The sequence below is a fragment of the Micromonospora sp. MW-13 genome (genome assembly GCF_003434305.1).
Lineage (GTDB): Bacteria > Actinomycetota > Actinomycetes > Mycobacteriales > Micromonosporaceae > Micromonospora.
The window spans coordinates 1-113,170 of record NZ_QKKX01000003.1; the positions used below are offsets into that span (position 1 = coordinate 1).

Consider the following 113,170-nt stretch of genomic DNA (forward strand, 5'->3'; position numbering starts at 1 on the left):
TAGCCGGGGTGTACGCCATGGCTGGGCTGGCTGATGACTGGCTTGAGAGCCGGCAAACCTGCATCGACGTCCTCTGCGCCTACCTCCGTATGCCTTACACACCTCCACCTGCACAGGGGAGCGACAGTCAGTCTGCCGTGGCGGGGCGCGAAGGGCGGAAGCAGGCCGAAGAAGCGACGCGGTACGCGCGTGAGGAGCGAGAGGTACGGCACACGGTGATCCGCCTCATCGGCAGGCACCTACGAAGCACAGAAGAGGCAACCAACTCATGGTGTGGCTGCGACTTCGACTTCACTGGGGCCACCTTCGACGGTGGCGACTTCTCAGGCGCGGTGTTTTCCGGTGGGCGGGTGTCCTTCGAACGGGCGGAGTTCTCGGGTGGACGGGTCTCCTTTGAACGGGCGACCTTCTCGGAGGGAGAGGTTTTTTTCGGCGGGGCGAGGTTCTCGGGCGGGTCGGTATCCTTCGAACGAACGGCCTTCTCGGGCGGGCGGGTGTCCTTCGGCGCGGCAAGGTTCTCCGGCGGTCGGGTGTTCTTTAACGGGGCGAGGTTCTCCGGCGGGTGGGTGTTTTTTAACCTTGCGAAGTTCTCGGGCGCGCGGATGTCCTTTGACGGGGCGAGATTCTCCGGCGGGTGGGTGTCCTTCGAACGAACGGCCTTCTCGGGCGGACGGATGTCCTTTGCCAGAGCGGCGCTCTCCGGGGGATGGGTGTCCTTCGAACAAACGGCCTTCTCGGGCGGGGAGGTGTCCTTCGGTGGAGCGGCGTTCTCGGGCGGACGGGTGTCCTTCGACGGGGCGAAGTTAGACGTACCGCCAATCTTCGACCGAGGGTCGGACGGCGAGTTTCCACCCGGGGTCGATCTACCGGAGACGTGAGTGCGTGTCGCCCTTGTGTCGCCAGCAGGCAGGGACAAAGGATTAAACCAGGTCAGCGCTCTCAAGTTGGCGCTCTGTAAATCCGTCGCGAAAGCTTCAGAGGTTCGAATCCTCCCCGCCACCAGGTGCACCAGCGGCCCCGACCAGCAGGAATGCTGGTCGGGGCCGCTGTCGTCGTGTCGCTCCCAGTTCTCCGGCCCGTTCGGTCGCTCCCCGATCGGATCGAATCGGGGCCGCCGCCGACCGGCAGATTTTGCGCCGACATCCTGTGCGCGGTCCCGCCCGAGAACTGATCGTGCAGCGGTACGCGCCCCCGGCGTACCGGTCAGGCGTTCTTGACCTGGGCGAGCTGCACGAGGAGTTGGACCACGTCGTACGCCTCGGCGACGTCTCGGCCGGTGAAGGTGACCGTCCGCGCGCCGGCGGCGCGCTCGACGCCCGGGATCAGCGTCGCCATGTCGACGGCGGCGGGATTGTGCAGATCCACCTCCAGCGCCACCGGACCGCTGATCGACAGAGGCGGCACCTGCGCCCGTCGTCCCATCGCGGTGGCCGCACCCTGCCGGAGCCGGTCGCGCGCGACCGCCGGGTGCAGCACCTCGGCGGCGAGCTGACCCAGCGCCCGCTTGACCGGGACGGTCGAGGCTTCGGGCACCAGTTCCAGCAGTTCGGCGCAGGCTGCGTCGTCGCCGCTGAGCAGCACGACCGGGGCGCCGTGCTGACCGGCCAGGGCGGCGTTGATGCCGATCTCGCCGACCTCACGCCCGTTGAGCCGTACGCCGAGGACGGCGTCGCTCATGGTGTGGGCGAGCGTGGCGGGGCCGGTGCCGGCGCGGGCGTGGTAGCCGACGAACAACACGGCGTCCACGTCGTCGTCGAGCCCCGCCAGCATGCCCCGTGGGCGGGGTCGGCCGCGGATCAGCCGCACCCGCCGGTCGAGATCCTCCACCAGCAGGTTGCGGAAGGGACCGTGCCCGTCGACCACGACGATCTCGGCCGACGGCTCCGCGTCCAGCACCCCGGCGACGACGGCGTTGACGTCGGCGGTCATCAGCGCCCGGCCACGCTCATAGTCGTACCGGTCGGGGTTGGTCTCGGTGGAGTGGACGATGCCGGAGACGCCCTCCATGTCGGCTGAGATCAATACCTTTGCCATTCCCCACCCTAACGCGATCAGCCGTCCCCCCTCGGGGCCCGCCCGGCCCGGGTGGGCGGGGGAGGCTGGGGCCGGTGGTGGAAGCGGCGACCGCGCCGAGGGCGAGCACGAACCGGCTCCTGACGCGGAATTCCGGGCCGCGCGCCAGGGGGGACGAACGACCGGTCGGTGCGCCCGTTCGAGGCCCTGGGTGACCCGGATCGGCACGTTCGGCACGTTCGGTGGTTCGATGCGCGGTACGCCTGGTCAGGTACTCGGTCGAGGGCGAGCGGGCGGTGGGCCGGTCGGGTGGCCGAGGCGTCGGTGGCCCGTCGGCGTAGAAGGCGGACCCCCTCCCGGGCTGCCGCCACGAGGTGGAGCGCGGCCGGGTGGGGTCCGGAGAACGACGGTCCCTTTCGATATCTGCTCTACTGTGGTGTGCTGTTCCGGAGCGAAGCGCCATGCGGCTTTAGAGGCACTCAAGGCTTTAGAGGCACTCAATGAGTTTCCGGGGACTGCCCCGTGATTGGCGAATTAGGTCCGAGTGTTCGCCAAATGAAGCGAGGCGTGGAAGGCGAGGTCGCGGGGGTATCGCCCCGCCAGGCAGGGCGTCCTACCGATCGGTCGGACTTGCTGCCGACCAGGCGGAGCCAGGCCACCGAGGGCTTTGTTGCTCTCAGTGTGTGTGGCACCATCATGGAATCTTCACGCCCCCCGTGCTGCCCGTTTCGTGACAGGAGCCCCACAGATGCCTACTCAAAAGCTGGGTCGGCTGCTCGGCATGACCCTGATGCTCTTCGCGCTCGCCTCCGGCGTCGCTTCGGTAGCCTCCGTCGCCGGTGCTCCGCCCGCTGGCGGGCTGGCGACCCTCGAGTTCGAGTGGAACTAGGTTCTTCCCGGTTCGTGTGACACCTGCCGCCGCCCGGGTGACCGGGCGGCGGCGGTAGCGACCAGGCATCGGCGCGGAGTTCACTCTCGGTGACGACAAGGGAGCAGGATGACGAGCCGTGCGACAGCCGTGCGACGACGCGGGACTGACCTCGCCTGGTTGATAACCGGGCCGCTGGCGTTCCTCGCCGTCATCTGCTGCCTGCTGATCGCGCTGGTGGAGCGGGAGCCGTTCGGCGAGTGGGGCCTGGGTCTGCTGCTGCTCACCGCCCTGGTCGCCGCCCACCTGCCGGTCCTGAGCTTCGTCGTCCGGCGGCAGACGTTCTCGGCCACGATCACCGAGATCCCGCTGGTCCTCGCCCTGTACTACCTGCCGCCGCTGACCCTGGTGCTGGTCGCCACCCTCGCCGCGCTGATCGCCCAACTCCGGCGGCGACTCGGTCCGGCCAAGTTCGCCTTCAACGTCGCCCGCTCCGCCGCGGCGACCTCCCTCGCCGCCCTGGTCCTGCTGGCGCTCCCCCCGATCCGGGGCGTGGGGCCCGGCACCTGGGGCATCCTCTTCGCGGCGGTCAGCACCATCACCCTGGTCACCCTCGCCGCCGTGGTCGGCGTGATCACCCTGCTCCAGGGCTGGCAGGCCGGGCTCGAAGTGGTCCGCACGTCCACCGTGCCGCTGCTGGTCGCCGGCGTGAACGCCACCGTCGGCCTGATCATCCTGCTCGCGGTGACCGCCACCTACTGGTCGCTGCTGGTGCTCGGGGCGCTCGCGGTGACGGTGGCCGTGGTCTACCGGGCGTACGCCCAGTTCCTCCGCCAGCACCGCAGCCTCGCCGACATCTACGAGCTGACCCGGGCCATGGCCCGCAGCGGCCAGGACGGCACCCTGCCGGACGCGCTGCTCGGCCGGGTCCGCGCCCTCATGCAGGCCGAGTACGCCACCCTGTGGCTGCCCGCCCAGGGCCGGCATCCGGAGGTGCTGCTGACCGCCCGGGTGGACGGCCACGGCCTGCTCGACTTCTCCAAGATCCCCGCGGCGGTCCGGGAGCGGGTGGTGCAGCAGCGGCAGACCGTCGCGCTCGGTGCCCGGCTCGGCGGCGACCGGGAGCAGCTGGCGATGCTGCGGACCGCCCCCGCGAAGGACGCGATCATCGTGCCGCTGCGCTCGGGGGAGGCGGTGATCGGAACGCTCGAGGTGGTCAACCGGCTCAGCAGCCTCGGCCACTTCACCCCGGCCGACGTGCCGGTGATCGAGACGGTGGCCGCGCACGCGGCGGTGGCCCTGGAGAACTCCCGGCTGGTCGACCGGCTGCGGCACGACGCGTACCACGACACGCTGACCAAGCTGCCCAACCGGCGGCGGATCTCCGGCGCGCTCGACGAGGCGGTGAAGATCCGTGCCCCGGGCGAGGTGGTGGCCGTGCTGCTGTTCGACGTCGACGGGCTGCGCCAGGTCAACGAGTCGCTCGGCCACGCCGCCGGGGACCAGGTCCTCGCCGAGGTCGCCGCCCGGCTGCGCGCCTCCGCGCCGTCCTCGTCGCTGGTCGGCCGGGCCGGCGGCGACGAGTTCCTGGTGACGCTGCGGCTGGAGAACGCCGAGGCGGCGCTGGAACTGGCCACGCGGCTGCGCGAGGAGATCCGCGCCGAGATGGTCTTCGACGCGTTCACCCTCGACGTGGACACCGCGGTCGGCGTGGCCGTGCACCCCGACCACGGCAGCGACGCGGCGACCCTGCTGCAACGGGTCGACCTGGCGGCGTCGGCGGCGAAGTCGATGCCCGGCAGCATCCAGCTGTTCAACCCGGCTCTGGAGTCCCGGTCGCTGCGCCGGCTCGGCCTCGCCGGTGACCTGCGCCGGGCCCTCGACGACGGCGCGTTGGAGGTCTACTTCCAGCCCAAGGTGACCCTGCGGGACCGCCGCCTGGTCGGGGTGGAGTGCCTGGCCCGCTGGGAGCACCCGGCACACGGCGAGGTGGCCCCGGAGGACTTCGTGGCGGTGGCCGAGCACACCGGCCAGCTCGGCCGGCTGACCGAGGCGGTGCTGCGGGAGGGGCTACGGCGCAGCCGGGACTGGACGCACGCCGAGCAGCCGCTCGCCGTCGCGGTCAACCTCTCCGCCCGTACGCTCATCGACCGGCACTTCCCCGACCAGGTGCGTGATCTGCTGGCCGAGTACGACGTCCCACCGCAGCGGCTCACCTTCGAGATCCGGGAGGCCGGGGTGCTGGACGGCACCGACCGCCCGATCCCGACCCTGCGCCGGCTGCGCGACCTCGGCGTCCGGCTGTCGGTGGACGACTTCGGTACCGGCTCGTCCTCGCTGGCCTACCTGCGTCGGCTGCCGGTGCACGAGGTGAAGGTCGACCGGTCGTTCGTGCAGGGCATGGCGACCGACCCGAGTGACCTGGCCATCGTCAACGCGGTGGTGACCCTCTCCCAGCAGTTCGGCCTGGCGGTGGTGGCCGAGGGCGTGGAGAGCGAGCTGACCCTGGAGTTGCTCCAGGACATCGGCTGCGAGATCGGCCAGGGCTTCCTGTTCAGCCGTCCGCTGCCGTACGAGCGGCTGGAGGCGTGGTTCGGGGCCCAGTTGGAGTCCGAGGCGCTCGTCGGCCCGGATGTCCGCCGGCTGCGCGTCGTCCCCTGACGCGCCGGCTCCAAAGGGGCGCTGACCTGGGCGGACGTTTACCCACCCGACGGCGGGGGGATCCGATTTCACCTCCGGGGCGGGGCCGTGTACTCTTACCTCTGCGCGGCCACCGAGTGATCGTGCAAGCCCCCTTAGCTCAGTCGGCAGAGCGTCTCCATGGTAAGGAGAAGGTCTACGGTTCGATTCCGTAAGGGGGCTCAAAGGGTCCGGTGGGGCCCGCCGCGGCGGTGTAGCTCAGATGGCAGAGCAAGCGGCTCATAATCGCTGTGTCGCCGGTTCAATTCCGGCCACCGCTACTCTCGTCCTCCGGGTTCGTTCCCGGTGGTCGGTGGGATGGGCGCCACAGGCGCCCACTTTGCATGTCCGCGTTCTCAGCACGTAAGCTGAGGCGCTTTAGTTGTTGACCGTTAGCGAGGAAGGCACTCCGCCGTGGCGAAGGCTACCGATGTCCGGCCGAAGATCACTTTGGCGTGTGTGGAGTGCAAGGAGCGCAACTACATCACGCGCAAGAACCGCCGCAACGACCCGGACCGCATCGAGCTGAAGAAGTTCTGCCCCCGGGACGGCCGGCACACGGTCCACCGCGAGACCCGCTGACCCACCGCCGGCGCAGGCCGGCCACTCGACACCCGATCGCCGATCCGGAACGGATGCGCGGCTTCTGCCGCACGTCCGCCCCCGGGTCGGCTTTCGTGCTTTCCGTGTAGGTTCTCGGGCATGCCCTTGGACCAGTCCTTCGTCGGCCGGACCTATCCGCCGACCGCCCCCTACCAGGTGGGCCGAGAGAAGATCCGCGAGTTCGCCACCGCGATCGGCGCCGCCGACCTCGCGTACCACGACCCGGAGGCCGCCCGGGCGCTCGGTCACCCGGACGTGGTCGCACCGCCGACCTTCCCCATCGTGCTGACGATGGCCGCCAGCCGGCAGATCATCGACGACCCGGCGATCGGCGTCGACTACAGCCGGGTGGTCCACGGCGACCAGCGGTTCGCGTACACCCGCCCGGTGGTGGCCGGTGACGAGTTGGTCTGCGCGAACACGATCGAGGCCATCAGCAGCCGGGGCGGGCACGACTTCCTGACCACCCGCACCGATGTCACCACCGTCGCCGGCGAGCCGGTGGTCGCCGTCTGGTCCAAGCTTGTCGTACGCGGGGAGGCCTGACATGGAGCTGCCCACCAAGACCTTCCGGGTCACCCGGGCCGACCTGGTCCAGTACGCGGGCGCCTCGGGCGACTTCAACCCGATCCACTGGAGCGACCGGTTCGCCACCGGCGTCGGCCTGCCCGGGGTGATCGCGCACGGCATGTTCACCATGGCCCTGGTCGGCCGGGCGGTCAGCGAGTGGGCCGGCGCGCCCGACGCGGTGGTCGACTACGGGGTCCGGTTCACCCGTCCGGTGGTCGTTCCGGACGACGACGACGGCACCGAGGTCGAGGTGACCGCCAAGGTCAAGGACACCACCGAAGAGGGCCTGACCAGGCTGGACATCATCGCGACGTGCCGGGGGGAGAAGGTGCTCTCGCAGGCCCGGGCGGTGATCCGGACGCCCCGCTGAGGGGATTCCGCCACGCGAGGGGGTGGACCGGTTGGGAAAGTGGCGTCGCTACCCGTACACTGGTCCGCCGTGGGGCAAGTGACCCCGCCCGGTGCTTCATGGCCGGGTCGGGCGAGCGTTGCCGCACAGGGGTGTAGCTCAATTGGCAGAGCAGCGGTCTCCAAAACCGCAGGCTGCAGGTTCAAGTCCTGTCACCCCTGCGCCTCAGGCCTGACCGTTCCCGTGGGTCGCGCCGCCAACCGGCGGCGTCCGGCCCGTGGTGGTGGTATCGGCGTGGTGGTTCCGAGGCATCGGGCCCGTCCGTCGATCCGCCGGCCGCGGCCCGTCGCGGGACGGTTGGTCCGGCCGGCGTGACCAGCGCCGCGCATGCCGCACCGGCGTGCGACCCGATTCCGCGACGGAGGGCGAAGTGGCCGAGAACAAGCGGCGCAGCGAGGACGCCGGCGACGACGACCGTCTGAACGACGAGGTCGTCGACGACGTGGCCGCCGACGACGCCACCGACGCGGACGAGCCGGTCTCCCGTGGTGGCACGGCCACCCGGGCGCGGGCCAAGGCCGAGTCGGCCGATGAGAGGAAGACCCGCAAGGACACCGAGCGGGTGGGGCTGTTCGCCCGCATCGCGCGGTTCTTCCGCGAGGTCGTGGCCGAGCTGCGTAAGGTCATCTGGCCTACCCGCAAGGAGCTGCTGACCTACACCGCCGTGGTCGTCACCTTTGTCGCCGTGATGCTGACGATCGTGGCCGGCCTGGACTACGCCTTCGCGAAGGGCGTGCTGTGGGTCTTCGGCAACCCCAGCTGACCGGCTGACTCAAGCCGATAGTGACGGAAGTGAGCGAGCGTGCCTGAGTACGACGAGACCGCCGAGACCACGGACGAGCAGTCCGCGGTGGCGACGGCGGCCAACGATGAGTCGGTCGAGGCCGCCAGCGAGCCGGACTTTCCGACCACCGAGCCCGCCCCGGAAGTGGACTACGACCCGGTCGCGGAGCTGCGCCAGAAGCTGCGCTACGCGCCGGGTGACTGGTACGTGGTGCACTCGTACGCCGGCTACGAGAACAAGGTCAAGACCAACCTCGAGACCCGGATCACCTCCCTCGACATGGAGGAGTACATCTACCAGGTCGAGGTGCCGACCCGGGAAGAGGTCGAGGTCAAGAACGGCAAGCGGTCCCAGATCCAGGCCAAGGTGTTCCCCGGCTACATCCTGGTCCGGATGGAGCTGACCGCGGAGTCCTACTCCTGCGTGCGCAACACCCCCGGGGTCACCGGCTTCGTGGGGGCGACCGACCGGGCCGACCGACCGGCGCCGCTGAGCCTCGACGAGGTGATCAAGTGGCTCGCCCCGTCGATCGAGACCGAGCAGAAGAAGGCCAAGCCCGAGATCAAGGTTCTGGACTTCGAGGTGGGCGACTCGGTCACCGTCACCGACGGCGCGTTCGCCTCGCTGCCGGCGACGATCAGCGAGATCAACGCCGACCAGCAGAAGCTCAAGGTGCTGGTGTCGATCTTCGGCCGGGAGACCCCGGTCGAGCTGAACTTCAACCAGGTCACCAAGATCTGACGTTCCGGTCGCCGGCGGTGGGCAGCAGCCCGCCGCCGGCGTACCCGTTCCGCCCCCTCGCCGGACCTCGGCGCAGGGGGCGGCGGAGCGTTGCGCTACCCTAGAACGTCGGCCGTCGCCTCGCGCTGACCGTGCGCGCCCCCGGCCGGCACCTTTCCCAGTTCCAAGCCCCAGGAAGAGACATGCCTCCGAAGAAGAAGCTCGTCAAGACGTTCACGCTTCAGCTGCCGGCTGGCCAGGCCACTCCGGCGCCGCCGGTCGGCCCCGCGCTCGGCCAGCACGGCGTGAACATCATGGAGTTCTGCAAGTCCTACAACGCGCAGACCGAGTCCCAGCGGGGCGACGTCGTCCCCGCCGAGATCAGCGTGTACGAGGACCGCTCCTTCACCTTCATCCTGAAGACCCCGCCCGCCACCCGGCTGCTGATCAAGGCCGCCGGCGTGCAGAAGGGCTCCGGCGTCCCGCACAAGGAGAAGGTCGGCTCGGTCACCCGCGCCCAGTTGCGGGAGATCGCCGAGAAGAAGATGTCCGACCTCAACGCCAACGACGTCGAGCAGGCTGAGAAGATCATCGCCGGCACCGCCCGGTCGATGGGCATCGTCGTCGCCGACTGACCTCGGTCACTGCTTCCCGATCAGTTCGTGGGAGGGCACGCGGACGCCGCGGCCCGCCATAGACCACAGGAGTAACCAGAAATGCAGCGCAGCAAGACCTACCGCAAGGCCGCCGAGGTCATCGACCGGTCGAAGCTCTACACGCCGGCCGAGGCGGTCAAGATCGCCAAGGACACCACCAGCGCCAAGTTCGACGCCACGGTCGAGGTCGCCATGCGCCTCGGCGTCGACCCCCGCAAGGCGGACCAGATGGTCCGCGGCGTGGTCAACCTGCCGCACGGCACCGGCAAGACCGCCCGCGTGATCGTCTTCGCCGCCGGCGCGAAGGCCGAGGAGGCCGCCGCCGCCGGTGCGGACGAGGTGGGCACCGACGAGCTCGTCGCCCGGATCCAGGGCGGCTGGCTCGACTTCGACGCGGCGATCGCCACGCCGGACCAGATGGCCAAGATCGGCCGGATCGCGCGGATCCTGGGCCCGCGCGGCCTGATGCCGAACCCGAAGACCGGCACGGTGACCATGGACGTCACCAAGGCCGTCTCGGACATCAAGGGCGGCAAGATCACCTTCCGGGTGGACAAGCACTCCAACCTCCACCTGATCATCGGCAAGGCCTCGTTCTCCGAGACCCAGCTGGTCGACAACTACGCCGCGGTCCTCGACGAGGTGCTGCGGGCCAAGCCGTCGGCGGCGAAGGGCAAGTACCTGAAGAAGATCACCCTCACCACCACGATGGGCCCGGGCGTGCCGGTCGACCCGAACCTGGTGAAGAACCTCCAGGAGGGCGCGACCGAGGCCTGAGCACCGCTGCCTCGATGGGGCCCCGCCACGAGCTGTGGCGGGGCCCCATCCGTCTGTCCGGTGTGGCAGGCTCGCGGCATGCGGTGGGAGGACGTCTGGCTGCGATACGGCCGGCGCGGTCCGTGGGTGCTGCGGGAGGCGAACCTGCGGCTCGGCCCGGGCGAGGCCGCGGTGGTGGTCGGCCGCAACGGCGCCGGCAAGTCGACGCTGCTCCAGTTGGCGGCCGGGGTGCTCAGGCCGACCCGGGGCCGGGTCGTCGACCGCCCGCGGCACGTCGGCTGGGTACCGGAACGGTTCCCCGCCGACCAGCCGTTCACCGTGCAGCGTTACCTGGCCGGGATGGCCCGGGTGGCCGGGCTGGGCGGGAGCGAGGCCGACCTGGCGGTCGACCGGTGGACCGGGCGGCTCGGCCTGACCCGGTTCCGGGGCGTGCGCCTTCCCGAGCTGTCCAAGGGCACGGCCCAGAAGGTCGGCCTGGCCCAGGCGATGCTGCGCCGGCCCGGCCTGCTCATTCTCGACGAGCCCTGGGAGGGCCTCGACACCGCGGCCCGGGAACTGGTCCCCGGGCTGATCGACGAGGTGCTGGCGGCCGGCGGGTCGGTGCTGGTCAGCGACCACCGGGGCGAGACGGCGCGGCTACCGGGCGCCACTCACTGGACCGTCGCCGACGGCACCGTCACCGCGCGGGCGTCGGCCGACGCGCCGGTCGAGGCGCTCGTCGTGGTCGAGGTCGCGGTCCCGGCCGCGCGGGCGGCCGGCACCGTCGCCAGGTTGCGCGCCGACGGCCACCACGTTCTCGGGGTACGCGCCGCGGCCCCGCCCGACGCCCCCGCCCCCGGAGCGCCGGCCACACCGGTCGCCGGTGAACCGGGCGGTCCGCCGGCCCCTGCCGACGGGGCGGGCGGGGGCGTGCCGGCAACCGGGCCGGCCGGGCGGGTGGGCCGGTGAGCGGGCTGGTCCGGCTGCGGCTGGCCGGCTTCCTGCGTACCGGACGGGCGGTCGCGCCCCTGCTGGCCGGGCTGCTCGCCCTCGGCGTCCTGTACGGCGGCGGTCGGGCGCAGCCGGCCGAGGCGTACGGCGTCTCGGCGGTGGTGCTGTTCCCGGTGCTGGCGTGGCAGACCAAGATCCTGCTCGACGTCGAGCCGGACGTGCAGCGCCGGCTGGCCCTGGTGCTCGCCGGGGCGGCCCGGGAGCGGGCCGCCGGGCTGCTCGCGGCGGTCGTGGCCGGGCTCGGCACGGTCGCCGTCGGGTTGGTCCTGCCGTGGCTGGTGGGCGGGGTGACCAGCCAGGTGACGCCGGGCGGCCGGTCCCTGGCCGCCGGCGTCGCCCTCGGCGTCTGGGCGCACCTGCTCGCCCTGCCGGCCGCCGTGGCGCTCGGCGCGCTGGCCAGCCGGGCGGTCACGGGCAGCGCCGGGTATGGCGTCGCGGTGCTGGCGCTCGGCGTGGTCGGCACGCTGGTCCTGGGTCTGTCCGACTCGGTGGTGCCGTGGTTGGCGCCCCCGGTGATGCCCGCCGCCCGGGCCATTGCCGCCGGCCCGTCCGGCGCCACCGTGGCGCTGCTCAGCGGGTGGGCGGTCGCCTGGAGCGCCACGGCCCTGGCCGGGTACGCCTGGCGCCGGCGGGCCCGCGCCTGATCGCGACCGCCCGGGTGCCGCACCTCGCGTTCGCTGGGCCGCTGCGGGCCCGGTGCGCGGCGAGCGGGGTCGATCACCGGCGGGGGAGTGACGGGGCGCACCCGGGGGCGATTTGGCGGTCGCGGGGCGTGTCGCGTAACCTTGGCGCGAAGTACCACCCAGAGACCGCTGGTCACCGTGCTCCGGCACGGTCGAAGGTCCCGCTTCGACGGGCGACCCGCGCAGGGCGGCAAGCGAAACTCGGCTCTGTTCCCGTGGTCCACCGACTGCGGTGCGATCGGCCGGCCCTCGCCCCGTGCGCCCTGCGCCGGGGCTTTTCTCGTTGTCGTGGCCCCTCCGGTACCGCGGAAGCCTGCCGGCTTCCCGGTGGACCAGCCTGGAGCAACGAGAGAGGAGGGACATGGCGGACAAGCCGATCCGGGCCGACAAGGCCACGGCCGTCGTCGAGCTGACCGAGAACTTCCGCAACGCGGGCGCTACGGTGCTGACCGAGTACCGTGGTCTGACGGTTTCCCAGCTCACCCAGCTGCGGCGCTCGCTCGGCAAGGAGACCACCTACACGGTCGCGAAGAACACGCTGGCGAAGCGTGCCGCGACCGACGCGGGTATCTCCGGGCTCGACGAGCTGTTCACCGGTCCTACCGCGCTGACTTTCGTTTCGGGCGACGTCGTCGAGGCGGCGAAGGGGCTTCGCGACTTCGCGAAGGCCAACCCGAAGCTCGTCATCAAGGGCGGCGTCTTCGAGGGCAAGGCCATTTCCGCGGCCGAGGTCACGAAGCTCGCCGACCTGGAGTCCCGCGAGGTGCTGCTGGCCAAGCTGGCCGGCGCGATGAAGGGCAACCTGAGCAAGGCCGCGGCCCTGTTCCAGGCCCCGCTGTCGAAGACCGCCCGGCTGGCGGCAGCGCTGCAGGACAAGCGCGAGAAGGAGGGCGCCGAGGCGGCCTGAGGGCCCCCCGGCGCACCCACGTTCTTAGTCAAACATTAGGAAAGGACGCCAGACATGGCGAAGCTCAGCACCGACGAGCTGCTCGACGCGTTCAAGGAGATGACGCTGATCGAGCTCTCCGAGTTCGTGAAGCAGTTCGAGGAGACCTTCGAGGTCACCGCCGCGGCTCCGGTCGCCGTCGCCGGCCCGGCGGGCCCGGCCGGCCCGGCCGCCCCGGTCGAGGAGGAGAAGGACGAGTTCGACGTCGTCCTCGAGGCCGACGGTGGCAAGAAGATCCAGGTCATCAAGGTCGTGCGTGAGCTGACCGGCCTGGGCCTGAAGGAGGCCAAGGACGCGGTCGAGGCCGCGCCGAAGGCCATCCTGGAGAAGGTCAACAAGGAGACCGCCGAGAAGGCCAAGGCCAAGCTCGAGGGCGAGGGCGCCAAGGTCACCCTCAAGTAATTGGGGCTGTACCGGGCGCGCCCGGCTCACGTGAGCCAGGGCACAATCCGACGCGGCGGGCGGCGATCCGAATTCGGGATCGTCGCCCGCCGTGTTCGTGCTGGGACCGCCAGCAACGGTCTGAGCAGGGCGTGGGCGCCCGGTACCCGGCGGTGCGGCGGGGCCGGCCGGTCGTCCGTCGGTGGGAAACACGTGTCGCTGACGAGACCGGCCCTTGACGCGGCCCCGGGCCGCCAGGCACGCTGACACCAGCAAGACCTTCCGCGCTTGCAACGGCCACCTCTTGGGTATTGGCAACGGCGGCACCACCGGCCGCCGCACCCGAGCGGTTCCGTAGGTCCGCCGCGTTCCGAGCGGCCCGGTCAGTCCCCCTTTCGGGGGAAGCCGAGGCGCGTTCCGCGACGACTTGCGGGCTGGGCTGGACAGCGGTTAGCCTCTCGGCTACACTGCTAGTTTGCGCTGCCTTCTGACTTTATCCCTGCGCAGAAATGTCCGATTGCGGGTATTTCTGGTGGGGTCATTGGAGTGCACGCGTACCAGCCGTTCTGCAGCACCGGTCCTCGGAAGGACGCATCTTGGCAGCTTCCCGCCCTGCGAAGACCAGTCGTACGTCGAGCGCTTTCGCTCCCCGCCGAGTCTCTTTCGGCAGGATCACCGAACACCTCGAGGTCCCCAACCTCCTCGCCATCCAGAACGAGTCCTTCGACTGGCTCGTCGGCAACGAGGCTTGGCAGGGCCGGTCGGCGGACGACCCGCACGCACGCTCGGGTCTCGCGGAAATCCTCGACGAGATCAGTCCCATTGAGGACTTCTCCGGCACCATGTCGCTCTCCTTCTCGGCACCGCGCTTCGACGAGGTCAAGGCCTCGATCGAGGAGTGCAAGGAGAAGGACCTGACCTACTGCGCCCCGCTGTTCGTGACGGCGGAGTTCACCAACAACACCACCGGCGAGATCAAGAGCCAGACGGTGTTCATGGGTGACTTCCCGATGATGACGCCCAAGGGCACCTTCATCATCAACGGCACCGAGCGCGTCGTGGTCAGCCAGCTCGTCCGGTCCCCGGGCGTGTACTTCGACAAGCAGCCGGACAAGACCTCCGACCGCGACCTCTCCAGCGTCAAGGTCATCCCGAGTCGGGGTGCCTGGCTGGAGTTCGACATCGACAAGCGCGACACGGTCGGCGTCCGCATCGACCGCAAGCGCCGGCAGGCCGTCACGGTCCTGCTCAAGGCCATCGGTTGGTCCGCCGAGCGGATCCGCGAGAAGTTCGGCTGGTCCGAGCTGCTGATGACCACGCTCGAGAAGGACCACATCGCCGGCCAGGACGAGGCGCTGCTAGACATCTACCGCAAGCTCCGCCCTGGCGAGCCGCCGACCCGCGAGAACGCCCAGACCCTGCTCGACAACCTCTTCTTCAACCCGAAGCGGTACGACGTCGCCAAGGTCGGTCGGTACAAGTTCAACAAGAAGCTCGAAGTGGGCGTGCCGATCACCACCGGCACTCTGACCGAGGACGACATCGTCGCCACCGTGGAGTACCTGTGCCGGCTGCACGCCGGTGAGGACGGCTACGAGGCCGACGACATCGACCACTTCGGCAACCGGCGCCTGCGTACCGTGGGTGAGCTGATCCAGAACCAGGTCCGGGTCGGCCTGTCCCGGATGGAGCGGGTCGTCCGCGAGCGGATGACCACCCAGGACGTCGAGGCGATCACGCCGCAGACCTTGATCAACATCCGCCCCGTGGTGGCGGCGATCAAGGAGTTCTTCGGCACGTCGCAGCTGTCCCAGTTCATGGACCAGACCAACCCGCTGGCGGGCCTGACCCACCGGCGTCGGCTGAGCGCGCTCGGTCCGGGTGGTCTGTCCCGGGAGCGGGCCGGCTTCGAGGTCCGCGACGTGCACCCGTCCCACTACGGCCGGATGTGCCCGATCGAGACGCCGGAAGGCCCGAACATCGGCCTGATCGGCGCGCTCTCCACCTTCGCCCGGGTCAACCCGTTCGGCTTCATCGAGACGCCGTACCGGAAGGTCGTCGACGGTCGGGTCACCGACCAGATCGACTACCTGACCGCGGACGAGGAGGACCGGTTCGTCAAGGCCCAGGCCAACGCGCCGCTGAAGGCCGACGGCACGTTCGCCGAGGACCGGGTCCTGTGCCGCCGTAAGGGCGGCGAGACCGAGGACGTGGTTCCCGGCGCCGTCGACTACATGGACGTCTCGCCGCGGCAGATGACCTCGGTCGCGACCGCGATGATCCCGTTCCTCGAGCACGACGACGCCAACCGGGCCCTGATGGGCGCGAACATGCAGCGCCAGGCCGTGCCGCTGGTCAAGGCCGAGTCGCCGCTCGTCGGCACCGGCATGGAGTACCGCGCCGCCGTCGACGCCGGTGACGTGGTCGTGGCCGAGGTCGGCGGTGTCATCGAGGACCTCTGCGCCGACTACATCACCATCCACCAGGACGACGGCCACCGCCGGACGTACCTGCTGCACAAGTTCCGCCGCTCCAACGCCGGCTCCTGCGTGAACCAGAAGCCGGTGGTCTTCGAGGGCGACCGCGTCGAGGCCGGCCAGGTCATCGCCGACGGTCCGTGCACCGACGAGGGCGAGATGGCGCTCGGGCGCAACCTGCTGGTGGCGTTCATGTGCTGGGAGGGCCACAACTACGAGGACGCGATCATCCTGTCGCAGCGCCTCGTGCAGCAGGACGTGCTCACCTCGATCCACATCGAGGAGCACGAGGTCGACGCCCGGGACACCAAGCTCGGCCCGGAGGAGATCACCCGCGACATCCCGAACGTCAGCGAGGAGATGCTCGCCGACCTCGACGAGCGCGGCATCATCCGGATCGGCGCCGAGGTCGTCCCCGGTGACATCCTGGTCGGCAAGGTCACGCCCAAGGGCGAGACCGAGCTGACCCCGGAGGAGCGGCTGCTCCGCGCGATCTTCGGCGAGAAGGCGCGCGAGGTCCGGGACACCTCGCTGAAGGTGCCGCACGGTGAGACCGGCACGGTCATCGGCGTGCGTACCTTCTCCCGGGAGGACGGCGACGAGCTGCCCCCGGGCGTCAACGAGCTGGTCCGGGTCTACGTCGCCCAGAAGCGGAAGATCCAGGACGGCGACAAGCTCGCCGGCCGGCACGGCAACAAGGGTGTCATCTCGAAGATCCTGCCGATCGAGGACATGCCGTTCCTGGAGGACGGCACCCCCGTCGACATCGTGCTCAACCCGCTGGGTGTGCCGTCCCGGATGAACATCGGCCAGGTGCTGGAGACGCACCTCGGCTGGGTGGCCAAGACGGGGTGGAACGTCGAGGGCGACGACTCCGAGTGGAAGCGCCAGCTGCGCTCCATCGAGGCGCACGAGTCCGAGCCGGACACCAACGTGGCCACGCCGGTCTTCGACGGCGCCCGCGAGGAGGAGATCTCCGGTCTGCTCGCGTCGACCCTGCCCAACCGGGACGGCAAGCAGCTGATCGGCTCCTCCGGCAAGGCGCAGCTGTTCGACGGCCGCTCGGGCGAGCCGCTGCCGGACCCGATCGCGGTCGGCTACATCTACATCCTGAAGCTCAACCACCTGGTCGATGACAAGATCCACGCCCGGTCGACCGGCCCGTACTCGATGATCACGCAGCAGCCGCTGGGTGGTAAGGCGCAGTTCGGTGGCCAGCGCTTCGGTGAGATGGAGTGCTGGGCGATGCAGGCGTACGGCGCCGCGTACGCCCTGCAGGAGCTGCTGACGATCAAGTCCGACGACGTCCTGGGCCGGGTCAAGGTCTACGAGGCGATCGTCAAGGGCGAGAACATCCCGGAGCCGGGCATTCCGGAGTCGTTCAAGGTGTTGCTCAAGGAGCTGCAGTCGCTGTGCCTCAACGTGGAGGTGCTTTCCAGCGACGGTGTGGCCCTGGAGATGCGCGAGACCGATGACGAGGTGTTCCGGGCCGCGGAGGAGCTGGGCATCGACCTGTCCCGGCGCGAGCCGAGCTCGGTCGAAGAGGTGTAGGTGGTGAGGGTTGGGGGGGCCGATCGACCCGCTCTGGGCGGTCAGGCCTGATCCCGACGCGGGTCGGCCGGCCCCCCAACCCCGCCCATGATCTAGCTGTAAAGACGACGACATAGGGGACATAGTGCTCGACGTCAACTTCTTCGACGAGCTGCGCATCGGCCTCGCCACCGCCGACGACATCCGTCAGTGGTCCCACGGCGAGGTCAAGAAGCCTGAGACGATCAACTACCGCACCCTCAAGCCGGAAAAGGACGGGCTCTTCTGCGAGAAGATCTTCGGCCCGCAGCGGGACTGGGAGTGCTACTGCGGTAAGTACAAGCGGGTCCGGTTCAAGGGCATCATCTGCGAGCGCTGTGGCGTCGAGGTGACCCGCTCCAAGGTCCGCCGGGAGCGGATGGGTCACATCGAGCTGGCCGCTCCGGTGACCCACATCTGGTACTTCAAGGGCGTGCCGAGCCGGCTGGGCTACCTGCTGGACCTCGCCCCGAAGGACCTCGAAAAGATCATCTACTTCGCCTCGTACGTCGTGACGAGCGTGGACGCCGAGTCGCGTCACCGTGACCTCTCGACCATCGAGAACGAGATCCTGGCCGAGAAGCGGCAGGCCGAGAACAGCCGCGACTCGGAGATCGAGAAGCGGGCCGCCAAGCTCGAGGCCGACCTGGCCGAGCTGGAGGCCGAGGGCGCGAAGGCGGACGTCCGGCGCAAGGTCAAGGAGGGCGGAGAGCGCGAGATGCGCCAGATCCGCGACCGGGCCCAGCGCGAGATCGACCGCCTGGACGAGGTGCTCGACACCTTCCGCAAGCTGGACTCGAAGCAGCTCGTCACCGACGAACTGCTCTACCGGGAGCTGCGCGACCGGTTCGGCGAGTACTTCACCGGCGGCATGGGCGCCGAGGCCATCAAGGCGCTGGTCCAGAACATGGACCTCGACGCCGAGGCCGAGAGCCTGCGCGAGACCATCCGCTCCGGCAAGGGCCAGCGGAAGATCCGGGCGCTCAAGCGGCTCAAGGTCGTCGCGGCCTTCCTGAACACCCGCAACTCGCCGCTCGGCATGGTGCTGGACTGTGTCCCGGTCATCCCGCCGGACCTGCGCCCGATGGTGCAGCTCGACGGTGGCCGCTTCGCGACCTCCGACCTGAACGACCTGTACCGCCGCGTGATCAACCGGAACAACCGCCTCAAGCGGCTGATCGACCTCGGCGCGCCCGAGATCATCGTCAACAACGAGAAGCGGATGCTCCAGGAGGCCGTCGACGCGCTGTTCGACAACGGCCGCCGCGGCCGGCCGGTCACCGGCCCGGGTAACCGCCCGCTCAAGTCGCTGTCCGACATGCTCAAGGGCAAGCAGGGCCGGTTCCGGCAGAACCTGCTCGGCAAGCGCGTCGACTACTCCGGCCGTTCGGTCATCGTGGTCGGCCCGAAGCTGAAGCTGCACCAGTGCGGCCTGCCCAAGCAGATGGCGCTGGAGCTGTTCAAGCCGTTCGTGATGAAGCGGCTGGTGGACCTCAACCACGCGCAGAACATCAAGTCCGCCAAGCGGATGGTCGAGCGGCAGCGGCCGGTCGTGTGGGACGTGCTGGAAGAGGTCATCGGCGAGCACCCGGTGCTGCTGAACCGCGCGCCGACCCTGCACCGACTGGGCATCCAGGCCTTCGAGCCGCAGCTCGTCGAGGGCAAGGCGATCCAGATCCACCCGCTGGTCTGCACCGCGTTCAACGCCGACTTCGACGGTGACCAGATGGCGGTGCACGTGCCGCTGTCCGCCGAGGCCCAGGCCGAGGCGCGGATCCTGATGCTGTCATCGAACAACATCCTCAAGCCGGCCGACGGCAAGCCGGTCACCATGCCCACCCAGGACATGGTCATCGGGCTGTACCACCTCACCCACCTCACCGCCGGTGAGAAGGGCGAGGGCCGGCCGTTCAGCTCGGACGCCGAGGCGCGGATGGCCTTCGACGCCGGCGAGCTGCACCTGCAGGCGCCGGTGAAGATCCGCCTGCGCGGGCTGGTCGGGGTCGACAACGGCGCCGGCGCCGAGCCGTGGGTCGCGCCGGAGGGCTGGGTCGAGGGTGAGCCGCTTACCGTCGAGACCACCCTGGGCCGGGTGCTGTTCAACGAGACGCTGCCGCAGGGCTACCGCTTCGTGAACTACGAGATCCGCAAGGGTCAGCTCTCCGCGATCGTCAACGACCTCGCCGAGCGCTTCCCGAAGGTGGCGCTGGCCGCCACCCTGGACGGCCTCAAGGAGGCCGGTTTCCACTGGGCCACCTGGTCCGGCGTGACGATCGGCATGGAGGACGTCATCGCTCCGCCGCGCAAGCGGGAGATCCTGGAGCGGTACGAGAAGGAAGCCGACCGGATCGACAAGCAGTACCAGCGGGGTCTGATGACCGCCGAGGAGCGTCGCGGCGAGCTCATCGAGATCTGGACCAAGGCGACCAACGAGGTCGCCAAGGAGATGGACACCGCGCTGCCGCAGGAGAACCCGCTCTGGAAGATGATCAACTCGGGTGCCCGCGGTAACCTGCTCCAGCTCCGCCAGATCGCCGCGATCCGTGGTCTGGTGGCCAACCCGAAGGGCGAGATCATCCCCCGGCCGATCAAGGCCAGCTACCGGGAGGGTCTGTCCGTGCTGGAGTACTTCATCTCCACGCACGGTGCCCGTAAGGGTCTCGCCGACACCGCGCTGCGGACCGCCGACTCGGGTTACCTGACCCGTCGTCTGGTGGACGTGTCGCAGGACGTCATCATCCGCGAGGAGGACTGCGGCACCGACCGGGCCATCCCGATGCAGATCGGCGAGCGGCGCGACGGCAAGCTGTACGTCCACGAGCACGCCGAGACCAGCGTGCACGCCCGGACCCTGGCCGACGACATCAAGGGGCCGGACGGCAACGTCGTCGCCGAGCGGGGCCAGGACATCAACTCCATCGGGGTCGACCGGATCGTCGCCGCCGGGGTGGAGACGGTGCGGGTGCGCAGCGTGCTCACCTGCGAGTCGAAGCTGGGCGTCTGCGGCGCGTGCTACGGCCGCTCGCTGCCGACCGGCAAGACCGTGGACGTCGGCGAGGCGGTGGGCATCATCGCCGCCCAGTCGATCGGTGAGCCCGGTACGCAGCTGACGATGCGTACGTTCCACACCGGTGGTGTCGCGGGTGAGGACATCACCCAGGGTCTGCCCCGTGTCCAGGAGATCTTCGAGGCCCGCGTCCCGAAGGGCAAGGCGCCGATCGCCGACACCCCGGGCCGGATCCGGATCGAGGACGGCGAGCGGTCGCGGAAGATCATCGTGGTGCCGGACGACGGCAGCGAGGAGATCGTCTACGACAAGATCTCCAAGCGGGTCCGGCTGCGCGCCCACGACGGCGACCACGTCGAGGTCGGCGAGAAGCTCACCGAGGGCACCATCGACCCGCACGAGCTGCTGCGCATCCTCGGCCCGCGCGCGGTCCAGGTCCACCTGACCCAGGAGGTCCAGGAGGTCTACCGCTCGCAGGGTGTGCTCATCCACGACAAGCACATCGAGATCATCATCCGCCAGATGCTCAAGCGGGTGACGGTCATCGACTCCGGCTCGACCGAGTTCCTGCCGGGCGTGCTGGTCGACCGGGCGCTGTTCGAGTCGGAGAACCGCCGACTCGTGTCCGAGGGCGGCGAGCCCGCCGCCGGTCGTCCGGTGCTGATGGGTATCACCAAGGCCTCGCTGGCCACGGACTCCTGGCTCTCGGCGGCCTCCTTCCAGGAGACCACCCGGGTGCTGACCGACGCGGCGATCAACTCGCGCAGCGACTCGCTGGTCGGCCTCAAGGAGAACGTGATCATCGGTAAGCTCATCCCGGCCGGTACGGGCATCAGCAAGTACCGCAACGTCCGGGTCGAGCCGACCGAGGAGGCCAAGGCCAAGGTCTACTCGATGACCGGGTACCCGGAGACCGACTACGGCTTCGGGCCGGCCAGCGGGCAGGCCGTGCCGCTGGACGACTTCGACTTCGGGTCGTACCGCTAGAGCACGCACTGACGACGAGGCCCCCGGCGCCGCCGGGGGCCTCGTCGCGTCCCGGGGACCGTCGGACCGGGGGCCGGGTGCGGTCGGGGATCGAGTCCCGGCAGGTCACGCCGGGTGCCGGACCGGCCCGCACCCGGTTCGCTGCCCCGCGTGGGGCGGTCGACGACCGGTCTGCTCCCCACGGACGCAGCCGGGCGGCCGGCGGGCGGGGCATGATGGGGGCATGACGACCGCACCCGGGCCGGCGCCCGTCGCGCAGCCGGGGCCGCGCCATCCGCTCGACCCGGACCCGGTCCGTTCCAGCAAGGCCCGCGCGGTCTTCGCCCTCGGCCTGATGGGCGCCCTAACCGGGATCTTCGTCGGCGGGGTGGTGCCGGCGACACTCGCTCTGGTGCTCGCCCGGCAGGCCCGCCGGGAGGCGTACGCCTCGGGGGGCTACCTCACCGGCGCCGCCTGGCTGCGGCGGGGGGAGCGACTGGCCTGGACGGGCCTGGTCCTGTTCGCGGCGACCGTGGTGGTCGCGGTGGTGATCGGCGTGGTCCGGCTAGCCGGGGAGCCGTTCGGGCACGACTACGCGCCGAACATGGACTGACCGTCCCGGGGGATGCCTCCCCGCCCACCCACGGGGGGTGGGGCGGCGGCGGTAGCCTGGCCGGTGTCCGTCGCGCGGCGGTGGACACCGACCGGCGACAGGAGGACCTCGTGACGGAACCGGCGCGGCCCTCGGGCGACCGGGCGGAGCCGCCCGCCGCGCTCCCGGACCCGGCCGGGTCCCCGGCGGCGCCGGGAGGGAGCCCGTGGGCCAGGCCGGCCACCGAGCCCCGGATCGCCCCGGAGGTCGCCTCCGTGGAATACGCCCCGCCTCCGGTCTCCCCGCCGCCCGCGTCGGTCGGGAGCGCCGGGTCCGTCCCGGCGAGCCCCGGTCCGCACCCCGGCCCCGGTCCGCACCCCGGCCCCGGTCCGTACCCCGGCCCCGGTCCGTACCCCGGTCCCGGTCCGTACCCCGGTCCCGGTCCGCACCCCGGTCCCGGTCCGCAGTTCGGCGCCGCGCCGCAGCCCGGTGCGTCACCCGGCGGTGAGCGGCCGGCCGACCCCGGCCCGTACCCGGGGCAGGCGCCCTGGTCCGCGCAGCCGGCGTATCCCGGATCGGGGCCGGTGGGACGTCCGGGCCAGCCGACGGGTGCCGCCTGGGGCGGGCCGGGCACCGGCTGGGGGCGGGTGCCCCCGCCACCGCGGGAGGCCCCCCGGCCGCCGAAGCGGGTCGACCCGGTGCCGGGCACCCCGTTCGGTGTGGTGCACCTCGACGTCCCCCCGGTCACCTCGGGGCTCGCCGTCGGCTCCCTGGTGGCCGGGATCGCGTCGGCCCTGATTTCGCTTCTGGTGGTCTGCCTGGGGGCGACCGCCGGCACCCAGGGGGCCTGGGCCGCCGGGGTGTTCGCGGTCCTCGGCGTCCTGGCCGGCACGGCGGCGGTGGTCGCCGGCCTGCTCGGCACGCGGCAGATCCGGCGGCCCGCGTCGCCGCCCGCGGTGCGCTTCGCCGGCCGGGGCCTGGCGGTGGCCGGGATCAGCTGCGGCGCGACGGGTCTGGCACTCAGCCTGCTGGGCCTGGGCCTGGCGCTGCTCCTCGGCCTCGGCTGAGCGGGCGGCGTCGGCGGAGGGCCGGGGCGGGGCCGGGTGACGCTGGTCCCGGCCCTGGCGGCGGTCGTACGGGGGCGACGGGCCGGGTCCGGCGGGAGCCGTTACACTTGTCTCTGTAGGTGCTCGTCGCGGATGGGCAGGCACGACGGTTCGGCCGGCAGGGCGGTGACGCCGATCTCCGGGACCGCCCCGTTTTGACCTGTGCGGCTGTGATAGGTACTCTTCCCCCTTGTGCCCGGGCCTGCCCGGGCAACTCGTGCGTGCGCTGGACCCGGACGACCGGTGATCGCGCGGCGACACGACAGAGCCAAGGACCCGGCGCGCGGCCATCGCGTGCCGGCGACAGAAAACCGGTGCGCGCGCGAGCGGCGGTGCCGGGACCGTGAGCTGGGCGACACGCCCGACCGCGGGTGTCGGGACCATCGCAAGGTGGCCTCGGCCGGAATGTAGGAGAGCCTTCCCATCAGGGCTGGCTACGAGTAGACGGCGCGGCCGCCGGATGGCGGCCGAAGGGAGCGGAGAAACCCGGTGCCCACGATTCAGCAGCTGGTCCGAAAGGGCCGCCAGGCCAAGACGACCAAGACCAAGACCCCGGCGCTGAAGGGTTCCCCTCAGCGGCGCGGTGTGTGCACCCGCGTGTACACCACCACCCCCAAGAAGCCGAACTCGGCGCTCCGCAAGGTCGCTCGTGTCAAGCTCAGCAGCCAGATCGAGGTGACCGCCTACATCCCGGGCGTGGGTCACAACCTGCAGGAGCACTCGATCGTGCTTGTTCGCGGCGGCCGGGTGAAGGACCTCCCCGGCGTCCGTTACAAGATCGTTCGCGGTTCGCTGGACACCCAGGGTGTCCGCAACCGTAAGCAGGCGCGCAGCCGTTACGGCGCGAAGAGGGAGAAGAGCTGAGATGCCGCGTAAGGGACCCGCTCCGCGGAAGCCGCTGGTCGCTGACCCGGTGTACAACTCGCCGTTGGTCACCCAGCTGGTGAACAAGATCCTGCTGCGCGGCAAGCGCCAGCTCGCCGAGCGCATCGTGTACGCCGCCCTGGAGGGCTGCCGCGAGAAGTCCGGCACCGACCCGGTCGTCACCCTCAAGCGGGCGATGGACAACGTCAAGCCGACCCTCGAGGTGCGCAGCCGCCGCGTCGGTGGCGCCACCTACCAGGTGCCGGTCGAGGTTCGTCCGGCTCGCGCGACCACCCTCGGTCTGCGCTGGCTGGTGACGTACTCCAAGGCCCGGCGTGAGAAGACCATGGTCGAGCGGCTGATGAACGAGCTGCTGGACGCGAGCAACGGTCTGGGTGCCGCCGTGAAGCGGCGCGAGGACACGCACAAGATGGCCGAGTCGAACAAGGCCTTCGCGCACTACCGCTGGTAACACCCTGGTTCCGGCGCCGCGAGGCGCCGGAACCGCCACCAGTTGTGTCGAGACGACGATAAGTAGGGATTGAAGTGGCCGCCGCAGACGCGCTCGCCAACGTACGCAACATCGGCATCATGGCGCACATCGATGCCGGTAAGACCACCACCACCGAGCGGATCCTCTTCTACACCGGTATCACGTACAAGATCGGTGAGGTCCACGAGGGCGCTGCCGTCATGGACTGGATGGAGCAGGAGCAGGAGCGTGGTATCACCATCACCTCCGCTGCCACCAAGTGTGAGTGGAAGGGCCACACGATCCAGATCATCGACACGCCTGGTCACGTCGACTTCACGGTCGAGGTCGAGCGGTCGCTGCGGGTGCTGGACGGTGCGGTCGCGGTCTACGACGGTGTGGCCGGTGTGGAGCCGCAGACGGAGAACGTCTGGCGCCAGGCCGACAAGTACGACGTCCCGCGGATGTGCTTCGTCAACAAGCTCGACCGGACCGGCGCCGACTTCTTCCGCTGCGTGCAGATGATGATCGACCGGCTCAACGCCACCCCGCTGGTGCTCCAGATTCCGATCGGTGCCGAGGCCGACTTCATCGGCGTCGTCGACCTGATCGGCATGCGCGCCCTCACCTGGCGCGGGGAGACCCAGAAGGGTGAGGACTACGCGATCGAGGAGATCCCGGCCGACCTCGCCGACTCCGCCGCGGAGTGGCGCGAGAAGCTGATGGAGACCCTGGCCGACGTCGACGACGCGGTGATGGAGAAGTACCTGGAGGGCGAGGAGATCTCCGTCGAGGAGATCAAGGCCGCCATCCGGCGCGCCACCATCGGCGGCAAGGCCAACCCGGTGCTCACCGGTACCGCCTTCAAGAACAAGGGCATCCAGCCCATGCTCGACGCGGTCGTGGACTTCCTGCCGTCGCCGCTGGACATCCCGGCGATCGAGGGCACGGCCACCGACGGCGAGACGCCGCTGCAGCGGAAGCCGTCGAAGTCGGAGCCGTTCTCCGGCCTGGCCTTCAAGATCCAGACCGACAAGCACCTCGGCAAGCTCACCTACGTCCGGGTCTACTCCGGCGTGGTCGAGACCGGTACCCAGGTGGTCAACTCCACCAAGGACCGCAAGGAGCGGATCGGCAAGATCTACCAGATGCACGCCAACAAGCGGGAAGAGCGCGGCTCGGCCCAGGCTGGCGACATCATCGCGGTGCAGGGTCTGAAGCAGACCACCACCGGCGACACGCTGTGCGACCCGGCGAACCCGGTCATCCTGGAGTCGATGACCTTCCCGGAGCCGGTCATCGAGGTCGCCATCGAGCCGAAGACCAAGGCCGACCAGGAGAAGCTCAGCACCGCCATCCAGCGGCTGGCCGAGGAGGACCCGACCTTCCGCGTCAAGCTGGACGAGGAGACCGGCCAGACGGTCATCTCCGGCATGGGCGAGCTGCACCTGGACATCCTGGTCGACCGGATGCGCCGCGAGTTCAACGTCGAGGCGAACATCGGCAAGCCGCAGGTGGCGTACCGCGAGACCATCCGCCGCAAGGTGGAGAAGATCGAGTACACCCACAAGAAGCAGACCGGTGGTTCCGGCCAGTACGCCCGGGTGATCGTCAGCCTGGAGCCGCTGCCGCTGGACAACGACTCGCCGACCTACGAGTTCGCCAACGCCGTCACCGGTGGCCGCATCCCCCGGGAGTTCATCCCGTCGGTGGACGCCGGCGCCCAGGACGCCATGCAGTACGGCATTCTGGCCGGCTTCCCGCTGGTGGGTGTCAAGCTGACGCTGCTGGACGGTCAGTACCACGAGGTGGACTCGTCGGAAATGGCGTTCAAGGTCGCCGGCTCGATGGTGATGAAGGAGGCGGCCCGCAAGGCCGACCCCGCGCTGCTCGAGCCGATGATGGCCGTTGAGGTCACCACTCCCGAGGAGAACATGGGTGACGTCATCGGCGACCTCAACTCCCGCCGCGGCATTATCCAGGAGATGGAGGAGCGCAGCGGCGCCCGCATCGTGAAGGCTCTGGTGCCGTTGTCGGAGATGTTCGGCTACGTCGGCGACCTGCGGTCGAAGACGCAGGGCCGGGCTAGCTACAGCATGCAGTTCGACTCCTACGCCGAGGTGCCGCAGAGCGTGGCGAAGGAGATCATCGCCAAGGCGACGGGTGAGTGACGCTCACCTGAGCTGACCGGATGATCCGGGGTCGGTCGCGGGAGGGTATCCCCGCCCGCGGCCACCTCGGTCGGGTTGCGTGAGACCGGGCCTGTAGGCTTCATCGCCGCAGAACCCACCAAAGCTCTCCGGCCGCGAGGCCGGAAAGGCTGTCGACAGAGTCCTAAGCGCCGACCTGGCGCGCCGGGGCGAACGAACCAAGAAGTCCACAGGAGGACACCAGTGGCGAAGGCGAAGTTCGAGCGGACTAAGCCGCACGTCAACATCGGCACCATTGGTCACATTGACCACGGTAAGACGACGCTGACGGCGGCCATCACCAAGGTTCTGCACGACCAGTACCCGGACCTGAACCCGTACACGCCGTTCGACGCGATCGACAAGGCGCCGGAGGAGAAGGCCCGCGGCATCACGATCTCGATCTCGCACGTTGAGTACCAGACCGAGTCTCGGCACTACGCGCACGTCGACTGCCCCGGGCACGCCGACTACATCAAGAACATGATCACCGGTGCCGCGCAGATGGACGGCGCGATCCTGGTGGTCGCGGCGACCGACGGCCCGATGCCGCAGACCCGCGAGCACGTGCTGCTGGCCCGTCAGGTCGGTGTGCCGTACATCGTCGTGGCGCTCAACAAGAGCGACATGGTCGACGACGAGGAGCTCCTGGAGCTCGTCGAGCTCGAGGTCCGCGAGCTGCTCTCCTCGCAGGAGTACCCGGGTGACGACCTGCCGGTCGTCCAGGTCTCCGCGCTGCGGGCGCTCGAGGGCGACCCGGTCTGGACCGAGAAGCTGCTCCAGCTGATGAGCGCGGTCGACACCGCGATCCCGCAGCCGGCGCGCGAGACCGAGAAGCCGTTCCTCATGCCCGTCGAGGACGTCTTCACGATCACCGGTCGTGGTACCGTCGTCACCGGTCGTGTCGAGCGTGGCGTGCTGCTCCCGAACGAGGACGTCGAGGTCGTCGGCATCCGCGAGAAGGGCTTCAAGACCAAGGTCACCGCGATCGAGATGTTCCGGAAGACCCTGGACGACGCCCGCGCGGGTGAGAACGTCGGTCTCCTGCTGCGTGGCACCAAGCGCGAGGACGTCGAGCGCGGCATGGTCGTCATCAAGCCGGGCACCACGACCCCGCACACGGAGTTCGAGGCGACCGTCTACATCCTCTCGAAGGAAGAGGGCGGGCGGCACACCCCGTTCTTCCAGAACTACCGTCCGCAGTTCTACTTCCGGACCACGGACGTCACCGGCGTCGTCACGCTGCCCGAGGGCACCGAGATGGTCATGCCGGGCGACAACACCACGATGACCGTGAAGCTGATCCAGCCCATCGCGATGGAGGACAACCTCAAGTTCGCGATCCGGGAGGGTGGCCGTACGGTCGGCGCTGGTCGCGTCACCAAGATCATCAAGTGAGCTGGGTAACCCCGATTAGCGTTGCCGCCGGGCGTGCGGCATACTAGTCAGGTTGCGTAACGACAGTTCGTCGCCCGCGTCCGGCGTCCGCTGGACCTCCGGGTCGTTGAACAGTCGCGCGTAGGGTGGTTGGCCTGTCCCTGGCGGCCAACCACCCTCGCACGGCGTCCAGGTCGCGGTGACGCGATCGGCGCCATGACCCACCGCGCGGTCAGCAGAGCTCCGGAGTCCCGGGGCGGAGCCTGGTCCGAGGGCGCGACACGCCCGACCGCGGGGGTCGGCGGAAGTGGGCCTGTGCCAGCCGGCACAGGTGCCCGCGACACAGCGGCATCGAGAGAAGGAACAGAAGCCACCATGGCGGGACAGAAGATCCGCATCCGGCTCAAGGCCTATGACCACGAGGTCGTCGACTCGTCGGCTCGGAAGATCGTCGAGACGGTGACGCGTACCGGGGCGCAGGTCGCTGGCCCGGTGCCGCTGCCCACGGAGATCAACCGTTTCTGCGTCATCCGCTCGCCGCACAAGTACAAGGACTCGCGCGAGCACTTCGAGATGCGTACGCACAAGCGGCTGATCGACATCATCGACCCGACCCCGAAGACGGTCGACTCGCTCATGCGCCTCGACCTGCCGGCTGGCGTCGACATCGAGATCAAGCTGTAGGGACCGGACAAATGGACAGGCAAGTCAAGGGGATCCTGGGCGCAAAGCTCGGCATGACCCAGGTCTGGGACAACAACCGTGTTGTCCCGGTGACCGTGGTTCAGGCCGGCCCGTGCGTCGTCAGCCAGGTTCGTAGCGCCGAGAAGGACGGTTACTCCGCGGTCCAGCTCGCCTACGGCACGATCGACCCGCGCAAGGTGAAGAAGCCGGTCAGCGGGCACTACGCGAAGGCGGACGTGGCGCCGCGCCGGCACATCGTCGAGCTGCGCACCGCGGACGCCGCGGACTACTCGCTGGGCCAGGAGGTCACGGTCGAGCAGTTCCCGGCCGGCGTCAGCATCGACGTCACCGGCAAGACCAAGGGCAAGGGCTACGCCGGCCCGATGAAGCGGCACGGCTTCCACGGCCTGCGCGCCAGCCACGGTGTCGAGCGCAAGCACCGCTCGCCGGGCTCGATCGGCGCCTGCGCCACCCCGGGTCGCGTCTTCAAGGGCACCCGGATGGCGGGCCGGATGGGTGGCGTTCGCTACACCGTCCAGAACCTGACCGTCCAGGCGGTCGACACCGAGAACAACCTCCTGCTCGTCCGTGGTGCCATCCCCGGTCCCAAGGGCGCGCTGGTCCTGGTCCGCAGCGCGGCCAAGACCAAGGCGAAGAAGGGCGGTGTGGCCAAGTGACCACCGTTGACGTCCTCAACGTCGAAGGCGCCAAGAGCGGCTCCGTCGAGCTGCCGGGCGACATCTTCGACGTCCAGGCCAACCTCTCGCTGATGCACCAGGTCGTGGTGGCCCAGCTCGCGGCGGCCCGTCAGGGCACGCACAAGGCCAAGACCCGCGGCGAGGTCGCCGGCGGCGGCAAGAAGCCGTACAAGCAGAAGGGCACCGGTCGGGCCCGCCAGGGTTCGATCCGCGCGCCGCAGTTCGCCGGCGGTGGCGTGGTCCACGGCCCGGTGCCGCGCGACTACAGCCAGCGGACCCCGAAGAAGATGAAGGCCGCCGCCCTGCGTGGCGCCCTCTCCGACCGGGCCCGCGCCGGGCAGGTGCACGTCGTCGAGGCGTTCGTCTCGGGCGAGAAGCCGTCGACCAAGGCCGCCCTGGCCACGCTGGCCAAGCTGACCGAGGCCCGCCGGGTCCTGGTCGTGCTGAGCAGCACCGACGAGCTGAACTGGGTGTCGCTGCGCAACGAGCCGCGGGTGCACCTGATCGAGGCCGGCCAGCTCAACACGTACGACGTGCTGGTGGCCGACGACGTGGTCTTCACGAAGGACGCCCTGGACGAGTTCCTCGGTGTTCCGGCCGAGGCCACCGAGGAGGGTGACAAGTGACCACGATCGCCGATCCGCGTGACGTAATCTTCGCGCCGGTCGTCTCGGAGAAGAGCTACAGCGAGCTGAACCGGAACTGGTACACCTTCCTGGTGCACCCGGACGCCAACAAGACCGAGATCAAGATCGCTATCCAGCAGATCTTCAACGTCCGCGTCCTGACGGTCAACACGCTCAACCGCGAGGGCAAGCGCAAGCGCACCAAGACCGGCTTCGGTCAGCGCAAGGCCACCAAGCGGGCGATCGTCAAGCTGGCTGACGGTGACCGTATCGAGGCCTTCGGCGGCCCGGTCAGCTGAGGGGTGTAGACAATGGCTATCCGTAAGTACAAGCCGACGACGCCGGGCCGGCGCGGCTCGAGCGTCGCCGACTTCGCCGAGATCACCCGGTCGACGCCCGAGAAGTCGCTGCTGGCGCCGCTGCCGAAGAAGGGTGGGCGCAACGCCCACGGCCGGATCACCACCCGGCACCACGGTGGCGGGCACAAGCGCCAGTACCGTCTGATCGACTTCAAGCGGGTCGACAAGGACGGCATTCCGGCGAAGGTCGCGCACATCGAGTACGACCCGAACCGCACCGCGCGCATCGCGCTGCTGCACTACGCCGACGGCGAGAAGCGGTACATCATCGCGCCGAAGGACCTGAAGCAGGGCGACGCGGTCGAGTCCGGCCCGGGCGCCGACATCAAGCCGGGCAACAACCTGCCGCTGCGCAACATCCCGGTCGGTACCACCATCCACAACGTGGAGCTGCGTCCGGGCGGCGGCGCCAAGCTGGCCCGCTCGGCCGGCGTCGGCATCCAGCTGCTCGGCCGGGAGGGCGTGTACGCCACCCTCCGCATGCCGTCCGGTGAGATCCGGCGGGTCGACGTGCGCTGCCGCGCCAGCATCGGCGAGATCGGCAACGCCGACCAGTCGAACATCAACTGGGGCAAGGCCGGCCGGATGCGGTGGAAGGGCAAGCGCCCGACCGTCCGTGGTGTCGCCATGAACCCGGTCGACCACCCGCACGGTGGTGGTGAGGGTAAGACCTCCGGTGGCCGTCACCCGGTCAACCCGCAGGGTAAGCCCGAGGGCCGCACCCGTCGCAAGGGCCAGCCGAGTGACCGGCTGATCGTCCGCCGTCGCTACGCCACGCGTAAGCGCGGCTGAGGGAGATAAGACATGCCTCGCAGCCTGAAGAAGGGCCCGTTCGTCGACGACCACCTGCTCAAGAAGGTGGAGACGCAGAACGACAAGGGCTCGAAGAACGTCATCAAGACCTGGTCGCGGCGCTCGACGATCATCCCCGAGATGCTCGGCCACACGATCGCCGTGCATGACGGACGCAAGCACGTCCCGGTGTTCGTCACCGAGGCGATGGTCGGGCACAAGCTCGGCGAGTTCGCGCTGACCCGCACGTTCAAGGGTCACGAGAAGGACGACCGGAAGAGCCGCCGGCGCTGACGCCGCGGGCATACGGATAGAGGAACAAGGGGTTACAGCGATGCCAGGAAAGGGCGACGCTCCGGTGCTTCCGGGCGCGCGGGCGATTGCGCGGCACGTGCGCATCTCGCCGATGAAGGCGCGCCGGGTGGTCAACCTCGTCCGCGGCCTGCCCGCGAAGGAGGCGCTCACGGTGCTGCAGTTCGCGCCGCAGGCTGCGAGCGAGCAGGTGTACAAGGTGCTCGCGAGCGCGATCGCGAACGCGGAGAACAACGAGCGGCTGGACCCCGATGCGCTGCTCGTCAGCGAGGCGTTCGTCGACGAGGGCCCGACGATGAAGCGGTTCCGGCCGCGGGCGCAGGGCCGGGCGTACCGGATCCGCAAGCGCACCTGCCACATCACCGTGGCGGTCGAGGCGGTCGCGCCGGCCGCGCCGAAGAAGTCCGCGGCGAAGAAGGCCACCCCGGCGAAGCAGGCCGGGGCCGCTGAGCCGGAGAGCAAGACGGAGGGCGCCGAGTAATGGGTCAGAAGGTTCACCCCACTGGGTTCCGGCTCGGCATCTCGACCGACTGGAAGTCCCGCTGGTTCGCGGACAAGCTCTACAAGGACTACATCGGCGAGGACGTCAAGATCCGCCGGATGATGTCCAAGGGTCTTGAGCGCGCCGGCATCTCCAAGGTCGACATCGAGCGCACCCGGGACCGGGTCCGCGTCGACATCCACACCGCCCGGCCGGGCATCGTCATCGGCCGCAAGGGTGCGGAGGCCGACCGGATCCGCGGCGAGCTGGAGAAGCTCACCGGCAAGCAGGTGCAGCTGAACATCATCGAGGTGAAGAACCCCGAGTCGGACGCGCAGCTGGTCGCCCAGGGCGTCGCCGAGCAGCTCTCCAGCCGGGTCAGCTTCCGTCGGGCGATGCGCAAGGCGATGCAGTCGGCGATGAAGAACCCGGTCTGCAAGGGCATCCGGGTCCAGGTCTCGGGTCGTCTCGGCGGCGCCGAGATGAGCCGGACCGAGTTCTACCGCGAGGGTCGGGTTCCGCTGCACACGCTGCGGGCCAACATCGAGTACGGCTTCTTCGAGGCCCGTACCACCTTCGGCCGCATCGGCGTGAAGGTCTGGATCTACAAGGGTGACGCGGTGCCGGGTCGGGAGACCCCGTCCGAGGCGCCGTCGCGCCCGCGCCGTGAGCGTGGCGACCGCCCCGAGCGGCCGCGCCGTGGTCGGTCCGGCTCGTCCGGTACGACCGCCGGTGGCACCGAGGCCGGGCGGGCTGCCGCGACCACCATCGCGCAGCAGGCTGAGACGCCGAGCGGCGAGCCGGTCGACAGCGCTGCTGTCGCCTCGGCCGCTTCGACTCCGGCAGAAACGCAGCAGGAGGGCTGACAGATGCTGATGCCGCGCAAGCCCCCGAAGGGCTTCCGCAAGCCGCACCACCCCGACCGCCACGGCGCGTCCAAGGGTGGCAACCGCGTGGTGTTCGGCGAGTTCGGGATCCAGGCTCTCGAGCCGGCGTACGTGACCAACCGGCAGATCGAGTCGGCGCGTATCGCGATGACCCGCCACATCAAGCGTGGCGGCAAGGTCTGGATCTCGATCTTCCCGGACCAGGCCCTGACCAAGAAGCCGGCCGAAACCCGGATGGGTTCCGGTAAGGGCTCGCCCGAGTGGTGGGTCGCCAACGTCAAGCCGGGGCGGATCCTCTTCGAGATGTCCTTCCCCAACGAGCAGATCGCGCGAGAGGCGATGCGTCGCGCGATCCACAAGCTCCCGATGAAGTGCCGCATTGTTACGCGCGAAGTGGGTGAATCCTGATGGCAGCGGGCGTTAAGGCCTCCGAGCTGCGTGAGCTCTCCGAGGAGGAGCTGGTCACGAAGCTGCGCGAGGCCAAGGCGGAGCTGTTCAACCTCCGCGTGCAGGGCGCGACCGGGCAGCTGGACAACAACCGGCGGTTGCAGGTCATCCGTCGGGAGATCGCCCGGATCTACACGATCATGCGTGAGCGCGAGCTGGGTCTCTCGGCCGCGCCGACTGAGGTGACTGCATCATGAGCGAGAACACCACCACCGCCGACGCGCGGGCCCGCCGGAAGGTGCGTGAGGGCCTCGTGGTCAGCGACAAGATGGACAAGACCGTCGTCGTCGAGGTCGAGGACCGGGTCAAGCACGCGCTGTACGGCAAGATCATGCGCCGGACCAGCAAGCTGAAGGTGCACGACGAGCAGAACGCCGCCGGCATCGGCGACCGGGTCCTGATCATGGAGACCCGGCCGCTGTCCGCCACCAAGCGTTGGCGGATCGTGGAGATCCTGGAAAAGGCCAAGTAGCGAAGGCTCGATCTCGCCCGGCTTCAGTCGGGCGCGGGTTCCGCCAGGCTCCGGCCGCGGCAGGCGGCCGGAGAACCGGCAGACATAGGAGATAGACGTGATTCAGCAGGAGTCGCGACTGCGCGTCGCCGACAACACGGGTGCCCGGGAGATCCTGTGCATCCGGGTTCTCGGTGGCTCGGGTCGGCGCTACGCGAGCATCGGCGACGTCATCGTGGCCACCGTCAAGGACGCGATCCCGGGTGCCGGTGTCAAGAAGGGCGACGTCGTCAAGGCCGTCGTCGTCCGCACCGCCAAGGAGCGGCGGCGGCCGGACGGCTCGTACATCCGCTTCGACGAGAACGCCGCCGTCATCATCAAGGACGGCGGGGACCCGCGCGGTACCCGTATCTTCGGCCCGGTGGGCCGGGAGCTGCGGGACAAGCGGTTCATGAAGATCATTTCCCTCGCGCCGGAGGTGTTGTGACCGTGAAGGTCAAGAAGGGCGACACGGTCGTCGTCATCGCCGGCAAGGACAAGGGTGCCAAGGGCAAGGTCATCGCGTCCTACCCGCGGCAGGACAAGGTCCTGGTCGAGGGCGTGAACCGGGTCAAGAAGCACACCCGCATCAGCACCACCCAGCGTGGCGCCAAGACCGGTGGCATCGTCACCCAGGAAGCCCCGATCCACGTCTCCAACGTGCAGGTCCTGGACTCCGAGGGAAACCCGACCCGCGTCGGGTACCGCTTCGACGACAATGGCCAGAAGGTCCGCATCGCGCGTAGCACCGGTAAGGACCTGTGATGACCACGGCTACCGAAACCAAGACCATGCCGCGCCTCAAGGAGCGGTACCGCAACGAGATCGTGGCCAAGCTGCAGGAGCAGCACAGCTTCGGCAACCCCATGCAGGTGCCGCGGCTGGTCAAGATCGTCGTCAACATGGGTGTCGGCGAGGCCGCCCGGGACGCCAAGCTGATCGACGGCGCCGTGCGGGACCTGGCCACCATCACCGGCCAGAAGCCGCAGGTGCGGCGGGCGACCAAGTCCATCGCGCAGTTCAAGCTCCGCGAGGGCATGCCGATCGGTGCGAAGGTCACCCTCCGCGGCGACCGGATGTGGGAGTTCCTGGACCGCCTGCTGTCGATCGCGCTGCCGCGTATCCGCGACTTCCGCGGTCTGGACGGGCGCAAGCTCGACGGGCACGGCAACTACACGTTCGGTCTGACCGAGCAGTCGGTGTTCCACGAGATCGACCAGGACAAGATCGATCGCCAGCGGGGCATGGACATCACGGTGGTCACGACCGCCACGACCGACGACGAGGGCCGGGCGCTGCTCAAGCTTCTGGGCTTCCCGTTCAAGGAGAACTGAGATGGCCAAGAAGGCGCTGATCATCAAGGCGGCCGCGAAGCCGAAGTTCTCGGTTCGCGCGTACACCCGCTGCCAGCGGTGCGGGCGTCCCAAGGCGGTCTACCGCAAGTTCGGTCTCTGCCGGGTCTGCATCCGGGAGATGGCCCACCGCGGTGAGCTGCCGGGCGTGTCCAAGGCTTCCTGGTAAGGGCGACCGCGCCCCGGCTGCCGGCCGGGGCCCCTTGCACCGATCATGTATTGCTCTTCGCCGTAGGCCCGGGGCTCATCGCCCCGGGAACCCCGGCGAGAAAGGCTGACGAAATCCATGACGATGACCGACCCGATCGCAGACATGCTCACGCGTCTGCGTAACGCCAACCAGGCGTACCACGACCGGGTGACGATGCCCTACTCCAAGATCAAGGCGAACATCGCCGAGGTTCTGAAGACCGAGGGTTACATCGCCACCTGGTCGGTCGAGGAGCCCGAGGAGGGTGCCGTCGGCAAGCGACTGGTCGTCGAGCTGAAGTACGGCCAGAACCGCGAGCGGAGCCTGGCCGGCATCAAGCGCGTGTCCAAGCCCGGTCTCCGGGTGTACGCCAAGTCGGACGGGCTCCCGCGGGTGCTCGGCGGGCTGGGCGTGGCGATCATTTCGACGTCCCAGGGGCTGCTCACCGACCGGCAGGCCCGCAAGCGGAGCGTTGGCGGGGAAGTCCTCGCCTTCGTCTGGTAACGGGAGACAGGTAGAAATGTCGCGTATTGGACGTAAGTCGATCCCGGTGCCCGCCGGCGTCGACATCACGATCGACGGCCAGACCGTCAAGGTCAAGGGCCCGAAGGGCGAGCTGTCGCACACGCTCGCCGAGCCCATCACGGCGGAGCGCGCCGAGGACGGCCAGCTGAACGTCAACCGGCCGAACGACGAGCGCAAGGCCAAGGAGCTGCACGGCCTCAGCCGTACGCTGGTCGCCAACATGATCGTCGGCGTGACCGAGGGCTACCGCAAGAGCCTGGAGATCGCCGGCACCGGTTACCGGGTCACGGCCAAGGGCAAGGACCTGGAGTTCGCGCTCGGGTTCTCGCACCCGGTGCTGGTCCCCGCGCCGGACGGCATCACCTTCACGGTCGAGAAGCCGACCCTGTTCCACGTGGCCGGCATCGACAAGCAGCTGGTCGGTGAGGTCGCCGCCAACATCCGGAAGATCCGCCCGCCGGAGCCGTACAAGGGCAAGGGTGTGAAGTACCAGGGCGAGGTCATCCGCCGCAAGGCTGGAAAGGCAGGTAAGAAGTGAGCGCCACGCTGCTCAAGCGCCGCCGCGGCGTTGCCGCCAAGCGCGCCGTCGGCCGTGCGCGTCGACACTTCCGGGTCCGCAAGAACGTCAGCGGCACCGCCGAGCGTCCCCGTCTGGTCGTCACCCGGTCGCTGCGGCACATCGTGGCCCAGATCGTGGACGACACCAAGGGGCACACCCTGGCGTCGGCCTCGACCCTGGACGCCTCGCTGCGCGGCACCGAGGGCGACAAGAGCGCCCTGGCCGGCAAGGTCGGCACCCTGCTCGCCGAGCGGGCCAAGACCGCCGGCGTCTCGAAGGTCGTCTTCGACCGCGGTGGCAACCGGTACGCGGGGCGGGTCGCCGCGCTTGCCGACGCCGCCCGCGAAGCCGGGCTCGAGTTCTAGAAACCCCGTCACGAGAGAGAAGGAAGGCTGCTGATGCCAGGTCAACAGCGCCGTGGCGGCGGGTCCGGTGGCAACGAGGGTGGTCGCCGCGACAACCGCCGTGAGGGCGGCCGCGGAAACGCGCCCGTCGAGAAGACCCCGCACCTCGAGCGGGTCGTCGCGATCAACCGCGTCGCCAAGGTCGTGAAGGGTGGTCGTCGCTTCAGCTTCACCGCCCTGGTGATCGTTGGCGACGGCGACGGCACCGTCGGCGTGGGCTACGGAAAGGCCAAGGAGGTGCCCGCGGCGATCGCCAAGGGCGTCGAGGAGGCCAAGAAGCACTTCTTCAAGGTGCCGCGGATCGGCCAGTCGATCCCGCACCCGATCACGGGTGAGGCCGCGGCCGGCGTGGTGCTGCTCAAGCCGGCCTCCGCCGGTACGGGCGTCATCGCCGGTGGCCCGGTGCGTGCCGTGCTGGAGTGCGCCGGCATCCACGACGTGCTCTCCAAGAGCCTCGGGTCGTCGAACCCGATCAACATCGTGCACGCCACGGTGGCGGCGCTGAAGGGGCTGGAGTCCCCGGAGGCCGTCGCGACCCGTCGTGGCCTGCCGGTCGAGGACGTCGCGCCGGCCGCCATGCTGGCGTCGCGGGCGGGGGTGGCGTCCTGATGGCTCGCCTGAAGGTCACCCAGGTCCGGTCCGGGATCGGGACCAAGCAGAACCAGCGTGACTCGCTGCGCTCGCTCGGTCTCAAGCGGATCAACGACGTGGTGGTCAAGGAGGACCGGCCGGAGATCCGTGGCATGATCTTCACGGTCAACCACCTCGTGAAGGTCGAGGAGGTCGAGTAATGACGATCAAGGTCCACCACCTGCGCCCGGCGCCCGGTGCCAAGACCGCGAAGACCCGCGTGGGTCGCGGTGAGGGCTCCAAGGGCAAGACCGCCGGTCGCGGTACGAAGGGCTCCAAGGCCCGCAAGAACATCTCGGCGGCGTTCGAGGGTGGGCAGATGCCCATCCACATGCGACTGCCGAAGATGAAGGGCTTCAAGAACAAGTTCAAGGTGGTCTTCCAGGTGGTCAACCTGGACAGGCTCGCCGAGCTGTTCCCGAACGGCGGCCAGGTCGGCCCGCTGGAGCTGGTCGAGGCCGGCGCGGTCCGCAAGGGCCAGCCGGTCAAGGTCCTCGGCACCGGCGACCTGAGCGGCGTGTCTCTCCAGGTGTCGGCGCACGCGTTCAGCGCGTCGGCCAAGGAGAAGATCACCGCCGCCGGTGGCTCCGTCACCGAGCTGTAGGGCAGAACCCGTGGCGCCCGCTCAGTTGTCCATGACTGGGCGGGCGCCTCGGTCTACCCCGAACGTGTGCACCGGGTAATATCGGATTCGGTTTATGTAGCCGGGCACACCTGCCCGGACCGGGATCGGGCTGTTAGAGTCCCATCCCAGCTATGGATATCGGGCGCTCGCCCGGCACCCACCCCGACCCGCCAGGGACCACCACCGGCGGCCCGCCTCGCGCAGGAGGAAGAAGTTGCTGTCCGCCTTTCTCAGTGCGTTCCGTACGCCTGACCTGCGCAAGAAGCTGCTGTTCACGGTAGGCATCATCGCGGTCTACCGGCTCGGCGCGACGCTGCCCAGCCCGGGTGTCTCGTACGGCAACGTCCAGAAGTGCCTCGACACCCTCCAGGGCAGCTCGACAGGTGTGCTGAACCTGCTCGACCTCTTCTCCGGCGGGGCGCTGCTCCAGCTCTCGGTCTTCGCGCTGGGCATCATGCCCTACATCACCGCGTCGATCATCCTGCAACTGCTCACCGTGGTCATCCCGCGGTTGGAGCAGCTCCGCAAGGAGGGCCAGGCCGGCCAGGCGAAGATCACCCAGTACACCCGCTACCTCACCCTCGGCCTGGGCATCCTCCAGTCGTCGGCGTTCGTGGCGCTGGCCCGCTCCGGGCAGCTCTTCCAGAACCGCTGCGACCAGTTCCCGATCGTCCCCGAGGGCACCGGCATCCCGGACTGGCTGACGCTGACCATCCTGGTCATGACGATGACCGCCGGCACCGGCATGGTGATGTGGCTCGGCGAGCTGATCACCGACCGGGGCGTCGGCAACGGCATGTCGGTGCTGATCTTCACCTCGATCGCGGCCCGCCTCCCCAGCGAGGGCTGGAAGATCAAGACCCAGCAGGGCTGGGGCAAGTTCTTCCTGGTGCTCGCGCTGGTCCTGGTGGTCATCACCGCCGTCACCTTCATCGAGCAGGCGCAGCGCCGGATCCCGGTGCAGTACGCCAAGCGGATGATCGGCCGGCGGATGTACGGCGGCACCTCGACCTACATCCCGCTGAAGGTCAACCAGGCGGGTGTCATCCCGGTCATCTTCGCCTCGTCGCTGCTCTACCTGCCGCAGCTCGCGCTCCAGTTCTTCGACCAGAACAACCCGGGCAAGACCCAGGCCTGGATCCAGAACAACGTGGTCAACCCGTCGAGCCCGGCGCACATCGTGATCTACTTCCTGCTGATCATCTTCTTCACGTACTTCTACGTGTCGATCACGTTCAACCCGACCGAGGTCGCGGACAACATGAAGAAGTACGGCGGCTTCGTGCCGGGCATCCGCCCCGGCAAGCCGACCGCCGACTACCTCGACTTCATCCTCAGCCGGATCACCCTGCCGGGCGCGCTCTACCTGGGCATCGTCGCGGTCCTGCCGAACTTCTTCTTCATCTGGCTGAACAACCAGCAGTTCCAGAACTTCCCGTTCGGCGGCACCGCTGTGCTCATCATGGTCGGCGTCGGTCTGGAGACCGTGAAGCAGATCGAGAGCCAACTCATGCAGCGGAACTACGAAGGGTTCCTGCGGTAGATGCGACTCGTTCTGGTTGGCCCGCCGGGCGCGGGCAAGGGCACACAGGCGGAGTTCATCGCCGCTCACCTCTCGGTGCCGAAGATCTCGACCGGTGACATCTTCCGGGCGAACGTCTCCCAGGGCACGCCCCTGGGCATCGAGGCCAAGCGGTACATGGATGCCGGCAAGCTGGTCCCGGACGAGGTGACCATCAACATGGTTCGGGACCGGCTCGCCGAGCCGGACGCCGGTGAGGGCTTCCTGCTCGACGGCTTTCCGCGGACCACGCCGCAGGCCGCCGCGCTGGACAAGCTGCTCGCCGACCTCGGTACCGCGCTGGACCTGGTGCTGGAGCTGGTCGTCGACGACGACGAGGTGATCCGGCGGCTCTCCGGCCGGCGTACCTGCCGGGGCTGCGGGAAGATCTGGCACGTCGAGTTCGACGCGACGACGCGGGACGGCATCTGCGACCGCTGTGGCGCGGAGCTGTTCCAGCGCGACGACGACAAGCCGGAGACCATCGCTGCCCGGCTGCGCGAGTACGCCGAGAAGACCGCGCCGCTGGTGGACTACTACGGCGCCCAGGGCAAGCTGGTGGGCATCGACGCCACCGGCCCGGTGGAGGACGTCACCGTCCGGGCCATCGACGCCCTCCGCTCGTACGGCGGCTGACGACTGCCGGGGCTCCGGCGGATAGAGTGCGAACAGCGGGGTACGTGCGACGTGCCCCGCTGTTCCGCGCGACGAAAGGTAGCGGCTCCATGCGTCGTCCCCAGCTGGACATCCAGCTGAAGACCCCCGACCAGATCGAGAAGATGCGCGCCGCCGGGCTGGTGGTCGCCGAGGCGCTGCGTCGGATGCGGGAGGCGGTCGCCCCCGGGATCAGCACCGCGGACCTGGACGCGATCGCCGAGTCGACGATCCGCGAGGCCGGAGCGGTCCCCTCGTTCAAGGGCTACCACGGCTTTCCCGCCTCGATCTGCTCGTCGGTCAACGAGCAGGTGGTGCATGCCATCCCGTCGCCCGCTCAGGTGCTCCGGGAGGGCGACCTGATCTCGATCGACTGCGGCGCGGTGCTGAACGGCTGGCACGGCGACGCGGCGATCACCGTCGGCGTGGGGGAGGTCGACCCGGCGCTGCTGAAGATGGCCGCGGTGGCCGAGGACTCGATGTGGGCCGGGATCGCCGCGGCGGCACGGGGGGCGGCCAGCGGCAGGGGCCGGCTGACCGACATCTCGCACGCGGTGGAGACCGCGGTGCGCAAGGGCGGCCGGTACGGCATCGTCGACGGGTACGGCGGGCACGGCATCGGCACGGAGATGCACCAGGACCCGCACGTGCTCAACCACGGCCGGCCCGGCAAGGGCCCCCGGCTGGTGCCGGGCCTGGCGCTGGCCATCGAGCCGATGATCACCATGGGCTCGCCGCGTACCGCCGAGTTGGCCGACGGCTGGACGGTGGTCACCCGGGACGGCTCGATGGCGGTGCACGTCGAGCACTCGATGGCGCTGCTGCCCGACGGGGTGTGGGTGCTGACCGCGTTCGACGGGGGCCGGGGGCGCCTCGGCGACCTGGTCACCTCCCGCCAGCCGGTCGCCTCGCCGAGCGCCTGACCCTCGCCGTCGCACGCCTGGCTCTGCCTCCCGACCCGGTGACGGTGTCCTGGGGCCGGCCGCCGGCGCTCCGACGCGTCGTGCGGCATGTCGGTTGCGTCACAACCGCCCCCACCCGGCGGGCCGGAGCCGGGTCGATCCGGCCACCGCGCGTGACCGGGATCACCTTCCGTCGGCCGTCGCGCCGGAGTTCCTTCGGTCGGGTGACGGTGGGGGTGGCCGGTTTGGCGGGCACGTGGGGGCGGGCGTACACTTTCAGATCGGCGCACAGCGTCCACTCCGGCATGCCCACCCTGCGCTTCGGTGGGAGTCGGAGCCGCGGCTGGCTCGGGCACCCGATCGATGTTTCGGGGGCCCGTGTAAGACGTTGTGGGCCGTCCGGAGCAACCGACGTCAGGACAGCGGAGGACATGCCGAAAAAAGACGGAGCCATCGAGATCGAGGGTCGGGTCATCGAGCCCCTGCCGAACGCCATGTTCCGGGTGGAGCTCGCGAACGGCCACAAGGTGCTGGCTCACATCAGCGGCAAGATGCGGCAGCACTACATCCGCATCCTGCCGGAGGACCGGGTCGTCGTCGAACTCTCGCCGTACGACCTGACCCGCGGGCGCATCGTCTACCGCTACAAGTAAGCGACCTGACGGCGGCCGGGTAGTCCCCGTGTCCGTCTTCGACGTCCGGCGTCGCGCGTTGTCGCGTCTCCGGGCCAGATGGGAAGTAAGGCAACCGTGAAGGTCAAGCCGAGCGTCAAGAGGATCTGCAACAAGTGCCGGGTGATCCGTCGGCACGGCCGGGTCATGGTCATCTGCAGCGACCCGCGTCACAAGCAGCGCCAGGGCTGAATCAGTCCGATCGTCCGTGACCTACTGATCACGGCCGGTCGAACCGGTCCGGGCCGCAGGTCCAGCCAACACATCATCAGCTCGTCCCAGCCGCGAGCGGTGCGCGTAGCGCGTACCCCTGCGTGGTTGACCCCCGGTCGGAGGCCGGGGCCCGTTCGGGCAGCGGTCGATCCTCCCGGCGCCACGGCGCCGGGCCGACCGGAGCGGGGTGGGGCGGGTGCAGACCTCCGCAGAACACCACAAGGAGTACGCCCGCACATGGCACGTCTAGCCGGCGTGGATCTCCCCCGCGAAAAGCGGATGGAGATCGCGCTCACCTACATCTTCGGCGTGGGTCGTACCCGCGCCCTGGAGACGCTCGCCGCCACCGGCATCTCGCCGGACAAGCGCGCTCGGGACCTCACGGACGAGGAGCTGGTCCAGCTCCGCAACCACATCGAGGGCAACTACAAGGTTGAAGGCGACCTGCGCCGCGAGGTCGCCGCTGACATCCGCCGCAAGGTCGAGATCGGCTGCTACGCGGGTATCCGGCACCGCCGGGGCCTGCCCGTGCGTGGCCAGCGGACCCGGACCAACGCGCGGACCCGCAAGGGCCCGAAGCGGACCGTCGCCGGCAAGAAGAAGCCCGGCAAGAAGTAACTAGGAGCGCACAGACTTATGCCACCGAAGGCTCGTGCCGGAGCCGCCGTCAAGAAGGTCCGGCGCAAGGAACGCAAGAACGTCGCCCACGGGCAGGCGCACATCAAGAGCACCTTCAACAACACCATCGTGTCCATCACGGACCCGACCGGTGCGGTCATCTCCTGGGCCTCCGCGGGCCAGGTGGGCTTCAAGGGCTCCCGCAAGTCGACCCCGTTCGCCGCGCAGTTGGCCGCCGAGGCCGCCGCGCGCCGGGCGATGGAGCACGGCATGCGCAAGGTCGACGTGTTCGTCAAGGGTCCCGGCTCCGGCCGGGAGACCGCCATCCGTTCGCTGCAGGCCGTCGGGCTGGAGGTCGGTCAGATCTCCGACGTGACCCCGCAGCCGCACAACGGGTGCCGTCCGCCGAAGCGTCGCCGGGTCTGAGAGGTTAGAGAGAGATGGCTCGTTACACCGGTGCTGACTGCCGCCGTTGCCGGCGGGAGAAGATGAAGCTGTTCCTCAAGGGCAGCAAGTGCGATGGCCCGAAGTGCCCGTTCGAGTCCCGGCCGTTCCCGCCCGGGCAGCACGGCCGCGGCCGCACGAAGGAGACGGAGTACCTGCTCCAGCTCCGTGAGAAGCAGAAGGCCCGTCGCGTGTACGGCGTGCTGGAGAAGCAGTTCCGCGGTTACTACCAGGAGGCCGTGGCCAAGCAGGCCAAGACCGGTGAGGTCCTCCTGCAGATCCTCGAGTCGCGGCTCGACAACGTGGTCTACCGGGCCGGCTACGCGCACTCGCGTGACATGGCCCGCCAGCTGGTCAAGCACGGCCACTTCACGGTGAACGGCAAGAAGGTCGACATCCCGTCGTTCCGGGTGAAGGAGCACGACATCATCGAGGTTCGGGCCAAGAGCAAGGAGCTCACCCCGTTCGTCGTGGCGCAGGCTCAGGCTGGATCGAGGACGGTCCCGGCGTGGCTGGAGGCCATCCCGAGCCAGATGAAGGTTCTCGTGCACTCGCTCCCGGCCCGCCAGGTGATCGACACCCAGGTCCAGGAGCAGCTGATCGTCGAGCTCTACTCCAAGTAGTCGGGCTCGTTGCGGTGGTCCGTCCTGCGGGGCGGGCCACCGGAACAGTTTGTGTCGTGGACGTCAAATAGCGGGCGTCCCGGAAGAGAAGAGAAGACATGCTCATCAGCCAGCGACCGTCTCTGTCCGAAGAGTCGATCAACGAGACCCGGTCCCGGTTCACCATCGAGCCGCTGGAGCCGGGCTTCGGCTACACCCTGGGCAACTCGCTGCGGCGCACGCTGCTGTCGTCCATCCCGGGTGCGGCGGTCACCTCCATCAAGATCGACGGCGTGCTGCACGAGTTCACCACGATCCCCGGCGTCAAGGAGGACGTGGTCGAGCTCGTCATGAACATCAAGGAGCTGTGCGTCAGCTCCGAGCACGACGAGCCGGTCAGCATGTACCTGCGCAAGCAGGGCCCGGGCGACGTGACGGCGGGCGACATCCAGCCCCCGGCCGGCGTCTCGGTGCACAACCCGGACCTGAAGCTCGCGACCCTCAACGGCAAGGGCCGGCTCGACATGGAGCTGACCGTCGAGCGGGGTCGCGGCTACGTGACCGCGGCGCAGAACAAGCAGGCCGGCGCCGAGATCGGCCGGATCCCGGTCGACTCGATCTACTCGCCGGTGCTGAAGGTGACGTACCGCGTCGAGGCGACCCGGGTCGAGCAGCGGACCGACTTCGACCGGTTGATCATCGACGTCGAGACCAAGCCGTCGATGGGCCCGCGCACCGCGCTGGCCTCCGCCGGCTCGACGCTGGTGGAGCTCTTCGGGCTGGCCCGGGAGCTGGACGAGACCGCCGAGGGCATCGACATCGGGCCGTCCCCGCAGGACGCGCAGCTGGCGGCGGACCTGGCCCTGCCGATCGAGGAGCTGGACCTCACCGTCCGCTCCTACAACTGCCTCAAGCGCGAGGGCATCAACTCCGTCGGTGAGCTGATCGGGCGCACCGAGGCCGACCTCCTCGACATCCGCAACTTCGGCCAGAAGTCGATCGACGAGGTCAAGATGAAGCTGGCCGGGATGGGTCTGGGGCTGAAGGACTCGGCCCCGAACTTCGACCCGGCGAACGTCGTGGACGCCTTCGGTGAGGCCGACTACGACACCGACGACTACCGCGAGACCGAGCAGCTCTAGTCCCCGCTGCCGCCATACCTGAGGAGCACCAAGCATGCCCACGCCCACCAAGGGCCCCCGCCTCGGCGGCAGCCCCGCGCACGAGCGGCTGATGCTGGCCAACCTGGCCACCGCGCTGTTCCAGCACGGCAAGATCCAGACCACCGAGACGAAGGCCCGGCGGCTGCGTCCGCTGGCCGAGCAGCTCATCACCAAGGCCAAGCGGGGCGATCTCGCGTCCCGCCGGCGGGTGCTGGGCGTCGTCAAGGACAAGGACGTGGTCTACGCCCTGTTCGACCAGATCGCGCCCCGGTACGCCAACCGCAACGGTGGCTACACCCGGATCGTGAAGACCGGCCCGCGCAAGGGTGACGCCGCTCCGATGGCGATCATCGAGCTGGTCGAGGAGTTGCAGGTCACCGAGCCGAAGGCGAACAAGAAGACCACCGCTCGCAAGGCCGCGCAGCAGGACAAGGTCGAGGCGCTCGCCCCCGCGGAGGAGACCCCGCAGGCGAAGTCCGGCGACCAGGACGCCGAGGCGCCGGTGTCGGCGTCCGGCGACACCGACGCCGCCCGCGAGGACAGCGACGAGGCCACCGAGAACAAGGCCTGAGCAACGGCACCGTCGGGCCCGGCACCCCCTGTGGGGTGCCGGGCCCGACCCGTCACTGGAGGTACGCGAGGTGGACGAGCGGACCCGGCTGCGGCTGGACGTCTCGTACGACGGCACGGGCTTCTCCGGCTGGGCGGCCCAGCCGACCCGGCGGACGGTGGCCGGCGTGCTCGTGCAGACCCTGGACCTGGTCCTCGGGGCGGGCGTGGCGACCGGGCTGACCGTGGCCGGGCGGACGGACGCCGGGGTGCACGCCACCGGCCAGGTCTGCCACCTCGACCTGCCCGCCGCCGGGTGGCGCGAGTGGGAGGGCTCGCTGCTGCGCCGGCTGGCCCGGCTGCTCCCGACCGACGTGCGGGTGCGGGCGATGACCGAGGTGCCGGCCGACTTCGACGCCCGGTTCTCGGCGACCTTCCGCCGCTACGAGTACCGGGTGACCCACGCGCCGTTCGGGGCCGAGCCGCTGCGCCGGCACGAGGTGCTGGCCTGGCCGAGGGCGCTCGACCCGGGCCGGCTCAACGCCGCCGCGGCGGGGCTGGTGGGGGAGCACGACTTCGCCGCGTACTGCCGGCGCAAGGAGAACGCCACCACGCTGCGGGAGGTGACCCGGCTGGACTGGCGGCGCGACCCGGACGGCATCCTGGTCGCCACCGTCCAGGCCGACGCGTTCTGCCAGGCGATGGTCCGCAGCCTGGTCGGGGCGATGCTGGTCGCCGGGGACGGCCGGCGCCCGGTGGACTGGCCGGGCGGCCTGTTGACCCGGCGGGACCGGTCCAGCGAGGTGACGGTGGCGCCGGCGCACGGGCTGACGCTGGTCGCGGTCGGCTACCCCGACGATCCGGCCGAGTACGCCCGTCGCGCCGACCTCACCCGCCGGCTCCGCGTCCCCACGCAGGCCTGAGGGCCCGGGGTTCCCACAGCTCGGGGCTTCCCGCACCGGTCAGCCGGCCCGGGGTGCGCGGGCCGGGCAGGGCAGGGCCGTCGGGTCAGTCGGTTCGGCCGGGGCCGGGGGTGGTCTTGGCCTGGCCGGTCGAGCCGCCGGTCGCGCGGCGCTCCAGCACCTGCTTGTCCAGGTGCAGTTCGATCAGGTCGTACAGGACCTCGCGGACCTTCGGGTCGCCGGCCTTGACGGGCTCGCCGTCGGCCCGGACCACCAGGCAGTACGCGAGGTAGTGGCCGCGTACCTGCCAGCCGACCCGGGACGGCGCGTCGGTGAGCGCCTCGGTGCGGTCGCCGGCCGGCATGCCGCGGAACCGGCCCTCCCGCCCGTCGAGCAGCTCCCGCAGGCGGTCCCGGACGCGCTGGGCGGTGGCCAGGTCGGTCAGGTTGAACAGCCCCGCGGTGAGCAGGTACTCCTCGCCGGGGGAGCGCAGGGTGGCCCGGACCACCTGGCTGCAGCCGAGCCGGACGAGCAGGTCGGCCACCTCGCCGGTGGCGGCGGCCGGGCAGCTGGCGCTGGACTGGGTCTTGAGCACCTGGTAGGGCTCCTCGCCGTCGCCGATCGTCAGCGTCCGGCCGGGGAAGACCTCCTTGGCGGTCAGCGGCGCCGGGTCGGTGTCCCGGGAGTCGATGTCCTGCCGTTCGGTGGACGACGGCGACGGGGCGGCGGCCGGCAGGCTCGGGGTGACCTGCGGTTGCGAGGTCCGCTCGGCCAGCAGGGCGGCGCCGGCCAGCCCGCAGAGGGCGAGCAGCACCAGGACCGCCGCGCCGCCGATCAGCACCTGCCAGAGCCGGCCGCCACCCCGGCCGGGTTCCGGGGCCCGCCGGGACTCGGGCGGGTCCAGCGGCTGGGGGGTGGTGGTGGCCGTCCGGGCGGGCGGCGGGGGGGCCGGGGGCGCGCTGCGGGGCGGGACCTGGCCCGGCGGGGTGGGCGGCGCGACGCGGGCGGTCCGGGGCAGGGACGGCGTCGGGAAGCGCGACGGAGAGGGCCCGGTACGGGCGGGACCGGCGTCGCCGATCGTCGACAGTTCCGAGCCGGGCCGGGGACGCTCCGCGAAGGCGTCCTCATCGGATTCGTACCGATACACCATGCCGCCCAGACTAGGGGCTTATTGTCCCTTTAGGGGGTAATAACGGGATATCGCGGTACCGGGTCGTCGGCGCCGCCCACCGCGCCACCGGCCGCCGACCCGCCGGTGCGAGAATGCCGGGCGTGACCGGCGACCACTACTTCAGCGCTGAACCCGGAACCGACGCCCGTCCCCGGGAGGTCGAGTTCACCGTCGCCGGGCGCGACTACACCCTGACCTCGGCCGGCGGGGTCTTCTCCGCCACCCGCCTCGACCCGGGCACGGCGGTGCTGCTGCGCAAGGCGGCCCTGCCGGGGCCGGACGTCGCCGGCCCCCTGCTCGACCTCGGCTGCGGCTTCGGCCCGATCACCTGCGTGCTGGCGGGCAGTGCCCCGGCGGCCACCGTCTGGGCGGTCGACGTCAACGAACGGGCCCGCGCGCTGACCGCCGCCAACGCCGAGCGGGTCGGCGCCGCCGACCGGGTCCGGGTCGTCGCCCCGGCCGAGGTGCCGGCCGAGGTGACCTTCGCCCAGCTCTGGTCCAACCCGCCCATCCGGATCGGCAAGGAGGGCCTGCACGAGCTGCTGTTGCGCTGGCTGCCCCGGCTCGCTCCGGACGGCGTGGCCTGGCTGGTGGTCGCCCGCCACCTCGGCGGCGACTCCCTGCACCGCTGGCTGGTCGAGCAGGGCTGGCAGGTCGGGCGGCACGCCAGCCAGAAGGGCTTCCGGGTGCTGCGGGTCACCCGGTAATCGAGTGTCGCCCGGCCCGCCCGCTCGGGCAGGATGCCGACGTGGGATACGTGGACGTGGCAATGGTCGGGCACATCCTGCCCGACGGCCGGGAACTCTTCACCGACGTCTCGTTCCGGGTCGGCGAGGGCGCCAAGGTCGCCCTGGTCGGGCCGAACGGGGCCGGTAAGACGACGCTGCTGCGGATGGTCGCCGGCGACCTGCCGGTGCGCTCCGGTGCCGTCTCCCGCTCCGGGGGCCTGGGCGTGATGCGCCAGTTCATCGGCATGATCGGCGACGACTCCACCCTCGCCGACCTGGCCCTGTCGCTCGCCCCGCCCGCGCTGCGCGACGCCGGCCGCCGAGTCGCCGAGACCGAGGCGGCCATGCGGGCGGCCGAGACCCGCGGCAGGTTCAGCACCACCGCGGGCAAGGCCCAGCTCGCGTACGCGGACGCGCTCGCCGCCTGGGGCGAGACCGGCGGGTACGACGCCGAGGTCCTTTTCGACACCGTCGCCACCATCGTGCTCGACCTGCCCTGGGACGCCGCCCGGGACCGTCCGGTGCGGACCCTCTCCGGCGGCCAGCAGAAGCGCTTCGCCCTCGAACTGCTGCTACGCGGCCCCGACGAGGTGCTGCTGCTCGACGAGCCCGACAACTTCCTCGACGTGCCCGGCAAGCGGTGGCTGGAGGATCGGCTGCGCGAGTCGCCGAAGTCGGTGCTCTACGTCTCGCACGACCGGGAGCTGCTGGCCCGCACCGCGGACCGGGTGGTCGCCGTGGAGGGTGGCGGCGCCTGGGTGCACCCGGGCGGCTTCGCGAGCTGGCACGAGGCCCGGGTGGCCCGGCACGCCCGCCTCGACGAGCTGCGTAAGCGGTGGGACGAGGAGCACCAGAAGCTGCGCGAGCTGATGCTGATGTACAAGCAGAAGGCCGCGTACAACGACGGGATGGCCTCGCGGTACCAGGCCGCGCAGACCCGGCTGCGCAAGTTCGAGGAGGCCGGGCCGCCGCCCGTACCCCCGAAGGACCAGGACATCCGGATGAAGCTGACCGGCGGACGGACCGGCAAGCGCGCGGTGGTCGCCGAGCAGCTTGAGCTGGACGGCCTGACCTACCCCTTCGACCTGGAGGTCTGGTACGGCGACCGGGTCGCGGTCCTCGGCGCGAACGGCACCGGCAAGTCGCACTTCCTGCGGCTGCTGGCCCGGGGCGGCACCGACCCGGACCCGGCCAACGGCCCGGTCGACGGGGCCGCCGCGCTCGCCCCGGTGGCGCACGACGGGACGGTCCGGCTCGGCGCCCGGGTCCGCCCCGGCCACTTCTCGCAGACCCACGACCGCCCCGAGCTGGTGGACCGCACGCTCGTCGACATCCTCTGGCGCGGCGACGAGCACCGGGCCGGGATGGACCGGCACGCGGCGATGGCGGCGCTGAGCCGGTACGAGCTGGCCGGGCAGGGCGACCAGCGGTTCGGCACCCTCTCCGGCGGCCAGCAGGCCCGCTTCCTGGTGCTGCTGCTGGAGCTGTCCGGGGCGACGCTGCTGCTGCTCGACGAGCCCACCGACAACCTGGACCTGGCCAGCGCGGAGGCGCTGGAGACGGGCCTGACCGCGTTCGCCGGGACGGTGGTCGCGGTGACCCACGACCGCTGGTTCACCCGGTCCTTCGACCGGTTCGTGCTGTTCCGGGGCGACGGCGAGGTGGTGGAGACGCCGGAGCCGGTCTGGGACGTCAGGTGACCGGCGACGAGCTGGTCGACCGGCTCTGCGCGGTGGACGGGGTGGTCGCGGTGGCGCTCGGCGGCAGCCGGGCCCGGGGCGACCACCGGCCCGACTCCGACTGGGACGTGGGCCTCTACTACCGGGGTGGCCTGGACGTGCCGGCGCTGCGCGCCGTCGCCGCCTCGGTGGCCGACGAGGAGGTGGAACTGACCGGGCCGGGCGGCTGGGGGCCCTGGGTGGACGGCGGCGGCTGGCTGCGTGTCGGCGGGGTGGCGGTGGACTGGATCTACCGCGACCTCGACCGGGTGGGCCGGGTCTGGGCCGACTGCCGGGCCGGTCGGTACACCGTCGGGGTGCAGGCCGGGCACCCGCTGGGCTTCTACTCGCACGCCTACGCCGGCGAGGTGGCGCTGTGCCGGGTGCTCGGCGACCTGACCGGGGAGCTGACCGCGCTGCGGGCGGAGACCGGGTGCTACCCGCCGGCGCTGGCCGCCGCCCTGCTGGCCGGCGGTTGGGAGGCCGGGTTCCTGCTCGACGCCGCCGGCAAGGGCGCGGCGGCGGGGGACGCCGGCTACGTGGTCGGCTGCCTGTTCCGGGCGGTCGGGGTGGTCGTCCAGGCGCTGCACGGCCGGGCCGGGCGGTGGCTGGTGAACGAGAAGGGCATGATTGCCTCGGCCGGTCGGCTGCCGGACGCTCCGGTGGACTTCGCCCGCCGGGCGCAGGGGCTGCTCGGCGTGGTCGGCCGCACCCCGGCCGAGCTGGCCGCCACCGTCGCCGACGCGCGCCGGCTGGTCGCGGAGGCGCTCGGCTGATCCGCCACTGGGCGGGTCGTGCCCGGGGTCGTCCGGCTGATCCGCCGGGGCGGGTGCCGGCGGCGGTCGTCCGGACCGCGCGCCGTCTCGCGGCGGCGCCCGGCTGAGCGACCGTTGCCGGCGCGGGTGGGCGGCGCTGGCGCCGCGGGTCGTCCGACCGGTGGCCGCGCCGGGGCGGGCATAGGGTGGATCTCGTGACTGAGATGACCTACCGGCGGCTGGGCGACTCCGGGCTCGTGGTGTCCGTGGTCGGCGTCGGCTGCAACAACTTCGGCCGCAAGCTGGACCTCGACGGCACCCGGGCGGTGGTCGACGCCGCCCTCGACGCCGGCATCAACCTCTTCGACACCGCCGACATCTACGGCGCCGAGCCGGGCGGCTCCGAGGAGCTGCTCGGCCAGGTGCTCAAGGGCCGCCGGGACGACGTGGTGGTGGCCACCAAGTTCGGCATGGACATGCAGGGACGCAACGGCCCCGACCACGGCGCCCGGGGCGCCCGGCGCTACATCGCCCGGGCGGTGGAGGCGTCGCTGCGCCGGCTCGGCACCGACCACATCGACCTGTACCAGATGCACGAGCCGGACCCGGGCACCCCGATCGACGAGACCCTCGCCGCCCTGGACGACCTGGTCCGCGCCGGCAAGGTGCGCTACCTCGGCAACTCCAACTTCACCGGCTGGCAGATCGCCGACGCCGACTGGGTCGCCTCGTCCAACGGGCGGGCCCGGTTCATCAGCGCGCAGAACCACTACTCCCTGCTGGAGCGGGGCGTCGAGGCCGAGGTCATCGGAGCCTGCGAGCGGTTCGGCCTGGGCATGCTGCCGTTCTTCCCGCTGGCCAACGGGCTGCTCACCGGCAAGTACAAGCGCGGCGAGGCGGCACCCGCCGGCAGCCGGCTCGCCGGCGGCGGGAGGTACGCCGAGCGCCTGGCCGGCGCGCGGTGGGACGTCATCGAGGCGCTGGAGGCGTACGCCGCCGAGCGGGGGCTGTCCCTGCTCCAGGTGGCCATCGGCGGCCTGGCCGCCCGGCCGGCGGTGACCTCGGTGATCGCCGGAGCCACCACGCCGGAGCAGGTGCGGGCCAACGCGGAGGCTGGCACCTGGCAGCCGACCGACGACGACCTCGACGTGCTCGACGCCATCCGCTGAGCCGGCCGCACGGGACCCGCCCCCGGGCCGCCCCGCTCGGGCAGCAGGGCGCACCCGCCGGGGCGGGCGCGCCCTGCTGCTGCGGCCGGCGGCGTCATTTCGTCAGGGGGCGGACCGGCGGCGTCGGACGAGTACCAGCGGCACCGCCGCCAGCAGCGCGACGACGCCGAGCCCGCCGGCCGCGAGCGGCCACCACCCGGCCCCCGGCTGTTCCGTCCGCCCGGCCGGTCCGGCCTGCACGGCGACGGGTCGGGCCGAGGGCGGCGGGGGCGGGGACTGGGCGGCCCGGGCCTGCACCGTGGCGCTCGCGGTGGCCCGGTACGGGTCCGGCGCGCTGACCGTCACCCGCCAGCGGCCGGGCGAGAGCAGCGGGCCGCTGGCGTAGAAGCCCTGCCCCTCCCCGGCCGGTTCGAGTTGCACCGGCCCGGCCGTCCGGCCGCCGGCCCCGGTGGCGGTCAGGGTCAGCCGCACGGGCTGGTCCAGCCGGTGGCCGTCGGCGTGCGTGGCCTGCACGGTGACCCCGCCGGCCCCGTCCCCGGCCACCGTCAGCTTGAGCTTCCCGCTGTGCGCCGCGGCCGGGGCGGTCGGCAGCGCCACCAGGGCCGCCGCGACGAGCGCGGCGGCGAGGAACTTCCAGGTACGCATCGGTACGTGCTCCGCTCGGATCGTCGGGTGGGGCCCGGCCCCGCCGTCACCAGGGACGGCGGGACCGGACCCCGGTTGTTCAGAGTGAGCGGCCGGGGGCGATCCGGGTGGGATCGTCACCGAGCCGGCCGGCGCCCTTGACCGGCTTGCCGTCGTTGGCCTTCAGTCCGGCCCCGCTGGCCGCACCGCCGAGCCGGACGATCATGGCGTCGGCGTCGCGGACCAGCACGTCCCGGACGTCGGCCTCGGTCACCAGGGTGGTGTCGGCGGCCAACGCCCGGAAGGCGGTCAGCTGCTGCACCGCCCGCTTGTCGTTGCCCGCCGCCTCGGAGGCCCGGACCGCGTCCAGCTTGTTGGACAACTGCCGGTGCGCCTTGGTCGAGAGCCGCCCGGTCGCCTTGAACCGGTCCAGCAGGTTCTGCATGTCCCGGAACGAGGTGGTGACGAAGAACCGGACCGTCGAGGTGGTGGAGTTGCCCGCCTTGTCGGTCGCGGTCACGGTCAGCTCGTGCAGCCCGAGCGGCAGCTCGTACAGGGCCTGGAGGGTGCCGCCGGCGTACGCCCGGCCGTCCAGCACGCCGGTCGTCGCCTTGATGCCGGAGGTCGGGTCGACCGCCTGCCAGGAGATCCGGACGTCCTGGCTGTCGCCGTAGAGCTGCCCGTCGGCGATCCCGGACACCAGCAGCGTCGGCTTGCTGCCGTCGATCTTCACCACCGCCGACTTCAGCGTCTCGGCGTTGCCGGCGGTGTCGGTGGCCCGGTAGAGCAGCTCGTGCGTGCCGTCACCGGTTACCTCGACCGGCCCGGTGTACGGCGTCCAGGCGCCCCCGTCGAGCGCCCACTCCAGCTGCTCGACCCCGGAACCGGCGTCGGTGGAGGCGAGCACCACCGGGACGGTGCCGGCGTGCCAGCCGTCGTCGTTGGCCGGGGCGAACGCCGCCGAGCTGACCGGCGCGGTGGCGTCGATCCGCACGGCGACCTTCCTGGTCTCCTCCACGTTGCCGGCCCCGTCGGTCGAGCGGAACCGCAGCTCGTGCGCGCCGTCCCCGGTGATCTGCACCGGCCCGGCGTACGCGGTCCACGTGGTGGCCCCGTCGAGCTGGTACTCGGTGCCCGCCACCCCGCTGCCGCCGGCCTCGTCGGCCGCCGCCAGGGTGACCGTGACCGGCCCGGTGTGCCAGCCCTCGGTCGGGGTGCCGGAGACCGTGGCCGTCGTCACCGGAGCGGTCGTGTCGACCGCCTCGGTGCCGAGCCGGAAGTACTCGAACGACGCGGTCTTCGGGGTGGCCGCGTTGGCGCCGAGGGTGAACAGGCCCACCTTCGGGGTGGACCCGACGGCGGTGTTGGTCAACGCCTCCAGCGTCTGCCAGTCCTGCCCGTCTGCCGAGTACGACGCGGTGAAGGTGTTCCCGGTGCGGGCCAGCCGCAGGTGCCACACCGCCGAGGTCAGGTCGCTGACCTGGGGCTGCGGGTTCTGCACGGCCGCGCCGACCTCGCTGCGGAACTCGATCCGCCGGGTCACCGGCTGACCGGCCTGGTTGTCCACGATGAAGTCGAGCTTGACGTAGTTGTCGTCGTCGGCGTGGACGATCAGCCCGGCCTGCTGGTACTGCTCGGCCAGCAGGCTGCCGTCGACCTTCGTCTCCAGGGTCCAGTCACCCGAGGGCGCGGTCTGGAGGACGAAGTTCGTCGGCCCGGTGTTGGCGGCGCCGTAGATGTCGCCGGACGGCACGTCGATGCGCAGCGCGCCGCCGGTCACCCGGTACGCGGCCGGATCCTCCCGCAGCACCGCGTTCCACCGGCACTTGTCCAGGGTGCTGCCGGTGAACTCGTCGGACGCCTCGACCGGCCCGGCCGGGGCGTCCGGCGAGAGCTGGAACCAGTCGAACGCCGCGTCCACCACCGGGGCGCTCGTGCCGCCGTTGACCGCGAACAACCCGATCCGCGGGTTGTCGATGCCGGCGAGCGCGGCGGCCCGGCCGACCGGGGTGAAGGTCGCCCCGTCGGCTGAGAACGCCGCCGTCAGGTTCGTCCCGTCGCTGCTCAGTCGCAGGTAGACGCTGTCGCCGGCCGGGGCGGCGGCGCTGTCGGCCGCCTCGTTGCGGGGCGAGCCGGCGGTCTCCCGGATGAATTCCACCTTGCGGGTGCCGCCGTGCAGCAGGTCCAGCTTGGCGTAGTTGTCGTCGTTGCCGTAGACCAGCAGGCCGGCCTGCTGGTAGTCGGCCGTGGTGGGCAGGGTGATCTTCGTGGTGGCCTGCCAGGCGCCACTCGGGGCGGGCTGGAGGACCAGGTTGGTGGCGTCGTTGCGAGCGCCGTACAGGTCGCCGGAGGAGGTGGGCAGCCGCAGCGACCCACCGGAGACGGAATAGAGCTGGTTCTCCCGGACCACGGTCCAGCGGGCCTTGTCCAGGCTGGTGCCGAGGAAGTCGTCCGAGCGCGCCCCGAAGCAGGACGTGTTCGGCGCGTCGACCCGGACCGGGACGTTCGCGTACGACTTCGCGCCCCGGGCGTCGGTCACCGTCAGGGTGGCGGTGAAGGTGCCCGGCACGGTGTACGTGTGGGTGGCGTCCAGGGTGGTCGCCGTCTGGCCGTCGCCGAAGTCCCAGGCGTACGTCAGCGGGGTGTCGCCCTCGGCGTCGGTGGCCGTGCCGTCGAAGGAGACGGTGACCGGCGCGGTGCCGGTGGCCGGCGTCGCCGTGGCCGTGACCTGCGGCGGCGCGTTCTCCGTCACGCCCCGGCCGAGGAAGTCCATCCAGTTGACGTTGAACACCGAGCCGGCCCCGCCGGCCGGGTCCTTGGCGACGAAGTAGAGCGCGCCCGCGCCCGCACCCGCGCCGGTGACCGGGGCGGTCACGTCGACGAACTGCTGCCAGCCGCCGGTGCCGGGCACGGCGACGGACGCGACCAGCGGTCCGTCGACGGCGCTGGCGTGCACGTCGATCCGCCCGCCCTGGGTCGCCGAGGCCACCCGGAACCGGATCGAGTCGACGCCGGCCAGGCTGGCCGGGGCCAGCGACCACCAGTCGCCGTCCTCGATGAAGCCGATGTTCTGGCCGCCGCCGGCCGGGTCGGAGGTGGCCTCCTTCTGCACGCCCGGGTCGCCGCCGCCGGTGCCGCCGGGGGCCCGGCCGGTGGCGGTGAAGTACTCGGCCTGCTTGCGCTTGGGCTGCAACTGTTCGATGGCCCGGCCGGTCAGCGGGCCGGCCCCGCCAACCCCGCCGTCGTCGGTGTACGTCGCCTCGAAGACCGCGAAGACGTTCGCCTCCGCGCCGTGCCCGGAGGCCAGCGACGTCTGCACGGTGCCCGAGCAGCCGGTGTGCTGCTCCAGCGGGTGCGCGTGCTCGTCGTGGCCGAGCAGCACCTGGAGCCGGACCCGGTCGCAGTCGATAGTGCCGTCCTCCGGGTCGGTCACCTTGATCGTGTACCGGACCTGGTCGCCCCAGTCGAAGAAGCCGCCGTTGGGCGGGAACTCGATGGTCACCGTCGGGGCGGTGTTGCCGACCGTGACCGGCACGTTCGCCACGGCGGTGCGGCCGGCGGGGTTGGTGACGGTGAGCTGCGCCGTGTAGTCGCCGGCCTCGGCGTACGTGTGGGTGGGGTTGGCCTCGGTGGAGGTCTGCCCGTCGCCGAACGCCCAGGCGTAGGTGAGCGCGCCGCCGTCCGGGTCGCGGGAGCCGGCGCTGGAGAACCGCACGGTCAGCGGCGCGGGCCCGGAGGTCGGGTCGGCGCTGGCCTCGACGATCGGGGCCCGGTCACCGGCGACGTAGTCGATCCGGTAGACCCCGGAGTCGTCGTTGTTGCCGCCGAAGCCGGTGCCCCACTCGATCAGGTACAGCGCGCCGTCCGGCCCGAACTCGAAGTCCATCGGGCGGATCAGGCTCATCCCGGTCAGCAACTGGTTGATGTCGACCAGCGTCCTGCCGTCCGCGCCGACCTGCATCGTGTACATCTTCGACTGGTTCCACTCGCCGAACAGCGCCTTGCCGTCGTAGTAGGCCGGCCACTTGGTCTTCGACGGGTTGTCGGCGTCGTACCGGTAGGCCGGGCCGGCCATCGGGGCGCCGCCGCCGCCGATCTCGGGGAAGCGCGGGTTGCCGGAGTAGTCGTAGTCGACCGTGGCCGCGATGGCCGGGGGCAGGGTGGTCAGGCCGGTGTTGTTGGGGGAGTCGTTCACCGGCGCGGCGCAGTCGAACTTCGCCCCGCTCGGCCCCGACGGGAACTGGTAGTCGTTGTACGCGTAGTTCGCCCCGGTGCAGTACGGCCAGCCGTAGTTGCCCGGCCGGTCGACGATGTTCCACTCGACCGTGCCCTCGGGGCCCCGGTTCGGGTTCGCCGCGCCGGCGTCCGGCCCGTAGTCGCCGACGTAGAGGGTGTCGGTGGCCGGGTCGACGCCGATCCGGAACGGGTTGCGGAAGCCCATCGCGAAGATCTCCGGCCGGGTCTTCGCGGTGCCCGGCGCGAACAGGTTCCCCGCCGGCACGGTGTACGTGCCGTCGTCCTCGGGGTGGATCCGGATCACCTTGCCGCGCAGGTCGTTGGTGTTGCCGGAGCTGCGCTGCGCGTCGTAGTCCTGCCGGCCGGCCCGCTCGTCGATCGGGGTGAACGCGTCCGACTCGAACGGGTTGGTGTTGTCGCCGGTGGCCAGGTACAGGTTGCCGGCGGAGTCGAAGGTCATGCTGCCGCCGGCGTGGCAGCAGGTGTTGCGCTGGGTGGCGACCTGGAGGACGACCTTCTCGCTGGCCTTGTCGATGGTGTCCCCGGTGACGGTGAACCGGGACAGGTGGTTGCGCGGGCCGCCGCCGTTCGGGGCGTAGTACAGGTACACCCAGTTGTTGGTGGCGAAGTCCGGGTCGAGGCGGAGCCCGATCAGGCCGTCCTCATTGCCGGTGAAGACGTCCAGCCGCAGCGCGGTGACCGTGTTTCCGCTGTCCGGCTTGACGATCTGCACCCGGCCGTCGCGCTCGACGTAGAACACCCGGCCGTCCGGCGCGACGTCCAGCTCCATCGGGTTGCTGGTGTTGCTGTCCAGCGTGACCTTCTCGAAGCTCGACGTCTTCGACGCGCCACAGTCGGCCCGTTCGACGCCGGCCGCGGTGCGGATGCCGCCGAGCAGGTGGGTCAGGAACTCCGGGTCGGAGTACGACTCCTGGGTGTGCCCGCCGCCGGTGTACCAGGCCCGGCCGCCGTCGAAGTCCTGGCACCAGGCGGTCGGGTGGTCGGCGCCCATCGCGCCGGCCCCGGGGCTGTAGCTCGTCTCGTCCAGGCTGGCCAGCACGTGCACGTCGCCGCGCGGGTTGGACCGGAAGTTGTACCACTCGTCGAACCGGGACCAGCGGCCCGGCAGCGCGGCGGTGGACGGGTGCGCGTGGTCCTCCACCTTGACGGTGGCCTGCTGGTTGGCCGGGTGGCTGGCGAAGTACGCGCCGACCAGGTCGCCGTACCAGGACCAGCTGTACTCGGTGTCCGAGGCGGCGTGGATGCCGACGTACCCGCCCCCGCCCTGGATGTAGCGCTCGAACGCGGCCTGCTGGTCGGCGTCGAGGACGTCCCCGGTGGTCGACAGCCAGATGACCGCCCGGTACTTCGCCAGGTTCTCGTCGGTGAAGGCGGCCCCGTCCTCGCTGGCGTCGACGGTGAACCCGTTGTCGGCGCCGAGCTTCTGGATGGCCGCGAGGCCGGCCGGGATGGAATCGTGCCGGAAGCCGGCGGTCCTGGAGAAGACCAGCACCGCGAACGGGTCGGCCGCGGCGGCCCGCGCCTGCGCCGCCGGTGCCGGGGCGGCCTGCGCCGGCCGGGCCGAGGTCGCCGGGGCGGCCTGGGCGGCGGTGCCGGCGACCAGGCCGCCGGCGACGAGGGACAGCGTGAGGAGGGTGGCGGTGAGAGGGCCGCGGGGTAAGCGGCGGCGGCGGAATCGGGACACTCCATGCTCCTTTGTCCGTGCTGGACAGCGGTGTGCCTGGGGACGCTCGCCGCAGACCGTCCCCGGTCGGATCGGTGCCGGCCACGACGGTGCCGGCTGCCTGTCGTACCGGTGCGGGCCACGCCGAGGCCGCGCACCGTGTCGGGACCGACGGAGGCCACGCCGGGGCCCGCGTCGTCCGGTCGACGGAGGCCACGCCGGGCCCCGCCGAAATTATGTCGATTGGTTGAACAAATTAGCGCCGCTGGATCGGTTTCGGGCAAGGCGTGGGCGTGTAACGATTCGATATCGACGGTTCTCTTTTCCGTCGACGATGGAGGAAAGGGGGAAACCGGGCGGGCTGCGGGCGGCTCGTGGTCCAGCCCACTGGTCCACCCCCTTGGCGGAGCAGCCGATCCGTCGTACGGTGACACGCAAGTAACCCACGGGAGCCCGGTGTACCGGGCTGAGAGGGGGGCTGAGAGCCCCCGACCGTCGAACCTGATCCGGGTAATGCCGGCGCAGGGAGGAGAGTTGCCGTGCCGTCCCTCGGGCGACTGCATCTGATCACCGACACCCGGCCGGGCCGGGACCCGCTCGCCGTGCTGCGCGCCGCCCTCGCGGTGGCCCGCGCCGAGCTGGTCGTCCAGGTCCGCGTCACCGACGACACCACCGACCGCGCGGCGTACGACCTGGCCCGCCGGGTGGTCGCCGCGTGCGCGCCGTACGGGGCGACGTGCCTGGTCAACGACCGGCTGCACGTGGCGCTCGCGGTCGGCGCGGCCGGTGGGCACGTCGGCGCGGACGACCTGCCCGTGGCGGCGGCCCGCCGGCTCCTCGGCCCGGCCGCGACGCTCGGCGCGACCGCCCGGTCCCCGGGCACCGCCGCCGACGCGGTGGCCGCCGGGGCCAGCTACCTGGGCGTCGGCCCGTGCCACGCCACCGACACCAAGACCGGCCTGCCGGACCCGATCGGGCCCGCCGGGGTGCGTGCGGTCGCCACCGCCGTGGCCGTGCCGGTGATCGCCATCGGCGGGGTGACCGCCGCGACGGTCCCGGCGCTGCGCGCCGCCGGGGCGTACGGGGTGGCGGTGGTCGGGGCGCTCTCCGCCGCCGCCGACCCGGGCCGGGCCACCGCCGAGCTGCTCGGGGCGCTGACGTGCTGACGGCCACCGGGCAGGGGACCGCCGACGTGGCGGTGGTGGGTGCCGGGCCGGTCGGGCTGGCGGTCGCCTGGCGGTGTGCGGCGCGCGGGCTGCGGGTCGTGGTGCACGACCCGGCACCCGGGTCGGGCGCGTCGCACGTCGCGGCCGGGATGCTGTCGCCGGTCGCCGAGGCGTACTTCGGCGAGCACGAGCTGACCGGGCTGCTCGCCGCCTCCGCCGCCCGCTGGCCCGGGTTCGCCGCCGAGCTGGCCGAGGCCGCCGGGACCGGGTTCGGGTACCGCACCGAGGGCACCCTCGTCGTCGGGTTGACCAGCGACGACCTGGCCGAGGCGCGGCGGTTGTGGTCGTACCAGCGGGGGTTGGGGCTGCCGATCACCCCGCTGCGCCCCTCGGAGCTGCGCGACCGCGAGCCGGCGCTCGCCCCGCGGGTCCGCGGCGGCGCGGTCGCCCCCGGCGACCACCAGGTCGACCCCCGGCGGCTGGTCGCCGCGTTGCGGGTCGCCGCCGAGCGGGCCGGCGCGACCCTGGTCGCCGGCCCGGTGCGGGAGCTGTCCGACCTGGACGCCCGGGTGACCGTCGTCGCCGCCGGCTGCGGCGCCGCCGCCCTCACCGGGCTGCCGGTCCGGCCGGTTAAGGGGCAGATCCTGCGGCTCCGCGCGCCCGGCGGCGGCCCGCCGGGCTTCGGGCACGTGATCCGGGGGTACGCCGACGGCGAATCCGTCTACCTGGTGCCCCGGGACGGCGGTGAGGTGGTGGTCGGCGCGACCGTCGAGGAGCGCGCCGACACCGGGGTCACCGCCGGGGCGGTGCTGCGGCTGCTGCGCGCCGCCGTCGACCTGGTTCCCGAGCTGGCCGAGTACGACCTGGCGGAGGCGTCCGCCGGGCTGCGGCCCGGCACCCCGGACAATGCGCCGATCATCGGGCCGCTGCCCGGCCGGCCCGGGGTGCTCGCCGCCACCGGGCACCACCGGCACGGCATCGTGCTCACCCCGGTCACCGCCGACCTCGTCGCCGAGCTGGTCGTCACCGGGGAGGCGGACCCGCTGCTCGCCCCCTTCACCCCCGAGCGGTTCGCCGGCCACCGCCGGCACGGCTGATCACGGCGCGACCGGCCACGTCCTGGCGCGACCGGCCATGCCCGGCCCCACCGACCACGGCCCGCGCGACCGACCGCGGCCGGGTCGCCTTCGAGGAGGAGCACGCACATGGAACTGACGGTGAACGGCGCCGGGCGGACGCTGCCCCCCGGTGCGACCGTGGCGGACCTGGTCGGCCTGGTCACCGAGCAGCGCGGCGGCCTCGCCGTCGCCGTCAACGGCGAGGTGGTGCCGCGCGCCGGCTGGCCGGCGACCGCGCTGCGCGACGGCGACCGGGTCGAGGTGCTCAGCGCCGCCCAGGGCGGGTGAGCGGGATGCCCGTCGCACCGGCGTACCCCGACCGGGCCGCCCCCGAGCCGGCGTCCCTCGTCCTGGGCGGCGAGACGTTCGGGTCGCGGCTGATCCTCGGCACCGGCGGCGCGGCCAGCCTGCACGCGCTGGAGCAGGCGATCCGGGCCTCCGGCACCGAGCTGGTCACGCTCGCCCTGCGCCGCGTCGACACCGCCCCGGGCAGCGCCGGCGGGCTACTCGACCTGCTGGAGCGGTGCGGGGTGAAGCTGCTGCCGAACACGGCCGGCTGCCACACGGCCGGCGAGGCGGTCAGGGTCGCCCACCTGGCCCGCGAGGCGTTCGGCACCGACTGGGTGAAGCTGGAGGTGATCGGCGACGAGCGCACCCTGCTGCCCGACGGGGTGGAGCTGCTGCGCGCCGCCGAGGCGCTGGTCGCCGACGGGTTCACCGTGCTGCCGTACACGTCGGACGACCCGATCCTGGCCCGGCGGCTGGCCGACGTCGGCTGCGCCGCGGTGATGCCGGCAGGCGCGCCGATCGGCTCCGGCATGGGCGTCAACAACCCGCACCACATCCGGCTGATCCGGCAGGGCGTCGACGTGCCGGTGATCCTCGACGCCGGGATCGGCACCGCCTCCGACGCGGCGCTGGCCATGGAGCTGGGCTGCGACGCGGTGCTGCTGGCCAGCGCCGTGACCCGGGCCGCCGATCCGGTGGCGATGGCGACCGCCATGCGGTACGCGGTCCGCGCCGGCCGCCTCGCCGCCGGTGCGGGCCGCATCCCCCGCCGCTTCCACGCCCTGGCCTCCACCCCGGACGAGGGAAGGCCGGACCTGTGACCCGCATCGCTTCCGCCGATCGTGGTGGCAACCGGCCCCCGGCGGGACCGCCTCCTACCAGGATCGTCCAGGTTCCGTCGGGCGTTGTCGTGCTCACCGATCGGTGGCAGGCGCGGCGGGGACTGGTCGACGTCGTGGGCGCTGCCGTGGCCGGGGGAGCGCGGTGGGTGGTGCTGCGGGAGAAGGACCTGCCCCGCGCCGAGCGGGCCGCCCTCGCCGCCGACCTGCGCCCGATCCTCGCCGAGGCGGGCGGCACCCTGGTCGTCGCCGGCCCCGACCCCCTCGGCGGGGACGCCGCCCACCTGCCGGCCGCCGGCCCGTACCCGCCGCCGCGCCTCGGCCTCGTCGGCCGCTCCTGCCACGACGCGGCCGAGCTGGCGAGACTGACCACGGAGGACTACGTCACCGTCTCGCCCGTGTATCCGAGCAGGTCGAAGCCGGGGTACGGCCCACCGCTGCGCCCCGCCCGGCTGGGCGAGCTGATCCGGCTCAGCCCCGTGCCGGTCCTCGCCCTCGGCGGCATCGAGACCCCGGGCCAGGTCCGCGCCTGCGTCGAGGCGGGTGCCGTCGGGGTGGCGGTCCTCGGCGCGATCATGCGGGCCGGCGACCCCGGCGGGGCAGCCGCCGCGCTGACCATCCCCTTCGAGCCGCCGCGAACCCGGCACGACCGCGAAGAGGTCTCTCGAACGGGGCTGCGGCCGACCGGGCCCACGGAGGGATCGGGCCTGACCGCCCCGAGTGGGCGCGGTCGGCCGCAGCCCCCGACGGCTGGCGCCGGGAAGCGCAGGTGACCGGCGTGACGCCGACGACCGTGCTGACCATCGCCGGCTCCGACTCCGGCGGGGGTGCCGGCATCCAGGCCGACCTCAAGGTCTTCGCGGCCCTCGGCGCGTACGGCACCAGCGTGCTCACCGCCGTCACCGCGCAGAACACCCGGGGCGTGGACGCCGTCCTGCCGTTGCCGCCGCGCACGGTCACCGAGCAGCTCGACAGCGTGCTCGGCGACTTCCGCGTCCGGGCGGTGAAGATCGGGATGCTCGGCACCCCGGCCGTCGCCGACGCGGTCGCCGGGGCGGCACGGGCGGGCCGGCTGCCGCACCTCGTCATCGACCCGGTGCTGGCCGCCACCAGCGGGCACCGGCTCGGCGTGATCGGGGCGGTCGAGCGGCTGCTGCCGTACGCGGAGGTGGCGACGCCGAACCGCGCGGAGGCCGCGGCCCTCACCGGACGCCCGGTGACCACGGCCGAGGAGGTGGTCGCCGCCGCCCGGGCGCTCGTCGCCGGCGGCCCGGCGCACGTGGTGATCACCGGCGGCGACACGGTCACCGGTGGCGAAGCGGTCGACGTGCTGCACGGGGGCGGGGCGACCGTCCTGCTGCGCGCGCCCCGGGTGCCGACCCGGCACAGCCACGGCACGGGCTGCACGTTCTCGGCGGCGATCGCCGTCCGGCTGGCGCTGGGCGATCCGGTGCCGGTGGCCGTCGTGGCCGCCAAGAGGTACGTCACCCGCGCGCTGACCGGCGCGCGGGACTGGGAACTGGGCGCGGGACATGGCCCGCTGGACCACTTCGGCTGGTCCGGATGATCACCAGGGAGGCTGTCATGCAGGCACGACGCAAGGTCTACGTCGAGGGGGACCGGCCGGACGTCCGGGTGCCGTTCGCCGAGGTCGAGCTGACCGGGGACAACCCGCCGGTCCGGCTCTACGACACCTCGGGCCCCGGCTCGGACCCGGAGGTGGGGCTGCCGCCGCTGCGCGGGCCGTGGATCGCCGAGCGGGGGGACGTCGCGCCGGTCCGGGGCGCCGGGACCCCGCTGGCGGGCGCGGACGGCAAGCGGCCGACGCAGCTCGCGTACGCCCGGGCCGGCCTCGTCACCCCGGAGATGGAGTTCGTGGCGATCCGGGAGAACGTGGCCCCGGAGCTGGTGCGGGACGAGATCGCGGCGGGCCGGGCGGTGCTGCCGCTCAACGTCAACCACCCGGAGTGCGAGCCGGCGATCATCGGCAGGGCGTTCCTGGTGAAGGTGAACGCCAACATCGGCACCTCGGCGGTGACCTCCTCGGTCGCCGAGGAGGTGGAGAAGCTGACCTGGGCCACCCGCTGGGGCGCGGACACCGTGATGGACCTGTCCACCGGCAGCCGGATCCACGAGACCCGTGAGGCGATCGTGCGCAACTCGCCGGTGCCGATCGGGACGGTGCCGATCTACCAGGCCCTGGAGAAGGTCGGTGGGGACCCGGTCAAGCTGAGCTGGGAGGTCTTCCGGGAGACGGTGGTCGAGCAGGCCGAGCAGGGCGTGGACTACATGACCGTGCACGCCGGGGTGCTGCTGCCGTACGTGCCGCTGGCCGTGGACCGGGTGACCGGGATCGTCTCCCGGGGCGGCTCGATCATGGCCGCCTGGTGCCTGGCGCACCACGAGGAGAACTTCCTGTACACCAACTTCGCCGAGCTGTGCGCGTTGCTCGCCAGGTACGACGTGACGTTCTCGCTCGGCGACGGGCTGCGACCGGGGTCCATCGCGGACGCCAACGACGAGGCCCAGTTCGCCGAGCTGCGCACCCTCGGCGAGCTGACGAAGGTGGCCTGGGAGCACGACGTCCAGGTGATGATCGAGGGCCCCGGGCACGTGCCGATGCACAAGATCAAGGAGAACGTGGACCTCCAGCAGGAGTGGTGCCACGAGGCCCCGTTCTACACCCTCGGCCCGCTGACCACGGACATCGCGCCCGCGTACGACCACATCACCTCGGCGATCGGCGCGGCGATGATCGGCATGTACGGCACCGCCATGCTCTGCTACGTGACCCCGAAGGAGCACCTCGGACTGCCGGACCGGGACGACGTGAAGGCGGGCGTGATCGCGTACAAGATCGCGGCGCACGCGGCGGACCTGGCCAAGGGTCATCCCGGGGCGCAGGCCTGGGACGACGCGCTGTCGAAGGCGCGGTTCGAGTTCCGCTGGTCCGATCAGTTCAACCTCTCGCTGGACCCGGAGACCGCGCGGTCGTACCACGACGCGACGCTGCCGGCCGAGCCGGCGAAGACCGCGCACTTCTGCTCGATGTGCGGCCCGAAGTTCTGCTCAATGAAGATCACCCAGGAGCTGAAGGAGTACGCGGCGCGCGGCATGAGGGACAAGTCCGAGCAGTTCGTCGCCTCCGGCGGTCGGGTCTACCTGCCGCTGGCCTGACCCGCCCGGGAGGACGTCGGGTCGAGGCGGCTGGGCGGTCCGGCGGCGTGCCGGGGCCGGTGGGCGAGACCCCGGGTCGGCGGCGTGCCGGGGTCGGTGGGCGAGCCCCGAGTCGGCGGCTTCGGGGTCGGCGGCGTGCCGGGACCTGTGGCGAGACCCGGCACGCCGGCCGTCCGTCGTCGGCCCTCGCCGTCAGTCCCGGTGGTGGCGGCCGGAGGAACGCAGCGACCGCTGGCTGCCCTCCGGCCCGCCGGCCGGGTCCGGCACGGGGCGGGCCAGGCCGGCGACCCAGTCGACGTATTCCTCGTCCTGTGCCGGCAGCGGCTGTGCTTCCCGGCGGTCGTCCCGCTCGGTTGTGGGCGCCGCTTCGCCGGCGGTCCGGGCCCGGTTGCGCCGGAACAGGGCACGCCGGAGGCGGGACCGGGTGGTAGCCGGATCCTCGGGCGCGTCACCAGCCGCCGTGCTCGCGTTCCCCGGTCCGCCGCTGCCCGGTCCGCCGCTGCCCGGTCCGCCGCTGCCCGGTCCGCCGCTGCCCGGTCCGCCGCTGCCCGGCCCGCTGCTGGCCGGCCCACCACTGCCCGGCCCGCTGCTGGCCGGCCCGGCGTCGACCGACCCGGACTCGTCCGGTCCGGGGCTGGTCCGGCCGCTGTCGACTGGTCCGGGGTGGGCGGTCTGTCCGCTGCTGTCCCGGCCACCGCCGCCGTCTCGGCCCAGCTCGCTCGGTCCGGGCTCGGCCGGCCGGGGGTCCGGGGGCTGCGGCCCGGCCCCGCCACGGTCGCCGGTCGCCGTGGGACCCGCCCGCCGGACGGCGTTGCCGAACGCGTCCCAGCTCGTCACCTGCCCCAGGTCGGGAAGGGGCCGCCGAGGCCGGGGGCGCGGGTCGGGGTCGACGGGGTCCGGCCGGCTCTCCGGCGCGGCCGGGGGCGACGGGTCGCGCGGGCCGTCGTTCGTCCGGGTCGGCTCCGGCGGGGCGGGCTGCACCACGTCGTCGAACGAGGGTGCCTCGAAGAACGCGGGCTCGGCTCGCCGCCGGACCGGGGTGGCCGCCGGAGCGGCGGTTCCGGAGCGGTCCGGGGCACCGGCCGCGACCTCATCCGTCCCCGGAGCACTCCCGGAGCCGGCCGGACCCGTCGGGTCGGCGGTGGTTGCCGTGTCCAGCGGGCGCCCGGGTCGGGTTTCGCCCGTCGCGTCGGCGGTGACGCCCGTGCCGGGGCGGCTCGTGCCCGCAGCGTCGGCGGCGCTCCGATCCGTCACGGCGGCCGGTTCGGTGTCGGCCGGGCGGAGAATGTCGGTCGGGCCGAGGGTGTCGGCCGGGCCGAGATTGTCGGCCGGCGGGGGCGTCTCGGCGGCCGGCGCTCCCGGCCCGGTGCCGACCCTCGGACTGCGGACCCGCTTCGGCCGGGGCGCCGGGGCGGCCGGAACTCCCGCGTCCTCGTCGCCGGTGCGGGCGGCGTCGGTGGCGGGAGACGCGTCAGCGGCGCGGGTGTCAGCGGGGCGGACATCGGCGGGGCGGGGGTCGGCGACGGGGGAGACGCCGGTGGGGTGGGAGTCGTGGGCGATGGGGGGCGCGGCGTCGGCGGGGAAGGCGGCGTCGGCGGTGGCGTGCGGGTCGGTGGGGTGGGGCGGGGCGGCCTGCGTGGCAGGCGTCGCGCGGGCGGCCCCGGCGGCCATCGGCCACTCCCAGTGCGCCGGGGTGCTCCCGGCCGGCGTGCCCGTCGCGGCACGGTCCCGGGTGCCGCCGGGCCGTTCTTCCGGCAGCGGGTCGCCGACGGTCACGGGGACCCGACGGGCCGCTGCGGCGTCCGAGGCGGGCGGGTCGACGGGGTCGGCGTCGCCCGCGTCGCTGCCAGCGGGCACGGCCGGGCCGGTCGGCAGCGGCCGGAGGATGTCCGTGGGCTCGATCGCCGGGTCGCCGGCGGCCACGTCCGGCGCCGCGGGCTGGTCGGCGGCGCGGCCGGGGGTACCGAGCGGCCAGCGGGCCAGGGCGGCGGCGGCGGAGCCGAGCACGCCGGTGGCGACCGCGATCAGGGCCCCGTGGTAGGGGGCGAGCTGGTACCGGTCGACGGAACTCCCCGGGCCGGCGGCCAGGTAGGCGAAGGCGACCAGCACCGGGCCCGCCGCGCCGGACGCGCCGCCGATCAGCGGTGGGTGGCCCCGCCAGCGGGCCAGCGCGCCCGAGGCCGCGCCGGCGAGCAGGGCCACCAGCGGCAGCACCAGCATGGCCAGCCGCTGGGCCGCGGCGGAGCCGAGCCAGCCCGGCTCGAACACCCCCAGCCGTACGGTCGGCATCGGGCCGGTGCCGACCAGGGCCGGCAGGGACGAGACCAGGGCGACCAGCCACACCGCGCCGGCCACCATCGCCAGGTTCCAGCCAAGCGGCGGGCGGAGCAGCACGGCGAGCGCCGCCCCCGCGCCGACCACCGCGCCGAGGACGGCGCAGATGCCGACGGCCCAGACCGGGTCGACACCGGTCAGCTCGGTGGCGCGGGCCGGCTGCATGCACAGCGGGGTGACGACGGTCGCGCCCAGCGCCGCTGCGCCGGCCACCCCGAGCTGACCCGTCGTGGTGGCCACGACGGGTTCGGCGCGGGCGAGGCGCTCGGTCGCCACGGCCCCGACGACGGCGGCGACCGCCGCGAACCAGCTCACCCAGACCAACTGGGCCGGCCACCGGTTGACGGTGGCGTCGGTGAACTCGCCGGCGAGCCGGACGATGCCGAACCCGTACGCGACGCCGAGCTGGCCGGCCCCGGCCAGCACGCTCACCCCGAGCGCGGTGAGCAGCAGCTTGCCCCACGTCCGAAAGGCCATGTCGCGCACGTTACGGCCCGGTGCCCCCGATCGCCACCTTGGCGCAGCGCGGCGCGGCGACGCGCCCGGCCTGCGGCTACTTCAGCTCGGCCAGCCGGGCCAGGTACGTCGTGTCTCCGACAGTGGCAGGCAGGTGGACGACCCCGGGGGAGCGGTGGACCGCCGGCCGGCTCGTCGGCGTCGGCCGCCGGCCACCCGGCCCGGTCCCGCCGGTCACGTCGGTCGTCGATCCGCCCCGAGTTGCGGGAGCACCTCGGCGGCGATGAGCTCCAGGTGGTCCAGGTCGGCCAGGTCGATCAGGCGCAGGTGCACCCGGGCGGTCCCGATCGCGGCGAACTCGCCGATCCGGTCGACGAGCTGGGCGGGGGAGCCGATCACCGGGTCCTCCGGCGGCAGGGCGCTCCTGGCGTGCAGCGGTGCGGCCCGGTGCCGCACCTCGGCGTCGGTGCGCCCGACGGCCACCACGAGCCCGGCGGAGAGCACCAGCGGCGCCCGCCCCGAGCCGGTACGGCCGTGGCGGTCGCACGCCTCGACCACCCGGTCGTACGCGGCGGCCGTCTCGGCGACGCTCTTGAACGGCATGTTGAACTCGTCGGCGTACCGGGCGGCCAGTTCCGGGGTGCGCTTGGGGCCGCGCCCGCCGATGATCACCGGGGGGCCGGGCTGCTGCACCGGCTTGGGCAGGGCGGGCGCGTCGACCAGCCGGTAGTGGTCGCCGAAGAAGCTGTACGTCCCGCCGACCGGGGTGCGCCACAGGCCGGTGATCACTTCGAGCTGTTCGTCGAGCCGGTCGAAGCGCTCCCCGACGGCGGGGAACGGGATGCCGTACGAGGTGTGCTCCCGCTCGTACCAGCCGGCGCCGATGCCCAGCTCCACCCGGCCGCCGCTCATCTGGTCGACCTGGGCGACCATCACCGCGAGCGGCCCGGGCAGCCGGAAGGTGGCCGAGGTGACCAGGGTGCCGAGCCGGATCCGGGTGGTCTCCCGGGCCAGCGCGGCGAGGGTGAGCCAGGCGTCGGTGGGGCCGGGCAGCCCGGGGTCGGCACCCAGCGCCTGGTAGTGGTCGGCCCGCAGGAAGCCCTCGAAGCCGCCCGCCTCCAACGTCCGGGCGAAGCGGAGCTGGTCGTCGTAGCTGGCGCCCCGGTGCGGCTCGATGAAGACGGACACCCGCACGGTCAGCGTTCCTTCGCGCCGGCCTGTGCCGGGGTTTGCCGGTGGGTGCCGTGATCGAGCGGCACCGGGGCCGGCCCGGTCGGGGCGTCCCGTTCCATCAGCAGTTCGTGCAGCTCGGCGCTGACCCGGGCCACGTCGGCCAGGTGGGCGTTGCGGCCGAGGGTACGGGGGCGCGGGATGTCCACCTCGACCACCGAGCGGATCCGGCCGGGGCGGGGGCTCAGCACGACCACCCGGTCGGCGAGCAGCACCGCCTCGTCGATCGAGTGGGTGACGAAGACGATGGTGGCGCCGCTGGTCATGTGCACCCGCTGGAGCTCGCCGGAGAGCTCCTCGCGGGTGAGCGCGTCGAGGGCGGAGAACGGCTCGTCCATCAGCATCACCCGGGGGTCGCCGATGAGCGACCGGCACAGCGACACCCGCTGCTGCATGCCGCCGGACAGCTCGTGCGGCAGGCGCTTCTCGAACCCGGCCAGCCCGGCGAGTTCGAGCAGCTCCCGGGCGCGGTCGCGGTGCCTGGCCCGCTTCCAGCCGAAGATCTCCACCGGCAGCAGGACGTTGTCCAGCACCGATCGCCAGGGCAGCAGGGCGGGCCGCTGGAACAGCATGGCGATGTCCCGGCGGGGACGGGTGATCGGCGTGCCGCCGACGGTGATCTGCCCGGCGGTGACCGGCAGCAGCCCGGCGACCATGCGCAGTAGAGTGGACTTGCCGCAGCCCGAGCGCCCGAGCACGGCGACGAACTCGCCCTCGGCCACGTCGAGGTCGATCCCCCGCAGCGCCTCGACCCGGCCGGAGCGGCCGTCGAAGGTACGAGACACCCCGGACAGTCGGATCATCGCCGGTGTCCTCCCTGAGTAAGCGATCAGGAGCGCAGCCAGGGTAGCCCGCCGCCGGGCGTCTCGGGGGGGCCGGGGTGGACGACAGTTCGTTTCCGTTCCGCAACCGACACTCCTGGCTACACCGGCAGGTCCCTTGCGTAGTCTGTGCCGGCGAGAAGTCCCCTCACGACGGTGGCGTCGGCTCCCCCCTCTGTCGACGCCGTCGCTCTCGACGACCCGTCCAGAGGCGCATCGTCCCTGGTCGGAAAGGACATGGTGCACAGATGAACAGGCTGACCCGCACGGTCGCCGCGGCCGCTCTGGCCACTGCCCTCACCCTGGTGTCCGCGTGTAGCGGCGGCTCGGACTCGTCCGGCGCCAAGGGTGGCAACGGCAAGGGGCTGGAGAAAGTGACGTACCTCACTTCTTTTGGCAACTTCGGCCGTGACTCCTACGCCTGGGTGGCGAAGGAGAAGGGCTTCTTCAAGGAAGCCGGCTTCGACGTCGAGATCAAGCCCGGCCAGGGTACCGGTACCGTGATCCAGACGATCGTCGGCGGCCAGGCCGACTTCGGCCCCATCGACCTCACCGGTGGTCTGCTCCAGCTCGGCAACGGCGTGGCCAAGGACTTCATCGCCGTGGCCGCCATCCAGCAGCGCACGATGGCGGGCATCGCGACCGTCGAGGGCAAGAACATCGCCTCTCCGAAGGACCTGGAGGGCAAGAAGCTCGCCGACACCCCCGGCTCCGTGGTCCGCAACCTCTTCCCGACGTACGCCCGGCTGGCCGGTGTGGACGCCAGCAAGGTGACCTGGGTCAACGGCGACGCGCAGACCCTGATGGGCACGCTCGCCAACGGCCAGGTCGACGGCATCGGCCAGTTCGTCGTCGGTCAGCCGACCATCGAGTCGGTGACCAAGAAGAAGGCCGTCATGCTGCCCTACAGCAACGTGATGCAGGACCTCTACGGCAACGTGCTGATCACCTCCACCAAGATCGCCAAGGAAAAGCCGGAGATGGTCAAGCGGTTCACCGCCGCCCTGATGAAGGGCCTGGAGTACGCGCTGACCAACCCGCAGGAGGCGGCCGACATCCTGAAGAAGAACGTCGACGCCAGCAACCCGGCCGCCGCCGCCGCGGAGCTCCAGCTCATGGCCGGGTACGTCCGGTCCAGCAACTCGGGCACCCAGATCGGCACGCTGGACAGCGGGCGGGTCGCCAAGAGCATCGCGATCCTCCAGGGCGCGGGCTCGCTCAAGCAGAACCTCACCCCCGACCAGATCATCGACTTCGACCTCGCGCCGAAGGCCTGACCAGTCCGACCGTCCTCGGGGGTACGCCCCGCCGGCCTCCGGCGGGGCGTACCCCCGTTCCATCCCCCGGCCACCGCGCCGGTGGAAGAGGAGGAGAAGATGACCGACCTCCGGTCACCGGAGCCGGCGGTCGCGCCCCGGCCCGTCGCTTCCGCCCCCACACCCGCACCCGGGCGACCCGGTCTCAACGCCGGCGTGCGGTTCGGACTCAACGGCGCTCTGCTGCCCGCCTCGGGCCTGCTGATCGCGTTCGCGGTGTGGTGGGTCACCGCCCGGCTGGAGCTGGTCCACCCCGCCGCGCTGCCCACCCCCGGCTCGGTGCTGTCGGCGTTCACCGACAAGCCCGACAAGATGCTCCAACACACCGGCAGCACCCTGCTGGAGATCCTGATCGGCTTCGCGCTCTCCGCCGTGGCCGGGGTCCTGCTGGGGCTCTCGCTGGCCGCCTCGCGGACGGTGGAGCGGATGTTCACCCCGTTGCTCGTCGCGGTCAACGCGGTCCCGAAGATCACCCTCGGGCCGCTGCTGGTGGTGGCGCTCGGCTGGGGTCAGAAGCCGATCCTGACCATGGTCTTCCTGCTGTGCTTCTTCCCGATCGTGCTGTCCACCGCGACCGGCCTGACCACCACCCCGGCGGACATCGCCGAGCTGGTCCGCTCCTGGAACGCGTCCTGGTGGCAGGCGTTCCGCAAGGTGCGGTTCCCGGCCGCGCTGCCGCAGATCTTCGTCGGCCTGAAGGTGGCCATGCCGCTGGCCGCGATCGGCGCGGTGATCGGCGAGTTCCAGGCCGGGGAGAGTGGGCTCGGGTACGTCGTCACCCAGTACGCCGGCATCGGCGACACCGCCACCGCGTGGGCGGCCATCATGCTGGTGGCGCTGGTCAGCATCCTGCTCTACTCGGCGCTCGTCTTCCTGGAGCGACTGGCCCTGCCGTGGGTCCGGGAGACCACCTCGACCAGGTGAGCCCGGTCGGTCGGCCGGTTCGCCCGGTCGGCCGACCGGATGTCCGCCGTGACCGGCGCGGTCCCGCGCCGGTCACGGCGGACCCTCGTCAGCCGGCGAGCCGCCAGCGGCCACCCCGGGCGACCAGGGTGGTGAGGGCCTGCGGCATCAGCCCGGAGTGGTTGTCCGGGGTCATCCGGATCGGGCCCGACAGGCCGTCCAACTGGGACGTCTCAAGCACGTCGCGCAGGCCGTCCCGGCCGGGCTTGCCGGGCTGGCCGCCGGCCCGCAGCTCGGCGTCGGCGATGAGCTGCACCGCGTCCGCGGCGAACGACGAGAAGCCGTTGTAGCCGCCGAACCGTGCCGTGTAGTCCTGGAACCACTGGCGGCGGGCCGCCTTGGCGGGGGTGGTGGCGATGACGTCGTCGATCACCATGGTCTGGGTGAAGATCAGGGTGGCCCGTTCGGTCGACCGGGTCGACGCGCCGAGGAAGAGGTCTCCGGCCGCCGCCGCGTCGAAGAACAGCGAGCCCTTGAACTTGGCCTGCTGGGCGGCGCTGGCGGCGAGCATCGCCTGCTCCGGCGGGGTCCACACGATCAGTGCCTGCGGATCGCGCTCGGCCAGCGTGCGGACCGGCTGGCCGACCTCGGTCTCGGTGGCCTTGATCCCCTGGTCGCTGACCAGCCGGATGTCGGCCTTGACGAGCTCGCTGCGCAGGGCGGCGAGCCCCTCCCGGCCGTAGCTGTCCTCGCTGTTGAGCACCGCGACCTTGCGGATGCCGCGGCGGCGCAGCTCACCGGTGAGGGCGGCGGCGCTGTCCACCGCGTTCGGGGCCAGCTTGAACACGTACCGGCGGTCGGCCACCGGGCTGGCGACGGCGCTGGTCGGGGCGAGCGCGACGGTCGGGAGCTTCTTCTCGTTGATCGTGCGGACGGCGCCGACGGCGCATTCGTTGCAGCCGCCCATGATGAGCGCGCTGACCTGCGAGTCGTTGCTGAAGTCGTTCACGTTGCGCAGCGACTCGCTCGCGTCCGAGCGGTTGTCCTTCACCTTGAGTTCGATCTTCCGGGCGCCCAGGGCGCCCGAGGCGTTCAGCTGGTCTCTCTTCAGTTCCAGAGCGCGCTGGTACGCCTTGCCGGCCGGAGCCGCCGAGCCGGACAGCTCCAGGTCCACGGCGATCACGATGGGGCTCGTGTCCTGCTCCGCCGCGCCGAACTGGCAGCCGGTGAGGGTGGTGGCCAGGACGGCCGAGGCGAGCGCCGTGATGGTCACGGAGCGGATGGGGATCAACTCAGTCCTCCAGGTGCGGCGCGGGCGGCTGCCCGGTCACCGCCGCTTGTTCCGTCCTCAGTGGAGAAACGGGATTGGTCTGCCGTACGGTGTGCGCGAAGCCTGCAAAACCTTGCCAATGCCGGGCCCTGTGGTCAAGCGCGGATGCGCCGAAGCGTTTCGGGACGCCCGTCCCACATGCTGGGGTAACCCAATCTTTGCAAACGCTTACTTTGCATAAGCACGTGACCACCCTGGAGTTACATGCCCTGATCAGGGGCTTGAGAAAATGAAGGTATTAGTTGACCGGATCACGCGATGAGTGCCGTGCGACCGTTTCCTACCTCACCGCGGCTTCCCAAACACCATCATCTCTGATGCAATCGCGGCCGTGCCGCGCGCGGCGCTGTCCGCTGCACCGGCCACGGGTCGGCGGTTCAGGCGTGGAAGAAACGACGGAGGCGATGTCGTGAGCACCGGACCTACGACCCTGCCCGAGAGCGGCGAGTCGGACGAGCGGAGTCGGCGCCGTCGGCTGCCGCGCCTACGCGACGCCCGGATCCGTTCGAAGCTGGCGCTGATCCTGGTGGTGCCGGTCGCGGCGGTGATCGCGCTCGCCACCGTCCGGCTGATCTCGACCGGTGAGGGCGCGCTTGAGGCGACCCGGCTCCGGTCGCTGACCGAGCTGTCGATCGACGTCTCCGCACTCACCCAGGACCTGCACAAGGAGCGGATGGCCGCGGCCAGCTACCTGGCCTCGCCGGGGCAGCGGGCCGACGCCTTCAACCTGCGGGTGCGCAGCACGGACGCCCGGATCGCGGAGTACAACGCCGAGCGCGGGCGGGTCGGCGACGTCCCGGCCGCCGTGCGGGACCGGCTCAAGGTCATCGGGGACCACCTGGCGACGCTGAACAGCACCCGGCAGGAGGTCCTGGACCGCCAGCAGATGGCGGTGGCCGAGGCCGCGCTGCGCTACGGGGTCATCCTCACCGACCTGGTCTCCTACGGTGACACGCTGGCCCAGCTCCCCGGCCAGGAGAGCCTGGCGGACACCCGCCGGGCGGTGGCCGCGTTCGCCCACGCCAAGGCGGCGGTCGCCGAGGAGGAGGCGGTGGCCTTCACCGCGCTCTCCGCCGGCCGGCTCGACGAGGAACAGTTCTCCTCGTTCGTCGCCACCCTGACCAGCCAGCAGGAGGCGCTCGTCTCCTTCTCGCTGGCCGCCGACCCCGTCCAGCGGGCCCTCGTCGACAGCACGGTCTCCGGCGACGCGGTGACCCTCGCCGACCGGGTGGCCGCCGACCTGAACCGGTCGGTCGGGCAGGCCCCGCTGGTCTCCGCCGCCGACGCCACCGCCTCCATCGGCGCGGTCAACGACCTGATGCGGTGGGCCGAGATCCGGCTCCAGGACCGCCTGCTCGCCCAGACCGAGGAGGCCCGGTCCAACGTCATCCAGCAGGCGATCATCGAGTCGGCGCTGGTGCTGCTGACCCTGATCGTCGCCGTCACGCTGGCCGTGGTGCTGGCCCGGTCGCTCAACCACTCGCTGCGCCGGCTGCGTGAGGGCGCCCTGTCGGTGGCCAACCGCGACCTGCCGGACGCGGTGAGCCGGCTGCAGAACATCGGCAGCGTCGGCGACGGTGGCGTGGAGGAGATCGTCCGGCAGGTCCGCGACCCGATCAAGCTCACCAACCGTGACGAGGTCGGCCAGGTCGCGCTGGCGTTCAACGTCGTCCACCGGGAGGCGGTCCGGGTCGCCGCCGAGCAGGCCGCGCTGCGGACCAGCGTCTCGGCGATGTTCCTCAACCTGGCCCGGCGCAGTCAGACCCTGGTCGACCGGATGATCGGCGAGCTGGACGCGATCGAGCGCGGCGAGGAGGACCCGAAGCGCCTCGCCCAGCTCTTCGAGCTCGACCACCTGGCCACCCGGATGCGCCGCAACGACGAGAACCTGCTGGTGCTCGCCGGTGCGGACTCGGCGGTGCCGCGCCGCGACGACGCCCTGCTGATCGACGTCCTGCGGGCCTCCCAGTCCGAGGTCGAGCAGTACAACCGCATCGAGTTCGGCACCGTCGACACCGACATCTCGGTGGCCGCGCACGCCGTCAACGACGTCGTCCGGCTGGTCGCCGAGCTGCTCGACAACGCGACCCGCTTCTCGCCGCCGAACACGGTGGTGGTCGCCGACGGCCGACGGATCCGCGACTACGTGCTGATCCAGGTCGAGGACCGGGGCCTCGGGCTCACCGACGAGCAGCTCGACTCGCTCAACCGCCGGCTCTCCGCCCCGTCGACCGTGGACGTCGCCGCGTTCCGGCTGATGGGTCTGGCCGTGGTGAGCCGCCTCGCGTCCCGCTACGGCATCCGGGTGGAGCTGCGGCGCAACGTCGAGGGCGGCACCGTCGCCCAGGTGACGCTGCCCAGCTCGACCGTGGTGCTGCCGTCGCTGCGCGGTCGCGAGCAGGCCCCGGCGCCGTTGACCCCGCCGCGCCAGCCCGCCGCGGTGGAGCAGACGCCGCTCACCCCGATGGGCCTCGACTCGCCGCTCGCCGGTGCCGGCCGCACCGCCACGCTGACCGACCAGTGGCGTACCTCCGCCCCGACGCCGGCCCGTTGGCAGGTACCCGGCGACTCCCGGGAGGCCGCGCCGGCCACGCCGTTCGGCACGCCGGCCGTCGCCCAGCCGGCGATTCCAGCCGCCGCGCCGGCCCCCCTGGGCCAGCCGCCCGCCCCGGCCCAGCCGGCGTTCACGCCCGGTGACGGGTTCTCGGTGGGCAGCCCGACCGTGGCGTTCCCGACGATCGACCCGCTGCCCCGGCGGACACCCGCCGGGGAGGCCGCCCCCAGCGCCTCGGTGACACCCGCCGCGCCGGTGCTGCCCGGCGGCCCGGTCGCCGGAATGACACCGAACGCTCCCGCCGTGCCGGCCGCCCCGGCCGCCCCGGTGGTCGCCCGTCCGGCCCAGCCGGCCGAGGCACCGATCTTCCGGGAGATGGAGGCGGTCTGGTTCCGGTCGCACGGTGACGACGTGACCGCGATCTTCCAGCGGCCCAATTTCGACGACGAGCCGGCCCCGGCCAAGGTGCCCGCTGCCCCCCGGCCACCGCTGCCCACCCGTACCCCGGGGGCCACCCCCGCGGACGGTACGACCGCGGCGACCCCGCCGCCGGCGTACACCCCGCCGGTGGCCCCGCCCCCGGAGCCGACGCCGGCCGCGACCGGGCCGACCGGGCCGGCGGCAGCCACCGGGCCGTCGGCGATCGACCCCGAGGCCTGGCGGACGGCCGCCGACGAGGGCTGGTCGCGGGCCAGCCGGGCGGCGGAACCGACCGCGTCCGGTACCACCCGCTCCGGCCTGCCGAAGCGGGTCCCGCAGGCGCAGCTCGTCCCCGGCGGGATCGAGCAGAAGAGCGGTCGGGACCGCAGCCGGCGCACCCCCGACGAAGTACGCGGTCTGCTGTCGGCCTACCACCGCGGCGTGCAGCGCGGACGGACGGCCGGCGTGGACCAGAACAGCACCTCGACCAAGGAGACGAGCCGATGAACAGGCCAGCGGCCATGCAGGACATGGGTTGGCTGCTCACCAACTTCGCCGACAGCGTGGCAGGCATCGCCCACGTGGTGGCGGTGTCCGCGGACGGGCTGCTGCTCGCCTCGTCGCGGGACCTCCCCGCGGACCGGGCCGACCAGCTCGCGGCGATCACCTCCGGCGTGGTGAGCCTGACCGAGGGCGCGGCCCGCATGTTCAGCGCCGGCGGGGTGCTCCAGACAGTCATCGAGATGGACAGCGGCTACCTGTTCCTCATGTCGATCAGCGACGGCTCGTCGATGGCGGTGCTGGCCGCCCGTAGCTGCGACGTCGGGCAGGTCGGGTACGAGATGGCGCTGCTGGTCGAGCGGGTGGGCGCCGCGCTGGTGCCGCTGCGCCGGGACGCGGTGCGCTCCTAGCGCACGGACGGACTGATCGGGTGCCGAGGGACGGCACCCTCCAGAGGAGGTGATCGCGGATGGACCAACGACGGGAGGACCCGCGCGGCGCGTTGGTGCGTCCGTACGCGGTCACCCGTGGCCGTACCGAGCCGCGCCAGGACATCGCGCTGGAGGCGGTGCTGACGGCCAGCCCCACGGCGGTCGCCGAGTCCCGGTTCGCCGGCCACGACAAGCACCGGATCGCCACGATCTGCGAGGGCCGACCCCAGTCGCTGGCCGAGGTCGCCGCCTACACCCGGATGCCGCTGGGCGTCGCCCGGGTGATCATCGCCGACATGGTGGCCGAGGGCCTGCTGACGCTACACACTGCCGCTCCTCCCGAAGGGTACGAGGAGCGGATGGAAATCCTTGGAAGGGTGCTAAGTGGACTTCGCAGGCTATGACCCCGCCGGGGCACGCCGCAACCGCGGGATCACCTCCGCGAAGATCGTGGTTGCGGGCGGCTTCGGCGTGGGCAAGACGACCCTGGTCGGCGCGGTCTCGGAGATCACTCCGCTGACCACCGAGGCGGTGATGACCGCGGCCGGCGTCGGGATCGACGACCCGTCGAAGGTGCCAGGAAAGCAGACCACCACGGTCGCCATGGACTTCGGCCGCATCACCATGGCCGAGGACCTGATCCTCTATCTCTTCGGCACGCCCGGCCAGACCCGGTTCTGGTTCATGTGGGACGAGATCATCAAAGGCGCGGTGGGCGCGGCGGTGCTGGTCGACACCCGCCGGATCACCGACGCGTTCGCCCCGCTGGACTACTTCGAGAACCGTCGCCTGCCGTACGTGGTGGCGTTGAACCGGTTCGACAACGCGCCCCAGTACGAGCTGGAGGAGGTCCGCGAGGCCCTCGCCATCTCGCCCCAGGTGCCGCTGATCATGACCGACGCCCGGCACCGGGATTCGGTGAAGCAGGTGCTGGTCACGGTCGTCGAGCACGCGATGTTGCGCCTCCAGGCCGAGCACGGCCGCGGCTACCCGACCCCGGTCGGCTGACCGACTGAAGCGCGCCGGCGGTGGCCCGAGTCGTCAGGACCACCGCCGCCGCGCCGCGCCGCCCGCCCCCGGGTGCCAATACACGGAATTAGTGGCCTTGCGGCGCCGCAAGGCCACTAATTCCGTGTATCAGCGGGGTCTTCGGGGCGGCAGCGTCCGCAGCAGGGCGGTACGGGAGAGCATCCGCACCGGTGACGTGGCCAGCGCGCCCGCAGCACCGCCATCGGTGCGGGGGCCATCGGGCGCAGCTCCCCGTCGATCACGGCCGCGTGCCCACGCAGGGTCAGCAGGTGCCCGGCCGCTTGATGGTGACCGTGCGCCGGGGCAGCTCGTCCACGAGGGTTCTGCCATGCGGCGGGGTTTTTGGGTGGTTCGGCGGTGGGCGGCAAGTGGGATGACCGGTGGTCATACCGAAAGTAGGCTGAGCGGCATGACTGCCAAGGTGACACTGTCGTTCTCCGACGAGACGATCGAGGAGGCGCGCCGGTTCGCCAAGCGGGAGGGGCTGTCGCTCTCCGCCTGGATGGACCAGGCCGCCCGGGAGAAGGCGCTGCGCGAGGTCTTCACCGCGCACGCCGCCGCCGTCGGCCGCGCCGGGCTGGACCTGGAGACGGCCGCCCTGGCGGACGCCCGCGAGGTGGAGATGGTCGACGAGGCGCTGTTCGGCGGGCGGCCGCGTGCTGCGTAGGGGCGAGGTCTGGCGCATCGAGGGGGCCCGGGAACGGCTCGGGTTGGTGATCAGTTCCGACGTCTACAACTCCACGGACGTGCCGATCGTGATGGTGGCCGAGGTGGTCGAGACGGCGCTGCTGCGCGACTCTCCGCTGGCCGTCCCGATGGGCGGGTACGTGGTGATGCCCGACCGGCTCTCCTCGCCGATGAAGAAGTGGTTCACCGAGTGCGTGGACGTGGCCGACACCGACACGATGCTCCGGGTCGGGCGCGCGCTGCGCATCCTCCAGGAACTCTGACCGGAACTCCGCACGCCGCGCGGTTCCCGGCCCCGGCCGACCTCCGACCCGCGCGGCTCCGGCCGGCATCTCACCGGCGCGCCCGCCCGGTCGTGCGGTCGTCGTTGCGTGGGCGACTCGGACAGCCGAGGTCGACCTGCGACGACGGCCGGGCCGGTGGAAGATGACCCGCGCCGGAGTGTGACCGAGATCATGATGGCGACGCGGGGCGGCGCGGGGGTGACCCCCCGTTTTGACCTGCCGACCTGCCCCCGGGTATCGTTGCCTGCTGTTGTACGACATCCAGAGGCGTGCCGCATCAGGTACGCTTGGTCGTTCGTGCGCGCCTGGTCACCTCGGCGCGCGACCCCAGACCGACGACGAGACAAGGTAGACCTGTGCGTACGTACAGCCCGAAGCCGGGTGAGATCGAGCGTCAGTGGCACGTTATCGACGCCTCTGATGTCGTGCTGGGCCGCCTGGCCACCCACGCCGCCACGCTGTTGCGCGGCAAGCACAAGCCGACTTTCGCGCCGCACGTCGACACGGGCGACTTCGTCGTCGTCGTGAACGCGGGCAAGGTCGCGCTGACCGGCAACAAGCGCCAGACCAAGGTCGCCTACCGCCACTCGGGTTACCCGGGCGGCCTGAAGCAGGTCGGCTACGAGGAGCTGCTCAGCAAGCGTCCCGAGCGGGCCATCGAGCTGGCCGTGAAGGGGATGCTCCCGCACAACAAGCTCGGCCGTCAGCTGATCAAGAAGCTGAAGGTCTACGCCGGTGCCGAGCACCCGCACGGCGCGCAGCAGCCGGCGCCGTTCGAGATCAAGCAGATCGCGCAGTGAGCGCGGGCGAAGGAAGCAGCATGACCGACATCACCGAGACCGAGGTCGCCCCCGAGGCCACCGAGGCGCCGGCGCCCGTCGCCCGCGCGCCCCGTGGCGACCGGCCGATCCAGACCGTCGGCCGCCGCAAGGAGGCCATCGTCCGGGTACGCATCGTCCCGGGCAGCGGCAAGATCACCTGCAACGGCCGCGACCTTGAGGCCTACTTCCCGAGCAAGGTGCACCAGCAGCTCATCAAGGACCCGCTGGTCACCGCCGAGAAGCCCGAGGCGTTCGACGTCATCGCCAACCTGCGCGGCGGCGGCACCACCGGCCAGGCCGGTGCGCTGCGGCTCGCCATCGCCCGGGCGCTGATCGTCAGCGAGCCGGACGACCGCCCGGCCCTGAAGAAGGCCGGCTTCCTGACCCGCGACGCCCGGGTCAAGGAGAGCAAGAAGTACGGCCTCAAGAAGGCCCGTAAGGCTCCCCAGTACTCGAAGCGCTGACCACCAGCGGCACGTTGTACTTCTGACGGACGGCCGGGTCCGCCTCCCCCTCGACGGGGAGGTGGCCCGGCCGTTTCGCTTTCCTGTTGTGCACCATTTCCTCGGAGGTTGGCGGGTATGGGCCGGTTGTTCGGCACGGACGGCGTACGCGGGCGGGCGAACGCGGATCTCACTCCCGAGCTGGCGCTCGCGGTGGCGGTTGCCGCCGCCCACACGCTGGCCGAGACGGACCGGAGCCATCCGCCGCTCGCCGTGGTCGGCCGGGACACCCGGGCCAGCGGGGAGATGCTGGAGGCCGCCGTGGTGGCCGGGCTCACCAGTGCCGGCGCGAACGTGGTCCGGGTCGGCGTGCTGCCGACCCCGGCCGTGGCCTACCTCACCGCCGAGGCCAAGGCCGACCTGGGCGTGATGCTCTCCGCGTCGCACAACCCGATGCCGGACAACGGCATCAAGCTCTTCGCCGCCGGCGGGCACAAGCTCCCCGACGAGATCGAGATGAAGATCGAGGCGGCCGTCGAGGCGAACGCCACCACCGCCTGGGACCGGCCGACCGGCGCCGGGGTGGGGCGGGTGCACGACCTGCTCGACGGCGCCGACCACTACGTCCAGCACCTGATCGGCACCCTGCCGCACCGGCTCGACGGGCTCAAGGTCGTGGTCGACTGCGCCAACGGCGCGGCGGCCGATGTCGCGCCCGTGGCGTACCAGGAGGCGGGGGCCGAGGTCGTCGCCATCCACGCCGAGCCGGACGGCCTCAACATCAACGACGACTGCGGCTCCAACCACATCGACGGGCTGCGGGAGACCGTGGTCAAGCTCGGCGCGCACCTCGGGATCGCCCACGACGGCGATGCCGACCGGTGCGTCGCGGTCACCGCCGACGGCGACGAGGTCGACGGCGACCAGGTGATGGCGATCCTCGCCCTGGCCATGCGGGACGCCGGCACGCTCACCGACGACACCCTGGTCGCCACCGTGATGAGCAACCTCGGCCTGCGGCTGGCCATGTCCGCCCAGGGCATCCGGCTGGTCGAGACCAAGGTCGGCGACCGGTACGTGCTGGAGGAGCTGCGCGCCTCCGGGCTCGCCCTCGGCGGCGAGCAGAGCGGGCACATCGTCATGCCGGCGTACGCCACCACCGGCGACGGCGTGCTGACCGGGCTGCACCTGATGGCTCGGATGGCCGCCACGGGGAGGTCCCTCGCCGAGTTGGCCGCCGTGGTGACCAAGCTGCCGCAGGTGCTGATCAACGTGCCGGTCGGGGACCGCTCGGTGGGCGCCGCCGCGCCGGCCGTCCGGGCCGAGGTCGAGCGGGCCGAGGCGGAGCTGGGCGAGACCGGCCGGGTGCTGCTGCGCCCGTCGGGCACGGAACCCCTGGTCCGGGTCATGGTCGAGGCGGCCACCGAGCAGACCGCCCGCGAGGTCGCCGAGCGCATCGCCGGGCAGGTCCGCTCCGCCAGCCCCACCGCCTGACCCCGGCCCGGCTCCCTGGGGGACCGGTGCACCTCACAGGCGCAGGCGGGCGACCCGGTCGTAGGTGTCGGCCGGTCCTCGCCGTCGGTGAGGTCCACGTCCTCGACGACCCGTCCGTCGCCGGGCCGGATCAACGCCCATCAACGCCCGGGCGAGGGCGGATTAGGGAACGGCCCCTCCGGAGGTCACCTTCCGCCAAGACTTCGCGCGCGGCCGGTGGTGGGGCGTCAGGTCGCCGCCAGCCGGCGCAGGAATCGGCCACCCAGGTCGGCGACCTGGGTGGCGTCCAGGTCGAGGGCCGGGGCCGCCACGGTGACCTCGGCCATCGCCAGGCCCGGGACCTCGGTGTCCCGCCAGCCGCCGACGAACCAGGCCTTCTCCTCCTCGGCGAGGGCGAGGTTGGCCGCGTTGAGCCGATCCGCCGGGTGCGGCAGCCAGAGCCGGAACTGATGGGTGTGCGGAGGCGTCGGATACACCCGGGCGCCGGGCAACCCGGCCAGGGCGGTGGCCACCGCTGCCGCGTGTGCCACGTACCCGGGCAGGCGGGGGAGCTCCCGGTCCAGCCCGACCAGCGCGGCAGCCGCCGCCGGCCACTGCTGGAACAGCGTGCCCCCGTAGCGGTGCCGCCAGTCCCGGGCGTACCGGACCAGCCGGGCGTCCCCGGCGAGGGCCGCGCCGGAGACGCCGCCGAGCGACTTGTAGAACGAGACGTACGTGCTGTCGGCGAGCCCGGCGACCGTGGCCAGCGGCTGCCCCAGGTGCGGGGTCGACTCCCACAGCCGGGCGCCGTCGAGGTGCACCCGGGCGCCGGCCTCCCGGGCCGCGCCGACCACCGCGACCAGCTCGTCCCAGGTGGGCAGCACGAAGCCCGCGTCGCGCAGCGGCAGCTCCAGCAGCAGGGTGCCGACCGGCTCGGCCAGTTCGGCCACCTCCTCGGCGGTCGGGTTGCGCGGCGCGGTCGTGGTGCGCACCGCGCGCAACCCGCCGAGCAGCGCGTACGCGTCCCGCTCGTGCAGCATCAGGTGGCCCAGCGGGTGCAGGCCGACCGTGGTCCGGCCGGTCAGCTCCGCGCCGTACCGGAGGGCGACCTGCTGGGCCATCGTGCCGGTGGGGAAGAAGGCGGCGGCCTGCGTGCCGAGCAGCTCGGCGACCCGTAGTTCCAGCGCCTCGACCGGGCCGCCCTCGCCGTAGATGTCCGGGAGCGAGTCCGGGGCGAGCGCGGCCCGGACGGCGTCGAGGTGCTCGGCCATCGACACCGGCCGGACGCCGGAGAGCACCCGGTCGCAGCCGCGCAGGGCGGCCAGCCGGCGGACCCGCTCGGCGGGCCCGTCGTTCACCTGTCGGCTCCCAGCCGGCGCAGCCGGGCGACGGCCTCGGTGAGCACCTCCGGGCGCTTGCAGAAGGCGAACCGGACCAGCCGCCGGCCCGCCTCGGCATCGTCGTAGAACACCTGGGTCGGCACGGCGACCACCCCGCAGCGCTCCGGCAGCGACCGGCAGAACTCGATCCCGTCGCGCCCGCCGAGCCCGGTGACGTCGGCGGTGACGAAGTACGTTCCCTCCGGGGTGAGCACGTCGAAACCGGCGTCGGTCAGCCCGGCGACGAGCTGGTCCCGGCGGGCCCGCATGCCGGCCGCGAAGTCGGCGAAGTACCCGTCCGGCAGGGCGAGGGCCACCGCCACCGCCGGCTGCAACGGCGCGGCGTTGACGAAGGTGAGGAACTGCTTGACCCGCAGCGCCGCCGACACCAGCGGGGCGGGGCCGCTGACCCAGCCGACCTTCCAGCCGGTGCAGGAGAACGTCTTGCCGGCCGAGGAGACCCGCAGGGTGCGCTCCCGCATCCCGGGCAGGGTGGCCAGCGGCACGTGGGGCGCGGCGGCGTCGGCGAAGACCAGGTGCTCGTACACCTCGTCGGTCACCGCGTACGCGTCGTGCTCGCGGCACAGCTCGGCCACCAGGGCCAGCTCGCCCGGGGTGAAGACCTTGCCGGTCGGGTTGTGCGGCGAGTTCAGCAGCACCAGCCGGGTCCGCGGCCCGAACGCGGCGCGCAGGGCGTCCGGGTCGAAGGCGTACCGGCCGTCCGGGCCCGGGCGCAGGGTCACCGGCCGCCGCACCGCCCCGGCGAGGGCGATCGAGGCCGCGTACGAGTCGTAGTACGGCTCGAAGCAGATCACCTCGTCGCCCGGCTCGCAGAGGGCGAGGATGCTCGCGGCGATCGCCTCGGTGGCCCCGGCCGTGACCACGATCTCGCCGGCCGGGTCGTACTCCAGGCCCCAGAACCGGCGCTGGTGACCGGCGACGGCGGCACGCAGCGCGGGGATGCCCGGACCGGGCGGGTACTGGTTCTGCCCGCCCCGCAGTGCCTCGGCGGCGGCGGCGAGCATCTCCGGTGGACCGTCGGTGTCCGGGAAACCCTGGCCCAGGTTGACCGCGCCGGTGCGCACGGCCAGGGCGGACATCTCGGCGAAGATCGTCGTCCCGAAGGGGCGCATCCGGGCAACCAGCGGGTCGACATCGGGGGGCGTCGTCACCCGGGTCAGCCTACGGGCCGGGGTTCGGCCACGCCCACCTCAGCCGGTCGAGCAGGTGGTGCGCCAGACTGCCGTGGTCGTGTCGGTCGCCGGTGGGCCCGCCCCGGTGACCGACAGTCGGCAGGTGAGCGGTTCGTTCTCGCCGTAGGGCCGGGTGGCCTCCACCATGACCCGGCTCTGCCCGTTGGTCCTGATGGTGGTCCGCCAGGGCAGCTTCGCGCTGTCGACATGGATCAGGTCGCTGTCGGCGTCGAAGTACGCGACGTCGGCCCGGCCGCCCCCGGTGACCTCGTAGACCACCGTCACCGGAGCCGGGCCGGCGGTCGGCCGGGTCACCGGCTTCTTCGACGGGTCGGCGGGGAAGGTGGGCGGGTCGACCGGCTCGGTTCCGTCCTCGTCGTACCAGGGGTCGACCGGCTCGGTCTCGTCCTTGTCGTACCAGGGGTCGCCTGCTGTCGTCCTGTCCTCCGCTGCGGCGGTGACGAGCCCGCCCAGGCCGGCGCAGCAGCACAGCCCGAGCACCAGGACGACCACCAGCCCGATCACGAGCGCGATCACCTTCGCGTCGCCGCCCGAGCGGGTGGGCGGCTGCCCCGGGTATGCGAACGGCGGCGGATAGCCGGCCGGGGGCCAACCGGCGTGCGCGGGGTTTCCCCCGGCGGGCCAGCCGGGCTGGGTGGGGCCGGGCTGGGTGGGAGGCCAGCCCGCCGGGACGTACCCCGACCGGGGCTGCCCTCCGGGGAGAGATCCGCCCGCCGCCGACGCCTCCGCGGTGGCGGCGGGCGGGAGACCCGCATCGCTCGCCGCCGACGGGTCCCACGGCTCCGGCGCCGCCCACGGCTTCGGTGGGGCGAGCGGGCTGAGGGGCGCCCACGGTGCGGCACCCGGTGTCGAGGGTGCCGGGGCCGGGGGGAGGCCCGGGACGGACGAGGGTGCCTGGTCCGGCGCGGGCGTCGGAGGGCCGCCGGGGTCGGTGCCGGGGGACTGGCTCGGCTCGGGGGTCGACGACGCCTCGGACATCGGAGGGCTCCGGGGGAGGGGCGCGGACGTGGCCGCGGAGGGAACGGGTACGCCGGGGACCGTTACCGAGACCGGCTCCCCGCGAGGAGGCCCTCAATGTACGCGTCCGGTCCGCCCGGCGGGCCCCTGCTGGTGGGCGCCGTCCGGCCGGAACAGGGGGCCCAGAGGTGGGGGAGTTTCGTTCCCGAGACCGCCACGCCTCACCCGTTCGCTCAAATCCAGTGCTTGTTTACCCGGCTTCCGCGCACACGAGATGAGCGAAACTGGGTTAGGCTGCGGGTCATGTGTGGAATCGTGGGTTACGCCGGCGCGCGCCCGGCGCTCGGCATCGTGCTCGACGGCTTGCGCCGCCTGGAGTACCGCGGCTACGACTCGGCCGGCGTGGCCGTCGTGTGCGAGGACGAGCTGCTGACCGAGAAGAAGGCGGGCAAGCTGGCCAACCTGGAGAAGGTGCTGGCCGAGCGCGCCGCCGTCGACCCCGAGGGCTGCGCCGCCAGCCCGATCGGCATCGGCGACGGCACCACCGGCATCGGCCACACCCGCTGGGCCACCCACGGCGGCCCCACCGACCGCAACGCCCACCCGCACCTCGCCCCCGACGGCCGGGTCGCCGTGATCCACAACGGCATCATCGAGAACTTCGCCAAGCTCCGCACCGAGCTGGAGGACGCCGGCGTCCAGTTCAGCAGCGACACCGACACCGAGTGCGCCGCCCACCTGCTCTCCGCCGCGCTGGCCGACCTGCGCGCCGCCGGGGAGCCGGACGGGCCGGGGCTGCTCGCCGCCGCGATGCGCGCGGTCTGCCAGCGCCTCGAAGGGGCGTTCACGCTGCTCGCCGTCGACGCCGCCGTGCCCGGCGCGGTGGTCGGCGCCCGGCGCAACTCCCCCCTGGTGGTGGGTCGGGGCGACGGGGAGAACTACCTCGCCAGCGACGTCGCCGCGTTCATCGAGCACACCCGCGACGCGATCGAGCTGGGCCAGGACCAGATCGTCCTGATCACCCCCGACGCCGTCGAGATCACCGACTTCGCCGGCCGACCGGCGACCGGCAAGGACTTCCACGTCGACTGGGACTCCTCGGCAGCCGAGAAGGGTGGCTACGACTGGTTCATGCTCAAGGAGATCGAGGAGCAGCCGCAGGCCGTCGCCGACACCCTGCTCGGCCGGCTCACCGAGAGCGGCGAGATCATGCTCGACGAGGTCCGCCTCAGCGACCAGGACCTGCGCGACGTGGACAAGATCTTCATCGTCGCCTGCGGGACCGCCTACCACTCCGGCCTGGTCGCCAAGTACGCCATCGAGCACTGGACCCGGATCCCCTGCGAGGTGGAGCTGGCCAGCGAGTTCCGCTATCGCGACCCGGTGCTCGACCGGTCCACCCTGATCGTGGTGATCTCGCAGTCCGGCGAGACCATGGACACCCTGATGGCGCTGCGGCACGCCAAGGAGCAGAAGGCCCGGGTGCTGGCCATCTGCAACACCAACGGCTCGACCATCCCGCGCGAGTCCGACGCCGTCCTCTACACCCACGGCGGGCCGGAGATCGCCGTCGCCTCCACCAAGGCGTTCCTCACCCAGCTCGTGGCCTGTTACCTGATCGGGCTGCACCTGGCCCAGGTGCGCGGGATCAAGTTCGCCGACGAGGTGGCCGCCGTGGTGGACCAACTCCACCAGATGCCCGCCAAGCTGCGCGAGCTGCTGGACCGGATCGAGCCGGTGCGCGAGCTGGCCCGGGAGATCCGGAGCGAGCCCACGGTGCTCTTCATCGGCCGGCACGTCGGCTACCCGGTGGCCCTGGAGGGCGCGCTCAAGCTCAAGGAGCTGGCGTACATGCACGCCGAGGGGTTCGCCGCCGGCGAGCTGAAGCACGGCCCGATCGCCCTGATCGACCAGGGCACCCCGGTGATCTGCATCGTGCCGTCGCCAGTCGGCCGGGGCATGCTGCACGACAAGGTCGTCTCCAACATCCAGGAGGTCCGCGCCCGGGGCGCCCGGACGATCGTGATCGCCGAGGAGGGCGACGAGGCCGTGGTCCGCTACGCGGACCACCTGATCCGCGTGCCGCGTACGCCGACGCTGCTCGCCCCGCTGGTGACCACCGTGCCGTTGCAGGTGCTCGCGGCGGAGATCGCCGCCGCCCGGGGCCACGACGTCGACCAGCCCCGCAACCTGGCGAAGTCCGTCACCGTCGAGTAGCCGCCCGCCGGCACCGGCCCCCTCCGCCCGCCGCCGGCAGGGGGCCGCCGCGTCTCCCGGGGCACGCCGCGTCACCCGTCACCGGCCCAGGACGACGCGGGCCATGCCGTCCAGCGCCGGATTGCCGTGCTCCCAGTAGCCGGTGTGGCCGTACCGGCCGCTGGGAAAGGTCCGGCCGCCGAAGCCCGGGTCGGCCGGGTCGTGCCCGAACCACAACTCGTGGTCGTCCCGGGCGGTCAGCACCGCCGCCAGCGGGCTGAGCCCGCGCAGCACCCGGCGGGGCAGCTCGTCCGGGGCAGGGGCCAGCCGGATCGCGTCGTCCGGCGCGGTGCTCGCCCAGACCTCGCCCGAGGGCAGGCGCAGCCCGTCGGCCCGGTCCACACCCACCCCGGGGGAGCCCACGAACACCAGCGCGTCGGCCGCGAGACCGTGGTCCCGGGCGGCGCTGCCCACGACCAGCGAGCCGTAGCTGTGCCCGAGCACCGTCTGCCGGGCCGGCGGGCCGTCGTGGGTGGCCCGCAGCCCCTCCTGGAAGCGGTGCAGCGCCGGGCCGGCGTCCCGCGCCTGGTCGGGCAGGACGGCCTCGTGCAGGAAGTCCGGCGCGTCGTAGTCCAGCCAGAGCACCGCCGCCGTCGCCCCCGTCGGGTCCAGCGCCGCGCACCGGGCCTGCACCCGGCCCGCCCGGCCCAGTTCCCCGGTGGCGTCGGCGAGGCCGGCGGTCATCCCCGGGACGTACGTCAGCACCCGGTCGGCCCGGTCCGGGTCGCCCAGTGCCACGATCGCCCGGCCCTCGCCGCCCGGGTCGAGCCCCAGCAGGTACGCGCGGGGCTGTCCGCCGCCGGCCAGCCGGGCGGTCAGCGCGTCCAGGCCGGCCAGGGTCGCCCCCACCCGCGCCAGCCCGGCCGTCTCCACCGGCCCGTGCGGCCACCGGCCCAGCAACCGCCGCCGCTCGGCCAGCAGCACCTCCCGCCGCCGGTCGACCAGCAGCCGGTTCGCCTGGTCCCGCGCCGCCGCCGGCACCCCGTCGAGCCGGCCGACCAGGTCCGGCTCACGGGCCACCAGCCAGCGGCGCTGGGCCGGGGTGAGCCCGGCCCACCAGGACCGGACGGTCGACGGGTCGGCGCCGGGCGCCGGACGCCAGGGCGGGGGCGGGGCCACCCAGCCCGCACGGGCCGCCGCGGTCAGTTCGTCGAGCCGGCCAGCCGCCTCCCGGTCGGCCCCGTCGGCCAGCGCGAGGGCGGCGGTCACGGCGGCGGCCACCCGCGCCACCGGCGGGGCGGGCGCCCCAGGCCGGGCCCCCGCCGGGTCCGCGCTCACCCGCCCCCGCCGGTCGATGCGCACCCCGCCGGCCTCGGCCAGGGCGACGGCCTCGGCCAGCCCGGCCCTGGCCCGGCTCAGCCGCCCGGCCAGCTCGGTGAGCACCTGGTCGGCCTCGATCAGCGCCGGCGCGAGGGCGGCCAAATCGGCCCGGAAGGCGGCGATCCGCCCGCCGGCCGCACCGGCGGCGGCTCCCGTCCATCCGGCGCGCAGCGCCCCGGCCGCACCGGCCAGCTCGGCCGACCGCCGGTCGACCAGCCCGGTCAGGCCCCGCCAGGCCGTCCCGGCAGCCGCCCAGCCGGCCGGGTCGGCCGCCCACAGTCGGGCGTAGCCGCCGATCCCGGCGGAGGCACCCGGCGTGCCGGCGTGCCTCTCCGACGCGTGCCTCGCCGACGCGCTCACCGGGGCAGGACCGTCAGCCGGCGGGCCGCCCGCTCGTCGGCCGCCTCGTAGCCTTCGGCGGCGGTGGACAACGCCTGTGCGGCGGCGGCCACCCGTGCGCCGAGCCCGCCGCACCACGCGTGCACCGCCGACTCCAGGGCGGCCAGGGCGGGCGCCGACCGCCATCCGGGCGCCGGCACCACCAGGCCGGGCACCCCGGCCAACCCGTGCCCCAGCCGGTACGCGTCGGCGTCGAGCGTCCCGGCCACCTCCCGCAGCAGCTCGGGGCGGACGGTGAACGGCTCATCGCGCATCGGCGCACTCCTCCGGCTCGGTGCCGTCGACGGGCGACGGCGCAACGACGACCACCCCCGGTTCCGACGCCGACGGGCGACGGCCCCCGACGTTAGGTGGCCCCGGTGCCGGCCGGCACGCCCTGTGGACAACGGGTGTTGGGCGTACCCCCGGGTTGTCCACAGGCGTTGCCCACAGTCGAACCGGTGGCTAATCTGCGACCGCTTGCGCCGGTAGGGTGAGGCGGTGATCGTCGCTGTCGGCATCGACGTCGTCCTGGTCGAGCGGTTCGCCAAGGCGCTGGCGCGGGCGCCGCTGCTCGCCGACCGGCTGTTCACCGAGGCCGAGCGCCACACCGCCGCCGGCAGTCCGCGCTCATCCGAGTCGATGGCCGCCCGGTTCGCCGCCAAGGAGGCGGTGGCCAAGGCGCTCGGCGCGCCGGCCGGTTTGAGCTGGCACGACTGCGAGGTCGTGCCCGACCCGGACGGCCGGCCCCGGCTGACCGTGTCCGGCACCGTCGCGGCGGCGGCGGCCGAACGGGGGGTCAACCGCTGGCATCTGTCGTTGTCGCACGACGGGGGGATCGCGTCGGCGATGGTGGTCGCGGAACGGTGACCGACCGCCGGGCGCACCCGGCGGGGCGATCGACCGGGCCGAGGGTGGACCGCCCCGGACGGACGGCCCCGGACGGCGCAGGGCAGGGACGGGCCGGCACCGACGGCACAGGGCGCGGACGGGCCCGGCAGGGACGGCACAGGGTACCGACGGGACAGGCAAGGACGGACGGGACGGCATGAAACCGGTGTGGCGGGTCGCGGACGTACGGGCGGCGGAGGCCGGGCTGATGGCCACCCTCCCCGCCGGAACGCTGATGCAGCGGGCCGCCGCGGGGCTGGCCCGCCGCTGCGCGCTGCTGCTCGCCGACCGGGGCGGGGTGTACGGCGCCCGGGTGCTGCTGCTGGTCGGCAGCGGCGACAACGGCGGCGACGCCCTGTACGCCGGACAGCGGTTGGCCCGCCGGGGCGCGGCCGTCTCGGCCCTGCTGCTCGCCCCCGGGCGGGCGCACGCCGAGGGGCTGGCCGCGTTGCGCGCCGCCGGGGGCCGGCTGGTGGACCGCCCGCCCGCACAGGTGGACCTGGTGCTGGACGGGATCGTCGGGATCGGCGGCACCGGCGGGCTGCGCGAGGCGGCCGACCGGCTCGCCGCCGGGCTGCCCGGGCTGCGCGGCCGGGACGGCGTGCGGGCCGCCGTGGTCGCCGTGGACACCCCGAGCGGGGTCGCCGTCGACACCGGTCACGTGCCGCCGGCCGCGTCCGGCCGGCCGAACGCGGTCCGCGCCGACGTGACGGTGACGTTCGGCGCGTTGAAGCCGGCGCTGGTGGTCGGCCCGGCAGCGGCGCTGGCCGGCCAGGTCGAGCTGGTCGACATCGGGCTGGGGCCCTGGCTGCGCGGCACCCCCGCGCTGCGGGTCACCGAGTGGTCCGACGTCGGGCGGTGGTGGCCGGAGCTGGGCCCGGCCTCGGAGAAGTACACCCGGGGCGTGGTCGGCCTGGCGACCGGCTCGGCGGCGTACCCGGGGGCGGCGGTGCTCTCCGTCGGCGGCGCGCTCGCCGGGCCGACCGGCCTGGTCCGGTACGCCGGCAGCGCCCGCGCCGACGTGCTGCGCGAGCACCCCTCGGTGATCGCCAGCGGGCGGGTCGCCGACGCCGGCCGGGTGCAGGCGTGGGTCTGCGGCTCCGGCCTCGGCTCCGGCGAGGAGGCGGCGGCCGAGCTGCGCGCGGTGCTCGCCGCCCCGGTGCCGGTGGTGCTCGACGCCGACGCGCTGACCCTGCTGGTCGACGGGTCGATGGCGGACCGGCTGCGCAAGCGGGACGCCCCGATCGTGGTCACCCCGCACGACCGCGAGTTCGGCCGGCTCTGCGGCGAGGAGCCCGGGGCCGACCGGGCCGGGGCGGCACTGCGGCTGGCCGCCTGGATGAACGCGGTGGTCCTGCTCAAGGGGGACCGCACGATCGTCGCCACCCCCGACGGTCGGGCGTACGTCAACCCGACCGGCACCCCCGCGCTGGCCACCGGGGGCACGGGCGACGTGCTCGCCGGGCTGCTCGGCTCGCTGCTGGCCGCCGGGCTGGCCCCGGAGCGGGCGGCCGTCGCGGCGGCGTACCTGCACGGGCTGGCCGGCCGGGAGGCGGCCCGCGGCGGGCCGGTGACCGCGCCCGACGTGGCCGCCGCCCTCCGCCCGGTCGTCGCCCGGCTGCCCTGACCTCGGGCCGCCGCCGCGCCGTTCCGGGCGGCTCCGCCCCGGGTTGATCACCGCGGTCAGTAGGCTGGGGGCATGTGGCAGTCCGAGGTGCGGGTTGATCTTGACGCGATCCGGGAGAACGTGACGCGGCTGCGGGCCGGGACCAGCGCCGAGGTGATGGCGGTGGTCAAGGCCGACGGGTACGGCCACGGCATGGTCCCCTCGGCCCGCGCGGCGCTCGACGCCGGGGCCGACTGGCTCGGCGTCTGCACCCTGGACGAGGCGCTGACCCTGCGCCGGGCCGGACTCACCGCGCCCGTGCTGGCCTGGCTGCTCGCCCCGGGACTGCGGCTGCACGAGGGCGTCGCCGCCGGGGTGGACCTGGCCGCCGCGAGCCTGCCCCAGCTCGACGAGATGGTCGAGGCGAGCCGGCGGGCGGACCGCCCGGCCCGGCTGCACCTGAAGATCGACACCGGGCTGGCGCGCGGCGGGGCCACCGTGGCCGACTGGCCGGCGCTGCTGGAGGCCGCCGCGAAGGCCCAGGCCGACGGCCTGGTCGAGGTGGTCGGCGTGTGGAGCCACTTCGTGTACGCGGACCTGCCCGGCCACCCCACCATCGACCGCCAGCTCGCCGTCTTCCACGAGGGGCTGGACATGGTCGAGCGGGCCGGGTTGCGCCCGCGCTACCGGCACCTGGCCAACTCCGCCGCCACCCTGACCCGCTCCGACACCCACTTCGACCTGGTCCGGCCCGGGGTCGCGGTCTACGGGCTCTCCCCGGTGGCCGGCGAGCGGTTCGGGCTGCGCCCGGCGATGACCGCCCGGGCCCGGGTCATGCTCACCAAGCGGGTCCCGGCGGGCAGCGGCGTCTCGTACGGCCACACCTACCTCACCGAGAGCGACGCCAACCTGGCCGTGGTGCCGCTCGGCTACGCCGACGGGGTGCCCCGGCACGCCTCGAACGGCGGCCCGGTGCAGCTCGCCGGCAAGCGGCGGTCCGTCTCCGGCCGGGTCTGCATGGACCAGTTCGTGGTCGACTGCGGCGACGACCCGGTGGCCGCCGGTGACGTGGTGACCCTGTTCGGCCCCGGCACCGACGGCGAGCCGACCGCCGACGACTGGGCGGACGCGGCCGGCACCATCAACTACGAGATCGTCACCCGGTTCGGCGGGGTCCGGGTGCCCCGCGTCTACGACGGCGAGCGGCCGTGACCGGGCCGGCGGCGTGACCAGGTTCCGCGTCCCCCGGCCGCGCACCGCCGCGGGCCGGGTCGCCGGCGTGCTCGGGGCCGCGGTCGGCGTGGCCGCCGCCGGCCTCGCGGCGGGCGTGGTGAGCGAACGCGTCCTGGTCCGCCGGCTCAAGACCGATCCCGCCGACCCGTACGCCGACGAGGTCTTCGGCGCGCAGCGGTACGACGAGGCGTTCCGGCTGGAACTGGCCGACGGCACCGACATCCACGTCGAGGTGGTCGAGCCGACCCGCCCCGTCGCCGGGCATCCGACGGTGGTGCTGGTGCACGGCTTCTGCCTGGACATGGGCACCTTCCACTTCCAGCGCAAGATGCTCGCCGAGCGGGGCGACTACCGGATCGTCGCGTACGACCAGCCGGGCCACGGCCGGTCGGGGCGGCTGGAGAGCGGTGAGTACGACCTCGCCGCGCTCGGTCGAACGCTGCGCCGGGTGATCGACCGGACCACCCCGGAGGGGCCGCTGGTGCTGGTCGGCCACTCGATGGGCGGGATGACCATCATGGCGTTCGCCGAGCTGTACCCGGAGCTGTTCGGCGACCGGGTCGTCGGCACGGTGCTGATGGCCACCTCCGGCGGGCTGCTGGCCGAGACGAGGCTGGTGGCCCCGGCCCTGCTCGGGCGGGTCGGCTCGCCGGTGCTCTACATGATGAGCAACGCCACCCGGTACGGCGGCACGGCGATCGACAGGGCCCGCAAGTCGGTCTCGAACGTCGCCTGGCTGCTCACCCGCCAGTACGGCTTCGGCACCCCGAAGCCGAGCCCGGCCCTGGTGTCGTACGTCGAGGAGATGAACTCGCGCACCTCGGCCGACACGGTCACCCGCTACCTGCGCACCCTGGCCACCCACTCCCGGTTCCCGGCGCTGGCGGCGTTGGCCGGCACCCCGGTGCTGGTGGTGGTCGGCGACAAGGACATGATCACGCCCGTGACGCACTCGGAGGAGATCGTCCGGCGGCTGCCGCACGCCGAGTTTCTCAAGATCCACGACAGTGGGCACGTGGTGATGCTGGAGCACGCCGACGAGGTCGACGCCGCCCTGGAACACTTCCTGGCGGCGCTGTGAGCGCCGGCAGGAGCGGCCCCTGGTCGCCGGGTGTCGTCGTGCCGCCGGGGGTGGCGCGGTGAGCGTCGTCGTCACGCTGCCGACGATCGAGGACACCCACGCGTTCGGCCGGCGGCTGGCCGGCGTGCTGCGCGCCGGCGACCTGCTGCTGCTCACCGGTCCGCTCGGCGCCGGCAAGACCGCGCTGACCCAGGGCATCGGGGCGGGCCTCGGGGTACGGGGCGACATCACCTCACCGACCTTCGTGATCGCCCGGGTGCACCGCCCGGACCCGGCGCGCGGTGGCGCGGTGGCGCTGGTACACGCGGACGCGTACCGGCTCGGGGACGCCGCAGATCCGCGCGCGGAGATCGACGACCTCGACCTGGACGCCTCCGTGGACGACTCGGTCACCGTGGTCGAGTGGGGGGAGGGGCTGGTCGAGCAGCTCGTCGACGCCCACCTGTGGGTCCGGATCGACCGGCGCGACGACGACACCCGGGTGGTCGAGCTGGACCCGGTCGGCGGCGACTGGCCCGCCCGCGTCGCCACCCTGCCCTGACCCCTTTCCGGGTTCTTGCTCCCGGTGCCCGTTGACGGTCACCGACGGGAGCCCGTCCTCCCGTGTCGGGGTGTCGGACGGGGCTGGTAGGAAGGGGACCGACCGACTGACTGCGAAAGGTTGCCGATGCCCGACGACGCCCCCGCCCTCGACCTGCTCGCGCTGCTGCCCGACGAGTGGCGCGCCGCACTCACCCCGCACCTCGACCCGGCCCGCACCGCCACGTTGGCCGAGTTCGTCGCCGGGGAGTATGCCGCCCAGACCGTGTTCCCGCCGGTCGAGGACCTGTTCTCCGCCTACCGGCTGTGCGGGCCGCAGGAGTGCCGGGTGCTGATCCTCGGTCAGGACCCGTACCACAAGGCCGGGCAGGCGCACGGGCTGAGCTTCAGCGTCCGCGAGGGGGTGTCGGTCCCGCCGTCGCTGCGTAACGTCTTCAAGGAGCTGAGCGAGGACCTGGGTGTGGCGAAGCCGCGCGGCGGCAACCTCGACGGCTGGGCGGCGCAGGGCGTGCTGTTGCTGAACTCGGTGCTGACCGTCCGGCAGGCGACCCCCGGCTCGCACGCCAACAAGGGGTGGGAGGAGTTCACCGACGCCACGATCCGCGCCCTCGACGCCCTCGACCAGCGGGTCGTCTTCCTGCTCTGGGGCGGGTACGCCCGCAAGAAGGCCGCCCTGGTCACCAACCCGCAGCACGTGGTGCTGGAGGCCGGCCACCCCAGCCCGATGAATCCGCGCGGCTTCCTGGGCAGCCGCCCGTTCAGCGCGACCAACAAGGCCCTCGCCGACGCCGGCCTGCCCACGATCGACTGGGAGCGGTCCGCCGGCTGAGCCGGCTCGCGCCGCACCGATCCGCGCCGCACCGGATTCGGTCGCCGTCGCAACGGACGACCGGCCCCGGTGCCGGCCCCGGCCTGGCGGTGTGGCTGCGCCGTCCTGGCGGCCTGGCCTGCGGGGCCGGCGTCCTGGCCGTGGGCCGTACCGTCCCGGCCTCCTGGGCCGCCGGTACGCGAACCGGTCCGCAGCCCGAGCCTCCGTGCGGTGGCCGCCGGCCGGCCGGCCGGAGCAGGGCACGGGTGAAGTGACGCGGTGGTGACTGTCCGCTATAGACTTCGCGGGACCCGGTGGCTCCGCGATCGGAGGCGTCCCATGGCGACGACGGCGACCATCACCCCCCGGCAGTGGCAGACGGCCCGGGAGGCGCTGGAGCGGGCCACTGGCCGGTTCGTCCGGCTGGTCGAGGCGGTCGACCGGCCGGACACCATGGTGACCGCGCACTGGTCGGTCTCCGACACCCTCGTCCACCTGGTCTCGGTCGCCTGGTGGTACGCGACCAAACTCGACCCCGACCATCCGCCGCTGCCGATTCCCGGCCTCGCCGCCCAGCTTCCGACCGTCACAGTGGACACCATCGCCGATGTCAACGACCTGATACTGCGGCACCTGACCGACCGGTCGCCCCGGCCGCTGCTGGACCAGCTTCGGGCCGACGTGGACAAGATCCTCCGGGTCACCGCCGACCGCCGCCCGGACGAGCTGCTCAGCTGGTTCGGCGACGCCCGCGCGCCCCTCGCCGGTCTCTTCGGCCACCTGGTCAACGAGCTGCTCGTGCACGGCTGGGACATCGCCCGAGCGACTGGCCGGCCATGGAAGATGCCCGGATCGGAGGCCGTGCTCTTCTTCGAGGTCTTCCTGGTCGGCGTGCTCCGCGCCGGCTACGGACACCTGCTCGACAACGACGAGCCGCCCCGGGAACGCCCGATCACCGTCGAGTTCCGATCCGCGTACTGCGCCGACATCACCCTCGTCCTGCACCGGGGGGTGGTAACGGTCGCCGCTCCGGGCACCCCGCCGGACGCCCGGGTCCGGTTCGACCCGGCGGCGCTCAACCTGATGCTGTTCGGCCGGGTCAGCCGGGTCCGTACGGTGCTCGCCGGCAAGCTCACCCTCCGCGGCCCCCGCCCCTGGCTCCTCTTCCCCTTCCTCCGAGTCCTCCGAGCCCCAAACTGACCCACCCCCACCCTGCCCTGCCCCGCCGGGGGTGGGGCGGGGTGGGGCAGGGGTGGGGGTCGGCGGGGGGTCGCCGGGGGGAGCGGCGGGGCGGTTAGGGTGGCGTTCGTGCTCGTACTGGTGCTGGACTCCTCGACCCCCGCGGTGACCGCGGCGCTGGTGGAGGTCTCGGCCGACGGCGTGACGGCGCGGGCGCAGCGCCGCACCGTCGATGCCCGCGCGCACGGCGAGCTGCTCGCGCCGCAGGTCGACGCGGTCCTCGCCGAGGTCGACGGCCGCCCCGCCGACCTGGCCGCGATCGTGGCGGGGCTCGGCCCCGGCCCGTTCACCGGGCTGCGGGTGGGGCTGGTCACCGCCGCCACCATGGCCCAGGTGCTGGGAGTCCCCGCGTACGGCGTCTGCTCGCTCGACGGGATCGGCCACCCGGTGGCGGCCGGCGAGCCGGTCCTGGTGGCCAGCGACGCCCGCCGCCGGGAGGTCTACTGGGCGGTCTACGACGGTGCGGGGCAGCGGATCGCCGGCCCGGACGTGGACACCCCGGCGGTCGCCGCACGGCGCGCCCGCGACCTGGGGGTCACCGTGGCGGCCGGCGACGGCGCGCACCGGTACGCCGAGGTGTTCGACCTGCCGCTGCGGGCCGAGCCCCGCTACCCGGACCCGATCGTGCTGGCCGAGCTGGCGGCCGAGCGGATCCGGGCCGGCGCGCCCGGTGAGCCGCTCACCCCGCTGTACCTGCGCCGCCCGGACGCCGTGGCGGCCACCGCCCGCAAACCGGTCCTGCCGTGAACCCCGCTGGGGTGCGGCTGGAACCGTTCCGCTGGTGGCACATCGACGAGGTGCTGCCGATCGAGGCGGACCTGTTCGGCGTCGAGCAGTGGTCGCCGGCGATGTTCTGGAACGAGCTGGCCAACGGCCACTTCTACCTGGTCGCCACCGATGCCGGGGACGCCACCGACTCCACCGGCGCCACGGACCTCACCGGCGCTGCGACCGCCATGACCGCCGCCAATGCCACGACCCCCGTCCGCGCCGGGAAGGTGCTCGGCTACGCCGGGCTGACCGTGGCCGCTCCGGACGAGGCGTGGGTGCAGAACATCGCGGTCCGCCGGGACGCCCAGCGGCGCGGCGTGGGCCGGGCCCTGCTGGAGGCGCTGCTCGCCGAGGCCGCCCGCCGGGGGGCGCGGAGCACGCTGCTGGAGGTCGCGGCCGACAACGCCCCGGCCCAGCGGCTCTACGCGGCGTACGGCTTCGAGCCGATCGGGGTGCGTCGCGGCTACTACCAACCGAGCAACACCGACGCGCTGGTCATGCGGCGCGAGCAGGACTGAGGAGACATGGCTGACGAACCGCTGATCCTCGGCATCGAGACCTCCTGCGACGAGACCGGGGTCGGCATCGTACGCGGGCACACCCTGCTCGCCGACGCGCTGGCCTCCAGCGTCGAGGAGCACGCCCGGTTCGGCGGCGTGGTGCCCGAGGTGGCCAGCCGGGCCCACCTGGAGGCGATCGTGCCGACCATGGACCGGGCGCTGAAGGAGGCGGGGGTGACCATCGCCGACATCGACGCCATCGCGGTGACCTCCGGCCCGGGGCTGGCCGGCGCGCTGCTGGTCGGCGTGGCCGCCGCCAAGGGGTACGCGCTGGCCGCCGAGAAGCCGGTGTACGGGGTGAACCATCTCGCCGCGCACGTCGCCGTGGACACCCTCGAACACGGCCCGCTGCCCGAGCCGGCGATCGCGCTGCTGGTCTCCGGCGGGCACTCGTCCCTGCTGCTCGTCGACGACCTGGCCCGGGGGGTCACCCCGCTGGGCGCGACCATCGACGACGCGGCCGGTGAGGCGTTCGACAAGGTGGCCCGGCTGCTCGGCCTGCCGTTCCCCGGCGGGCCGTACATCGACCGGGAGGCCCGGGCCGGTGACGCCGCCGCCATCGGCTTCCCGCGCGGGCTCACCGCCGCCAAGGACCTCGCCGCACACCGGTACGACTTCTCGTTCTCCGGGCTGAAGACGGCGGTGGCCCGCTGGGTGGAGGCCCGGCAGCGGGCCGGCGAGCCGGTGCCGGTGGCCGACGTGGCCGCGTCGTTCCAGGAGGCGGTCTGCGACGTGCTCACCACGAAGGCGCTGGCCGCCTGCCGGGCCCACGGGGTCGACACGCTGGTGATCGGCGGAGGGGTGGCGGCGAACTCCCGGCTGCGGGTGCTCGCCGAGGACCGGGCGGCCAAGCTGGGCATCCGGGTCCGGGTGCCCCGGCCGAAGCTGTGCACCGACAACGGGGCGATGGTGGCCGCGCTCGGCTCGCACCTGGTCGCCGCCGGGGTGGCGCCGAGCCGGCTCGACCTGCCGGCCGACTCGTCCCTGCCGCTGACCACGGTCAGCGTGTGACGGCGGCGAGGGGAGCGACGACATGATCGTACGGATGTGGGAGGCGCGGGCGGAGGCGTACGGCTTCGCCGACCTGATCACCTGGGTCTGCGACACCGCCCTGCCCGAGTTCGAGCACGACCCGCTGCACCTGTCCAGCGAGGTGTTCAGCTCGACCGACCACCGGGTGGTGGTGATCTCGAAGTGGCGCAGCAGCCCTCGGCCGCTGCCCGACCCGCCCGCGACGCTGGTCGCCCGCCCGCCGCACTCGTGGGACTTCACCCAGGTCGACCGCTGACCGTCGAGCAACCGTGGGGCTACCCTGTGACCCCACCTCGTCAGGCGGCGTCGTCCATGGGATCAAGGGCCCACCTGAGTCCGCGTGGGGATGGCTGATACTGGCGGGATGGCGGACCAGGAGACAAACGGGCTGACCCGGTGGACGATCCATGGCGAGCGGATTGTGGATGACAGCCGGCGTGCTTGGCTGAGTATCGCCGACGTGGAACTGCCGGACGGTGTCCGGTTCGAGCAGTACGTGATCCGGGCTCCCCTGTCTGCGATGGTCGCCGTCCTGGACGACCAGCAGCGGCTGTTGTTGATGCGGCGGCACCGGTTCGTGTTCGACCAGTGGGTGTGGGAACTTCCCGGCGGGTATGTCGACGGCGAGGAGGAGCCGGCGCGGTGCGCGGTGCGCGAGGTCGAGGAGGAGACCGGCTGGCGGCCGTATGAGGTCGAGCCGCTGCTGTCGTTCCAGCCGTGGGTCGCCACGGCGGATGCGAAGAACCTGCTGTTCCTCGCCCGAGGGGCGGAGCACACGGGAGCTCCGGTGGATGTGAACGAAGCGGAACGGGTCGCCTGGATGCCGCTGGTCGAGGCTCGGGTGCTCGTGGAGCAGGGGGAGATTGTCGGAGCCGGCACCGTGATCGCCGTGCTGGAGTTGACGGCACGTCAGGCGCGGGGTGAGTTGTAGCCGTCCCGCCGAGGTCCGAGGGTGGCGTCGACCTGGTGGATGAAGTGGCGTACGGCGGGCCTGCGGCGATGGGGCGCGAGTTGGGTTCGTAGGTCGTACAGATAACCTGCGGCGCGGGCCGACCGGAGCTGCGAGGTCAAGGTCAGCGCTTCCGCGCCGATGGCGCAGGCACGATCCGGTTCGTTTCGCTGTACCTGAACGGTGGCGAGCAGGGCGAGGTTGAAGGCTTTGCCGCGTACGTAGCTCTCGTCCATCCTCAGCGACCGGACGGCGAAGCGTTCTGCCTGGGTGGGCTTGCCGAGCGCGGTGAAGCAGTGGCCGAACTTGGCCGACAGGTATGCCTCGTCGAAGTAGCCCAACCACCGAGGGGCGCTGCTGCGGTCAGCCCGGTCGAGGGTTCGTTCCGCCTGGTGCAGTGCGTGGGCGCAGGCGCTTTCGTTGTGCGCGGACGCGTGGGCGTGTGCCTCCATGACGAACGCCTCGGCGGTCAGGACCGTGACGCCGGCGAGGTTTGCGGTCTGTCCCGCCGCACGGGCGAGATCGACGCCGGCCCCGGTGTGACCGAGGTAGGTCGCCTGGTGACTCATGGCGGCGAGGATCTCCGCTCCGAGAACGGAATCGCCCGCCGCGTGGGCGAGATTCAGCGCGAGGGTGAGGTGTCGCTGGGCGGCCCCGTGATCGGCCGTGTCGTACGCCTGCCAGCCGGCGAGCTGGGTCAACTCCGCGACGGCGCTGAGCAGCCGCCGACCTGTGGGGGGATCGTAGTGGCCCTCGGTCAGCAGCGGAGTGATCTCCTGGTGCAGGTAGCGGGTCACTGTCTTGCGCGCGTGGCCGCCTCCGTACTGGTTGTCCAGTCGCCGGTAGGTCGCGGTCATCTCACGGATGGTGTCGATGTCGGGCTGACCGACGCTGCGGCGACCAGATTGGCCCACGTCCTGCGGTGGGGGCACGGTGAACCACCGGAGCGCTGGCAGGGTGTAGCCGGCGGAGCTGAAGGCCACCTGGCGGATCACGTCTCGACGGTTCACTTCGCCTTCCCAGAGCTGTGCGGCTGCGCTGACGTCCGCGCGCCAGGACCGGGTGACCGGCGGATCACACTGCCGCTGGTGGACAAAGTTGGCCATGTCTTGGGGAAATGAGCGTTGGCGGGGTGCCAGTCCCAATGCCATGCGTGCCTCGTCGGGCATTCGGCAACCATCGGCGATGCGTTCCAGCACGTCGATGGAGGTCACCTTCCGTCCCGCCATGATGCGGCTGACGTAGCCCTGCTCAAGTCCGACGGCGGCGCCGATGCGGGTCTGACTCGCGTGGGTCAAGCGGCTGACGTGTCGGAACAACGCTCCGATGTCACGGGCATCGAGAGCTGCCCGCACCGTCCTGTCCGCCCACAGGTGGCTCGGAATATGAAGCGGATCGAGCAACGGCGAGCTCCCAACGTGGTGATCCGACTACTCATGGTGTTCGACTCGCAGCTTAGGGCGGGGAACGGCGCAGGTCGAGCCGGCTCATGTCGCCGTGACATGAGCCGTCGACATGGCTGCCGAGGGGCGCCGGCGCAATTCTGCGGGCATGCTTTCCGCCTTCGAGAATCTGCCGCCCGACGCACTCGGCTGGCGTCGTCACCTGCCGGTGTGGCTCCCCCCGGCCGCATGACCATGGGCGCGATCCGTGACCTCAAGGCGCTGACCGAGTACGCCCGCGAGCAGGTCGAGACGGCTGACGTGCTGCTGGCGGCCCACGAGGCTGCGGAGCTGGGCCTGTGTCGCTGCGGTCGACCGCACCCGTGTGACGAGCGCCGACAGGGAGTCGAGAGACGTGATTACTACGCACAAATCGTCGGTGATGCTTCGTGACGACCCTGCCGATGTGGGCACCCATCAGTGCGCTGCGCCGCCGCTTTTGGGCTGGGCACTATGAGTGATCTGCGACCGGATGATGAGCCGATAGGCCGGCGGGTGGCACGGTGGCGGGTGCGACGGCGGATGACGCAGCAGATGTTGGCCGACCAGCTCGGCAAGTCGAAGAGCTGGGTGGACAAGATAGAGCGGGGTGTCCGCGCACTGGACCGGTTCTCCGTCATCCAGGACGTCGCCGGGGTGCTGCGGGTGGACGCGTCGGTGCTGGCCGGTGGAGACGCCCGGCCCGCAGCGGCGGTCGGTGCGCTCGACGAAGGCGTGGACAGGGTGCGGGCTGCGCTCGCCCGTTACGACACCCTCCTGACCGGACCGGATCCTCGGCCGACGCCGCCGGTAGCCGATCTGGGTCGACAGGTGGCGCACGCCTGGCTGAGCTACCAGCACGCGCACTACCCGCAGTTGGTGCGGATGCTGCCGGGCCTGCTCGGCGACGCCCAGCGCGCCCACGCGACCGAGGGCGAGGCGGCGGGTGCGGGGGGCCTGCTGGTCCAGGTGTACCGGATCACGGCGTCGATGCTGGTGAAGCTGGGGGAAGCCGACCTGGCCTGGTTGGCCGCCGACCGGGCGATGGCGGTGGCCACCGGTGACCCGCCACTGGCAGCGGTCGCCGCGATCCCCCTGGGGCAGGCGCTGCGCGCCGCCGGGCGGGGCCGTTTGGCTATGGCGGTGACGATCGCCGCCGCACACCGGATCGCACCGGCGGTGCCCCATGACGGTCCGCCGCAGGAGCTGGCGCTGTGCGGGACGCTGTTGGTCGAGGCTGCTCTCGCCGCTGCGAGCTGTGGTGACGCGCGCAGCGTGGGGGAGCTGCTCGACCAGACCGGCGACATCGCCGAATGGGTCGGCGACGGCCAGGACCATCACCGGACGAGCTTCGGACCCACGAGCGTCGAGTTGGCGCGGGTGGCAGCGGCGGTCGATCTGGGCGACGGTGGTGCAGCGGTCACCGGGCACGAGAAGGTCGTCAGCGCGAGTGGGTGGGCGCTGCTGCCGGTCGAGCACCGGGCCGCTCACCTGCTGGACGCCGCACGGGCGTACCTGCACGTCGGTGACCTGCTCCGGGCGGGGCGCGCCCTGGTCGACGCCGAACGGACCGCGCCGGCCGAGATTCGTCACCGTCCGACGGCCCGTACCGTGATCGAGGCCGTGGCTTCTGCTGGCCCGGTCCCGGCCGGGGTGGCGCGACTGGCCTCGTTGGTCGGGCTGACCCGGTGACCGCGCCGTTCCTGTCCCTGGCCCAGATCCGTAACCGCCTCGCGCTGACCGCCCGCACGGTCCTGCGTCACCACCGGCCTGGCCCGGACGGTTGCTGCCGGGTCTGCCGCGTTCCGCGTTGCCCGGTGGGCACCGCCGCACGGGACTTCCTCGCCGCAATCGGGCGAGATCGGTGAGGGGTCTGCACTTCCGGTCCGGAAGGCATGCCTCGTTTCTGCGGAGGGGCGGGCGCGAGTCCGGCCCTTCGGCCGGGCGATTCTGAACAGCGAAAATGCGTTGGCGCAACCGCTTTCTCACGGCCTAACGTCGGCGGGTCATGCGCTTCGAACCGGCCGGCGATCCCGGCGTACCCGACGACCGTTCGGCGGCCCGATACCTGGTGTGGCTGGCCGGTCGGCAACCGTTGCTCTTCTTCGCCGCCATCGGCCTCGGCGTGGTCTGGATGGTCGCCCAGGCCCTGATGCCGGCCACCGTCGGCCGGGCCGTGGACGCCGGCCTCACCCACCGCGACCAGGGCGCCCTGGTCACCTGGGGGCTGGCCCTGCTCGGGCTGGGCGTGCTCCAGGCCGGCGCGGGCGTGCTGCGGCACCGGTGCGCGCTGCACAACTGGCTGGGCGGCGCGTACCGGACGGTGCAGGTCACCGTCGGCGCGGCGAACCGGCTGGGGGCCGCGCTGTCCCGCCGGGTCGCGGGGGGCGAGGTGGTCAGCATCGGTACGGCCGACATCGGCCAGATCGGCCACGCGATCGACATCACCGCCCGGGGCACCGGATCGCTGGTCGCCATCGCCACGGTGGCGGTGATCCTGCTCTCCGCGTCGGTGCCGCTCGGCCTCGTCGTCGTGCTCGGGGTGCCGTTGCTGATGGCCGTGGTGGGGCTGCTCATCCGGCCGCTGCACCACCGGCAGCAGGCGTACCGGGACTCGGAGGGGGAGCTGACCGCCCGGGCCGGCGACATCGTCTCCGGGCTGCGGGTGGTGCGCGGCGTCGGCGGCGAGCCGGTGCTGTCGACCCGGTACCGGGCTCGGTCCCAGGAGTTGCGCGCCGACGGGCTGCGGGTGGCCCGGGTGGAGTCGCTGCTGGAGGCGACCCAGATCCTGCTGCCCGGCGCGTTCCTGGTGCTGGTCACCTGGCTGGGCGCCCGGTTCGCGCTGCGCGGAGAGATCACCGCCGGCCAGCTCGTCGCCTTCTACGGCTACACCGCGTTCCTGGTCAGCCCGCTGCGTAACCTCACCGAGGCGGTGGACCGGCTGACCCGGGGGCACGTGGCGGCCCGCCGGGTGGTCCGGCTGCTGCGGCTCACCCCCGAGCTGGTCGACCCGGCCCGCCCGGCGGCCCTGCCGGCCGGCCCCGGCGAGCTGGTGGACGCCGAGTCGGGGCTGGTCGTGCCGGCCGGCCGGCTCACCGCGCTGGTCGCCGCCGCGCCCGAGGACGCCGCCGCGATCGCCGACCGGCTCGGCCGGTACGTCGACGCGGACGTGACGCTGCACGGCGTACCGCTGCGGGAGGTGGCGCTGGCGGCGGTGCGCGAGCGGATCCTGGTGGCCGACAACGACGCGCACCTGTTCACCGGCCCGCTGCGGGCGGAGCTGGACCCGCACGACGCGGCCGACCCGGCGACGATCCTCGCGGCGCTGGACGCGGCGAGCGCGACCGACATCGTCGACGCACTGCCCGACGGGCTGGACGGCCGGGTCGCCGAGCGGGGCCGGGAGTTCTCCGGCGGCCAGCAGCAGCGGCTGCGGCTGGCCCGGGCGCTGGTCGCCGACCCGGAGACGCTGGTGCTGGTCGAGCCGACGAGCGCGGTGGACGCGCACACCGAGGCGCGGATCGCCGCGCGGCTCGGCCCGGCCCGGCGGGGCCGGACCACCCTGGTCTGCACCACCAGCCCGCTGGTGCTGGGCCGCGCCGAGCACGTGGTCTTCGTGGCGGACGGCAAGGTGATGGCCGAGGGGCCGCACGAGGAACTGCTGCGCACCGAGCCGCGCTACGCGGCCACGGTGAGCCGGGGGGAGAGCTGATGACCGCCGCGCTGCCGGTCGCCGACGCCGACCAGGTCCGCCGGTACGCCCGCGCCCTGGTCCGCCGCCACCCCCGCGCCCTGGCCACCGCGCTCGCCCTGCACGCGCTGGCCGCGGCGGCCGGGCTGGTCGCGCCGCGACTGCTCGGCGACCTGGTGGAGGGCATCTCCCGGGGCACCTCGACCGTCACGGTGGACCGGATCGCCCTGGCCATCGGCGGTTTCGTGGTGGCCCAGTCGGTGCTGGTGCGGTTCGCCCACCTGGCGTCGGCCCGGCTCGGCGAGGGGGTGCTCGCCGAGCTGCGCGAGGAGTTCGTCGACCGGCTGCTCGCCCTGCCGCTGTCCACGGTGGAGCGGGCCGGCACCGGCGACCTGCTCACCCGGGCGTCCCGGGACGTCTCCGCGCTGTCCAGGACGGTCCGGTTCGCGGTGCCGGAGACCCTGATCGCGCTGGTCACCGTCGTGTTCGTCGTCGCCGCGCTGCTGTTCACCGGGCCGCTGCTCGTGCTGCCGAGCCTGCTCGCGGTGCCGATCCTGTGGGCCGGCACCCGGTGGTACCTGCGCCGCGCCCCGGCCGGCTACCTGCGGGAGAACGCCGCGTACTCCGACATCACCGACGGGATCAGCGAGACCGTCGAGGGGTCGCGGACCACGGAGGCGCTGCGCCAGCAGGCCCGCCGCCAGGCCCGCAGCGCCGCCGACATCCGCCGGTCGTACGCCGCCGAGCGGTACACCCTCGGGCTGCGTACCGTCTTCTTCCCGGTCGCCGAGCTCGGGTACGTGGTGCCGGTGGTCGCCACCCTGGTCGTCGGCGGCTGGTTCTACCTGGAGGGTTGGGTCAGCCTCGGCCAGGTCACCGCGGCCACCCTCTACGCCCAGCAGCTCGTGGACCCGGTCGACCGGCTGCTCTCCTGGCTGGACGAGTTGCAGGTGGGTGGCGCCTCGATGGCCCGGCTGCTCGGGGTGGCCGCCGCCGACGACCCGGGCCCGGCCCCCGCCGGCGAATCCCCACGGCCGGCCGCGGACGGTGGCCCGGCGGCTCCCCGGCTCGCCGCCCGAGACGTCCGGTACGCCTACCGGGAGGGCCGGGACGTGCTGCACGGCGTGACCCTGGTGCCCGAGCCGGGGGAGAAGCTGGCCATCGTCGGGCCGTCCGGGGCGGGCAAGTCCACCCTGGGCCGGCTGCTCGCCGGGGTGCACGCCCCGCGCGCCGGGTCGGTGACCGTGGACGGCCGGCCGCTGGACGGGCTGCCCCTGGCGGAACTGCGCACCCACGTCGCGCTGGTCACCCAGGAGCACCACGTCTTCATCGGCACGCTCGCCGACAACGTGGCGATGGTCCGCCCCGACGCCGACCCGGCCCGGGTCCGCTCGGCGCTGGCCGCGGTGGACGCCCTGGACTGGGCGGACGCGCTGCCGCAGGGCCTCGACACCGTGGTCGGCGCGGGCGGGCACGCGCTCTCCCCGGCGCAGGCCCAGCAGCTCGCGCTGGCCCGGCTCGTGCTGGCCGACCCGCACACCCTGGTCCTGGACGAGGCGACCTCGCTGATCGACCCCCGGGCCGCCCGGCACCTGGAGCGCTCCCTGGCCGCCGTGCTGGAGGGCCGCACGGTCGTCGCCATCGCCCACCGGCTCTTCTCCGCGCACGACGCCGACCGGGTGGCGGTGGTGGAGGACGGCCGGATCACCGAGCTGGGATCGCACGACGAGCTGGTCGCGGCGGGCGGCCCCTACGCCGCCCTCTGGCGCTCCTGGCACGGCTGAGGCACCGGGCCGGCAGGGGCCCCGCCGGGACGACGGGCGGCGGCGGACCGGCGGGCCGGTCAGGTGCGGCGCAGGACGCGGGCGGCGACGGGTCAGCGGCTGAGGGCCATCAGCAGGCCGAGCAGGAGCAGGGTGGCGACGGCGACCGCGAAGACGACCAGCAGGTCCCGCCGGCCGTGTTCGGCGGATGGTCCGGCGGGGGCCGGCTCGACCGGCAGGTCCCGGGTCACCGCGGCCAGGTCGCCGAGGGTGCGGGCGGACCAGACCACCGCGACCCGCTCGGAGAACTCGTCCAGGTTGAGCCGGCCCGCCGAGGTGTGCCGTTGCAGCTCGGCGATCACCCGGTGCCGGTCGTCGTCGGAGGCGCGCAGCTCGACGTCCACGTCGGACAGGGTACGCAGCCGCGCCGCCCGGGTCAGGCCGCCGGGCGGAGGGGACCGGTCAGCCGGCGTCGAGGGGGTCGGCTAGCAGCCGCTCGAAGGCCAGCTCGGCCGCACCGACCAGGGCCGCGTCGGCGCCCAGCTTCGGGGTGCGCAGCCGGACGTGCTCCAGGCAGGCCGACAGCCCGATCGAGTTGAGCCGGCTGCGCACCTGGGCCGCCGAGGCCAGGTACAGGTCACGCATGGTGCCGCCGAAGATGACCATCTCGGGGTTGAAGATGTTCACCAGGTTGGCCACGCCGAAGCCGAGCCAGTCGCCGGCCTGGCGGACCGCCGTCTGGGCCCGGGCGTCGCCCCGGCCGGCGGCGTCGAAGACGGCCAGCAGCGCGTCCCGGCCCCGGGCGTCGTGCCGGCCGGCGGCCCGCAGCAGCGCGTGCTCGCCGATCTCGGTCTCCCAGCAGCCCCGGGAGCCGCACTCGCAGCGGGTCCCGTCCCGGACCACCACCATGTGGCCGACCTCACCGCCGTACCCGCCGTGCCCGGTGAGCCGCCGGCCGCCGGCGATGATGCCGGCGCCGACGCCGACGTCCCCGTACAGGTAGATGATGTTCTCGCAGCCGGCGGCGACGCCCCGGGCGTGCTCCGCGAAGGCCGCCGCGTCCGCCACGTTGCCGACCGTGATAGGCACGTCGATGCCCAGCTCGGCGGCCAGCGCCGCGCCGATCGGCTCGTCCACCCAGCCGGTGGGCGGGCTCAGCCGGACCAGGCCGTCGTCGCGGCGGACCATGCCGCAGACCGCCACCCCGACCCCGACGCAGACCGCGCCGGCCGGCACCGCCGGGTGCATCTCCTTGAGCGCCCCGGCCAGCAGCGGCGCGGCCTCCTCGGCCAGCAGGTTGCGGGGCCGGTCCAGCTCCCGGCGGTCGAGGACCGCGCCGCCCAGGCCGACCCGTGCGGCCCGCAGCCGGTCCACCTCCACGCTGTACGCGTACGCGTACACCCGCTCCGCCTCCGGCCGGACGACCAGCGACGGCCGGCCGGCCCGGCCGGTCTCCCGCGGCGTGCCCTCGCTGACCAGGCCGGCGCCGGCCAGGTCGGCGGTCAGCGCGCCGATGGTGCTGCGGTTGAGCCCGAGCACGGTGGTCAGCTCGGCGCGGGTCGTCGCGCCGTGGACGTGCACGTAGCGCAGCAAAGCACCGAGGTTCTGCCGACGGATCTCGTCCTGGCTGGGTCCTGCGCGCATCGCCACCGGCACTCCGTGTCGCACGTCGTCAGCGGGCGCCGGTGGCGGCGGACCGTCGGCGGGACAGCGCGTCCACCCCGGCGGCCAGCATCAGCACCAGTCCGGTGAAGAGGTACTTGAGGCCGGAGCTCAGATCGAGCAGACCCATCCCGTTGATGATCACCGCTACCACCGCCCCACCCAGCACCGCGTTGATCATGCGACCCTTGCCGCCGAAAAGGCTGGTGCCGCCGATCACGGCCGCTCCGACCGCGTAGAGCAGCACGTTACTGCCCCCGGTGTTCGGGTCCACCGACCTGTCCCGGCTGGCCGCGATGATGCCGCCGACCGCCGCCATCGCGGAGCAGACGACGAAGGCGGAGATCCGGATCCGGTCGACGTTGATGCCGGCGCGCCGGGCGGCCTCCCGGTTGCCGCCCACGGCCAGCAGGTGCCGGCCGTACGCGGTGCGGTCGAGCACGAAGGTCCAGAAGACCAGCAGGACGGCGATGAGCGGCACCACGATCGGCATGCCCTTGTTGGAGCTGATCAGCGGGTTGATGCTGCGCTCCTGGTTGAACACGTACACGGCGGGACCGAGGACCAGGGCCAGCGCCGCGACCCGGCCGGCGACCACGGCGACCGGCTCGGTGACCAGCCCCCGGGCCGTCCGGTCGCGGTGTCGCAGGAGTTGCGTGCCGGCGTACCCGGCGACCGCGACCCCCGCCAGCAACCAGCCGATCGGGGGCGGCACCCACCGGTTCTCGATTGCGATGATCACCTCGTCGTTGATCGCGATGTTGGTGCCCTCCCGCATCAGCAGCAGCACCACGCCCTGGAAGGCGAGGAAGCCGGCCAGGGTCACCACGAAGGACGGGATGCCGACCTTCGCCACCAGGAAGCCGAGGGTCAGGCCGATGAGGACTCCGGTGGCGACGGCGGCGAGCACCGCGACGTACCAGGGGTGGCCCAGGTCGCTGACCACCTTGGCCAGGACGGTGGCGCAGACCCCGCTGGCCACGCCGGCCGAGAGGTCGATCTCGCCGAGCAGCAGGACGAAGACCAGGCCCATCGCGATCACGGTGACCGCGGCCCCCTGGGTGAACAGGTTGGCGAAGTTGGCGGCCGAGAAGAAGACCGGCCGGACGATCGCGAACGCCAGGCAGAGCAGGACGAGGGCGGTCACGGCCGGCAGCGAGCGCAGGTCGCCGTCGCGCAGCCGGGCGAGGTAGTCCCGGAGGTGGCTGCCGACGGAGGGCCTCGGGGCGACGTCCGACGGCCCTTCCTGCTTGACGATGGTGGCGGTCATCGGACGGCTCCCCAGGTGGTGGCGTCGGATCCCGTGCCGAGGGCGCCGGAGCGGCCGGAGGTGATCAGCTCGACCACCTGGGCGTGGGTGATGTCGGTGGTCCTCACCTGGGCGACCAGTTGGCCGAGGTAGAGCGCGGCGATCCGGTCGGAGATGGCGAAGACGTCGTTCATGTTGTGCGAGATGAGCACCACGGCCAGGCCGTTGTCGGCGAGCCGGCGGACCAGCTCCAGCACCTGGGCGGTCTGCGCGACGCCCAGCGCGGCGGTCGGCTCGTCGAGGATCACCAGCCGGCTGTTCCAGAGCACCGCCTTGGCGATGGCGACGGTCTGCCGCTGCCCACCGGAGAGGCTGGCGACGTGCTGGCGCAGGAACCGCACCGTCCGGACGCCCAGGCCGGCCAGGGTCTCGGCGGCCATCTGCTCCATGGCCGACTCGTCCAGGACCAGGCCCTTGCTCCGCTCCCGGCCGAGGAACATGTTCTGCACGATGTCGAGGTTGTCGCAGAGGGCGAGGTCCTGGTAGACGACGTCGATGCCCAGGGCGGCGGCGTCCCGGGGGCTGTTGACGCTCACCGGGCGGCCCTCGAAGAGGAACTCGCCGGAGTCGGTGGGGTGGATGCCGCTGATGCACTTGACCAGGGTCGACTTGCCGGCGCCGTTGTCGCCGACCAGCGCGGTCACCTCGCCCTCGTGAACGGACAGGGCGACGTCACGCAGGACCTGGACGGGGCCGAAGCTCTTGTCGATCCCGCGCAGTTCCAGCAGGGGGGTTGCGGACACAGGTCTCCTCCGTACGAGGGTCGGCGGGCGGGTCAGCTGATCCCGGCGGCGGCACACAGCTCGGCGTACGGGTCGGTGCAGAGCCTGTCCCGGGAGACGTAGCCGTCGGCCACGACGTCCTTGACGTTCTCCTGGTAGATCGCCTTCGGCTCCAGCAGCACGGCCGGCACGTCCCGCCCGCTCTCCGGGTCCCGCACCGTCTGGCCGGTGTCCCGGCGGACGCCGTTGGCCAGCGACACGGCCAGCGCGGCGGCGGCGTCCGCCTCCTTCCGGATCGCCTTGTACACGGTCATGCACTGGTCGCCGGCGAGGATGTTGCGCAGGCCCTGCACGTCGGCGTCCTGCCCGGTCACCGGGACCTTGCCGTTGAGCTTGTTCTTCTTCAGCACCGAGATGGCGGCGTTGCCGAGGCCGTCGTTGGCGGCGAGCACCCCGTCGATCCGGCCCTCGGTCCGGGTGAGCATCTGCTCGAAGAGCACCCCGGCCTGCGCGTTGTCCCAGTCCGGCACGGGCTGGTCGGGGCCCCTGACGTACGTCCCGGAGGTGAACTTCGGTCCGAGCACCGAGTTGTATCCGGCCTTCAGCTCGGTGGCGTTGTTGTCGGTCGGCGAGCCGTTGAGGAACGCCACCACCGGGTGCTCGGCGCCCTGGTCGGCCAGGCACCGGCTCAGGCCCTCGCCCTGGAGCCTGCCGACGGCCTTGTTGTCGAAGCTGACGTAGTACTCGGCCGAGCCGCCCAGGGTGAGCCGGTCGTAGTCGATGGTGGCGACGCCCTGCGACCGCGCCCGGTCCAGCACGGCCCTGCCGGTGCCGGAGTCCAGGTTGACGATCATCAGCGCGGTGACGCCGGCGGTGAGCATCCCGTCGGCGATGGTGGAGAAGCTGGACTTGTCGCCCTGGGCGTTCTGGATGGTGTAGTCGACCCCGGCGGCCCGGAACGCCGCCTCCAGGTACCTGCGGTCCGCGCCCTCCCACCGGGCGCTGGTCCTGCTGTCCGGCAGGATCACCCCGATCTTCGGCTTTCTGTCACCGCCGCCGGCCTCCGCGCTGCCGGGGCCGCAGGCGGCCGTGCCGCCGGCGGCCAGCACGCCCACGGTGGCGAGGGTGAGGAAGCCCTTGCGCATGTGCGGGGTCCTTTCGGGGTGAAGGCGGGACGGCGGTTTGTTGTGCCCGGCAACGTATTTCGCGTGCAGGCCCGACACAAGGCCGTCGCGTTCTGAAGTCTCGTCGGCGGCAGTAACGATTCGGCAACGCCCACGACTCCCTGCCGCCCCGCCGCCGGGAGCGGCATCCCGGCCCTGTGCTGCCCGGATGTGGCCCCGGACCCGCCGCCGACCGGACCCGTCGCGCCGGCCAGTCGGGCGGCGCCGGCCAGTCGGGCGGCGCCGGCCAGTCGGGCGGCGGCGGCCTGGCGGGCGGTGGGTCAGCGGGCCGCGATCGGGGCCGTGGCGGCGTCGGTGAGGGCGATCAGGTCGGCCGGGGCGATCTGGAGCTGGAGGCCGCGCCGGCCGGCCGAGACGTAGACGGTGTCGTGGGTCAGGGCGGAGTCGTCCAGCACCGTGGGCAGGCGTCGGCGTTGGCCGAGCGGGCTGATCCCGCCCCGGACGTAGCCGGTGGCTCGTTCGGCGACCGCCCGGTCCGCCATCGTCGCCCGCTTGCCGCCGAGCGCGCCGGCCAGCGCCTTGAGATCCAGCTCACCGGTGACCGGCACCACCGCCACCGCGAGCGCGCCGTCGACCTCGGTGACCAGCGACTTGAACACCCGCTCCGGGGGCACGCCCAGGGCCGCCGCGACGAGCGCGCCGTAGTTCGGCGCGTCCGGCGAGACGTCGTACGGGTGGGTGCTGTGCCGGATCTTCCGCCTGGTCAGCAGCGCCGTCGCCGGAGTGCCCTGTCCCGCCATGCCCGACAAGCTAACCCGGCCCCGACCCCCGGGGCCACCGGTTACCCGCCTTCGGCCGTCAGTCCGCCACCGGCCGGCACAGCAGCACGGTGGGCGCGCCGGCGACCCGGGTCAGCACCAGGCTCGCCGCCTCCGGGCCGGCCAGCCGCAGGTCCCGCCGCAGCTTCTCCGGCTCCAGCGCGGAGCCGCGCTTGAGGATCTCGACCCGGCCCACCCGGCGCTCGCGCAGCAGGGCGCGTAGCCGCTTGAGCGAGAACGGCAGCACGTCGGTGACCTCCAGGCAGCGGGCGAACGGCGTCCCGCCCGGCGCGTCGGCGTACAGGTAGGCGATGGTCGGGTCGGCGAGCGTGCCGCCCAGGGCGTCGGCCAGCTCGGCGACCAGGTGGGCGCGGACCACCGCCGGATCGGGGTCGTGGACGTACCGGCGGACCGGGCCGACCGCCGCCTCGACCGCGCCGGAGCCGGTGAGCTGGTGCCGGGTGACCCCCGCGGCGCAGGTGGGGGCCGGCTCGCGCAGCAGGGTGGCGCGGCGGGGGACCTCGGCGAGCCGGCCGCACCACAGGGCGGCCTCGACCAGGTCGCCGGCCACGCTCACCCACTCCGCCTCGGCGCCGACCGGGATCAGCGCGTGGTCGAGGCCGGGGGCCACCTTGACCACGGTGTGCGGCACCCGCTCGGCCAGGCCGGTGACGAAGTCCCACGGCGGCGAGTAGGCGTTCG

Annotated in this window: 114 protein-coding genes, 3 tRNA genes, 2 pseudogenes and 1 riboswitch (1 of these 120 cut by a window edge); of the genes and pseudogenes, 96 read left to right on the forward strand and 23 right to left on the reverse strand. The window is 72.5% G+C overall.

Translation table 11 applies throughout. The features are described 5' to 3' along the window. A partial coding sequence (locus tag C5N14_RS01905) for a pentapeptide repeat-containing protein (RefSeq protein ID WP_207892589.1) occupies positions 1-878 on the forward strand: 878 nt, incomplete at its 5' end. A 325-nt stretch (positions 879-1,203) separates the two neighbouring features. Here the strand turns inward: C5N14_RS01905 and C5N14_RS01910 are convergent. After that, positions 1,204-2,034, reverse strand: coding sequence for a M55 family metallopeptidase (locus C5N14_RS01910; protein ID WP_117665079.1), 831 nt, complete (start codon positions 2,032-2,034; stop codon positions 1,204-1,206). Positions 2,035-2,761: 727 nt separating this feature from the next. Here C5N14_RS01910 and C5N14_RS31945 point away from each other — a divergent pair. The 56 genes from C5N14_RS31945 to truA all read left to right on the forward strand — a co-directional run bounded on the left by C5N14_RS31945 (position 2,762) and on the right by truA (position 46,059). Further along, complete coding sequence (locus C5N14_RS31945; protein WP_165878016.1) at positions 2,762-2,902, forward strand: hypothetical protein; 141 nt, start codon at positions 2,762-2,764, stop codon at positions 2,900-2,902. Positions 2,903-3,010: 108 nt separating this feature from the next. Further along, positions 3,011-5,542 (forward strand): bifunctional diguanylate cyclase/phosphodiesterase, encoded by a 2,532-nt coding sequence (locus C5N14_RS01915; RefSeq protein ID WP_117665080.1) that lies wholly within the window; start codon positions 3,011-3,013, stop codon positions 5,540-5,542. Positions 5,543-5,670: 128 nt separating this feature from the next. Further along, a tRNA-Thr gene (locus tag C5N14_RS01920) sits at positions 5,671-5,743 on the forward strand. 25 nt (positions 5,744-5,768) lie between these two features. Further along, positions 5,769-5,841, forward strand: a tRNA-Met gene (locus tag C5N14_RS01925). 133 nt (positions 5,842-5,974) lie between these two features. Beyond that, the gene (gene rpmG / locus C5N14_RS01930) at positions 5,975-6,142 is read left to right on the forward strand and encodes a 50S ribosomal protein L33 (protein ID WP_007073056.1); all 168 of its coding nucleotides are present in this window, start codon (positions 5,975-5,977) and stop codon (positions 6,140-6,142) included. A gap of 120 nt (positions 6,143-6,262) precedes the next feature. Then, positions 6,263-6,709, forward strand: coding sequence for a MaoC family dehydratase N-terminal domain-containing protein (locus tag C5N14_RS01935; protein ID WP_117665081.1), 447 nt, complete (start codon positions 6,263-6,265; stop codon positions 6,707-6,709). Between the two features lies 1 nt (position 6,710). Further along, entirely contained in the window at positions 6,711-7,103 is a 393-nt protein-coding gene (locus C5N14_RS01940; RefSeq protein WP_117665082.1) for a MaoC family dehydratase, read from the forward strand. Positions 7,104-7,230: 127 nt separating this feature from the next. After that, a tRNA-Trp gene (locus tag C5N14_RS01945) sits at positions 7,231-7,303 on the forward strand. 209 nt (positions 7,304-7,512) lie between these two features. Beyond that, entirely contained in the window at positions 7,513-7,905 is a 393-nt protein-coding gene (gene secE, locus C5N14_RS01950; protein WP_117665083.1) for a preprotein translocase subunit SecE, read from the forward strand. Between the two features lie 39 nt (positions 7,906-7,944). Continuing rightward, complete coding sequence (gene nusG, locus C5N14_RS01955) at positions 7,945-8,667, forward strand: transcription termination/antitermination protein NusG (protein ID WP_117665084.1); 723 nt, start codon at positions 7,945-7,947, stop codon at positions 8,665-8,667. A 182-nt stretch (positions 8,668-8,849) separates the two neighbouring features. Next, the gene (gene rplK, locus C5N14_RS01960) at positions 8,850-9,281 is read left to right on the forward strand and encodes a 50S ribosomal protein L11 (protein WP_117665085.1); all 432 of its coding nucleotides are present in this window, start codon (positions 8,850-8,852) and stop codon (positions 9,279-9,281) included. 81 nt (positions 9,282-9,362) lie between these two features. Next, positions 9,363-10,079: a 50S ribosomal protein L1 gene (rplA, locus tag C5N14_RS01965; protein ID WP_117665086.1), complete on the forward strand. Its 717-nt coding sequence runs from the start codon at positions 9,363-9,365 to the stop codon at positions 10,077-10,079. Between the two features lie 78 nt (positions 10,080-10,157). Continuing rightward, the gene (locus C5N14_RS01970) at positions 10,158-11,027 is read left to right on the forward strand and encodes an ABC transporter ATP-binding protein (protein ID WP_117665087.1); all 870 of its coding nucleotides are present in this window, start codon (positions 10,158-10,160) and stop codon (positions 11,025-11,027) included. Beyond that, positions 11,024-11,713: a hypothetical protein gene (locus C5N14_RS01975; protein WP_117665088.1), complete on the forward strand. Its 690-nt coding sequence runs from the start codon at positions 11,024-11,026 to the stop codon at positions 11,711-11,713. The genes C5N14_RS01970 and C5N14_RS01975 overlap by 4 nt, the downstream gene beginning before the upstream one ends. A gap of 400 nt (positions 11,714-12,113) precedes the next feature. Further along, positions 12,114-12,659 carry a 50S ribosomal protein L10 gene (gene rplJ / locus C5N14_RS01980; protein ID WP_117665089.1) on the forward strand — a complete coding sequence of 182 codons (546 nt, stop codon included), beginning with the start codon at positions 12,114-12,116 and terminating at the stop codon, positions 12,657-12,659. Between the two features lie 54 nt (positions 12,660-12,713). Next, complete coding sequence (gene rplL, locus C5N14_RS01985) at positions 12,714-13,100, forward strand: 50S ribosomal protein L7/L12 (protein WP_117665090.1); 387 nt, start codon at positions 12,714-12,716, stop codon at positions 13,098-13,100. A gap of 575 nt (positions 13,101-13,675) precedes the next feature. Continuing rightward, positions 13,676-17,107 (forward strand): DNA-directed RNA polymerase subunit beta, encoded by a 3,432-nt coding sequence (locus tag C5N14_RS01990; RefSeq protein WP_117665091.1) that lies wholly within the window; start codon positions 13,676-13,678, stop codon positions 17,105-17,107. A 124-nt stretch (positions 17,108-17,231) separates the two neighbouring features. Beyond that, on the forward strand, positions 17,232-21,119 hold the full coding sequence (locus tag C5N14_RS01995; RefSeq protein ID WP_117665092.1) for a DNA-directed RNA polymerase subunit beta': 3,888 nt from the start codon (positions 17,232-17,234) through the stop codon (positions 21,117-21,119). A gap of 223 nt (positions 21,120-21,342) precedes the next feature. Continuing rightward, positions 21,343-21,711, forward strand: coding sequence for a hypothetical protein (locus C5N14_RS02000; protein ID WP_117665093.1), 369 nt, complete (start codon positions 21,343-21,345; stop codon positions 21,709-21,711). A gap of 677 nt (positions 21,712-22,388) precedes the next feature. Continuing rightward, on the forward strand, positions 22,389-22,757 hold the full coding sequence (locus C5N14_RS02005) for a hypothetical protein (RefSeq protein ID WP_117665189.1): 369 nt from the start codon (positions 22,389-22,391) through the stop codon (positions 22,755-22,757). A 528-nt stretch (positions 22,758-23,285) separates the two neighbouring features. Then, the gene (rpsL, locus tag C5N14_RS02010; RefSeq protein WP_117665094.1) at positions 23,286-23,660 is read left to right on the forward strand and encodes a 30S ribosomal protein S12; all 375 of its coding nucleotides are present in this window, start codon (positions 23,286-23,288) and stop codon (positions 23,658-23,660) included. 1 nt (position 23,661) lies between these two features. Further along, positions 23,662-24,132: a 30S ribosomal protein S7 gene (rpsG, locus tag C5N14_RS02015; protein ID WP_091079418.1), complete on the forward strand. Its 471-nt coding sequence runs from the start codon at positions 23,662-23,664 to the stop codon at positions 24,130-24,132. Positions 24,133-24,206: 74 nt separating this feature from the next. Further along, on the forward strand, positions 24,207-26,303 hold the full coding sequence (fusA, locus tag C5N14_RS02020; RefSeq protein WP_117665095.1) for an elongation factor G: 2,097 nt from the start codon (positions 24,207-24,209) through the stop codon (positions 26,301-26,303). A 222-nt stretch (positions 26,304-26,525) separates the two neighbouring features. Continuing rightward, positions 26,526-27,719 (forward strand): elongation factor Tu, encoded by a 1,194-nt coding sequence (tuf, locus tag C5N14_RS02025; RefSeq protein WP_117665096.1) that lies wholly within the window; start codon positions 26,526-26,528, stop codon positions 27,717-27,719. A gap of 354 nt (positions 27,720-28,073) precedes the next feature. Then, a complete protein-coding gene (gene rpsJ / locus C5N14_RS02030) occupies positions 28,074-28,382 on the forward strand; it encodes a 30S ribosomal protein S10 (protein ID WP_007073037.1) in 309 nt (102 codons plus the stop codon). Positions 28,383-28,393: 11 nt separating this feature from the next. Next, positions 28,394-29,059 carry a 50S ribosomal protein L3 gene (gene rplC / locus C5N14_RS02035; RefSeq protein WP_117665097.1) on the forward strand — a complete coding sequence of 222 codons (666 nt, stop codon included), beginning with the start codon at positions 28,394-28,396 and terminating at the stop codon, positions 29,057-29,059. Then, complete coding sequence (gene rplD / locus C5N14_RS02040; protein ID WP_117665098.1) at positions 29,056-29,706, forward strand: 50S ribosomal protein L4; 651 nt, start codon at positions 29,056-29,058, stop codon at positions 29,704-29,706. Before rplC ends, rplD begins: the two co-directional genes overlap by 4 nt. Then, positions 29,703-30,005 (forward strand): 50S ribosomal protein L23, encoded by a 303-nt coding sequence (gene rplW / locus C5N14_RS02045; protein ID WP_117665099.1) that lies wholly within the window; start codon positions 29,703-29,705, stop codon positions 30,003-30,005. The genes rplD and rplW overlap by 4 nt, the downstream gene beginning before the upstream one ends. A gap of 12 nt (positions 30,006-30,017) precedes the next feature. Continuing rightward, the gene (gene rplB / locus C5N14_RS02050) at positions 30,018-30,857 is read left to right on the forward strand and encodes a 50S ribosomal protein L2 (protein WP_117665100.1); all 840 of its coding nucleotides are present in this window, start codon (positions 30,018-30,020) and stop codon (positions 30,855-30,857) included. 12 nt (positions 30,858-30,869) lie between these two features. Continuing rightward, a complete protein-coding gene (gene rpsS, locus C5N14_RS02055) occupies positions 30,870-31,151 on the forward strand; it encodes a 30S ribosomal protein S19 (protein ID WP_007073032.1) in 282 nt (93 codons plus the stop codon). 40 nt (positions 31,152-31,191) lie between these two features. Next, on the forward strand, positions 31,192-31,650 hold the full coding sequence (rplV, locus tag C5N14_RS02060) for a 50S ribosomal protein L22 (RefSeq protein WP_117665101.1): 459 nt from the start codon (positions 31,192-31,194) through the stop codon (positions 31,648-31,650). Beyond that, positions 31,650-32,516, forward strand: a complete 867-nt coding sequence (gene rpsC / locus C5N14_RS02065; RefSeq protein ID WP_117665102.1) for a 30S ribosomal protein S3 — start codon at positions 31,650-31,652, stop codon at positions 32,514-32,516. Before rplV ends, rpsC begins: the two co-directional genes overlap by 1 nt. Positions 32,517-32,519: 3 nt before the next feature. Then, positions 32,520-32,945, forward strand: coding sequence for a 50S ribosomal protein L16 (gene rplP / locus C5N14_RS02070; protein ID WP_043965519.1), 426 nt, complete (start codon positions 32,520-32,522; stop codon positions 32,943-32,945). After that, positions 32,945-33,181: a 50S ribosomal protein L29 gene (gene rpmC / locus C5N14_RS02075; RefSeq protein WP_117665103.1), complete on the forward strand. Its 237-nt coding sequence runs from the start codon at positions 32,945-32,947 to the stop codon at positions 33,179-33,181. The genes rplP and rpmC overlap by 1 nt, the downstream gene beginning before the upstream one ends. Further along, positions 33,178-33,456, forward strand: coding sequence for a 30S ribosomal protein S17 (gene rpsQ / locus C5N14_RS02080; protein WP_117665104.1), 279 nt, complete (start codon positions 33,178-33,180; stop codon positions 33,454-33,456). The genes rpmC and rpsQ overlap by 4 nt, the downstream gene beginning before the upstream one ends. Positions 33,457-33,553: 97 nt before the next feature. Then, positions 33,554-33,922 (forward strand): 50S ribosomal protein L14, encoded by a 369-nt coding sequence (rplN, locus tag C5N14_RS02085; protein WP_007465279.1) that lies wholly within the window; start codon positions 33,554-33,556, stop codon positions 33,920-33,922. Continuing rightward, positions 33,919-34,239 carry a 50S ribosomal protein L24 gene (gene rplX / locus C5N14_RS02090; RefSeq protein ID WP_207892590.1) on the forward strand — a complete coding sequence of 107 codons (321 nt, stop codon included), beginning with the start codon at positions 33,919-33,921 and terminating at the stop codon, positions 34,237-34,239. The genes rplN and rplX overlap by 4 nt, the downstream gene beginning before the upstream one ends. Next, positions 34,239-34,808, forward strand: coding sequence for a 50S ribosomal protein L5 (gene rplE, locus C5N14_RS02095; RefSeq protein WP_117665105.1), 570 nt, complete (start codon positions 34,239-34,241; stop codon positions 34,806-34,808). The genes rplX and rplE overlap by 1 nt, the downstream gene beginning before the upstream one ends. Before the next feature lies 1 nt (position 34,809). Then, positions 34,810-34,995, forward strand: a complete 186-nt coding sequence (locus C5N14_RS02100; protein WP_007465272.1) for a type Z 30S ribosomal protein S14 — start codon at positions 34,810-34,812, stop codon at positions 34,993-34,995. A gap of 117 nt (positions 34,996-35,112) precedes the next feature. Beyond that, positions 35,113-35,520, forward strand: a complete 408-nt coding sequence (rpsH, locus tag C5N14_RS02105; RefSeq protein ID WP_007073022.1) for a 30S ribosomal protein S8 — start codon at positions 35,113-35,115, stop codon at positions 35,518-35,520. Positions 35,521-35,536: 16 nt separating this feature from the next. Next, the gene (gene rplF / locus C5N14_RS02110) at positions 35,537-36,079 is read left to right on the forward strand and encodes a 50S ribosomal protein L6 (RefSeq protein WP_117665106.1); all 543 of its coding nucleotides are present in this window, start codon (positions 35,537-35,539) and stop codon (positions 36,077-36,079) included. Then, positions 36,076-36,465, forward strand: a complete 390-nt coding sequence (rplR, locus tag C5N14_RS02115; RefSeq protein ID WP_117665107.1) for a 50S ribosomal protein L18 — start codon at positions 36,076-36,078, stop codon at positions 36,463-36,465. Before rplF ends, rplR begins: the two co-directional genes overlap by 4 nt. A gap of 33 nt (positions 36,466-36,498) precedes the next feature. Next, positions 36,499-37,113 carry a 30S ribosomal protein S5 gene (rpsE, locus tag C5N14_RS02120; RefSeq protein ID WP_117665108.1) on the forward strand — a complete coding sequence of 205 codons (615 nt, stop codon included), beginning with the start codon at positions 36,499-36,501 and terminating at the stop codon, positions 37,111-37,113. Next, on the forward strand, positions 37,113-37,295 hold the full coding sequence (rpmD, locus tag C5N14_RS02125; RefSeq protein ID WP_074314584.1) for a 50S ribosomal protein L30: 183 nt from the start codon (positions 37,113-37,115) through the stop codon (positions 37,293-37,295). Before rpsE ends, rpmD begins: the two co-directional genes overlap by 1 nt. Continuing rightward, positions 37,295-37,738, forward strand: a complete 444-nt coding sequence (rplO, locus tag C5N14_RS02130; protein ID WP_117665109.1) for a 50S ribosomal protein L15 — start codon at positions 37,295-37,297, stop codon at positions 37,736-37,738. Before rpmD ends, rplO begins: the two co-directional genes overlap by 1 nt. Before the next feature lie 235 nt (positions 37,739-37,973). Continuing rightward, on the forward strand, positions 37,974-39,302 hold the full coding sequence (secY, locus tag C5N14_RS02135; RefSeq protein WP_117665110.1) for a preprotein translocase subunit SecY: 1,329 nt from the start codon (positions 37,974-37,976) through the stop codon (positions 39,300-39,302). Beyond that, the gene (locus C5N14_RS02140) at positions 39,303-39,956 is read left to right on the forward strand and encodes an adenylate kinase (RefSeq protein ID WP_117665111.1); all 654 of its coding nucleotides are present in this window, start codon (positions 39,303-39,305) and stop codon (positions 39,954-39,956) included. Positions 39,957-40,045: 89 nt separating this feature from the next. Next, positions 40,046-40,897 carry a type I methionyl aminopeptidase gene (gene map / locus C5N14_RS02145; protein ID WP_117665112.1) on the forward strand — a complete coding sequence of 284 codons (852 nt, stop codon included), beginning with the start codon at positions 40,046-40,048 and terminating at the stop codon, positions 40,895-40,897. 410 nt (positions 40,898-41,307) lie between these two features. Further along, positions 41,308-41,529 carry a translation initiation factor IF-1 gene (gene infA / locus C5N14_RS02155; protein WP_007073013.1) on the forward strand — a complete coding sequence of 74 codons (222 nt, stop codon included), beginning with the start codon at positions 41,308-41,310 and terminating at the stop codon, positions 41,527-41,529. 96 nt (positions 41,530-41,625) lie between these two features. Beyond that, positions 41,626-41,739 carry a 50S ribosomal protein L36 gene (gene rpmJ / locus C5N14_RS02160; RefSeq protein ID WP_043965539.1) on the forward strand — a complete coding sequence of 38 codons (114 nt, stop codon included), beginning with the start codon at positions 41,626-41,628 and terminating at the stop codon, positions 41,737-41,739. Positions 41,740-41,997: 258 nt separating this feature from the next. Beyond that, positions 41,998-42,378, forward strand: a complete 381-nt coding sequence (rpsM, locus tag C5N14_RS02165) for a 30S ribosomal protein S13 (protein ID WP_117665114.1) — start codon at positions 41,998-42,000, stop codon at positions 42,376-42,378. A gap of 18 nt (positions 42,379-42,396) precedes the next feature. Further along, on the forward strand, positions 42,397-42,804 hold the full coding sequence (gene rpsK / locus C5N14_RS02170) for a 30S ribosomal protein S11 (protein WP_007073011.1): 408 nt from the start codon (positions 42,397-42,399) through the stop codon (positions 42,802-42,804). Positions 42,805-42,818: 14 nt separating this feature from the next. After that, positions 42,819-43,445, forward strand: coding sequence for a 30S ribosomal protein S4 (gene rpsD / locus C5N14_RS02175; protein ID WP_117665115.1), 627 nt, complete (start codon positions 42,819-42,821; stop codon positions 43,443-43,445). Positions 43,446-43,543: 98 nt separating this feature from the next. Beyond that, the gene (locus tag C5N14_RS02180) at positions 43,544-44,566 is read left to right on the forward strand and encodes a DNA-directed RNA polymerase subunit alpha (RefSeq protein WP_117665116.1); all 1,023 of its coding nucleotides are present in this window, start codon (positions 43,544-43,546) and stop codon (positions 44,564-44,566) included. A gap of 34 nt (positions 44,567-44,600) precedes the next feature. Continuing rightward, positions 44,601-45,158, forward strand: coding sequence for a 50S ribosomal protein L17 (gene rplQ, locus C5N14_RS02185; protein ID WP_117665117.1), 558 nt, complete (start codon positions 44,601-44,603; stop codon positions 45,156-45,158). A gap of 70 nt (positions 45,159-45,228) precedes the next feature. Beyond that, positions 45,229-46,059, forward strand: a complete 831-nt coding sequence (truA, locus tag C5N14_RS02190; RefSeq protein WP_117665118.1) for a tRNA pseudouridine(38-40) synthase TruA — start codon at positions 45,229-45,231, stop codon at positions 46,057-46,059. An 85-nt stretch (positions 46,060-46,144) separates the two neighbouring features. Here truA and C5N14_RS02195 read toward each other — a convergent pair whose 3' ends face one another. Then, entirely contained in the window at positions 46,145-47,188 is a 1,044-nt protein-coding gene (locus tag C5N14_RS02195) for a hypothetical protein (protein ID WP_207892591.1), read from the reverse strand. 122 nt (positions 47,189-47,310) lie between these two features. Between C5N14_RS02195 and C5N14_RS02200 the strand changes: the two genes are divergently transcribed. From C5N14_RS02200 to C5N14_RS02215, 4 genes are all read left to right on the forward strand, one after another. Further along, positions 47,311-47,916, forward strand: a complete 606-nt coding sequence (locus tag C5N14_RS02200; RefSeq protein ID WP_117665192.1) for a class I SAM-dependent methyltransferase — start codon at positions 47,311-47,313, stop codon at positions 47,914-47,916. 41 nt (positions 47,917-47,957) lie between these two features. Further along, a complete protein-coding gene (locus C5N14_RS02205; protein ID WP_117665119.1) occupies positions 47,958-49,637 on the forward strand; it encodes an ABC-F family ATP-binding cassette domain-containing protein in 1,680 nt (559 codons plus the stop codon). Then, complete coding sequence (locus tag C5N14_RS02210) at positions 49,634-50,431, forward strand: nucleotidyltransferase domain-containing protein (protein ID WP_117665120.1); 798 nt, start codon at positions 49,634-49,636, stop codon at positions 50,429-50,431. Before C5N14_RS02205 ends, C5N14_RS02210 begins: the two co-directional genes overlap by 4 nt. A 185-nt stretch (positions 50,432-50,616) precedes the next feature. Beyond that, positions 50,617-51,579 carry an aldo/keto reductase gene (locus C5N14_RS02215; RefSeq protein WP_207892592.1) on the forward strand — a complete coding sequence of 321 codons (963 nt, stop codon included), beginning with the start codon at positions 50,617-50,619 and terminating at the stop codon, positions 51,577-51,579. 102 nt (positions 51,580-51,681) lie between these two features. Here C5N14_RS02215 and C5N14_RS02220 read toward each other — a convergent pair whose 3' ends face one another. Next, a complete protein-coding gene (locus C5N14_RS02220) occupies positions 51,682-52,224 on the reverse strand; it encodes a hypothetical protein (RefSeq protein WP_117665122.1) in 543 nt (180 codons plus the stop codon). A gap of 79 nt (positions 52,225-52,303) precedes the next feature. Beyond that, a complete protein-coding gene (locus C5N14_RS02225) occupies positions 52,304-58,144 on the reverse strand; it encodes a ThuA domain-containing protein (RefSeq protein ID WP_117665123.1) in 5,841 nt (1,946 codons plus the stop codon). 414 nt (positions 58,145-58,558) lie between these two features. Beyond that, positions 58,559-58,668, forward strand: a riboswitch (TPP riboswitch). Here C5N14_RS02225 and thiE point away from each other — a divergent pair. The 7 genes from thiE to thiC all read left to right on the forward strand — a co-directional run bounded on the left by thiE (position 58,663) and on the right by thiC (position 64,711). Further along, positions 58,663-59,289 (forward strand): thiamine phosphate synthase, encoded by a 627-nt coding sequence (gene thiE / locus C5N14_RS02230; RefSeq protein ID WP_117665124.1) that lies wholly within the window; start codon positions 58,663-58,665, stop codon positions 59,287-59,289. It overlaps the preceding riboswitch by 6 nt. Then, positions 59,283-60,386: a glycine oxidase ThiO gene (thiO, locus tag C5N14_RS02235; RefSeq protein WP_165878017.1), complete on the forward strand. Its 1,104-nt coding sequence runs from the start codon at positions 59,283-59,285 to the stop codon at positions 60,384-60,386. Before thiE ends, thiO begins: the two co-directional genes overlap by 7 nt. A 108-nt stretch (positions 60,387-60,494) precedes the next feature. Beyond that, positions 60,495-60,695: a sulfur carrier protein ThiS gene (gene thiS, locus C5N14_RS02240; protein WP_117665125.1), complete on the forward strand. Its 201-nt coding sequence runs from the start codon at positions 60,495-60,497 to the stop codon at positions 60,693-60,695. 5 nt (positions 60,696-60,700) lie between these two features. Continuing rightward, positions 60,701-61,516 carry a thiazole synthase gene (locus C5N14_RS02245; RefSeq protein WP_207892593.1) on the forward strand — a complete coding sequence of 272 codons (816 nt, stop codon included), beginning with the start codon at positions 60,701-60,703 and terminating at the stop codon, positions 61,514-61,516. A gap of 62 nt (positions 61,517-61,578) precedes the next feature. After that, complete coding sequence (locus C5N14_RS02250) at positions 61,579-62,307, forward strand: thiamine phosphate synthase (RefSeq protein WP_117665196.1); 729 nt, start codon at positions 61,579-61,581, stop codon at positions 62,305-62,307. Positions 62,308-62,312: 5 nt separating this feature from the next. Beyond that, positions 62,313-63,101 carry a bifunctional hydroxymethylpyrimidine kinase/phosphomethylpyrimidine kinase gene (thiD, locus tag C5N14_RS02255; RefSeq protein WP_117665195.1) on the forward strand — a complete coding sequence of 263 codons (789 nt, stop codon included), beginning with the start codon at positions 62,313-62,315 and terminating at the stop codon, positions 63,099-63,101. Between the two features lie 17 nt (positions 63,102-63,118). Then, positions 63,119-64,711, forward strand: a complete 1,593-nt coding sequence (gene thiC / locus C5N14_RS02260) for a phosphomethylpyrimidine synthase ThiC (RefSeq protein ID WP_117665126.1) — start codon at positions 63,119-63,121, stop codon at positions 64,709-64,711. A gap of 192 nt (positions 64,712-64,903) precedes the next feature. On the opposite strand, the gene C5N14_RS02265 is transcribed toward thiC, so the two are convergent. The 4 genes and pseudogenes from C5N14_RS02265 to C5N14_RS02275 all read right to left on the reverse strand — a co-directional run bounded on the left by C5N14_RS02265 (position 64,904) and on the right by C5N14_RS02275 (position 69,534). Beyond that, on the reverse strand, positions 64,904-67,522 hold the full coding sequence (locus C5N14_RS02265) for a hypothetical protein (protein ID WP_117665127.1): 2,619 nt from the start codon (positions 67,520-67,522) through the stop codon (positions 64,904-64,906). Positions 67,523-67,598: 76 nt separating this feature from the next. Then, positions 67,599-67,719 (reverse strand): annotated as a pseudogene (locus C5N14_RS34060) (cupin); the annotation flags it as partial. Positions 67,720-67,735: 16 nt separating this feature from the next. Further along, complete coding sequence (locus C5N14_RS02270) at positions 67,736-68,695, reverse strand: LLM class F420-dependent oxidoreductase (RefSeq protein ID WP_117665128.1); 960 nt, start codon at positions 68,693-68,695, stop codon at positions 67,736-67,738. A gap of 2 nt (positions 68,696-68,697) precedes the next feature. After that, positions 68,698-69,534: an ABC transporter ATP-binding protein gene (locus C5N14_RS02275; protein WP_117665129.1), complete on the reverse strand. Its 837-nt coding sequence runs from the start codon at positions 69,532-69,534 to the stop codon at positions 68,698-68,700. A 266-nt stretch (positions 69,535-69,800) separates the two neighbouring features. Here C5N14_RS02275 and C5N14_RS02280 point away from each other — a divergent pair, with 266 nt between their 5' ends. Together C5N14_RS02280 and C5N14_RS02285 are read left to right on the forward strand one after the other, a co-directional pair. Beyond that, positions 69,801-70,829 carry an ABC transporter substrate-binding protein gene (locus C5N14_RS02280; RefSeq protein ID WP_117665130.1) on the forward strand — a complete coding sequence of 343 codons (1,029 nt, stop codon included), beginning with the start codon at positions 69,801-69,803 and terminating at the stop codon, positions 70,827-70,829. Between the two features lie 99 nt (positions 70,830-70,928). Next, the gene (locus tag C5N14_RS02285) at positions 70,929-71,792 is read left to right on the forward strand and encodes an ABC transporter permease (RefSeq protein ID WP_117665131.1); all 864 of its coding nucleotides are present in this window, start codon (positions 70,929-70,931) and stop codon (positions 71,790-71,792) included. Positions 71,793-71,880: 88 nt separating this feature from the next. Here the strand turns inward: C5N14_RS02285 and C5N14_RS02290 are convergent, their stop codons facing one another. Then, positions 71,881-73,062 (reverse strand): ABC transporter substrate-binding protein, encoded by a 1,182-nt coding sequence (locus C5N14_RS02290; protein ID WP_117665132.1) that lies wholly within the window; start codon positions 73,060-73,062, stop codon positions 71,881-71,883. 448 nt (positions 73,063-73,510) lie between these two features. On the opposite strand from C5N14_RS02290, the gene C5N14_RS02295 reads away from it, so the two are divergent. Genes C5N14_RS02295 through C5N14_RS02310 form a run of 4 tightly spaced genes read left to right on the forward strand, consistent with a single transcriptional unit; the run spans position 73,511 to position 78,015 of the window. Continuing rightward, positions 73,511-76,582 carry a sensor histidine kinase gene (locus tag C5N14_RS02295; protein WP_117665133.1) on the forward strand — a complete coding sequence of 1,024 codons (3,072 nt, stop codon included), beginning with the start codon at positions 73,511-73,513 and terminating at the stop codon, positions 76,580-76,582. Continuing rightward, positions 76,579-76,986, forward strand: a complete 408-nt coding sequence (locus tag C5N14_RS02300; protein ID WP_117665134.1) for a roadblock/LC7 domain-containing protein — start codon at positions 76,579-76,581, stop codon at positions 76,984-76,986. Before C5N14_RS02295 ends, C5N14_RS02300 begins: the two co-directional genes overlap by 4 nt. Positions 76,987-77,045: 59 nt before the next feature. Next, the gene (locus C5N14_RS02305; RefSeq protein WP_117665135.1) at positions 77,046-77,411 is read left to right on the forward strand and encodes a DUF742 domain-containing protein; all 366 of its coding nucleotides are present in this window, start codon (positions 77,046-77,048) and stop codon (positions 77,409-77,411) included. Beyond that, on the forward strand, positions 77,392-78,015 hold the full coding sequence (locus tag C5N14_RS02310) for an ATP/GTP-binding protein (protein WP_117665136.1): 624 nt from the start codon (positions 77,392-77,394) through the stop codon (positions 78,013-78,015). Before C5N14_RS02305 ends, C5N14_RS02310 begins: the two co-directional genes overlap by 20 nt. 147 nt (positions 78,016-78,162) lie before the next feature. Here the strand turns inward: C5N14_RS02310 and C5N14_RS02315 are convergent. Continuing rightward, positions 78,163-78,361, reverse strand: a pseudogene (locus tag C5N14_RS02315) (uroporphyrinogen-III synthase); the annotation flags it as partial. Between the two features lie 84 nt (positions 78,362-78,445). Here C5N14_RS02315 and C5N14_RS02320 point away from each other — a divergent pair. From C5N14_RS02320 to glmM, 5 genes are all read left to right on the forward strand, one after another. After that, positions 78,446-78,703 carry a DUF6364 family protein gene (locus tag C5N14_RS02320; RefSeq protein WP_117665137.1) on the forward strand — a complete coding sequence of 86 codons (258 nt, stop codon included), beginning with the start codon at positions 78,446-78,448 and terminating at the stop codon, positions 78,701-78,703. Then, a complete protein-coding gene (locus tag C5N14_RS02325; protein ID WP_117665138.1) occupies positions 78,693-78,986 on the forward strand; it encodes a hypothetical protein in 294 nt (97 codons plus the stop codon). Before C5N14_RS02320 ends, C5N14_RS02325 begins: the two co-directional genes overlap by 11 nt. 377 nt (positions 78,987-79,363) lie before the next feature. Then, positions 79,364-79,807 (forward strand): 50S ribosomal protein L13, encoded by a 444-nt coding sequence (rplM, locus tag C5N14_RS02330; RefSeq protein WP_117665139.1) that lies wholly within the window; start codon positions 79,364-79,366, stop codon positions 79,805-79,807. A 20-nt stretch (positions 79,808-79,827) separates the two neighbouring features. Next, positions 79,828-80,292, forward strand: a complete 465-nt coding sequence (gene rpsI, locus C5N14_RS02335) for a 30S ribosomal protein S9 (RefSeq protein WP_088647409.1) — start codon at positions 79,828-79,830, stop codon at positions 80,290-80,292. Between the two features lie 117 nt (positions 80,293-80,409). Then, a complete protein-coding gene (gene glmM, locus C5N14_RS02340) occupies positions 80,410-81,765 on the forward strand; it encodes a phosphoglucosamine mutase (protein ID WP_117665140.1) in 1,356 nt (451 codons plus the stop codon). A 227-nt stretch (positions 81,766-81,992) separates the two neighbouring features. Here glmM and C5N14_RS02345 read toward each other — a convergent pair whose 3' ends face one another. Genes C5N14_RS02345 through C5N14_RS31950 form a run of 3 tightly spaced genes read right to left on the reverse strand, consistent with a single transcriptional unit; the run spans position 81,993 to position 84,853 of the window. Beyond that, positions 81,993-83,102, reverse strand: coding sequence for a low specificity L-threonine aldolase (locus C5N14_RS02345; RefSeq protein WP_117665141.1), 1,110 nt, complete (start codon positions 83,100-83,102; stop codon positions 81,993-81,995). Next, positions 83,099-84,295, reverse strand: coding sequence for a pyridoxal phosphate-dependent aminotransferase (locus C5N14_RS02350; RefSeq protein ID WP_256371490.1), 1,197 nt, complete (start codon positions 84,293-84,295; stop codon positions 83,099-83,101). The genes C5N14_RS02345 and C5N14_RS02350 overlap by 4 nt, the downstream gene beginning before the upstream one ends. A 39-nt stretch (positions 84,296-84,334) precedes the next feature. Further along, positions 84,335-84,853 carry an MmpS family transport accessory protein gene (locus C5N14_RS31950; protein WP_165878018.1) on the reverse strand — a complete coding sequence of 173 codons (519 nt, stop codon included), beginning with the start codon at positions 84,851-84,853 and terminating at the stop codon, positions 84,335-84,337. 744 nt (positions 84,854-85,597) lie between these two features. On the opposite strand from C5N14_RS31950, the gene glmS reads away from it, so the two are divergent. Beyond that, positions 85,598-87,511: a glutamine--fructose-6-phosphate transaminase (isomerizing) gene (gene glmS / locus C5N14_RS02360; protein ID WP_117665144.1), complete on the forward strand. Its 1,914-nt coding sequence runs from the start codon at positions 85,598-85,600 to the stop codon at positions 87,509-87,511. Positions 87,512-87,589: 78 nt separating this feature from the next. On the opposite strand, the gene C5N14_RS33920 is transcribed toward glmS, so the two are convergent. Continuing rightward, positions 87,590-89,230 carry an alpha/beta hydrolase gene (locus C5N14_RS33920; protein ID WP_305792057.1) on the reverse strand — a complete coding sequence of 547 codons (1,641 nt, stop codon included), beginning with the start codon at positions 89,228-89,230 and terminating at the stop codon, positions 87,590-87,592. After that, entirely contained in the window at positions 89,227-89,523 is a 297-nt protein-coding gene (locus C5N14_RS02370; RefSeq protein ID WP_117665145.1) for a type VII secretion target, read from the reverse strand. The genes C5N14_RS33920 and C5N14_RS02370 overlap by 4 nt, the downstream gene beginning before the upstream one ends. A gap of 226 nt (positions 89,524-89,749) precedes the next feature. Here C5N14_RS02370 and C5N14_RS02375 point away from each other — a divergent pair, with 226 nt between their 5' ends. The 12 genes from C5N14_RS02375 (at position 89,750) to C5N14_RS02430 (ending at position 99,940) form a co-directional block, all read left to right on the forward strand. Beyond that, a complete protein-coding gene (locus tag C5N14_RS02375; RefSeq protein WP_117665146.1) occupies positions 89,750-90,118 on the forward strand; it encodes a holo-ACP synthase in 369 nt (122 codons plus the stop codon). 178 nt (positions 90,119-90,296) lie between these two features. Next, complete coding sequence (locus C5N14_RS02380) at positions 90,297-91,766, forward strand: NAD(P)H-hydrate dehydratase (RefSeq protein ID WP_117665147.1); 1,470 nt, start codon at positions 90,297-90,299, stop codon at positions 91,764-91,766. Positions 91,767-91,838: 72 nt separating this feature from the next. Then, entirely contained in the window at positions 91,839-92,957 is a 1,119-nt protein-coding gene (gene alr / locus C5N14_RS02385; protein WP_117665148.1) for an alanine racemase, read from the forward strand. A gap of 13 nt (positions 92,958-92,970) precedes the next feature. Further along, a complete protein-coding gene (locus C5N14_RS02390; RefSeq protein WP_117665149.1) occupies positions 92,971-94,059 on the forward strand; it encodes an alpha/beta fold hydrolase in 1,089 nt (362 codons plus the stop codon). 58 nt (positions 94,060-94,117) lie between these two features. Then, on the forward strand, positions 94,118-94,600 hold the full coding sequence (gene tsaE / locus C5N14_RS02395) for a tRNA (adenosine(37)-N6)-threonylcarbamoyltransferase complex ATPase subunit type 1 TsaE (RefSeq protein ID WP_117665150.1): 483 nt from the start codon (positions 94,118-94,120) through the stop codon (positions 94,598-94,600). Between the two features lie 126 nt (positions 94,601-94,726). Next, complete coding sequence (ung, locus tag C5N14_RS02400) at positions 94,727-95,428, forward strand: uracil-DNA glycosylase (RefSeq protein WP_117665151.1); 702 nt, start codon at positions 94,727-94,729, stop codon at positions 95,426-95,428. Positions 95,429-95,746: 318 nt separating this feature from the next. Further along, positions 95,747-96,607 (forward strand): maleylpyruvate isomerase family mycothiol-dependent enzyme, encoded by an 861-nt coding sequence (locus C5N14_RS02405; RefSeq protein WP_117665152.1) that lies wholly within the window; start codon positions 95,747-95,749, stop codon positions 96,605-96,607. 108 nt (positions 96,608-96,715) lie between these two features. After that, on the forward strand, positions 96,716-97,393 hold the full coding sequence (gene tsaB / locus C5N14_RS02410; protein WP_117665198.1) for a tRNA (adenosine(37)-N6)-threonylcarbamoyltransferase complex dimerization subunit type 1 TsaB: 678 nt from the start codon (positions 96,716-96,718) through the stop codon (positions 97,391-97,393). Beyond that, complete coding sequence (gene rimI / locus C5N14_RS02415; protein WP_243639069.1) at positions 97,390-97,935, forward strand: ribosomal protein S18-alanine N-acetyltransferase; 546 nt, start codon at positions 97,390-97,392, stop codon at positions 97,933-97,935. The genes tsaB and rimI overlap by 4 nt, the downstream gene beginning before the upstream one ends. Before the next feature lie 6 nt (positions 97,936-97,941). After that, entirely contained in the window at positions 97,942-98,988 is a 1,047-nt protein-coding gene (tsaD, locus tag C5N14_RS02420; protein ID WP_117665154.1) for a tRNA (adenosine(37)-N6)-threonylcarbamoyltransferase complex transferase subunit TsaD, read from the forward strand. Between the two features lie 22 nt (positions 98,989-99,010). Continuing rightward, on the forward strand, positions 99,011-99,265 hold the full coding sequence (locus C5N14_RS02425; protein ID WP_117665155.1) for a hypothetical protein: 255 nt from the start codon (positions 99,011-99,013) through the stop codon (positions 99,263-99,265). Between the two features lie 108 nt (positions 99,266-99,373). Further along, positions 99,374-99,940, forward strand: coding sequence for an NUDIX hydrolase (locus C5N14_RS02430; protein ID WP_117665156.1), 567 nt, complete (start codon positions 99,374-99,376; stop codon positions 99,938-99,940). Here the strand turns inward: C5N14_RS02430 and C5N14_RS02435 are convergent. Next, positions 99,919-101,361: a helix-turn-helix domain-containing protein gene (locus tag C5N14_RS02435; protein ID WP_117665157.1), complete on the reverse strand. Its 1,443-nt coding sequence runs from the start codon at positions 101,359-101,361 to the stop codon at positions 99,919-99,921. The two genes, C5N14_RS02430 and C5N14_RS02435, sit on opposite strands and share 22 nt — an antisense overlap. A gap of 228 nt (positions 101,362-101,589) precedes the next feature. On the opposite strand from C5N14_RS02435, the gene C5N14_RS02440 reads away from it, so the two are divergent. The 4 genes from C5N14_RS02440 (at position 101,590) to C5N14_RS02460 (ending at position 106,854) form a co-directional block, all read left to right on the forward strand. Further along, the gene (locus C5N14_RS02440) at positions 101,590-101,793 is read left to right on the forward strand and encodes a hypothetical protein (RefSeq protein WP_117665158.1); all 204 of its coding nucleotides are present in this window, start codon (positions 101,590-101,592) and stop codon (positions 101,791-101,793) included. Positions 101,794-101,853: 60 nt separating this feature from the next. Then, positions 101,854-103,071 (forward strand): helix-turn-helix domain-containing protein, encoded by a 1,218-nt coding sequence (locus C5N14_RS02445; protein WP_117665159.1) that lies wholly within the window; start codon positions 101,854-101,856, stop codon positions 103,069-103,071. 316 nt (positions 103,072-103,387) lie between these two features. Next, the gene (locus tag C5N14_RS02455) at positions 103,388-105,091 is read left to right on the forward strand and encodes an ABC transporter ATP-binding protein (protein ID WP_117665161.1); all 1,704 of its coding nucleotides are present in this window, start codon (positions 103,388-103,390) and stop codon (positions 105,089-105,091) included. Beyond that, complete coding sequence (locus C5N14_RS02460) at positions 105,091-106,854, forward strand: ABC transporter ATP-binding protein (RefSeq protein ID WP_117665162.1); 1,764 nt, start codon at positions 105,091-105,093, stop codon at positions 106,852-106,854. The genes C5N14_RS02455 and C5N14_RS02460 overlap by 1 nt, the downstream gene beginning before the upstream one ends. 92 nt (positions 106,855-106,946) lie before the next feature. Here C5N14_RS02460 and C5N14_RS02465 read toward each other — a convergent pair whose 3' ends face one another. The 7 genes from C5N14_RS02465 to C5N14_RS02495 form a co-directional block, all read right to left on the reverse strand. Beyond that, positions 106,947-107,237, reverse strand: coding sequence for a DUF1707 domain-containing protein (locus C5N14_RS02465; RefSeq protein WP_117665163.1), 291 nt, complete (start codon positions 107,235-107,237; stop codon positions 106,947-106,949). A gap of 58 nt (positions 107,238-107,295) precedes the next feature. Next, positions 107,296-108,477, reverse strand: a complete 1,182-nt coding sequence (locus C5N14_RS02470) for an ROK family protein (RefSeq protein WP_117665199.1) — start codon at positions 108,475-108,477, stop codon at positions 107,296-107,298. 28 nt (positions 108,478-108,505) lie between these two features. Continuing rightward, a complete protein-coding gene (locus C5N14_RS02475) occupies positions 108,506-109,765 on the reverse strand; it encodes a sugar ABC transporter permease (protein ID WP_117665164.1) in 1,260 nt (419 codons plus the stop codon). Then, positions 109,762-110,547: an ATP-binding cassette domain-containing protein gene (locus C5N14_RS02480; RefSeq protein WP_117665165.1), complete on the reverse strand. Its 786-nt coding sequence runs from the start codon at positions 110,545-110,547 to the stop codon at positions 109,762-109,764. Before C5N14_RS02480 ends, C5N14_RS02475 begins: the two co-directional genes overlap by 4 nt. Before the next feature lie 32 nt (positions 110,548-110,579). Beyond that, positions 110,580-111,671: a sugar ABC transporter substrate-binding protein gene (locus tag C5N14_RS02485; RefSeq protein ID WP_117665166.1), complete on the reverse strand. Its 1,092-nt coding sequence runs from the start codon at positions 111,669-111,671 to the stop codon at positions 110,580-110,582. A gap of 299 nt (positions 111,672-111,970) precedes the next feature. Further along, positions 111,971-112,450, reverse strand: coding sequence for a Cys-tRNA(Pro) deacylase (gene ybaK / locus C5N14_RS02490; protein ID WP_117665167.1), 480 nt, complete (start codon positions 112,448-112,450; stop codon positions 111,971-111,973). A gap of 58 nt (positions 112,451-112,508) precedes the next feature. Next, positions 112,509-113,170 carry the 3' portion of a methyltransferase domain-containing protein gene (locus C5N14_RS02495; RefSeq protein ID WP_117665168.1) on the reverse strand. Its footprint extends 550 nt past the window's final position, so the window shows 662 of its 1,212 coding nt (coding positions 551-1,212); the start codon falls outside the window, past its right edge — the gene reads right to left on this strand; its stop codon occupies positions 112,509-112,511.

Coding starts and splice junctions, on each gene's coding strand:
- C5N14_RS01910 (WP_117665079.1), bottom strand. CDS start 2,034: ATGGCAAAGGTATTGATCTCAGCCGACATGGAGGGCGTCTCCGGCATC.
- C5N14_RS31945 (WP_165878016.1), top strand. CDS start 2,762: ATGCCTACTCAAAAGCTGGGTCGGCTGCTCGGCATGACCCTGATGCTC.
- C5N14_RS01915 (WP_117665080.1), top strand. CDS start 3,011: ATGACGAGCCGTGCGACAGCCGTGCGACGACGCGGGACTGACCTCGCC.
- C5N14_RS01935 (WP_117665081.1), top strand. CDS start 6,263: ATGCCCTTGGACCAGTCCTTCGTCGGCCGGACCTATCCGCCGACCGCC.
- C5N14_RS01940 (WP_117665082.1), top strand. CDS start 6,711: ATGGAGCTGCCCACCAAGACCTTCCGGGTCACCCGGGCCGACCTGGTC.
- rplK (WP_117665085.1), top strand. CDS start 8,850: ATGCCTCCGAAGAAGAAGCTCGTCAAGACGTTCACGCTTCAGCTGCCG.
- rplA (WP_117665086.1), top strand. CDS start 9,363: ATGCAGCGCAGCAAGACCTACCGCAAGGCCGCCGAGGTCATCGACCGG.
- C5N14_RS01970 (WP_117665087.1), top strand. CDS start 10,158: ATGCGGTGGGAGGACGTCTGGCTGCGATACGGCCGGCGCGGTCCGTGG.
- rplJ (WP_117665089.1), top strand. CDS start 12,114: ATGGCGGACAAGCCGATCCGGGCCGACAAGGCCACGGCCGTCGTCGAG.
- rplL (WP_117665090.1), top strand. CDS start 12,714: ATGGCGAAGCTCAGCACCGACGAGCTGCTCGACGCGTTCAAGGAGATG.
- C5N14_RS02000 (WP_117665093.1), top strand. CDS start 21,343: ATGACGACCGCACCCGGGCCGGCGCCCGTCGCGCAGCCGGGGCCGCGC.
- rpsG (WP_091079418.1), top strand. CDS start 23,662: ATGCCGCGTAAGGGACCCGCTCCGCGGAAGCCGCTGGTCGCTGACCCG.
- rpsJ (WP_007073037.1), top strand. CDS start 28,074: ATGGCGGGACAGAAGATCCGCATCCGGCTCAAGGCCTATGACCACGAG.
- rplC (WP_117665097.1), top strand. CDS start 28,394: ATGGACAGGCAAGTCAAGGGGATCCTGGGCGCAAAGCTCGGCATGACC.
- rplB (WP_117665100.1), top strand. CDS start 30,018: ATGGCTATCCGTAAGTACAAGCCGACGACGCCGGGCCGGCGCGGCTCG.
- rpsS (WP_007073032.1), top strand. CDS start 30,870: ATGCCTCGCAGCCTGAAGAAGGGCCCGTTCGTCGACGACCACCTGCTC.
- rplV (WP_117665101.1), top strand. CDS start 31,192: ATGCCAGGAAAGGGCGACGCTCCGGTGCTTCCGGGCGCGCGGGCGATT.
- rpsC (WP_117665102.1), top strand. CDS start 31,650: ATGGGTCAGAAGGTTCACCCCACTGGGTTCCGGCTCGGCATCTCGACC.
- rplP (WP_043965519.1), top strand. CDS start 32,520: ATGCTGATGCCGCGCAAGCCCCCGAAGGGCTTCCGCAAGCCGCACCAC.
- rpmC (WP_117665103.1), top strand. CDS start 32,945: ATGGCAGCGGGCGTTAAGGCCTCCGAGCTGCGTGAGCTCTCCGAGGAG.
- rpsQ (WP_117665104.1), top strand. CDS start 33,178: ATGAGCGAGAACACCACCACCGCCGACGCGCGGGCCCGCCGGAAGGTG.
- rplE (WP_117665105.1), top strand. CDS start 34,239: ATGACCACGGCTACCGAAACCAAGACCATGCCGCGCCTCAAGGAGCGG.
- C5N14_RS02100 (WP_007465272.1), top strand. CDS start 34,810: ATGGCCAAGAAGGCGCTGATCATCAAGGCGGCCGCGAAGCCGAAGTTC.
- rpsH (WP_007073022.1), top strand. CDS start 35,113: ATGACGATGACCGACCCGATCGCAGACATGCTCACGCGTCTGCGTAAC.
- rplF (WP_117665106.1), top strand. CDS start 35,537: ATGTCGCGTATTGGACGTAAGTCGATCCCGGTGCCCGCCGGCGTCGAC.
- rpsE (WP_117665108.1), top strand. CDS start 36,499: ATGCCAGGTCAACAGCGCCGTGGCGGCGGGTCCGGTGGCAACGAGGGT.
- rpmD (WP_074314584.1), top strand. CDS start 37,113: ATGGCTCGCCTGAAGGTCACCCAGGTCCGGTCCGGGATCGGGACCAAG.
- rplO (WP_117665109.1), top strand. CDS start 37,295: ATGACGATCAAGGTCCACCACCTGCGCCCGGCGCCCGGTGCCAAGACC.
- C5N14_RS02140 (WP_117665111.1), top strand. CDS start 39,303: ATGCGACTCGTTCTGGTTGGCCCGCCGGGCGCGGGCAAGGGCACACAG.
- map (WP_117665112.1), top strand. CDS start 40,046: ATGCGTCGTCCCCAGCTGGACATCCAGCTGAAGACCCCCGACCAGATC.
- infA (WP_007073013.1), top strand. CDS start 41,308: ATGCCGAAAAAAGACGGAGCCATCGAGATCGAGGGTCGGGTCATCGAG.
- rpsM (WP_117665114.1), top strand. CDS start 41,998: ATGGCACGTCTAGCCGGCGTGGATCTCCCCCGCGAAAAGCGGATGGAG.
- rpsK (WP_007073011.1), top strand. CDS start 42,397: ATGCCACCGAAGGCTCGTGCCGGAGCCGCCGTCAAGAAGGTCCGGCGC.
- rpsD (WP_117665115.1), top strand. CDS start 42,819: ATGGCTCGTTACACCGGTGCTGACTGCCGCCGTTGCCGGCGGGAGAAG.
- C5N14_RS02180 (WP_117665116.1), top strand. CDS start 43,544: ATGCTCATCAGCCAGCGACCGTCTCTGTCCGAAGAGTCGATCAACGAG.
- rplQ (WP_117665117.1), top strand. CDS start 44,601: ATGCCCACGCCCACCAAGGGCCCCCGCCTCGGCGGCAGCCCCGCGCAC.
- C5N14_RS02195 (WP_207892591.1), bottom strand. CDS start 47,188: ATGGTGTATCGGTACGAATCCGATGAGGACGCCTTCGCGGAGCGTCCC.
- C5N14_RS02220 (WP_117665122.1), bottom strand. CDS start 52,224: ATGCGTACCTGGAAGTTCCTCGCCGCCGCGCTCGTCGCGGCGGCCCTG.
- thiS (WP_117665125.1), top strand. CDS start 60,495: ATGGAACTGACGGTGAACGGCGCCGGGCGGACGCTGCCCCCCGGTGCG.
- C5N14_RS02245 (WP_207892593.1), top strand. CDS start 60,701: ATGCCCGTCGCACCGGCGTACCCCGACCGGGCCGCCCCCGAGCCGGCG.
- thiC (WP_117665126.1), top strand. CDS start 63,119: ATGCAGGCACGACGCAAGGTCTACGTCGAGGGGGACCGGCCGGACGTC.
- C5N14_RS02265 (WP_117665127.1), bottom strand. CDS start 67,522: ATGGCCTTTCGGACGTGGGGCAAGCTGCTGCTCACCGCGCTCGGGGTG.
- C5N14_RS02275 (WP_117665129.1), bottom strand. CDS start 69,534: ATGATCCGACTGTCCGGGGTGTCTCGTACCTTCGACGGCCGCTCCGGC.
- C5N14_RS02280 (WP_117665130.1), top strand. CDS start 69,801: ATGAACAGGCTGACCCGCACGGTCGCCGCGGCCGCTCTGGCCACTGCC.
- C5N14_RS02285 (WP_117665131.1), top strand. CDS start 70,929: ATGACCGACCTCCGGTCACCGGAGCCGGCGGTCGCGCCCCGGCCCGTC.
- C5N14_RS02300 (WP_117665134.1), top strand. CDS start 76,579: ATGAACAGGCCAGCGGCCATGCAGGACATGGGTTGGCTGCTCACCAAC.
- C5N14_RS02305 (WP_117665135.1), top strand. CDS start 77,046: ATGGACCAACGACGGGAGGACCCGCGCGGCGCGTTGGTGCGTCCGTAC.
- C5N14_RS02320 (WP_117665137.1), top strand. CDS start 78,446: ATGACTGCCAAGGTGACACTGTCGTTCTCCGACGAGACGATCGAGGAG.
- rpsI (WP_088647409.1), top strand. CDS start 79,828: ATGACCGACATCACCGAGACCGAGGTCGCCCCCGAGGCCACCGAGGCG.
- glmM (WP_117665140.1), top strand. CDS start 80,410: ATGGGCCGGTTGTTCGGCACGGACGGCGTACGCGGGCGGGCGAACGCG.
- glmS (WP_117665144.1), top strand. CDS start 85,598: ATGTGTGGAATCGTGGGTTACGCCGGCGCGCGCCCGGCGCTCGGCATC.
- C5N14_RS02370 (WP_117665145.1), bottom strand. CDS start 89,523: ATGCGCGATGAGCCGTTCACCGTCCGCCCCGAGCTGCTGCGGGAGGTG.
- C5N14_RS02380 (WP_117665147.1), top strand. CDS start 90,297: ATGAAACCGGTGTGGCGGGTCGCGGACGTACGGGCGGCGGAGGCCGGG.
- alr (WP_117665148.1), top strand. CDS start 91,839: ATGTGGCAGTCCGAGGTGCGGGTTGATCTTGACGCGATCCGGGAGAAC.
- ung (WP_117665151.1), top strand. CDS start 94,727: ATGCCCGACGACGCCCCCGCCCTCGACCTGCTCGCGCTGCTGCCCGAC.
- C5N14_RS02405 (WP_117665152.1), top strand. CDS start 95,747: ATGGCGACGACGGCGACCATCACCCCCCGGCAGTGGCAGACGGCCCGG.
- tsaD (WP_117665154.1), top strand. CDS start 97,942: ATGGCTGACGAACCGCTGATCCTCGGCATCGAGACCTCCTGCGACGAG.
- C5N14_RS02425 (WP_117665155.1), top strand. CDS start 99,011: ATGATCGTACGGATGTGGGAGGCGCGGGCGGAGGCGTACGGCTTCGCC.
- C5N14_RS02430 (WP_117665156.1), top strand. CDS start 99,374: ATGGCGGACCAGGAGACAAACGGGCTGACCCGGTGGACGATCCATGGC.
- C5N14_RS02440 (WP_117665158.1), top strand. CDS start 101,590: ATGACCATGGGCGCGATCCGTGACCTCAAGGCGCTGACCGAGTACGCC.
- C5N14_RS02445 (WP_117665159.1), top strand. CDS start 101,854: ATGAGTGATCTGCGACCGGATGATGAGCCGATAGGCCGGCGGGTGGCA.
- C5N14_RS02455 (WP_117665161.1), top strand. CDS start 103,388: ATGCGCTTCGAACCGGCCGGCGATCCCGGCGTACCCGACGACCGTTCG.
- C5N14_RS02460 (WP_117665162.1), top strand. CDS start 105,091: ATGACCGCCGCGCTGCCGGTCGCCGACGCCGACCAGGTCCGCCGGTAC.
- C5N14_RS02470 (WP_117665199.1), bottom strand. CDS start 108,477: ATGCGCGCAGGACCCAGCCAGGACGAGATCCGTCGGCAGAACCTCGGT.
- C5N14_RS02475 (WP_117665164.1), bottom strand. CDS start 109,765: ATGACCGCCACCATCGTCAAGCAGGAAGGGCCGTCGGACGTCGCCCCG.
- C5N14_RS02485 (WP_117665166.1), bottom strand. CDS start 111,671: ATGCGCAAGGGCTTCCTCACCCTCGCCACCGTGGGCGTGCTGGCCGCC.
- ybaK (WP_117665167.1), bottom strand. CDS start 112,450: ATGGCGGGACAGGGCACTCCGGCGACGGCGCTGCTGACCAGGCGGAAG.